We start from the raw sequence: 86,684 nt of genomic DNA, 5'->3' as shown, positions 1-86,684 counted from the left end.
ATCGAACGGATCGGCCTTGGCGGCCGTGCGATAGCCCGCCGACGGGCGGAGAGAACTCTGATTGAAGACATCCCGCTTGATACGCCTCAATCATTGGATAGGCCGCTAGCAGGTTGTTGAAAAAGGGCTCGCGACGGCCCCAGGTTCGTGATTCACTCTGACCACGAGGAGTGGGGGTGAATCGTGCGGGGCGGGGAACGGACAGACGGGCGAACTGTTCAGCTATGTGGACCTGGAGGCGCGGGTGCGGCGGGATCACCCATTACGCCATGTTCGGGGGATCGTGAACGAGGCGTTGGCGGCGCTGCAGCGGGATTTTGCCGCGCTGTATTCGCTGATCGGGCGACCATCGATCCCGCCGGAGAAGCTACTCAGAGCGATGCTGTTGCAGGCGTTCTATTCAATCCGTTCTGAGCGACTGCTCATGGAACGGCTGGAATACGACCTCCTGTTCCGCTGGTTCGTGGGCATCGGCGTCGATGATGCAGCCTGGAACCATTCGGTGTTCTCGAAGAACCGCGACCGGCTGCTTGAGGGCGACATCGCGGCGAAGTTCCTGAGCGCCGTGCTGGCCCAACCCAAGGTGAAGAAGCTTCTGTCCACGGATCACTTCTCGGTCGACGGCACGCTGATCGAGGCGTGGGCATCGATGAAGAGCATGAAGCCGAAGGACGGGTCGGGCGAAGACCCGAAGGATGGTTCTGGCGAGCCGCCGTCAGAGGGCGGCGGGCGCAATGCCGAGGCAGACTTCCACGGCCAGAAGCGATCTAACCAGACGCATGCATCTACCACCGATCCGGATGCAAGGCTCTGTCGCAAAGGGCGGGGCAAGGAGGCGAAGCTCTGCTTCATGGGGCATGGGCTGATGGAGAACCGCGACGGCCTGCTGGTCGATGCTTGCCTGACGCAAGCCGACGGGCATGCCGAACGGGTGGCGGCGCTGCATATCATCGAACCCTATGCCGACAGGCCGCAGGCAATCACGCTCGGCGCCGACAAGGCCTATGACACTGAGGACTTCATAAACGAGTTGCGCGCGATGAGGGTGACGCCACACGTGGCGCAGAACACCAACGGCCGTCGTTCGGCGATCGACGGGCGCACGACGCGGTACGGCGGCTATGCCGTCAGCCAGCGCATCCGCAAACGCATTGAGGAGGCGTTCGGATGGATCAAGATGGTCGGCGGGCAGGCAAAGACAAAGTTGCGTGGCCGCGACCGCGTCGGATGGGCCTTCACCTTCAGCGCCGCCGCCTACAATCTGGTGCGGCTGCCCAAGCTGTTGGCGGTGTCGACATGACCGCCCCGGCGGGTTGTAAATTGATCGGCCGCTGGCGGATCGTCGAGGCCGATCTTTGGGATCGCGATCATCTCGACCTTGTCGATTCCGCCACTATCACCATCGAAGCGGACAACCACGGTGAGATCGCCTTTGGCGCCCTGCAAGCTGGCCTCGATCTCAGCTATGGCCCCAATATGGTATTCTTCACATGGGCCGGCTTCGACGAGATGGACGAGATCACTGGCGATGGCTCTGCTGAATTGCTTGACGACGGCTCGATCGAGATCACATTCGCCTACCACAATGGCGACGAGGCGATCCTCAAAGCCAAACGAGATACTTCTTCAACAGCCTGCTAGACGGCGTTCGCAGTTCCCCGAAAGCCACCGAGAGCATTATGAAGCAGCAGCAGCGACCGTTTGTCGTCGAGATCAAACAGAAGCGTGGGCTTGTGAAGCGGCCAGAGTCAATCTGGGCCGGCATCGACCTCGCCGCCATCGCGAACGACATAGCGGAAGCGAAAGCTCAGGTTCCGATCGCTGAAGCAGCGGCGCGGACGATTTTTCCCACTGAGGATGTCCCTTCTCGACCCATGGTCGCTGTTGGCGAAGCAGGACTCAACTCCAAGCATGTGATCATGCCCAACGTATCGCATGCTGAGCCGCCAACTGTTGAGGAAGCGATAGTTCCGGAGGCGTCGAAGGCACCGACTGGAGACAACCGAAGCCGCAGGAAGAAGCGGCGGCAGAAAGATGTTCCTTTGCCGCGAGGTGAACGATGGAAGCGACGCTTGCCATGGGTGCTCCGCCAGAGCCGGGCTGAGCGGTAGGCCGACTGCGCCAGGATTGAAGCTCCCTTCTCTAGCTGGCCATGACAGGTCGGGAGTGCGTGCATACAATGGATTGCGAAGAGGCTTGAACGGCACTGCATGGGTAGTCTATTCGACGCTCTCGGATTTGGGTGCGAGAATGAAGTCGAAAACGGGCTCAGGCTTGTTAAGCATTGGCTCTCGCAAGACAGCCGGGGAAGTTGTGGCCGTTTCGGCATATACTGCCAGCGCGGCAGGTGTCATTCCGAGTGCGTCTTCAAAGAACCGGCTCGGCAGCCCAACCAGATGGCGAAAAAGCGCTGCTGCTCTTGACGCATGGCGAGCGGCAGCGATCCGCTTTCCCTCGCGGATCTTCACCCCGGAGGCTGCCAACAGGATTAATCCTTTAAACAACTGGCGACGCTCAGTGTTTTGTTTCGCAGCGTGCCAAAGAGGCTCCCAGGCCTCGTGAGCTTCCCAGTAATAGCCGTGGTTGAAAAGGTCGACACCCCATCGAAACACATTTGAGTTGAGCGCGTCCCCAACGGCAACGATTGCCGGTTCGCTCTGGTAACTATGGCCCAAGGGATTCCGCACCGGATGCGGATTTTTGCCAGGCAGGTACGCATAGGTCGGGAAATTCTTTTCGGGCAGCAAGCGAGGACGTGACATAGACGCAGCAAACATGAAACGCGTTGAAGCACAACGATACATGCAAGTCTGGACCTTACCACCTAGAGCGGCAAGTTCATGTGAGCCCTTCGTGGTGCCGCGGCCGACGTCGTCATTCGGGCTATCGATGCATATCGAAAGTTGGTCAATGGCCTATTAGAGCGCGAGCTCGGCATTGACCGCTGTTTGACCTACACCGCCACTAAGGGAGGAGGGTGCGAGAGTTCGAGCACGCCGCGGCTTTTTGCGGGCGGTCGCAGTTCTATTAAACAGCTTCGCAATCGTGCTGCAGCCGCAAGGCCGGTGACGTTGCGTCACCACCGGAGAGTGTCGCGTTTGGCACAAGGCTGTTCAGCTGCTCAGAGCTAAAATCACCGCATTGCGCGGTGTCGGCCTCTCGGTAGGCATGATAAAAGGTCATTTAATCGATTGAGTCCCATCGCGCCGGAGTTGGGTGCCGACCACTTTCAGGGAACAATGGACGATCAGACAAAAAAAACCAGGGCAGGCCGAGCCAAACGCAAGGCCCACGACCTCAAAGCGGACCTGATCGCGGTCGTCGTCGCCGTCAATGAAGGTGAGCCTTGCGTTCTCACGATCGGGCAGGCGAACGCGCTGCCGTCAGGCCCGTTCGAGTTCGACCACCGCTCGCTCCAGTCCGGCCTTCGGGAATGGGTCGAACAGCAGACTGGTCAGCCGCTGGGCTATATCGAGCAGCTCTACACCTTCGCCGACCGCGACAGGATCGGCGCCGAGTACCAGCAACGTGTGATTTCAATCAGCTATCTCGCGCTTACGCGGGAAGAATATGCCGGCGTTTCGGCCAAGCGGTGTTGGGAGAGCTGGTACGACTACTTCCCGTTTGAAGACCATCGCTCCGGCACACCGCCGATGTTGCTGGAAGTTCTGCGCCCGCGCCTGATGGAATGGGCGGAAGGCGCGCCAGAGGTCGAGACCCGTCGAGAGCGGCGGCGGCGGGCAGAAGTCGCTTTCGGCTTCGATGATCGAGCTTGGAACGAGGAGCTCGTGCTCCACCGCTATGAGCTGCTCTATGAGGCAGGGCTGGTTGAAGAGGCGGTTGGCGGCAGGCGTTCGGGCGACCTCGTCCCAGTGCAGGGCAGATCGATGATTGCTGATCATCGCCGCATAATGGCTACCGGCATTGCGAGGCTGCGCTCAAAGATCAAATACAGGCCCGTTGTCTTCGAGCTGATGCCGCCGGTCTTCACGCTTCTACAGCTGCAGCGAACTGTGGAGGCGCTCGCCGGCAGGCTCGTTAACAAGCCGAACTTCCGTCGACTGATCGAGCAGCAAGAGCTGGTCGAAGAGACTGGCGAAACTACTGCTGAAACCGGCGGGCGGCCGGCGAAGCTTTATCGCTTCCGCCATGCGGTGCTCGACGAAACGGTCATGGCTGGGACAAAATTGCCGCTAACGCGATCTTGACATCCTTATAGTCAACGTAGAAATATACCACTTATAGCCATATGGACTATAAGTGGAGACGCCCGATGACCGCGGCATTACCTACGGCTGCGGCCCTGTATGAGCGTGTCCGAGGGGTCATTCCGCCGATCGAATGGCCGGCATTTGCCGACGACATCGACGCCATCCTCGCGCTAAAACGTGAGCGCAACGCCGTAATCCTGGCGCACAACTATCAAACCCCCGAAATCTTTCATTGCGTGGCCGACATCGTCGGCGACAGTCTCGCGCTCGCCCGCAAGGCAATGACTGTCGATGCCGACGTGATCGTGCTCGCCGGTGTGCATTTCATGGCGGAGACCGCCAAGCTTCTCAATCCCGGCAGAACCGTGCTCATCCCGGATCTCGAAGCCGGTTGCTCGCTTGCCGACTCGATCACGGCCGAAGACGTGCGTTTGATGCGCCAGCGCTACCCTTCCGTTCCAGTCGTCACCTATGTCAACACCTCCGCCGCCGTGAAGGCAGAGTCCGATATCTGCTGCACCTCGGGTAACGCGCTCGCAGTAGTGAGTTCACTCGGGGCGCCGCGCGTGATCATGCTGCCCGACGAATATCTGGCGAGAAACATCGCGGCGCAGACCAAGGTCGAGATCATCGCCTGGAAGGGGCACTGCGAAGTGCATGAGCGCTTCAGCCCCGCCGACATACACGAGTTGCGCGAGGCGCATCCCGGGATCACCGTGCTTGCCCATCCCGAATGCCCGCCAGAGGTGGTCGCCGAGGCCGATTTCGCGGGCTCGACCGCCGCGATGTCGGACTATGTCCGGCAGCACAAGCCGGCGCGTGTGGTGCTGATGACGGAGTGCTCGATGAGCGACAACGTCGCGGTCGAACATCCGAAAATCGAGTTCGTGCGTCCCTGCAATTTATGCCCGCACATGAAGCGCATTACGCTCGCCAACATCCGTAGCGCGCTCGAGTATAACCGTCACGTCGTTACGATCGATCCGCGTGTTGCCGAGCGGGCTCGCTGGGCAGTCGAGCGCATGCTCTTTGTATGACGCCAGACATCCAGAACATTGATGGGGCTCCGGTCATCATCGGCGCGGGCATTGCCGGCTTGATGACGGCGCTTCATCTGGCGCCGCAACCAGTCGTCGTTCTCTCCAGGACTTCGCTTGGAACGGATGCTTCAAGCACGCTGGCTCAGGGCGGGCTCGCAGCGAGCCTCGGCGAAGACGATAGCCCCGAACTGCACCTCACCGACACGCTTGCCGCCGGCGATGGGCTTTGCGACGAAGCGATGGCCAAGCGGGTGGTCGAAGCCGTGCCCTATGCGATCGACCACCTCATTCGTCTGGGGGCTGCTTTCGACCGCGCGTTGGATGGGAAATTGCGGCTCGGCCTGGAGGCGGCGCATTCGCGCCGCCGGATCGTGCACGCCGCCGGCGACGCCACCGGCCGCGAGTTGTTCCGCACGCTCCTCGCCGCGGTGCGGCGGACACGTTCGATCACGATCATGGAAGGCGTCACAGCCCTTCGCCTCGTGGTAGCGGAGGGCGGCATTGTGGGCGTGTTGGCGGTCCGACATACAGGCGCCTTCGCATTGCCGACACGCCGCGTGGTGCTTGCAAGCGGCGGCATCGGTGGCCTTTTTAGCGACACGACAAATCCACTTGGCTCCTTCGGGCACGGTCTGGCGCTGGCAGCCTGCGCCGGCGCGGAGCTTGCCGATCTCGAATTCGTGCAGTTCCATCCAACCGCTCTCGACACTTCTCGTCGCCCAATGCCGCTTGTGAGCGAAGCGGTGCGCGGCGAAGGTGCAGTGCTCATCGACGAACACTGTCAGCGCTTCCTTGCCGATACGCCCGGTGCCGAGCTCGCATCGCGTGATGTGGTGGCACGGGCGATCTCCTATCAGCTCACCGCCGGTCATCGTGTATATCTCGACGCCCGGCAATGCCTCGGCCCGAAATTCGCAAAACGCTTTCCGGCGATCGAGGCGGCTTGCCGGCAATCCGGAATCGACCCGGCAGTCGAACCCATACCGGTACGCCCGGCCGCGCACTATCACATGGGTGGCGTGGCCGTGGATGCCGAGGGCCGCAGTTCGGTTGGTGGCCTGTGGGCATGCGGCGAGGTTGCATGCACCGGCCTGCACGGCGCCAACCGGCTAGCCAGCAACTCACTCGCAGAGGCGGTTACAACAGCGGCCTGGGTAGCCGCAAGCATCGTTGGCACTTGCGCCGGCTGGCAGTGGCCCCGTCTTCCCGCAATCGTTCCACTGCAACTGGACCCTTCATCTATTCGCAATGTAGTCTCCAATACGCTTGGTATTGTCCGCAACGGCAAGGGCCTGCGCCAAGCCGTGGCGACTCTGCTGCCGATTGCCATTGGCGAGACGACGGCGGCAGACCCGGCACTGGTGGCGCTGTTGATCGCGATTGCGGCGCTTCGGCGCGAGGAGAGCCGCGGCTCGCACCACCGGTCCGATTTCCCCAGGCGCGATGCTGCCGCCCTCCCCTCGCGACTGACGTTATGTTCGGCATTCGAGAGTGCCGTCGCGCTTAGCTGGCAAGCATCCGAACGGAGTTCTTGGTAATGAATTCACTTGCACCGCTTCCCCAGGTCGTTCTCGAGCCGATCGTGCGCAATGCCCTTCTGGAAGATTTCGGTCGAGCCGGCGACATCACGAGCGATGCGATCATCCCCGCCGACTGCAAGGCGACGTTTGCGTTGAACGCGCGGCAGGCTGGCGTTGTTGCCGGGCTTGATCTGGCCATGTTTGCCTTCCTGCTCGTCGATCCTGCCACCGACATGCAGTTGCGCTGTCGGGACGGCGGCAAGGTGTCGGCCGGAGAAACCATCGCGATCGTCAACGGACCGGCGCGCAGCCTGCTAACGGCCGAGCGGACGGCGCTCAATTTCCTGTGCAAGCTGAGCGGCATCGCAACGGCTACAGCAGCGCTCGTAAACGCGGTGCGCGGCCATAACGCAAAGATCGTGTGCACACGAAAGACGACACCGGGCCTGCGTGCTCTGGAAAAATATGCGGTGCGCGCGGGCGGCGGCGCCAATCACCGCTTCGCGCTCGACGACGCCGTGCTCATCAAGGACAACCATATCGCCGTTGCCGGCGACATCCGCACCGCAATCGAGCGCGCGCGCGGCGCGGTTGGCCACATGGTGAAGATCGAGATCGAGGTCGACACTCTGGATCAACTCGAGATGGCGCTCCAGGCGAGCGTCGACGCCGTGCTCCTCGACAACATGTCCCTGGAGGACCTTGCCCAGGCCGTGGCGATGGTCGGCGGCCGGGCTATCACCGAGGCGTCGGGTCGGGTGACACCGAAAACGGCTCCGGCAATTGCGGCGACCGGCGTCGACCTTATCTCGGTCGGCTGGCTTACCCACAGCGCTCCCATCCTCGACATCGGGCTCGACATGCCAGCCGACCGGAATTGCAGCAGGCATCTGAACTGATGGAGAGGACATGAACCGGGATCGCAGGAACTCCTTTGGCCGCAGACTAACTTGCGCCAGCACGTCCTTAGTTCCACCGACCGCCGACGCAAGCCTGTTCGCTGGCAGACCACACAGCTCAACCTGCGAGGAGGGAGTGACGGGTAAGGAACAAACAAAGGACCGCCTGGAAGCACTTGGCTTCATCATCTGCCGGCTCGACGAACTGCGCCAGATGGCTAGCTTTCACGGACTGGAAACAGTCGGTTGCCTGTTGGACGTCGCCTTCACCGAATCCTGTGACGCGATCAGACGGGAGCGTGCATCCACTCAAGCCGAAGAAACCACGCGATAGGCGCCGAGAGCGACAGAGGGCGCAAGACTCGGGTGGCATAGGATTGCAAGTCGTTCAGGAGGAAGAAATGCGCAAAATCGTTGCTGGCAAGCTGCACGGCATTCACGTCACCGAGGCCAACCTCGACTACCATGGCTCGATCACACTCGACCCCGACCATTGCGAGGAGGCAGGCATCCTGCCGATGGAGTTTGTCGAGATCTGGAACAAGAGTTCGGGCGCACGGATCTCGACCTACGTTATCCTCGGCGAGCGCGGATCGCGCTGTTGCATCCTTAACGGTGCCGCTGCTCGCACCTGCCAGCCGGGCGATCAGGTCATCATCTGCAATTCGGTCTATGTCGACGAGACAAAACTGACCGCGATCAAGCCGCGCGTGCTGACCTTCGACAAGGACAATTGCATCGTTGACCGATTGACTTATTCGGTCAAAAGCGCCGAAAGCGGAGGTTACAGTTTTTCGATATTCAACGTCGCTGACGAGCCACTGCCCATACCCGCGCTTGTTGCCAAATAGAGGTTGGTTTCGGCGGTCTCTAGCGAAGATTGTAAATAAGACACCAGAAGGGAGCTGGCATGAACGCGGAATTGCAGCTGAGCGTAGCAGTTGGGTCGATCCACGGGGCTTCCCACGATTGGACCCGGGAAGCCGCCCAGGCAGTCCACGATCTGCCGTTCAACGACCTGCTGTTCCAGGCCCAGACCATCCACCGCGGGAATTTCGATCCCAACCGGGTGCAGCTTTCGCGCCTGCTCTCGATCAAGACCGGCGGCTGCCCGGAGGATTGCGGCTATTGCAGCCAGTCGTCGCATCACCAGTCGGGCCTCAAGGCCTCGAAGCTGATGGAGGTCCAGCGCGTCATCGCTGAGGCTACGAAGGCGCGCGACGCTGGCGCCACGCGCTACTGCATGGGGGCCGCCTGGCGCAGCCCCAAGGAGCGGGACATGGACGCGGTGGTCGCCATGGTCGAGGGCGTCAAGGCGCTCGGCATGGAAACCTGCATGACACTTGGCATGCTCGATCTCGATCAGGCGCAACGGCTCAAACAGGCCGGCCTCGACTACTACAATCACAACATCGACACCTCTGAGCGTTACTACAGCGAGATCATCTCGACCCGGACCTTCGCGGATCGCCTGGAAACGCTGGCCAATGTCCGCGACAGCGGCATGAAGGTCTGCTGCGGCGGCATCGTCGGGATGGGCGAGGAGAAGGCCGACCGCATCGACATGCTGGTGACTTTAGCCAACCTGCCGGAGCCACCCGATAGCGTGCCGATCAACATGCTGATCCCCATCGAAGGCACGCCACTTGGCGAGGCTGACGCCATTGAACCGATCGAATTCGTGCGCACCATCGCCCTTGCCCGGATCATGATGCCGAAGTCGCATGTGCGGCTCTCGGCCGGGCGTACGGCGATGAGCGACGAGATGCAGGCGCTGTGCTTCTTCGCCGGTGCCAACTCGATCTTCGTCGGCGACACGTTGCTGACCGCCGAAAACCCTGGAGAGGACAAGGACAGCGCCCTGTTCCGCCGCCTGGGCATCAAGCCTTTTGCGCGCGAAGCCCTGTGAACGGGCGAGCCATGCTCGACCGCTACGAGACCAGCCTGCGCGGGCTGGCCCGAAAGGACCGGTTGCGGAGCCTGAGCGCCCGTTCTGGCGCCGACTTCGCCTCCAACGACTACCTCGGCCTCGCGCGCTCGAAGCGCATGGCCGACGCGGTCACGGCAGCACTCGCCGCCGGTACTCCCGTCGGGGCGTCAGGCTCGCGGCTGTTGCGCGGCAATGATCCCGAACACGAGGCGCTGGAAGCCAAGGCAGCAAAATTCTTCGGCACCGAGCGCGCGCTGTTCTTCGGCGGCGGCTATGTCGCCAATTTCGCGGTGCTCACCACCTTGCCCCAGAAGGGCGATCTGGTCGTTCTGGACGAACTCATCCATGCCAGCGCGCATGAGGGGGCGCGCGCCGGCCGCGCCGAGGTGACGGCAGCCGCGCACAACGATGCGACGGCAATGGACGATGCAATCCGGACCTGGCGCGCTCGAGGCGGCGTGGGCAACGCCTGGATCGTGGTCGAGAGCCTCTACAGCATGGATGGCGACCGGGCTCCGCTCCGCGATTTGATCGCGATCGCGGATCGGCACGATGCGTTCCTTTTCATCGACGAGGCGCATGCCACCGGCGTCTATGGCCCGGATGGGCGCGGTCTCGCGCACGACCTCGAAGGCCGCGACAATGTCGTGGCGCTGCATACCTGCGGCAAGGCGCTGGGTGCGTCCGGCGCCCTGGTCACCGCGCCACACGTGCTGTGCGACTATCTGGTCAACCGCTGCCGTCCCTTCATCTACGCCACCGCGCCCTCGCCGCTGATGGCGGTGGCGGCGGCAACGGCCCTCGACATCGTCGCCGACGAACCCGAGCGCCGCGACCGGCTGGCGAGACTGGTCGCGCTTGCAGGCAAGCGGGTCGACGATCTGGGCCTGCCCACCAGTGGTTCGCAGATCCTGCCGGTCGTCGTCGGCGACAACGCCCGCGCCATGGCACTGGCGGAAGCTTTGCAGTCTCGCGGATTCGACGTGCGCGGCATTCGCCCGCCGACGGTACCAGAGGGCACGGCGAGGCTGCGGATTTCGCTGACGTTGAATGTCGGCGAGGCCGACGTTTCGGCGCTGTTCGATGCGCTTGCCGAGGAATGGGAGCGCTCGCAATGACGACACGCTTCGTCGTGACCGGCACCGACACCGGCATCGGCAAGACCGTGTTTGCGGCTGGTCTCGCGGGTCTGCTCGACGGCTTCTATTGGAAGCCGGTGCAATCGGGCCTCGACGAGGAGACCGACAGCGAGGTCGTCGCCCGGCTTTCGAGCCTCCCTTCAGGGCGTGTTCTGCCGGAAGTCTACCGTCTGAAGACACCTCTGTCGCCGCACCGGTCGGCCGAAATTGATGGCGTCGCAATCGAGGCGGCGAAGCTCTCGCTTCCAGAGCTGCCAGGCCCGCTCATCATCGAAGGTGCCGGAGGGCTGATGGTGCCGCTCAATCGGCAGACAAGGTTCATCGATATCTTCCGGGATTGGCAACTGCCGGTCATTCTTTGCGCGCGCACGGCGCTCGGGACTATCAACCACACGCTGCTTTCGCTCGAGGCTCTGCGCGCCCGCTCCATACCTTTGCTCGGCATCGCCTTCATTGGCGACGAGATGGCCGATACACAAAGGACGATTGCCGAGATGGGCAAGGTACGCATTCTCGGTCGCCTGCCGCGCCTCGACCCGCTGACGCCGGAGACGCTTGCCGCGGCCGTGCGGGCCTCGTTCAACGCCGTCGACTTCATGGAGATCCCACATTGAGCCGCTCCGCTGTCTGGCATCCCTTCACCCAACATGCCACAGAGCCGGCGCCGCACACGATCGTGCGCACCGAGGGTGCCTATGTCGAGACGCAGGAAGGCACGCGCATACTCGATGCAATCTCGTCGTGGTGGGTCATCACCCACGGCCATCGCCATCCGAAAATTGTGGAGGCGATCCGCAACGCGACCGAGACCCTCGACCAGGTGATCTTTGCCGGCCTCAGCCACGAGCCGGCCGAGCGATTGGCTTCAGCGCTGGTCGACATGACCCCCGCGGGCCTCGACTGGGTCTTCTTCTCCGACAGCGGCTCGACGAGCGTCGAAGTGGCGCTGAAAATGGCGCTCGGCTTTCACCGCAACAATGGCACGCCGCGCTCGCGTATCGTCGTCATGGAACACAGCTATCACGGCGACACCATCGGCACGATGAGCGTCGGCCAGCGCGGCGTCTTCAACGCCGCATACGAGCCCCTGCTGTTTCGGGTCGACACCATCCCCTTCCCCGCCGCAGGCCAGGAGCAGGAAACGCTCGACGCCTTCGAACGGCTGGCACGCGACCGCGAGGCTGCCGCATTGATCGTGGAGCCGCTGGTGCTCGGCGCCGGCGGCATGCTCATGTATCCCGCTTCAGTTCTCGCCGAGCTCAAGCGCATTGCCGAACGCTCAGGAACGCTTTTCATCGCCGACGAGGTCATGACCGGCTGGGGCCGCACCGGCACCATGTTCGCCTGCGAGCAGGCTGCGATCGCGCCCGACATCTTGTGCACCTCAAAGGGGCTGACCGGCGGCTCGTTGCCGCTCGCGGCGACGCTTGCCACCGATGCGATTTTTCGCGCGCATTATTCCAGGGATCGGGCCAGGACCTTCTTCCATTCAAGCTCCTATACGGCAAACCCGATCGCCTGCGCGGCGGCACTGGCGAATGTCGGTATCTGGAACGATGAGCCGGTGGCGGAGCGTGTGGCTGCACTGTCAAGGATGCAGGCTGAAAAGGTTCGGCGCTTCAGCGAGGATCCGCGTTTCGAGAATGTGCGCACGACCGGCACCATCGCTGCGCTCGACCTTCGTGTCGGCAACGCCGGCTATCTCGCAGAAGTCGGCCCGACGCTGCGCGCCTTCTTTCTCGAGCGCGGATTGCTGGTGCGACCGCTCGGCAACGTCATCTACGTGCTGCCGCCCTATTGCGTGACAGCGGGTGAACTCGACGGGCTTTACGATGCCGTCGACGAAGCAGCCGTGCTGGCGGGCGACAAAAAGTGAATCGCACGGCGCGCATTGTCGGCCTTGGCCATCACGTGCCGGCGCGCAAAGTCGGCAATGCCGAGATCGAGGCGAGCCTTGGGCTGGAAGCCGGCTGGATCGAGGGGCGCACCGGCATCCGCGCGCGTTTCTGGGCAGAGCCAGGCGAGACGCTTTCCGGGCTGGCGGCCAAAGCGGGCGACATGGCGCTGCAGGCCGCCGGCATCGATCGCCAAGAGATCGGCCTGCTTCTTCTGGCGACTTCGACGCCTGACCATCTGCTGCCGCCGAGCGCGCCGCTGGTGGCGCACATGCTTGGCCTCGAAAAGGCCGGTGGGGTCGACCTGGCGGGCGCCTGCGCGGGATTCATCTATGCCGTGACCTTTGCTGACGGCTTCGTGCGCCTGCACAACAAGCCAGCCGTGGTCATTGCAGCCAACATATTGAGCCGTCGGATCAATCCGGCCGAACGCGCGAGCGCTGTGCTGTTCGCCGATGCCGCCGGCGCGGTCGTGCTCGCCCCGTCCGGCGATCCCGGCCACGGTATCCTTGGCGCCTCGCTTGCCTCGGACGGCTCCGCTTATGGCCTTATCCATATTCCGGCGGGCGGCAGCAACCGTCCCTTCGCGGAGGACATCGCCATTGCCGAAACCCGCATGACGATTGCGGACGGGCGCGAGGTTTTCCTCAAGGCTGTGGAGATGATGAGCCGTTGCGCAAACGAGGCGCTGGCGGCGGCAGGCATTGCCAGTTCAGATGTCACCCGTTTTGTGCCGCACCAGGCGAATGCCCGCATTTTCAACGCGGTCGGCAAATCGCTCGGCATCGAGGACGAACGCTTCGTCAAAACCATCGCCGAATACGGCAACTCGTCAGCGGCAACCATTCCCCTGTCGCTGTCGGTGGCGCACGGCGCGAAACCTGTTCGGCCAGGCGAGAAATTGCTGCTTGCGGCAGCTGGCGCGGGCCTGACCGGCGGGGCATTGGTAGTCGGCTTCTGATTCAGAGAGCCGCTCACTGAACTTAACTCATTGCAAATCGGCACTGCATTGGGGATTGGCCAATTTGCCGTTTAGACGGGCGGCGAGTGCGAGCAACCGATCGTATCAATTTCTTATGCGGGAAGATTTTGGATGTCGCCGTTGCGTTCTTTTGCAAGACCGGTCGTGGTCCAGTTCTCTCGCCATGAGCGCGAGCACACCATCTTCGACGTGAACGACGCAGCCACAATGCTGCTTCGCAATTTCCCTCACCAGACCGAGAAGCGAAAGCTGGCAATGGATGCATGTCTTCAAGTGCTGCGCGGCGAGGCTCGGCCGCCCGTTGCAAGACGAGCCTTCGTCGCGGCCGCATTGGAGGCGAAAATACTGCGCGGCGACTGAACCTCTTGCGGGAAGGACAATCGTCATTGACCTGCTCAGGGCGATGGCTAGATTGCCTGCGCGCGGGTCAAGGTCGCCCGACTTGCCAAGAAAGGAATAGTGACGTGGCTACAGGCACTGTGAAGTGGTTCAATGCAACAAAGGGATTTGGGTTCATCCAACCCGACGCCGGTGGTGCGGACGTTTTCGTACATATTTCTGCCGTTGAACGTGCCGGGTTGAGGAGCCTCGCGGATGGCCAAAAGGTCAGCTACGAGATCGAGCAGGACCGGCGCACGGGAAAATCGTCTGCTGGCGATCTCCGGGCAATCTAAGTTGCTTAAAGGCTAGCACACATTCTGGAGCTGGCCGTTTGCAAAATCGACCTCCGCGCCGACAGCTGGCAGCCCGGCGCGTGAGCCCAACTTCTTGTAGAGATCTCGTTGTAACGATCCGTCGCCGCCGAGTGCCAAGAAGGAGGCTGTGTCCGAGATGTTCGGACCCTCCGTTGGGCACGCGCCAAACCGAAATCTTGAAAAAGGCGAAGAGCTTCCGCGACTCCCTCGTCGGGGTGCGCTGGCAAGGTCGACGTCGCGATCACTGGAACTTGAAGGTTTGAAGGCCGGACCCAGCAAACCAGGCCGCGGCGGACAAACACACGTTCGCTTCAACTGCAGACGTACGAGGGTATCGTCATTGGATGCGACCTTTGAGGTCCTTCTTACCACAGTGGTTGACAGAGCGAGCCCACATCGTCCAACCTGTGCGTATCACCAGGGGAGTCCCGGCAAGGGGCTGAGATACTGCTAGAGCGCGCAGTGACCCGTTGAACCTGATCCAGTTCATACTGGCGTAGGGACGGTGCAAGGTTTCGCGGGTCGGCAGTCCAGCTTCGTTGTTTGGGCAAAGACCGTCTGCCAGCGAAATGTCACCTCCTCCTCATCGCGTGAACTGGGTCTCCGTTGCAATCGAGCAAGGAGGCTCACTCATGAACGCACAGACCCCCACGGTCACCGTCGGCGAATTGCCCGCATCCAGGAAAGTCCACAAGCCCGGCCAACTGCATCCGGACCTGCGGGTGCCGATGCGCGAGATCTCGGTCCACCCGAGCGCCGGCGAGCCCCCCGTGACGGTCTACGATTCGTCCGGTCCCTACACCGACGCGGCGGTGAAGACCCGCATCGAACGTGGCTTGCCGCGGTTGCGTGAGAACTGGATCAAGGCACGCGGCGATGTAGAGTGCTATGAAGGCCGGACGATCAGGGACGAAGACAACGGCTTCGTCTCCGCTGATCGGCTTACGCCAGAATTCCCGGTGCCCAACAGGCCGTTGCGCGCCGCAGGAGGCCGCGCCGTCACCCAGATCGCCTATGCGCGCGCCGGCATCATCACGCCGGAAATGGAATTCGTCGCCATCCGCGAAAATCTTGGCCGAGAACAGTTGCGTTCGAGACTTCAACGCGACGGCGAGAGTTTTGGCGCCGCGATCCCGGATTTCGTCACGCCGGAATTCGTGCGCGACGAGGTGGCGCGCGGCCGTGCCATCATCCCTTCCAACATCAACCATCCCGAAAGCGAGCCGATGATCATCGGCCGCAATTTCCTGGTGAAGATCAACGCCAATATCGGCAATTCCGCCGTCACCTCGTCTATGGCCGAGGAGGTCGAGAAGATGGTGTGGGCGATCCGCTGGGGCGCCGATACGGTGATGGACCTCTCCACGGGCCGCAACATCCACAACATCCGCGAATGGATCGTACGCAATTCGCCGGTGCCGATCGGGACGGTCCCGCTTTACCAAGCTCTCGAGAAGGTCGGGGGCGTAGCCGAGGATCTGACCTGGGAGGTCTATCGCGACACGCTGATCGAGCAGGCCGAGCAAGGTGTGGATTATTTCACCATCCACGCGGGCGTGCGCCTGCCCTACATTCCGCTCACCGTCGACCGCGTCACCGGCATCGTGTCGCGCGGCGGTTCAATCATGGCCAAATGGTGCCTGCATCACCACAAGGAGAGCTTCCTCTACGAGCATTTCGCGGAAATCTGCGACATCTGTCGCGCCTACGACGTGGCGTTCTCGCTCGGCGACGGCCTCCGCCCCGGCTCGATTGCCGACGCCAACGACGCGGCGCAGTTCGCCGAGCTGGAAACGCTCGGCGAACTCACCAAGATCGCCTTGGCCAAGGACTGCCAGGTGATGATCGAGGGCCCTGGCCACGTGCCGATGCACAAGATCAAGGCGAACATGGACAAGCAACTCGCGGTCTGCGGCGAAGCACCTTTCTACACGCTGGGGCCGCTCACCACGGACATCGCGCCGGGCTACGACCACATCACCTCCGGAATCGGCGCGGCGATGATCGGCTGGTTCGGAACGGCAATGCTCTGCTACGTCACGCCGAAGGAACATCTCGGCCTGCCCGACCGCGACGACGTCAAGACTGGTGTCATCACCTACAGAATAGCCGCTCACGCCGCCGACCTCGCCAAGGGCCATCCGGCCGCCAAGGTCAGGGACGACGCGTTGTCGAGGGCGCGCTTCGAGTTCCGGTGGGAAGACCAGTTCAACCTGTCGCTCGATCCCGAGACGGCGCGCGCCTTCCACGACGAAACCCTTCCGAAGGAGGCGCACAAGGTGGCGCACTTCTGCTCCATGTGCGGCCCCAAGTTCTGCTCGATGCGGATCTCGCATGACATCCGCGCTGAAGCCCAGAAGGAAGGGCTCGCGGCTATGGCGGCCAAGTATCGGGACGGCGGCGACCTCTACATGCCCATCGACGGCACCGAGGCGAGCACAAACACATGAAGACGTTCATTCGGGGTGCTGGCGTTGCCGGGCTGACGCTCGCGCACGAGCTGGCAATGCGCGGCGCCGATGTGACCGTTGTCGAGAAGCGCAGGGAGATCGCCGGCAATGCCTCCTGGCAGGCCGGCGGCATGCTCGCGCCTTGGTGCGAGCGCGAGAGCGCCGAAGAGGCGGTGCTGACACTCGGGCGCGCCGCTGCCGACTGGTGGGACGCAGCCTTGCCCGGCCATGTGTCTCGTCGCGGCACGCTCGTGCTGGCGCCAGCTCGCGACACTGGCGAGCTGGAGCGGTTCGGCCGCCGTACGTCCGCTTTCAGCCAGCTGGGCGTCAGTGAGATCGCAGTGCTCGAACCAGCGCTCGCTGGCCGGTTCGGGCGTGGGCTGTACTTCGCCGGGGAAGCGCATCTCGACCCGCGCAAGGCGTTACTCGCCCTCCGAGACAAGCTGCTCGGCATCGGCGTGCGCATCGAGTTCGACCGCTGGGCTGTGTCCGCAGCCGCGGATATCGAGGTGGACTGCACCGGCATCTCTGACAGACGCTTAGAACTGCGCGGCGTGCGCGGCGAGATGCTGATCCTGCGAACAGGCGAGATCTCGCTGACCCGGCCCGTGCGCCTGCTTCATCCGCGCATCCCGATCTATGTCGTGCCGCGAACGGAAAACCTGTTCATGGTCGGCGCAACGATGATCGAGTGCGATGCCGCGGGCCCGATCACCGCGCGTTCGGCGATGGAGCTGCTTGGCGCGGCCTACGCGCTGCATCCGGCCTTCGGCGAAGCTGAACTGGTCGAAACGGGCGTGGGCGTGCGCCCCGCTTTTGCCGACAACCTACCTCGCGTTGAGCGCGACGGCAGGCACATTCGCATCAACGGCCTCTACCGCCACGGCTTCCTGCTTGCGCCGGCCATGGCGCGGCAGGCAGCCGACATCATCCTGGGAAATCCGGCAGCAAAGGAGCTTGCCCTTGAAGCTCATCGTTAACGGCCAGAGCCACGAAGTCGCGGCCGCGACGCTTGCCGCGTTGCTTGTCGAACTCGATTTCCGGGGCAGTTGGCTCGCCACCGCGCTGAACGGCGACGTCGTGCAGGCCAAGGAGCGCGACCGCTGCTGGCTGACCGAGGGTGACCGCATCGAAATCCTCTCACCGATGAAGGGAGGCTGATCCCATGCTCGTGCTCTACGGACAGAAACTTTCGTCCCGCCTTCTGCTTGGTACAGCGCTCTATCCCTCGCCTGCCGTCATGGCCGATGCGGTCAAGGCGTCCGGCACGGAGATCGTGACCGTGTCACTCCGCCGCGAAACCGCCGGCGGCAAATCCGGCGGCCAGTTCTGGTCGCTGATCCAGTCGCTGGGCGTTCGCGTCCTGCCCAACACCGCCGGCTGCCATTCGGTGAGCGAAGCGGTAGCGACGGCGCGGATGGCGCGCGAGGTGTTCGGCACGGACTGGATCAAGCTCGAAGTGATTGGCAATCATGATACATTGCAGCCTGACGTCTTCGGGCTGGTCGAGGCCGCCAGGATCCTTGCCTCGGAAGGCTTTGAAGTCTTCCCTTACACGACCGACGACCTCGTCGTCGCCGAGCGCCTGCTTGACGCCGGCTGCAAGTTACTGATGCCGTGGTGCGCCCCGATCGGCTCCGCGCGCGGGCCGCAAAATCCCGATGCGCTGCGCAGCCTGCGCGGCCATTTCCCCGGCGTTCCGCTGATTGTCGATGCCGGCATCGGCCGTCCGTCGCATGCAGCAAGCGTCATGGAGCTCGGTTACGACGCCGTGCTTCTCAATACCGCGGTCGCCAAGGCAGGCGATCCGGTCGCCATGGCCTCGGCCTTCGGCAAGGCGGTCGAGGCGGGCCGCGAGGCCTATTGCGCCGGTCTGCTCGAGCCGCGCGACATGGCCGTTCCCTCAACTCCAATGATCGGCATGGCGGCGTTCTCATGAAGCTCGATCCATTCTATCTGATCGTCGATTCAGCCGCGTGGATCGAACGCCTGGTGCCGCTTGGCGTGAAACTGGTGCAACTGCGCATCAAGGATCAGGAAGAAGCTTTGCTGCGCCGGGAGATGCGGGCTTCGAAGGCGGTTTGCGACCGCCATGGCTGCCAGCTCATCGTCAATGATTACTGGCGCCTCGCGATCGAGGAGGATTGCGATTTCGTGCATCTCGGCCAGGAGGATCTGGCGGCGGCTGATGTGAAGGCGATCCGCAAGGCGGGCCTGAGGCTGGGCCTCAGCACGCACGACGACGCCGAGCTCGAAACCGCGTTTCAGGCCGAGCCGGACTATATCGCGCTTGGCCCGATTTACCCGACCATCCTCAAGCAGATGAAATGGGCCCCGCAGGGGCTCGACCGCATCGCCGTCTGGAAGCAGCGCGTCGGAAAGCTTCCGCTGGTGGCCATCGGTGGACTGACCGTCGAGCGCATTGCCGGTGTCTTTGCGCAGGGCGCCGAGAGCGCCGCAGTCGTGACCGACATTACCCGCAACGCACGTCCGGAGGCACGCGCGCTGGAATGGCTGGCGGCGACGTCGCGATGGCGATGACACCGCATGTGCTCATCGTTGCCGGCTCCGATTCCAGCGGTGGCGCCGGCATAGCCCGCGACGTCGAGACCGTCGCTGCCTTTGGGCTGCGCAGTTGCCTTGCAGTAACGGCCGCAACCGTCCAGACGCACACGGCCGTCGAGCACATCGAGCACATGCCCCCGGAGATTATCGCCGCCCAGATGCGCGCTGCCTTCGCCGCCAACGCTGTCGCGGCAGTCAAGATAGGCATGCTGGGGACGGCCGCGGCGATCGACGCGGTCGGCTCAGTTTTGGCGAGCAACCGCCAAGTGCCAGTGGTTCTCGACCCGGTGCTGGCCTCGACCTCCGGACGAATGCTGCTGGAGGACGGTGCCATCGACGCACTGCGCGGCGATCTGATGCCTATCTGCCGGCTCGTAATACCCAACTTGATCGAGCTGGCTCGATTGACCGGATCGGCACCGGCGCCCGACGAAGAAATCGCCCAGCTTCAAGGCGAGGAATTGTCGAGAACGGTCCGAAGCGCCGTGCTCGTCAAGGGCGGTCATGCGGAAGGACCGCAGGCCATCGATTTGCTCGTGCAACCAGAGCGCCCGGTAGTTCGATTGGAAGGGCCTCGCCTGCAGCGTGGAATGCGCGGAACGGGTTGCATGCTGTCCAGCGCCATCACCGCGTCTCTGGCGCAAGGCGCGTCACTGGAAGCAAGCGTGCGCAACGCCAAGCAGTTCGTCTTCGACGCCCTTGCTCGATCGAGTTGAGGCAGAGTTTCAGTCTCGTTTGGTCAATCTGCTGTTTCCCCCTGTCGAGGAACTCGTGGTGGGCCCAGTTGATCAGAGCCGCAGATTCAGGCTGCGGCCTGCTTCAGGATTTGATCCAATCGTTGCGGCGATCTCACCTCGACATTATCAATCAGGCGCGTCTGGCCGAGCCAAGCGGCAACGAGGAGCCGCGCTGGCCGGTTCAAAGTAGCGATCGAGACAAGGTCATCATCGGCACGCAATTCGAGATACTCGACCTTCGAAAAGCCAGCAGCAAGGATCGCCTGTCGAGCCTCCCGCAACGTCCGCTCGACGAGTTCTCCTGAAGTCAGCCGCCGAGCAGTTTTGAACAGGATTTCGGGCAGCTTCGGTGCTGTCCGGCGCTCGGCCGAAGACAGTCGCGTGTTGCGTGACGACATGGCCAAGCCGTCGCTCTCGCGCACCGTCGGGTTGCCGATAATTTCGATTGGGATGTCGAGATCACGAACAAGGCGGCGGACCACGTGGAGCTGTTGGAAGTCTTTCTCGCCGAAAAATGCCAGGTCGGCGCCGGTCTGAAGAAAGAGCTTGGTCACCACCGTCGCAACGCCGTCAAAATGGCCGGGCCGGAACGCGCCGCACAGACCGTCGCTCGGACCGCTCACCGAAACCTTGGTAGCAAAGCCTTGCGGATACATGTCGGCTGCATCGGGAGCGTAAAGGATATGAGCGCCGACCGACGCGAGCTTGGCGGCGTCCTCCTGCTCCGTGCGTGGATAGGCGGCCAGGTCCTCGGCATTGTTGAACTGCTTGGGATTGACAAAGAGCGTTACGATCACCCGATCGGCCTTCGCCAATGCCGCACTCACCAGGCTCAAATGTCCCTCATGCAAGGCGCCCATGGTTGGCACCACGGCGATCTTCAGGCCCTCCCGGTGCCACGCGGCAACGATGCTGCGCAATTCAGCGACGATCCGGACTATTGCGACGTTCATGCGGCCTCACCCCCACTGACATTGCGCGGCTCGTCGCCGAAGACATGCTCGCTCGCCGGAAAGCGGCGCTCGCGCACCTCGTTTGCGAATGTCGCGATCGCTGCCTCGGCCGCCTTGCCGAGCTCTGCGTAACGTTTGACGAATTTCGGCCGGAAGGTGCCAAACAGCCCCAGCATGTCATCGACAACCAGGATCTGCCCGTCACAGGCCGCCGATGCGCCAATCCCGATCGTGGGGATTGAGACTTCCTTGGTAGTCCGCCGAGCAAACGCTTCCGGTATCTTTTCGAGCACAACCGCGAAGGCGCCCGCCTCGGCCACAGAGACCGCATCGCGCAGAATGCGCTCGGCATCTTCGCCTCGCCCCTGCACAGGGTAGCCGCCGAAGGCATTGACAGCCTGCGGCGTCAGGCCGACATGGCCCATCACCGGCACACCGCGCGCGGTCAGAAATTGGATTGTCTGCGCGATGCTTTCGCCGCCCTCGAGCTTGACCGCCGCACAACCGGTTTCGGTCATCACACGGGCCGCATTACGGAACGCTTGCTCGGGGCTTTCCTCGTAGGAGCCGAAAGGCATGTCCACGACCATCAGTGCCCGCTCGAGCCCACGTCGCACAGCCTTGCCGTGGAGGATCATCATTTCGAGGGTCACGCCAAGCGTCGAAGGCAAGCCGTGCAACACCATGCCAACGCTGTCGCCAACCAGCGCAACATCGCAATGATCATCAATCAGCTCGGCGATTGGTGTTGTATAGGCCGTCAGGCATACAAGCGGCTGCAGCCCCTTGCGCGCCGCAATGTCGGGCGGGGTCAATGCCGTGTTTCCTCCGGTTGCGCTCATCCGTCCTCATTCCCTAGCGTCAACTGGGCAGAACGTTTGCCACATTTTTGTGCAAATGCGTCAGTGCACAACAGTTCGCCGACTAGGTTCGCGCCTGGCGCTTTTCTCGGGGATTGCTGAAGGAGGAATCGGCGCCAAATTAGTGCTCGACACCGATGGCCGATCAAGACGCTTCGGAGTGACGATCTGATGATGACTTCCGGTACTTCCTTCCGTTGAGGAGGTCCAACCGCCATCTGTACGAGGTCCTATGCGGCGGCCGAACGTGAGGATACGCATCGACCCCGCCAACGGACACATCCATCGCGTTGAGGAGATCCCTTTTTGCCAATCTGCCAGCCGATGATCCGTCACCTGAAGTCTCCTGCCCTGTTCGCGAGGATCGACCGCATGCCGGCATTGGGCACGCCGGTTAGCACGCGGACGTTCGAAGTCTCCAATCCATCGACCGGCGAATTGCTGGCCAAACTCCCCGACATGGGTGTCGAAGAGACGCGCGCCGCCATTGACAGGGCCTATGACGCACAGCCTGGGTGGGCAGCCCTGACGGCCCGGGAGCGCAGCGACATACTCTGGCGCTGGCACCAACTGATCGTGGATCATACCGACGACCTCGCTGCCATTCTCACCGCGGAGATGGGCAAGCCACTCGCCGAAGCGAAGTCGGAGGTAACCCATGCGGCTGCGTATCTGCAATGGTACGCCGAAGAAGCCAATCGCATCTATGGCGAAACGATCTCGGCGCCATCGACAGACCGTCGCATGCTGGTCATCAAGCAACCGATCGGCGTCGTTGGTACGATCACGCCCTGGAATTTTCCCGCCTCAATGGTCGCGCGCAAGATTTCGCCGGCTCTCGCCGCCGGCTGCACAATCGTGCTGAAGCCCGCTGAGCAGACGCCACTCGTAGCGGGCGCGATGTTCGCCCTGGCGCATTTGGCTGGTTTTCCCGAAGGCGTGGTCAACCTTATCTACGCTTCCGAAGGCGATGCTGTCGGCCGCGAACTCTGCACCAACGCCAAGATCCGCAAGATCAGCTTTACGGGCTCGACCGAGGTCGGCCGGCTGCTGATGCGTCAGTGCTCAGACCAGATCAAGAAAGTCAGCCTCGAGCTCGGCGGCAATGCACCTTTCATCGTCTTCGACGATGCCGATATCGATGCTGCCGTTGAGGGTGCGATCCAGGCGAAATTCCGCAATGCCGGCCAGACATGCGTTTCAGCAAATCGCCTTTACGTCCAATCCGGCGTCCACGATGAGTTCGTCGAAAAGCTCACCGGAAAGGTCCGCCAGCTTTCAGTCGGCGACGGCTTCGATCCTGGGGTATTCATCGGACCGCTGATCGATAAACGCGCTCTGGCAAAGATCGAATCCCATATCGCCGATGCCGTTGCGAAAGGCGGCGTCGTTCGATGCGGGGGCGATCGCGTCGGTATGCAAGGCACGCTTTTCCAACCGACTGTCCTCACCGAGGTTTCTCGCGATATGACCGTGGCGCAAGAAGAGACCTTTGGACCGCTGGCGCCTGTCATTCGCTTTGAAGATGCGGATCAAGTTGTCCGTGAGGCCAACGACACAATCTACGGGCTCGCCGCCTACTTCTATGCGTCTAACCTGAAACTTGTGTGGCGCGTGGCCGAAGCTTTGGAATATGGCATGGTGGGCATCAACACAGGACGAATGTCCTCGGAAGCTGCTCCTTTCGGAGGAATGAAGCAGTCCGGCATTGGGCGCGAGGGGTCCCGCCATGGCCTCGAGGACTACCTCGAATTGAAATATCTCTGCATGGGCGGAATTTGAAGCAAACTGCCGGGCGCGTCGGCCAAATCTTGGGTCAGAGCCGAGCGGTCGTCTACTCACCGGACGCCCTGGCTAAACCCATCATTGGACCTGGACAGGCCGCTTACAGATGCTGCACATGGGAAAGCTGACGCTCAAACGAACGGTCGGAGCGGTCGGCAGTCGCCTTCATGAGTCATTCAGCATAGCTAAGTCGCTGCCCGAAACCTTCCGTTGGTTCAGTTGCAACCAATGGCTGGGTTCCTCTTCTCTCTCCGTTTTCGCGGGCTGGGCGCGTCAGCGCCCGTAGAGTCCGTCCTCCAGCGACCGGTTGACTACCTCCAGCATTCCGCTCGCCCAGTCGCCGAGGGCGGGATCGTCGACCCATGTCGTCAGGGGGTCCTTGAAGCTGGTCAGATGCGCGTTCAGCGAGCCGCCCCAGGAGCTGGGGAAAATCCGCAGCCGGAGGGCGGCCTGGAAGCGCTTTGAGGCTCCATAAAGATGAGCGAGCTGCTGCAACGCGGGGTGCCAGGTCCAGCCGTCGCCCTGCTGCTGCAGAATTGGGAAGAAGCTGATCAGGAAGGCAACGCGTCGGTCCGGATCCTCTACAGCCCAGTCGAGCATCAAGGGCAGCGGTGTATCGAAGAGTGCGCCCGGGCCGGTTCTCGAGGCGTCATAGGCGAAAAGCTTGGTCGCGGAGGTGATCGCGTTAAGGCGCTCGCGTTCGACGCGCGTTGCGATCTCGTAGAAACCGCTCAGGACCGGCCAGACCTCGTTGGGGGCTTGCTTGACGACGATCGCTAGCGCCGAGCGAATGGCATCCGAAGGACGACCGTAGCGCGAACCGGCCGAACGGCATGCTCGCTCGATCTGGAGCGCGAAAGCGCGCGCGAAACTGTCGTCAATAGCGCCGGACGCGGCGAGCAGACGGAGCATGCGATCGTGGATATAGTCGGCGTTGCTCGCATTGCCGTCGGTCCCGTCCGCGATAGCAGGCGCGAGTATGGCCGCCTTCACAAGCTCGACGATTTCGGACGTGAGCGCATTGCGCTCATGTGTCACCATCGAGAGGATTTCGAGCGCAGCCCAGGCACCGCCATCCTCGCGCTCGACGAGCGCCTTGATGAAGTCAGCCAGCGCCGGCGGCGAGACCTGGGCCAGGCCCTTGCCGTAGGAGATGGTCACCACCTGAGCGGTGTCGATCGCGCCTTCGCGGACCTGTGCCGTGAGGCGCGCCAACCGCTTGTCGGTGACACGAAGCGCGGTATAGATGTTCATCGGGCTCGCCGCGAGCATCGCGGAAGACTCGGCGATCGTTTCCAGCTTCGCGATCTGATCGGCCTGATCGGCAAGCCGAAGGTCAATGGCCGAGAGGAGCGCGCGGACGAAGGCCATGCCGCCACGATTGCCGCTGGCATCGAGTGCGATGACGGCTTGCTCCAAGGCGCCGAGCGGGTCGGGCAAATGCCCGGCCAGCACTTCGGCGAAGGGATAAGGAGCGTTCATTTCCCTGCTCGACATGGCGGCGACGATCCGGGCGAGCTGGTCCGGATCGCGCGCAATATCGGGCGCGAGCGCCTGCGCTCGCCGAGCCGAATACTCGAAATCGGGATCATCGACATTGTCGGCGTATCGTTTTTCCGGGTCGTGGATGTCCGAGACCCAGAACCGGCTGTAGAGCAGCGCCTGCTCGACGGGGTCTTCCGGGAGCGTCAGATCGTAGAGAGCACGCACGGCCGCAGCAAAGTCGTCCGGCGGACTGGGACGGTCGAAATAAAGCCAGTCGCCGATGCTCTTGGTCGCCCCGAACCAGTGACCCGATGTCGCAACGACCTCGCGGACGAAGGCCTCGATGGTCGACAAAAGTTCCGGCACCAGCAAGTTGCGTAGGTCGCCAGCGATGTGCTCCTCGATGGTCGGGCGCAGCTCAGGGGTCTTGCGCCAGACGTCGAGCAGGCGCTCGAGCGCCCATTTGAAATAGCCGTGAATCGTGTCGTGATCGGCGGGCGCCCATTCGGGCCGATAGGGTTCGGCGCCGATCTGCTCGAAGTCCGTCGAGCGCGAGATGTGGGTCTGGATCATCGCCCCCAACGCCTCGACGCATGCCCGCCTGATCCGGGGATCATCCTCGTCCAGCGCCTCGGTAAGGGCTTCGCGGCGGCGTCGATCATCGGCCTGCGTTCCCGCCAGGGCGATTTGGAAGAGCTGCCGCATCAGGTCGACGATGGGCGGTGATCCCTCGGTACTGGCGACTGCAGACAGACGCAGAACGATTTGCGCGGCCTGCCTGAAGCTCGACGAACGAGAGGCGAGCAAGCGCAACGCGTCGAGCATACCATCGGTGACGGGGATTGCCGCCAGATCGTCGAGTGGCATTCGCATGATGGCGAAGAATAGGGCAGATCCTGTCCGGTCAGGAGCGACATGCGTGAAGGATGGTAGGAACTGGGCGGCATTGGGGCCGAGCAGGTCGGTGGCGTCCGCGAAGGCACCGTGCAGCAGGGAGTGGACGACGTCGCTCAGCGTCCGTGATCGAGCAAGGAAGCGCCAGCGCGCGAGCATCGCGTTGCGGTGGGCGGACGGTGCGCGGTCGAGGAAGCTGATGAGGGTCGAAGGCCGCAAATAATCGAGCCGGCGCAACGCCAGAAAATCGGCAATTGGTCGGGGCTGAGCATTCATGCTGCCGTGGTTGCGATCGACCAGGTGCTTGCCTGCGGCGATGACGAGATTTTCGTACATCCGCTCGCCCTTTATGTGGACGAGCGTCTCGGCGATATCGTCGAAACCAGCCGGATTCTCGTCGGGCGCGAGCCGCTCGAACAGGGAGAGGCATTCGAGCGCACGGACCGTATCGCGTTCGACGTCAGCGGCGCCGAGAATCTGCTCCGCGACATCGTCGACCGATTTGAGGATGCCGCGTTTGTCGTAGCTGTGGGTCGCCAGGACCGCGATGCGCGGGAAGCCGTCGCAGAGCGTGGCGATATAGTCGATCTCGTCCGCCTTCGCTTTTGCGAGTCCGGCCTTGAGAATACCCCTGATGGTCTCCCGATCGGCTTGGGCCGGCCGGATCATCTGGCAATAATCGTCATGGTCGCTGCCGTCAGGGCCGAGCGTGATAACGCGGAGCTGGCTATCATCGCCGCGCGCGATGTCATTGAGCCGGCGCGACTCGTCCATCGAGCAACCGTCGACGACAAGGACCGCGGCGGAGCTTTCCTTCACAATCTGATTGGCGACGTCCCAGACTTTCAGAGGGACCTCGCGGAAGTCGCAGAAGATGAAGTTAGCGGCAGTCAGTCCCTGGAGCGCTCCCGTGCTCGTGCTCAGGGCATAATGCAGGGCCCGCGTCTTGCCGATGCCTGATGCACCCCAGATGCGCGCGCAGGCACCGCCCTCGGCGAGATCGTCGACGAGGCGCGCGGCGAGCTGGGTGAAGTCGATGACGTCGGCGTCGTTGGGGCCAAGCGAGAATTTCCGGTCCGGGCTCGGCACGAATGGGGGCGACGCGATATCGACGCGCTTGCCCCATTGGTCGAGGGTCGCGAAGCCGGCGAGCTCAATCGCCGCTTTCTGCTGCTTGATCCACACGGCGACCGCCGGATGGGTACTGGCCCAGGCGGCGAGCGTGTTGCCTTCGTAGACGCGGATCGCTGTAAGCTTGGCTGGATCGCCGCCGGCGGCCTTGATACCCCTTTCGATCGCCGTGACGCGGTCGCTCGGCTTGGTGCCGACCAGAGGCTTGGCGGTGACGCCGATATAGGTGCCGCCACGCGCGAGCACGCCTTTAACCGCGTCGTTGAGGACCTTGACCTTAGCCGTCTTGGCCTGTGTCGGCTTGGTCCAGACCTCCTTTTCCCACTGAGCGTCGCCGTAATCCTTCGCCTTGCATTGGAAGATGACATCGCGGCCGGGGAAATAATCAGTCGATGTTTTCCCGCCTTCCCATTGGACGGTCGCGTCCTGGCCGCCGTCGGCAACTGTGATCTGGAGAGGCACATCGACATTGCGGAGTGGTACGCCGGCCTTGCGGGCTTCGGCATAGAGGAGGACACGCAGCAGCTCGACCAGCTGGTCGCCGTTGAAGTTTTTGATGTCATCCGCTTTGACAGTGAACATGCGCCTTTCCTAACGCGGCCCCGCCGCGGGCGAAACGATTGCTTGTATACCGATCGAAAGTCAGGGGCTCGATGCCACTGATACACTGAAAAATCTTCGCGCGGTTGCCGGTGGTTCACCAGATGTTGCTCGAAACGGACACGCGAATCTGCAATTCCATTTGGCCTCGGTAGCCTTATTCAATGACCCCTTCAAGCGCCAGCGCGAACAGGCAGAGAAGCCGGAGAACCGCCTTTGCCGACGTTGCTCACGGCGTTGAGCTGGTTCCGGCAATCCTTTAGCGCTCGTGCAAACGAGGACGAGGCTATCGTCGCGCTCGCGGTGGCATTCGAGACGCTGCTCACCGATCATTATGGGCTCGGGGTCGCGGAACGGCTTCGTCGCCGGATCGGCATCTGCATGAAAGGTGTGCCAAGGCTCGCCGGCTACGCGATCTACTACGCCCGCAGCTCGATTGTGCACATTGGAGAGCGCGATCACGCTGTCGATATCCATCGTGCGCAGGTCGCGTTTACGCGTTGCTTCTGTGCTATCGCCGACAGGCTGGCCGTTTGGACGCCGACGGCGAACAACCCGATGGGTGATCTTCTAGGCGACGTTACCGGCCGCTGAGCTTGGCGCGCCATTTTCAGCCGGCCGGAGCGTTATTCCCAGGATCGATGCGGCTATGCGAACGGCAGCTTATTGCGGGCGAGCCACCAAATCCGGAAAGTCCGCAACTGTCCGACATCTCCGACAATCGGCTCAGGCCAAAACGATGTCCGGTTTTAAGTTTTCGAAAGAGATGGCTGAACGACAGACTTGGGGGCGCGAAGCGGGCATATCGTCCTTCGACACTGCGGACATTGCAAAAACGGCCTCGACAATATAGCTGCACAAACTGCACAAGCGGGATGCAATGGAAAAGGAAAGCAACATGACCGCATCCGATGAGCAGCACGACAACGCCGACCTAGTATCACTCGCCGCCGACATAGTTTCTTCATACGTGTCGAACAATCCGGTGCCAGTTCCAGAATTGCCAAAGCTGATCGGCGATATCCACGCTGCCCTGCAACGGACCGGCACGCCAATGGCCGAGCCTGTGGCCAAGCAAGAGCCGGCGGTTTCGATTAAAAAATCGGTCACGCCGGACTACATTATTTGCCTGGAGGACGGAAATAAATTCAAGTCCTTGAAGCGTCATCTCAATGTCCACTATAATCTCAGCCCGGATAAGTATCGGCAGAAATGGAATCTACCTGCCGATTATCCAATGGTGGCGCCGAACTACGCTGCTGCTCGATCTGCGTTGGCTAAAGCAGCTGGATTGGGACGGAAGCCAGCGGAGCCAGAGGCGGAATCGAAACCGAAACGGGCGCCACGTGCGTCGTTGGCGGCCGCTAGGGCGCCGGTTGCTAAGTCGCCAGTTAAGAAATCGCGGAAGGCTCCCGCAAAATAGGCGAAACGCAAAACAGCGCGCTGAAACGTACGACGAAGCCGATCTGGTGGCCGGGGCATCTTTTTTGGCCACGTCCACTCTGCCGGGCGGTACGCCAAGCAGTCCCGGCGCCCCTCGTCTTACTCAGCGCTGGGCCATGATTTGATGCTTTCGGTTCTCCGCCCCGGAAGATCACATACGACCTGGGATCCGAAGGGCAAGAACGAGCTATCGAAATCCGCTGGGACACTTCGTCGCCCGCATCCTGAAGTACCTGGACGCGATCATCGCAATAACGGCGCCAAGCGTGGTCTCCTATCTGCGGCTGACACCACATCGTTGGAGCGCTGCCTTCAACAATCTGAGCTTCCGCGACCGCGAAGCCTCAGAGTGCATTTGCCCTGTGTCTGACATGAGAGACATTGCCAAGGGCGCTCAATTCAACTTCGCGTTCCGCGCAGCCGACGCCACGGCAAGCCCGCACTTGCAATTGGCAGCCATAGTCCATTCCGGCGCCCAGGGAATTGAAGAAGAACTGCCTACGCCCAATGCGACCACCGAAGATCTTTCGCTCCTTTATGCCTCTGCACTGGCAAGCCGAAACTATGTAAGGTTGCCAACAACCCTAGCCGATGTTCTTGAACGCTTTTGGACCAATCCAACCGTGGCTGGATGGTTGACCAACAAGGCGCCTATACTCTGCGCAAATCGCTTAATGCCAATCCAGAATTAACTGTCATTGAGGCCATTGGTAAACCCGGTTTAAGATCGGAAACCCCTGCCCTCAGCCAGAAAACCCTCCTGATTTCAATCTCATAGGCCACCCACCAGCGACCCATAATTCCGGACTGGTAAACCCCGCGAAATGCCAGATATTTCCGGACATTACAGCGGGGGCAAGCTATGGTGTCACGACTCGCAATCTGGTCGCTTCACAGTCGAACGAAACGCGGTTCCGGCCACGCTGTTTTGCTTCAAAAAGGCATCGTTCCGCTGTGCGAAGAATATCCTGAGTATCTGCATTGGGAGGAATTTCCGCACCCCCGATGCTGGCAGTCACCTTTACATCGTCCTGTTGCCCTTTGATCCAGGGCATCCCTTCGATAAGACGGCGGATGTTCTCCGCAATGGTCATTGCCTGCTCTTTGTGCACTCCTCGCAGCAGCACCCCGAACTCTTCGCCACCAAGGCGCCCAATTGAATCACCAGGGCGCGTTAGATAGACAAGCGCTTTTGCTATTCGAACCAAGGCCTCGTCACCTTTGGAATATCCGTGCTTGTCATTAAACAAGGAGAAGTGATCCGGGTCGACAAGAAGAAGCGTGTCGTATTCACCCTCATCGCGCTTCCTGTCCATCCTTGCCATGAATCCGCCGCGGCTAAGAAGCCCCGTCATCGGGTCGTGGCTGGTGACGAACGCCAGCCTGTCGTGGGTCTCTCTCAGGGCCGCATAGGACTTCTCCAACTTGTCACATGTGTCCTGGATCGTTTCCGACTGGGCGAAGATGTAGGCGCCGACGGGCATTCCAATCAGGATGGGAATGAGGGTGCATTCCACCCAACTCAGCCAATCGATCGGCATGTCCAAGGCGATTCTTGCCGTGAACGACAGACCAAACGTCGCGACGATTGCAATTATCGTCACGACTATCGATTTGCCAAGAATACGCTTTGCGCGAGGCGTCATGTTCTTTCTTTGAAGATTGACACTGTTTCTTTAGATAGAGGCTATGAAAGAGCCGTTACCAAGTCAATTAAGATTATTCTGAAACTAGAGGGGCGAGGAAAGGTCGCCGTCGTCTGAGGTCGGGAGAGCGTGCAAACGTAAAACAGCGCGGAGAATTTTAGCAACGGTTAAAATGCGAGTTTTTCGAATCTGCCGGTGTTAGTTTTCGGATGCTACTCCGTGCTGCATGGATGGTGATCGTTGAATATGCGCGGCCTAGGCTGGATTAGAGAAATACGATTGACGGAGGCATCAGCAGATGCGCGATCGGATAGCCTTGCTTGAATCCGAATTGATCAATGCGGCTGGTTCCAAAGGCAAATCCAATCTGCTTAACGTAGGTCACCAGCTTCGTTCGCAAAAGGCTAGGTTGGAACGCTTGGAACAATGCATAGCCTGGATGCCGAAACGGCTCTGACACCGCGCGCTATACCGATCCAAGGAAATCGCTCGCAGATTTTGGCGATGCCGGCACGTTCAACGCAATCTGAGGCCGTGAAGAGGATGGCGGTTTCTGGAAATCTATCTTCAAAGTCCAGTGTGGCGTCCAGAATTATCTGTCGCAGTCCGGAATTAAGTCAGGACGTCGCTATTGCGCGCACGTTACCTACGCTGAGATTCTGACGCCATCTGTCTCAACGGATTGTGGGGGAAGTACAGAGCTGAGTCTTGGTCGATAGGGCTGCTGCTTCGGTTTACCAATCCTGGGGGTCTTGGGTTGACCAATCCGCTGCTGACCGTAAGCGGGTTGACCAATAAAGGCGCTTAAATTCCACGCTAATCCAACCACTTAACGCCCGTCCAGAATTAGCTGCCATTGAGGCCATTGGTAAACCTGGTCCTTGGAACCCCTATCCTCGGCCTGAAAACCCTTTTGTTTTCAATGGCATAGGCCGGACACCCGAGGCCCTTAATTCCGGACTGGTAAACCCCATGAAATGCCAAACAATTCCGGACATCATACCAGTGTGCCGTCCGGAATTATCTGTCGCCGTCCGGAATTAAGCCGGGCCGCGGAGGTCGTCTGCGGCGGCGTTTCGGCGCTCGTGCAGAAGCCTGAGCACATCGCCGCCGCACGACATGCCGCGAAGCGTGGTCTCTATCCGGGGAAGACGAATGCTGCCGAGGCCGCTGGTATCGGCAGCGCAATTCTGGAGGAGATGGCAAAGCGCGCGAAGTGAGGTGTTTTGCCCGTAGGTGGCGATTGCCTCGTAGGCGTCGGCTCCCTCAACGTTGTGTTCGGCGCCAATCCTCACGCAGTCCTCCCGCGTCGGCTGCCCGATCTCGAAACGCATGCCGATACGGCTTTCGATCTGATCCACAGCGTGGGTATCACGCCTCGTGCCCGCTAACCGATGAGTGTTGCCGGCGAGCAGTAAAGCGAAGCCGCAGCGCTCCTGAAGATGCAGCAGCTCCCGCAAAACAGTGGGTGTGAAGTTCTGATATTCGTCCACCAACAACGGACGCGTCGGGCCGTATCGGGCGCCCAAAAAATTCATGCAATCCTTCGCAAGATCGTATGTGTGCTTGCTGTCCCTTTGGACGCCGTATGCTACATCGCGAACGTGTAGGCTATTTGAAGATCGTCCGAGACCACCTGCGGAGGCAATATCAATGTCAGTCCCCGGCAAGAAGATTAAGCGCTGCAATAGCGCTCCGCCGAGAGGTGCGAGCGCCGCTCGCTCGATGAGGGTTGTCGTGAACGGCCGCAAATGCCCTCGCGGTGTTTGCTGCCACACGTGTCAGAAATCGCCAATCAACCCGCTGAAAGTCAGTTCTGCGGCTTTTGGGGCTGTAGAGCTGATGGATGCTCTTGCGCCCGCTGATCTTCGGCATAATCAGCCCGATGGGCTTGCTGTCCTTGGAACAGACGAGCCCCGTCGGCCAGGCCGTTAGCTTTTCGAGTGAATCGGTCTTGATCTTGCCCATCGCACGGATCTTGTCGATCCTCTGCTGCTCGAGCGGCCGGTGGTAGATTTTGGCGACATGGTTCTTGTGTGCAGCTAGGTCGTAGACGGCGCCCTCGCCGCCCTGGCCGACGATTTCGCCAAGCTTGAGGACTTCCCCTCGCAGGGTGAACACCTCGCGGACCTTGGCATTCATTTTGCGGCCACCATCGCTTCAGCTGGCGATCTCGTGGCCAGGATCAACGACTTGTCATCATCGGTCCTCTCGCAAATCTGCGGCGAAAGCAGATAAGCCCTCAGCCCATCCGACAGCGTGGAATCCTCGCCCGCCGCCGCCGATCGTCTGACAGCCGGGAACATCGTATCGAAGAAAGGCTGATGAACGCTGCGCGAAGCCTGATGCAAGACGAGGTTCTCGATACCGTCCGAGAACAGCGCGACCTCATCAATGCGCCGCGGCGCGAACTCGAATTCGAGGACATCTGCGACATTTGACGACGTGACGAAGTTGGTCGTATTGGCAAACTCGCCGTGCTGCGGCCAGAACACGTAGGACCATCCGTCTTCACTGCCATGCGAAACAACCATCGCGCCGTCACCGACCTGAAAGAACACGGTGCTTGTGGGGCCGAGGATGGCAACCAGCAGCGTGCATGCATAATCGCGCACCTCGTGCCCGAGGGCGCGAGCATGAGCGGCGATGCGCTCGGCAATTTCGGTCACCCAGCCCAACGCTTTTGGCCGGTCGATCTGATCGAGCGCCCCGTTCTCTGTGAAGTGCACGAAAATGAGCTCCAGCAGGTTCTGCCCGGCTAGCCAAGACCCAACCTCCGAGTGCGCCGCACTGCCAGCGCCGTCGCAGACAGCGGCCGCGAGGATTGGACCTTCCCTGCCCTCGATCAGGGCATGGACCGAATTATCCTGACAGGGCTTGCCGGCCGTGACATGCGAAGTGCCGATGGCGCTAGCCGACGCTATGCGCCAAGACATCACACCTCGGCCCAACCTGCGGGAGATTGGAGCGCCACGGTCTGTCCGACCTGCGACTGCGAGACGCCCGACAGCGATGCGGAGAGCCATGAGAACAGCTCGCGGAATTTGAGGCCACTTAGCTTGAGCGGCTGGCGTGTGGAGAGCTTGGCAAGGATGTCCATGTTGGCACCCTCGACGCCAACGGCGAAGAACGAAAACGCCTTTGCCGCCTCGCCGGATTTGACCGCGTGTTCGGCAGCAACGATGCTGTCCGTGGGCGCGCCGTCCGTCATCAGAAAGACCCAGGGGCGGTAATAGGAGATGCCGTTCGCGCGGTACTCATCTTTCCGACGTCGCAACATCTCGAGGCCTTGCTCGATCGCCGCACCCATTGGGGTGTCGCCACTGGTCGCCAGCGTGCTGGGCGTGAATAGGTCAGCGGTCTGGAAAGGCGCGACGATGTTGACCGGTCCGAAGGTGACGATGGCGACCTCGACGCGTTTCATCGCCAGGCTGTCGGCCGCGAGCTCGTCCTTGAACGCGACAAGGCCCTGGTTCAGCGCGTCGATCGGCGCTCCGTTCATGGAATAGGACGTGTCGAGCAGAAGGAGGCATGGACAGCGAGGTTCTGGGTTATCCGCGAACTCTGCAGCCCCAAATGGTATCTGATCAAACTGGTTGGACATTTTACTCGCCTTTTCGCCAAAATATCGCTTCCCGCAAGCCCGGGTCTTCCGGCATTCGGCAGGTAGCGTCCAAAATTATTGAAACCGGAATTGCAAAGCGCGTCGAGGCGCTTGCCCGCCCCAATTTTCAATCCCCTTCCCTATCTAAAGATGCTCGGTTTCTGCTGTCAATTGACTTGAGATTTCGCCACCCAAAAGTCGATTCGACTTTCGCGGACTGCTCTGTTTTGTATTGTGCAGGGAGGGTGAAATGGTCAGCCAACAACGGATCGGCTGGGGCATCGCGGTTTTCTGCGCTATCGGGTGGGCCATGTCGAGCATCGACGCCCGATCGCCACCCCCCGCCCCGCCCGCGGTGCCTGCGGCAACCACCGCCGCGGTGCCTGAGGTACAGCCGAGCAACAGCTCGATTTCCTATGCAAAGCCCGACGCAGTGGCTGCCCAGGAGCCCAACCCCGCCACGTTGGTTCGCTGGCTGTACACCACCAAAAAAGTCCGTGTCAGGGTCGCGCCGGACACCGGGGCGCGTATCATCACCACACTTCCGCTGGGCGACCTGGTCCAGACCAACGGTCAACAAGGCGACTGGTACAACGTGACGGTCTCCGCACGGATCGGATGGATCCATGGCGACTACCTCAGCCAGGCAAAGCCAGTCGAACTGACTTCGACCACACCGGTCGCGCCAGCGGCTGCATCAGATGACGGCACGGTTTCGGAGCATGCCTCGGGCGATCCTGTCAGAGACGCCGTGGTCGGCAGATGCGATTGCCCATACGACCTGATGCGAAACGGGCGTTTGTGCGGGGGTCGGAGCGCTTACAGCAGGCCAGGCGGCAGAAGCCCGGTGTGCTACTGGTAGGAGGGCTGCGCCGCCAGCAGCGAGCGGTTGATCCACCCCAATGTGACTTCGTCCTTGCTGACCCGGGCCCAACGACCATTGATTTCGACCACTGTCAAAGTGGTGCCCGCCGGAACCTGACTCATCACAGCGCCGGCCATGGAAGGATCCGAACGGATATTCGCGTTCCTGGTCGCGACTGCCGTTGGGAATTGCTCGCCTGGCGGCTGCTCGACCGCTACCGAGGAACCCAGATCGGTTCCCGATGACGTGCTTGGCCTTTTCAGATCAGCAGCGGAGGTGGGCGAGCTATCGCCAACAGGAGCGTCCTGCTTAACCGGCCCTTTGGCTGCTTCCACATCTGGCGGCGGATTCGAAGGGCTGATGTCGCGGCTTGCCGGCGGCAGAGGTTGGGTCGGCACCGGTTCCTGGCGGTGGGTTCGGGGGGCCAATGTCAGGTTTGGCGCAGCCCCGGATTTTGTGTCGGAATTCTGTGCTATCAAGGCCGCTCCCACACCGACGACGACAATAACGAGCAAGGAGACTTGGGCCGCACGGCTCCCCCTGGCGGCGTGGTAGATCAGGGCCAGGAGTGCTGCGATCAACAAACCCAGAAAAAGAGCTGATTTGCCGCTGCGCTTGGAAGAATAGGACATGCCCGAACCGGGAAGACCAACCGTGCTCTGAATGCCGCCACGGCCCATGTTCAAGGTGGAGCCGGGTCTCCCAAAGGAGGCACTGCTGAGCCCTTTCCCGGTGACGTTCAGGCGAACACCGGGAATAAGCCTCAATGACTTTCTGTATCTAAACCCCACTGCGCCCCCGCGCGTACTTTGAAGCGAACATTAGCGTTGGGGCACTTGCGAAGCAACTTCCGTTTCATAGAACTCGAGGCCAAGTAGTCTATCGATTTGAAAGTTAGGTTCCCCTTACCGTGGCTTGGCCGCAACAGCGTCCACTCTGGCAATGCCTGGAACCTGAGGCGCCCCGACGTCGGTCTGCTGCACCGGCAATGGTATGTCCTGCTGCGCAAAGGTCCGCACGGCCGGAACGAATGCGTAGGTGTGAAACAGCCGGGCCATGTCGCCCTACCGCCCACTCCAGTCCGTCGCGCTCGGCCTGCCACAAGCCACAGGTTGCGACGGCCAGCGCATCACATGGGCTTTGCCACCCTAAAGCAGCAGCGACACATAATTCGATTCGAAAATCCGTTGCTCGCTCTCGATAGCCAGACGCAAATGGCAGTAGAGCGCCCAATATTTGCGCCAGACCACGTCGGTTGCTGGTATGTATTCGACCGTCAAACCGATCTCGGTCGCGGCTTCCCAGCCGATCATCTGAGCATGCGACTGATATTTGGCGACGTCCATCAATTCGGTGGTGATTTTCGAGAAATTCTTGCCCCTCCGTTTGAGCAGATTCTCGGCGAAGGACCGCGCCCGGTCCCTGACCGACTGGAACTTGCGCACGATCGTGGGGTCGAATTTTTCGAAGGTGATCCTATCCGCAAGATCGCCGGGTGCTTCGCGAAGCGCCTTTTTTGCCGCGTCATAGGCGTTCAGATAGGTCAAAACGGAATAAACTACGTCGGAGCCGTTGCCATCCTTGGATGAGACCTGAGGATCGATCGGTCCGAGCTCCGACGAGTCGCTCATGACGATCGTGTTGGCGCCGAGCGCCATTAATGTTCCGGCACTCTTGGCATAATCAGGTACGATGACCCTTAGTTGCCCATCCTCGCCGGCCGCGCTCCTGACCAGCGTAATTAGCTTTTCGGCTGCATCAATGTCGCCGCCGGGCGTATGCAGCAGGAGATCGATGGGGTCGCCCGGATTGATGTTGTGAAGCATGTCGACGAAGCCAAGCGTATCGATGCGGTCGACGGCGGCCTTGTTGCCTGCGACGTAGCAGATCAATTTGGGCTGGTCCCTTTCGATGTCGCGGATGAGTGTTTGGCGTTGATAGCGCGCCGCATTCATCGCCGTGTACATGGGTGTCTTTTCGATCGCACGCGGCGGCTGCGGCGTAATTGGTTGCGGCTCTTCGGCTGCTTCTCCGCTATCGTTCATCGGTCGCTATCCTTAGCCCAGGCAATCCTGCCGTTACGAATGAAGTAATGACACCGTCGTTGACTTCCTTTGAAATCCACACTTGGAGAAATGGTTAGTCGAACGACTTGGTTCAACGTCCAGTGGGGCCGCCGACTTGGATCGGCGTTGAGCATAATCCGATGTCCAGTTCGACAAGGGCAATCAAAGACGATCCACTTCGTTCGATTGACGTCGCCAATGAGCGCGACACCGTTGCGCGGCAACCTGTCCGGCACCTCGTCGGCCGACTCGGCCGCACCGACCACGCGCCAGCGCCAGATCGGAAGCCATTGCCACCAGGAAATCTTCATGCCGTGCCCCACAACTGGCCTAGGAACGGCTCCTCATCGCCCGCCCCCCACTTGCCCTGGGCCACATCGCAATAGTGGCCCTGGCGCGGTAGGGCCTCATTGGTCGAGATCTCGCGTTCGTGAAGCCTCAGCAGCGTCTCGGTCGGCCGCTCAGAGGGACCGTAGCCGATCAGGCGATCGAGCAGTTCGTTGACTGCGGCGGCGGCGACGGCGGTCGTGAAGGCAACGACCGCCGGTTCGACCTGGCCTAAGGCCGGCGCGTAGCCCTCGTCTGCCAATCGCTGCCGCTCCTCGGGCGTGCGCATCTCGGCGGCCGCACGTGCCATATCGATCCGACCGCGGCAGACGAGGCAGGCCGCGCCGGCCGTTAGCGTCGTTATTCGGCCGTCAATGCCGGTCAACACCCCTCTACGATCGCTGCTGAGCAAAACGCCCACGTCAATCACCGGGGTCAACAAGAAGGTCGACAGTCGCGACAAGACGAGCCGGCCTGCGTTGTCATCGGTACAGCCGAAGACGAGATCGCTTGCCCGAAGGGCCTGGGCAACATGCTTGACCGTCACCATGCCCTGGATTGTTGAACAGCGAAGTTCGGGAGCGATCCGCGTCAGATGCGCCGCCAGCACGTCCACCTTCGGCTGGCCGACTTCCCGCGGTGTCGAGCCATACACGCGAGTTACGTTGCTCGCCGACAGGGTATCGTTGTCGATCAGTTGGAGATGTCTCACGCCGAGCCGAACAAGCTGTTCCGCGACGGCCGACCCGGTGCCGCCGGCCCCGACAATGGTAACCCGAATATCGCCGAGCACACCTTGAATATCGGGGCCAAAAGCGCGCACATTGCGATCGAAGATCGCGTCTGGCTTCGCGACTTGGCTCGCGAGACTCGGCAGAAGGCGCCAGCGATCGCCGACGATCCACACGCGATCAATCGGCGCCGTCTCGCCGTCTTCAGGCGTGACCTCGCCGCTAAAGACAAAGTTCTCGCCACGCGGTGACGCTATCAGCGTCGCGTATACGCCAGAGCCGCTGCGCAATTGAAAGAGATCACCTATTTCCCGGTCGACCTGTCGGTCGTGGGGGCTCGGCAGGGGAACGCCCTCCTGGCCGGGATGGGTGTGAAACCAGATCGGGACCGCACCGTCTTTTTCGGCAGTGCCGAGCGCGCCGACATAGCCTTCGGAGCGGATCAGCATGTGGTGCGAACTCTGCTCGCAATAGGCCGCCTGCGGCACCCAATGCAGCGATCGCCCAAGAAGACGAACCTCGGCGCCGGTGTCGACACGCCGCGCAAGAAGGACCGCAGCGCATTCAATCGGGTTGCGCGAGGCTGTCGCGATCTCATCGGCGAGCGAGCCCGGAAGGACCAAGGTGGTGATCATGCAGCGCGCGCCCTCCCGGCAGCGTCAAGTTCCTTCCTGACGAGGGTCAGATAGCTTTCGAGCGAGTCGATGCCGGACCGCCATTGTCCGGCTTGAAAGTGGCGCGACCAACGCTGCCACGTACGGCCGAGATAGGCCTCCTGCGACTGGGTCGCCTCGATCACCTGCCCATCCGTGCGGTGCACCGCTGGCTCAAACCACCACATGTCCGGCGCAACATCCGGGTACCCGGGCGAGAGCCGCAGCAGGAGATCGGCTGCGACAGCCGTGAATCCCGACGGCAGCGGGAAGGATGGGATTATGATAGCGATCATGCCGCCATCGAGCGAAACGCTATGGCCCGGCACCCGCGCCTGCAGATAGTCCTGGTCGACCGCTGGCAGCATCGTCGCCTTCCCTCATCCACGGCCAGGATTGATCTGCGCCGGCGCCGTGAACAAGCGCAGACCATTGCGCATCTCGACCTTCGCGTCAGCCTCGATCTTTACGTCGGATCCGCCCGGCACAACCTCGAAGAGATCGCGATCCGGCCCAATGTTGGGCTCAGGCAACTGCCGCAACTGCGCTCCCGTCAGAATCGCCTCGGAGACCTTGTAGTTCATGCGATCTATCTTGATCTCGAACATCTTGGGACGGTCAGGGCGCCCGTGCTCGTCATTCTGAATTTCGCTCATCGTCACCTCCGTAATTTGATACCGTGATACCACGATACCAAGGTGGTTGACAAGAGGCATGTTTTGGTGCAAAACAGCGCCATGAAACAAGCTAAAGCGATGACTGTTCGCCTCTCCGAAGAGCAGGCTCAGGCCCTTGAGATGGTCGCCAGCGTTGAAAATCGGCCCGTGTCCGATATTATTCGGGCAGCGATAACCACTCATATTGAGACCCGCAGACGTGACCCAAGCTTTCAAGCCGGGCTCAAGGACCGCATTTCACAGGCGCGTAAGCTGCTCGACCGCTAGTTGGTCAGTGTCGCCTTCGATGACAGGGGAAGCATGAAGAAATCCACCAAGGGTCTGACGCCTAGCGCGCCAAGCCATATCCTCGGACAGCGCACATTCGCGGCGATCACAGCCGTCGAAGGCATCAACTTGAGCGCGGCCAGCCGCAAGCGTCTTGCGGATTTAAAGAAGCGCAAGCTTTCGCCTGACGATCAGCGGGCCGAGATCATCCGCGCTTATCTGGACGCCAAGTCCCGCGGGTGATGTCGGTCGGTTACGACGCCTTCGACGATCCCTACGCCTATAAAGGTACCACAATCCTAAAGAACAAGCTTGGCTTGCGGGATCCCGCATTGCTCGAGGCCTTTGAGCTTGAAATGACAACGCTGCGCGCTGGCGAGCCGCTACCGCGCGGTCGTTATGACCCGAGCCACTATCGCCGCGTCCATTACCACCTGTTCCAGGATGTCTACAGCTGGGCTGGCAAGTACCGCACGGTGCGAACTGCGAAGGCGGGCAATCCGTTCTGCTTTCCGGAGTATATCGACGGCGAGATGAAGCGGCTTTTCAATGCGCTTCCCTCGGTGATCGGAGCGGAGACCGCTGAGGCTTTCGTGGCCCAGGCCGCCCATTTCCTAGGCGAGCTGAATGCGATCCATCCTTTCCGGGAAGGCAATGGCCGATCGCAACTGTCATTCATGGCGATGCTCGGCGAGCGCGCGGGACATCCCATGGATTTCAGTCGCGTCAGAAGAGAAACATTTTTGCCGGCGATGGTTGCGAGCTATGCGGGCGATCTCACCAGTTTGGTCCTGGAGCTTCGTGGTCTGCTCCTTTGAGATCTTGGGTGTGCGCCGTTCGAGTCCTTTTTCAAGACGGGCGTCTCGCGACGCGGCTAAAGCCGGGCTGAGGCACGTGCCTCCAAGCATCTTGACGGCATCGAGGCGGCGCCGCGGCCAGCGCGCAACAGGCGCCTGTCTCCTCGGCACCAAAGCAGCCATTCAAGCAGAGGGGCTCAGCTCTGCCTGCTAATCATCGACATCGTCGAAGATCGTACTGCTGTCTGCCGTAGCCGACGTCGCGGAGATACTTGCCGACGTTGTCGCCTGCGCCGACCATACGGAAGGTTCAGAGGAGGACCTGTCCTCCTCGAGCGTGCTGATATGTGTGCTGACTTCGGAATAGAAGGTATCGAGCAGCTCTGTCCGGCCCTCGGGGAAGAAGAAGGCCTCGGCCTTTTCCATGCTGTCCTTGAACTCCTCATAGAGACCGAGCTCGTTGTCTGAGGAGAAACGGTCGCGCAGGTCGTCGAGCAGGTTCCCGAGATTATTCAGCCATTCTTTGCGGAAGCGCGCCGCAAGGTCATCGAACTCCTCGTGAGTGAAGATCTGCCGGTACATATTGTTCGCAAACACATCAGTCCGCATCCAGGTGATCGTGTCATCGTCCACGCGTTCCACGATCCTCTCTCGGGCTGCTTCGGGCAGGAGACCGTATGAGTTGAGGGCCGCCAAGAGCACCAGACTGCCCGACGAAAGGTAGCTGGTATTTGTCGTTGCTGCCCATTCGAGTATGTCTGGCCGCGCAACGACGATCTTGCCGAGAAAGCCGTCACCCGCACGGGCCCCAAGGAACGATTTGAAACTCTCGTCGAGTGAACGATCCTGAAATCTCTCCAAGAGCACTGCAAACAGCGAGGCCGGGACGCGGACATGGGCATGTTCAGCAGTCAACGGTGCGCATACCACCTCGCGCATTAGCCGATCGACCTTGGCGCCATGCACATAAAGCTCGATCAGTTCGGGGGAGCGGGCAACTATCTCGGCGAATGCATCGGTCACGGTCGGATGTCGGAACACCCAGCGATCACCGTCGTCAGCAGAAAGGCGCCGCGTGAGGCTGTCATTCAAATGCTCCATTGCCATGGCGACAGCCGCCGGCTGCACGCCCAAGAGCCGCGTGACCATTTCGAGCGCCGGGTGCTGCCCGATCGGCGACGGCACGCCGCTTTCCGAATTGAGGAAAATCAATGCGATCGCGCCGAGCGATGGCGCATCGAGCTGTTCGAGCACTTCGGTCAGAAACTCGACCGGCTGCTCGACAAGCTCCTTCATCCGGCCCGAGCTCAGCTTCAGCTTGCTGATGAACAGCGGATCACCGAGCCGTCGTGCGGTTTCTGGCAGAAATGCTTTGTTGGCAGCGACAGCGGGCATAAACAGCTTCAGCCGCCGGCGCATTGCCTGAGGCTGGATCCGGCGGACGTGATTATAAAGCATCTGCGCGCGCTCATTATCGGTCAGCTCTTGGACATTTACGACGACCTGGCTCTCCTTGAACAAGCGGAACGCGCTCTGCTTTAGGTGGGGTCGGGCCGCTCCCCAGATATAGTTGCGGGACGTAAAGATGATCCGGGCGCCGCCCTCGATCGCCGCACGCATCGTGCCGAGTTCGGCATTCCACCGGCTCATCCGGTCCACGTCGAAGTGATTGGACCCGAAGGCGTCGTCAACCCATAGCAACTGCTTCTCGCCAGGATGCCAAAAGTGCAACTGGTCTGGCGCGTTGATCTTCACGGCGCCAATACAGCCGTCGTCGAGTGCGCCCAGCGCCAGGATCGCCGCGATCGTCGATTTGCCCGAGGCCGGATCACCCAGCAAGATGACGAAGCGATGCTCTTGGAGCGCCTTGACCGCCTGTCGATAGGCGTCGGTCGGCACGAAGCAGCTGAGATCGGATCCCATATTGTCGAGGATTGCCTTGGCCTGTTTATAGGCATGGTCGGTGATGACGTGCGAGAGGTCGCCGATCCCGTAGATGCGGGGCACCAGCATGCGCAAACGCACACTCTGGTCGAGCTGTTGCTGGATCCACGAGCCGCCAAATACCTGACATCGCTTAACGCCAGCCGCCTCGAAGGCGGCACAAATCTCCTTGTCCGCGTCACCCGAGACGCCGGCATTGGTCAGGATCACATAATCCTCAGCGAGCCCGTTCTGAGCCAGCAGCACTGCCTTTGGCAGCTCGCTCTTGAGGTTGGCCAACGTCAGGTTGGCGCCCGGCTTCCCCTTGTACTTGCACTGGAGCGTCGACTTGACCGGCTGGCCGTCGTCACCGGTCCAAGTCCCAAGAAACGCTCCATCTCGACCTCCATCGTTCGACCCCAGGAAGGTCTGCACCGGGCGTTTCAGGATCTCGGCCGCAACGGCTGTGGCGAGATCCTGAAAGGCTTTCCAGCCCAATTTTGTCAGATCAAACGTCATCGCTGTGTTTCGCCTGGCGCAGGATCAATCATCCTGGTGTTGGATTGGGACCTGTCCCTGGGGACGAGATCCAGAGACCACCGCTGACGGCATTCCATTTTCAACGACCTCTGTCTTTGACTCTTCCCCGTCGCTCTCCCCGTTCGCCAATCCGGTCGGAATATCCCGGGCCACCAGCTTCTCCTTCGACAGCAGCCCGGCGTCCTCGAGTGCCTCGAAATCCGGCAGCTGGCGCAGCGTGTCGAGCCCGAACTGCGACAGAAAATTCTTCGTCGTCACATAGGTGTAGGGCGCGCCTTGAGTGGGGCTGCGCGGCCCCGACGCGATCAGCTCCTGCCCGCGCAGCACGCCGATCAGGTCGCGTGACACCTCCTTGCCGAAAAAGCTCGACAGCTCGCCACGCGTGATCGGCTGGAAATAGGCAATGCACATCAAGACAAGCGCCTCCGCCTGCGATAATTCCTTCGCCTCCTGGCCGGCTGAGCCGAATGCACTGCGGATAACGTCGGCAAAGGCTTTTTTGGTCCGGTGCTGCCAGCCGCCGGCGACCGCGACCAGCTCGTAGGGGCGGCCGGCGAGCTCGGCGCGGATGTCGTCGATGACCAGCTCGAGATTGCAGTTTTTGCCGACCACGCGCGCGAGGACACTACGTGTCACCGGTTCGCTTGCTGCAAAGATCACCGCTTCGACCCGGCCCATCCACTCGCGCCAGCGCAGTTCCGACGGCAGGTGCTCGAGCTCGGTGTCAAGCAGTGCCGGCTGATCGCTTGGCTTGCGGCGGGCGGAGGCTTCGCTCATCGCTACAGCCCAAACAGCCGGAAAGAGGAACGGCCAGACAGCTCGCGCACCGCCTCGAGCTGTTGCAGCCGCTCGAACAGGCGCCGTGCGGCGAAACGCGACAGGCTTTTCGTCGTCAGCGAACCGGAGACGGCGTCTTCGTTGAGCAGCAGAAAAATCACGTCGCCGGCGCCTTTGGCACGCAGTTTCGGCGCCACCGTCAGGAGCTTTTCGGCGCGGCGCGACAGCTCCGCAGCCAGCCGACAGGCATCGGCCGCCGCTTGAACCAGCGCCAGGCAGACCGCCCGTTCAAAACCTTCTTCCCCGGGTCGGATGCGCTTGCCGCCGCCGGCCTCGGCGCGGAAGACTGGTCCATAAGTCTGCGCCATCAACAGCGGCAGCGGCCGTGGCCAGCGCAGGCTTTGCGCCAGCACCAGGTCGGCGAGCCACCAGGCCAAAAGCTCGGCATCGGGCCGTACCGCGACGACGCGGGCGACGATCGCGGCCGCGGCGAACGGCGCCGACTTGCCGGCGCGGACCTGATCGTCGATCGCCGCACAAAGATCTGAGAGAGCTTCGTCATCAAAGGCTAGCCCGAGCATCTCAACCACCTTGGCCATCTGTTCCGCGCTGGCCACGGGCGATCGCAGCGTCAGCTGCCGCCACACACCAAAAATAGCGCCGGCGGGGCCGGGATCGGCGCCGGTCGAGCACAGATGCCAGGCATCGCGCAGCGCGGCTTCGTCCTCGGCGCGGCCGGCCAGTCGCATGCTGGCGGCGGCACAGCGAAGTGCCAGCCGCTGGCGCCACGCGCCGGCCCAGCCCGGCTGCGCGCGGGCGAGGCTGTCGAGCGCACCCAGGGCGGCGCCGGCCTGGAAGGCTGCATCGGCGTCGCTCGGCGCGCCGCCAGTGGCCAGCGCCCAGGCCGGAACGATCGGTGGCGCGGTAGGGCTGGCGGTGGCGGGGTTGAGGCGAATCATGGTCTGGAGCGTAAAATACGGGTGCGCTTTATGCCATCGATTTCGCATCAAAACGCACAGGCTGTCGCCGAGCCATGACGAATGATAATGTTGCATTATCGTTCGTCATTACGTAGGCTGCCAAAATGGCCATTTTCAGCGAGCAGAAACCCGAAAATCACGTCGAGCCGACCTCAGCACCGTCCCACAGCACGGCATTTGGAAACGGTGTTCCCGCCACCCAGCTGTCGGCCGAGTCCGAGAGCGCGATCGCCGACGATGGTCTCGGCAGCGATCTGCCCGATATCGTCGACGTCGTCATGGCTATGGGCCGATCCGACGACCAGACGTCGGACGGGACGCCCTCCCCTCCCCAGCCGATCACGCCGTCAAATCGTATACCGGCGCATCTGGAACAACTCGCCGGTCATGCGCGAAAGTACGTCGAGGCAGCGAGTTCCGCCAACACCCGCCGTGCCTATGCTGCCGACTGGAAGCATTTTAGCGCATGGGCCCGCCGCCAGAATTTGTCGGTGTTTCCACCTGACCCACAGACCGTTGGCCTCTACATCACGGCGCAGGCTTCGGGATTTGGTAAGGATAAAAAATCCGTGGCAACGATCGAGCGCCGTCTCTCATCCCTGACCTGGAATTATACACAGCGTGGCCAGCCGTTGGATAGAAAAGACCGGCACATCGCCACCGTGCTGGCCGGCATTCGCAACAGCCATGCAAAACCGCCGGTGCAGAAGGAGGCGATCCTGCCTGAGGATCTCATTGCCATGCTCGAAACGCTCGACCGCGGCACGCTGCGTGGCCTGCGCGACCGAGCCATGCTGTTGCTTGGCTTCACTGGTGGCCTGCGCCGCTCGGAAATTGTCGGTCTCGACATTGCCAGGGATCAAACCGAGGACGGCCGCGGCTGGATTGATTTTTTCCCCGACAAGGGTGTGCTCGTAACGTTGCGGGGCAAGACCGGCTGGCGTGAGGTCGAGATCGGCCGCGGGTCGGGCGACAGCACCTGCCCCGTTGCCGCGCTGCAGACCTGGCTCAAATTTTCCAGGATCGGCCACGGTCCCCTCTTTCGCAGGGTGGCAGGGCAAGGCAAAAAAGTGGGCGCCGAGCGGCTGAACGACCAGGAAGTGGCGCGGCTGGTCAAGCGCACGGCGCTTGCCTCTGATGTTCGCGGCGACCTGCCCGAAGGCGATCGCGCAACAAAATTCTCTGGCCACTCCTTGCGCGCCGGCCTTGCCTCCTCGGCCGAGGTCGATGAGCGCTATGTGCAGAAGCAACTCGGCCATGCCTCCGCTGAAATGACCCGCCGCTATCAGCGCCGCAGAGACAGGTTCCGCGTCAACCTCACCAAGGCGAGCGGGCTGTAGACCGGGCGAAAAGCCCCCTCCCTCGCCCAATTTCAGTGAGATGCAGCGACGGTACGATTTTCCTCGGCAGATTTGTCGGTTGACAGAGCTCGCAAGACCGCTTCGGGCTCTTTCTCCATGATGCGGAGCAAGGTCCGAGCAGCGCCACTGGGTTGCCGCTTTCCTTGCTCCCATTTCTTGTACCCGGAAGGGCTTGTACCGAGCACAGTGGCCATTTCGTCCTGAGTAAGGTCAAGCTTCTTGCGGATCGCCTTCGCGTCAACTGTACCGGCATCCACAGCAGTCACCCGAATGCCGGGAACGTCCTTGCCTTGCGCATGTGCCGGAGCCTCAGACATGGCCTGGATCAGATCCGCACCGAATTTCGTCATCTCGCTCATGTTCGCGGCCTTTATCGCCTTCGCAAACGCTGCAACTGCCTTGGCCTTTTCAGGCTTGAAATCCGTCTTTTCGTTCTTGCCGTAAGCCAGAAGGGCGTAAATCGGGGCATCGTCACTGTACCAATAGTAGATCACTCGCGCTCCGCCCCGCTTGCCTTTGCCCTTCGCGCCAAATCGAACCTTGCGAACGCCGCCTGTCGCTGGAATTTCATCGCCAACCAGCGGATTGGCGGCTAGAAAATCGATCAGCTCTTTCCGCTCATCCTAGGTGAAAAGCTCCGAAGCTTGCTTGATGAATAACGGTACCTCGGCGATGGTCTGCATATCGTTTCTGTAACCCAATGGGCTATGATATGGTTTGGTTTAGCTCGAATGTCAACGCCGGCCTTGCCTCCTCGGTCGAAGTCGACGAGCGCTATGCACAGAAACAGCCTGGCCATGCTTCCGCCGATTCATCCGGTCATTCTCACGGTCGAGCCGTTGGCCTTAAGCGCGGCCATCAGCATCGGCCCGACAGAGAACTCCCCTGCCCTCGCCTTTTCGGTCAGCACCCGCAGATAGCCGCCAGCCGAGTTGATGTGCTGCGCCCGTTGGAGGATGCAGGCAATCACGATCGCTGCAACCTCCTGGCCCATTGTATGGCAAGCCTCCTCATACGCCGAAGGCGAAACGCCCAGGTAGCCCCGCACCTGCGCCGCGGTGATCATCAAATCGCGCCAGTTTCTAATCCCGTCCACGGCATAATCAGCAATTTCGGGGCAGGCTTTCAGCACAAGCCCTATCGGATAGCTTTTCGGCTTCCCGTCGGGTGCAGGTCTTGGTTCGACCGCCGCGCAGCTTTTCTCTAAAGCCGGTTCAAATACAAAAGTGGAGTCTGTGTTTGAATCAGATTGCTGCCGCTCATTTTGGGACTCATTGGCGCTTGGATTCGTGGATTTCATGAAACTTTCCAGCAACATATCCACTTCATCATGGAGTGCTGTCATATCCGCGACGATCCACTCCAGTTCTGGCAAACCTGCTCGTCTCGGAATCGCATCCACGATGGCCCTAAAACGCAGCCAGATAGCTCCCCAGTCCCCAGGAGCGCCTTCCTCGATCGCAGCCTCGACAAGCTTGTGTATGTCACGGCGATGGAGCGTGATCCGCTCCCGCATCAATTTGAGCACCCGGATGTCGGCACGGACCTGCTCGGCCGCATGCTGAAACTCCGCGGCCCGCGTCAGCAACGGCGCCAACGAGAACCCGAAGGCTTCCTCGACGGCTCCGCCCTTTCCCTTGCGAGCAAACCTTTTACCGTTCGGGCTGTCGCGACGGATGATCAGACCGCAACTGACCAATTCCGCCAGGTTTCTTCGCAGCGTGGAATCGGCCATGCCGTGCGCACGCAGCGATAGCTGCGCATTCGACGGAAATACCATCAGGCCGTTTTCCTCGCTGATCTGGTCGTCCGGATAGAAGGACAAGAGCCCGCTCAGCACGGCCAGTGCGCGATCTCCCACGCCCACGATGGTCTTGCCTTCACACAGCCAGCGATAGACCTGCCATTTTTCGACGAGAGCTCCTTCAGGAATCTCTCGCGATGCCGTATTCACTTGCACTAGGGCAAGCGACATCGGCCGCCGCCCAAAGGGCGTCGTTGCAATACCCGTTTCCATTTCTTCCTTCGCCTTCAATAAGGCAAAAGAACCCTGCCCGCCGAAACGGCGCCAACGACTCTTGACAGTGATTCGGGGAAATGCGATTCTCAGTCAGCTACTACGGAGAAGGGCTTCCACGACGAAAGTCGCTCGGGGGCCTTTTTCTTTTGCGGTTTCTACTCTCCAGTGGTTGCGTTGGTGGACTTTAGGAAGGCCTCGTAGAGGTCATCCAGCCGTCCTGCGATATATTTGGCGAAGCGCGGCCCGTTCGCGGCCTCTAGGGTAACGGTGGCCCTCTTCGCGGTGGTTTTCACGATTACGCTAACCGATTTGTCCGTGGGCGCCCAAGGTTGGGAGGCCTGCCCCTTAGGCTGGACAAGTCGGTTTTTGATAGTGTCGGCAGCCTTTTGAAAGCGTTGATCACTTGAGTTGTCCGCGGACAACGAGACCAAGAGCGCCGTCATGTCAATTTTCGCCTTTGGCAGCGTTTCCGCGAATTCCATCCATCTCCGGCGGCCGACTTCCGGCGCGGCTCCAATCGCCTCTATCAGCCCGATTGGTATCTCCCGGACAACCGATATCATCTTGGACAGAGCAGCCTTGTCCACATTTAGCGCTGCCATGATGACCTCACGGGAGAACGAACGGTCTTCGAGACGCACAGCAAACAACGCTCTCTCGATGTACGAAAGATTCGTCCGAGCGTTGTTTTCCTGCCCCTGACTGACAACAAGCTGGTCATCAGAAAGATCGCGGATCACGGCTCGAACGCGGAGGCGCAATTCTCTAACCGCTGCTAGTCTGCGGTGGCCATAGGCTACCTGATATCGGCCATTGGTTTCCGGATGCGGTCGGACCAAGATCGGCACCTGTTGTCCGTGATCTCGGATTTGGCTGACAAGTTCGGCCAGCCCTACGGAATCAATGCCGAGCCGATCTCTGATGAACGACCCATCAACGAAGGCTGGATCGAGTTCCACAATTGTCTGGCCTTGCGCCAGCTGCTTCTCGATGTCCTGGGCCCGTTCGAACTTCTGCGTGATGTTGCCAAGGGTTTTCGTGATGCCACCGACGGGAGCACCGCGAGTCGCGGGAGCGACAAAGCCCGCAATTGGCCTGACTGATGTCATTGGCGTCAGGGCCCCTTCCGAAGATGAAACCTCTATGAGATTTTTGCGGGACATTATCTCCTCCCCCAGGTCGCTCTCAGCAGCCCTTCAATCTCGGAGTTCACCGCGTTCAGGGATTCCATCGCTCTGTCATAGGTGCCGCGCGTGAACTGCGCCCGCTCAACCTCGTAAAGCGTCTGCTTGGTAACACCCGCGTCCGATATCGCAGTCGACTTCAGCATATGATTGTGAAGCATCCGGTTCCCGAAGATGGCCCGCATGAACCCTGTCATTTGGCTTTGAGGACCGTCGTTGGGCTCATAGCGGGTAACAAGATAACGCATCCAATCATAGCTGGTTCGGCCTCCTGCCCTTTCGACAACGGCCATCATTTCGCTCGTCATCGCCAGGAACTGGCTCATCGACATCACGTCCAGCATCTGCGGATGCACGGTGATCAGCACTGACGTTGCTGCACACAACGCCGACATCGTCAGAAAACCAAGCTGAGGCGGACAGTCGATGATTACGACATCATAGAGGCTTTCGATGTCTGTCAAAACCTCGCCAATCCGGGCAAAAAACATGGATTCGGCAGTTCCCGAGGTGATCGCTCTCGGTGTCTCATGCTCGAACTCCATCAGCTCGAGATTGCCCGGCAAAATGTGAAGGTTCCGCGTGTATGTAGCCCTGACAATTTCAGCGATCGGTCGCGGATCTTCGTAACGGATTGCTCCGTAGAGGGTTTCGCCCTCTCCGACATCCAGTTCAGGCTGGTGTCCAAAAAGAGCGGACAACGAGGCCTGAGGATCGAGATCGATGGCGAGAGTCCGATAGCCGCGCAACGCAAGATACTGTGCGAGATGCGCAGAAGTCGTTGTCTTTGCCGAGCCGCCTTTGAAATTCATTACGGCAATAACCTGAAGCTTCTCCCCAGCGCGACGGACAGGAGCGTACTTTGGTGACCCGTTCTTCTCGTCCAGCGACCGACGGATGTTTTCCATATCATCGGGCGAGTAGACGCGGCGCCCATTGGCCAGCGGTTCGGGCCCATGTCCGTCCGAAGCTACTTGTCTCAAATAGCCCTCGCCGATCCCGATATAGTAAGCCGCTTCGGCAGGCGTGAAATGCCGGATCGTCTTCTGGGACGTCGGCGGGAAAATCTTCTGTTGATGCAGTTGAAGCTGCCGCGACAATTCGAGTGAATCCGCCGATAAAATCGATGGCAGGTGTTCCTGCTCTCCGCCTTGGATTTTTGTCTGTAACATCGTCGAACCTCGAACTGCGCAATTAATGCAGATTTCAACCAAACTGCGCAGTTACAATATGGTCCGATTCGTAAAGAATTTACAAACGTTTAACCAAGATGGTCACGGCGGGTCAGAGGAGCCGAGTTGTCCGCGGACAACCTGACTTCGATTTGATCTCAATGCCGCCCTTTGTCAAAGTGATGTAATTCCGGCATGAACCAGCATAATTGAACAGCGAGGCTGCCTATCGAGGCGCTGGGGCGATTGTTCGACGCATCGCGCGATAGTGCTCGCCGGATTATGGGACAGCGGCATCAGCTCGTCGAGCGACGGTCGGCATTTCCTTGCTGGGAGCGCGGTGTCGCGATCGGCGACATCAACGCGCGAAGGCTACGGACTGGGCAGATCTTTCTACGCCCAGTTCTCGGATACCCATATCTCGGATCAGTATGATCCGGTCGCCCCTTGCGTGATCGACGCGACCGCAGGCAGGCCCCCTATGTTCTCGATGGTTTGCTGTACCACCAGACCGGGCTGTCAATCGAAGAGCATTTTACAGATACGGGCGGCGCGTCCGACCATGTGCTCGGACTGATGCCGTTCTTCGGTTACCGCTTCGCGGCCCGACTGCGTGATATCAAGGAGCGCCGCTTGCATCTGCTACCCGGTCAGGAGGCGGGGCCGTTGCTTGCCGGTATGGTCGGCGATCCGATCGCACCAGATCTTCCCAATTTCCTGAAATTCCACTCATCTGAAAGACAACGGGGCGGTCCAGGGACATTGACTTCGGCATCGGTGAAAAGATTGGGAAACAGCCGCTCCCTGAAATCGAGAGGAAAAGCGATCCGCACTGGTGCCTTCGGAGTCTCAGATTTCAGGAAACCGCGGTCGACGAGATGTGACAGGGTGTTCCGTTCCGTGCCGTGCGCTCGGATGTCTTCAGCACGAAATTGGCCTCGCCACCGGGCAGCCTACCGTGCCGCAATACCGCCGCCACCAGATCAGGCGCGCGTTTGTCGTCGACGATATCTTGCACCAGGGCGCGGTAGCGAGCCCGATCGTCAGGAACCATTCGACGAAATCCTTGAGTGCCGATTCCAAAAGATTTGCCCGTCCGTCGCGATCGCCCTGTCTGGGACTGTCGGCGTGATCCATCGTACGCTTGTATTCGCCCCGATCTTTCAGGCCACGAGCGAGACCACGAGATATCGACCACAGGCCATTGCCGCCGATCCCGGCCTTGAGCGCCATGGCGTGAGACATCAGCCGACTGACGCGGCCGTTGCCGTCTGGAAACGGGTGGATGTAATTGAGACGGTGATGAGCCGACGCAATCGCGATGATCCGCAGGCTGGCCTGCCTTTCGACCATCGCAAACCGTTTCTGGAAATACTCCATAAAGGCCATCGTCCTGCCAGACGATGGCGGCTGATGGCGTCCGACAACGACATCATGATCTGCGGACATCCGGGATCTCATATCCACTTGCGCTTTATCGCGATGCCGAGGGCCTGGTATGTGGTCACGACGTTGAGCTTCTGCCGTATGTTCTGCAGCTGAAACTCGACCGCGCGACGTCAGATATTCCGTAAGGCGGCGATGTCATCATTCGTCTTCCCTTGAAGAAGCCACGCAAGGCATTCCAGCTGATAGCTCTGAGAGGGGAGGGGGCTGCGTTCATCAGGCCGTCGTCGTCTCGGTTCAGCAGGTAGCCATCGACGAACGCGCCAAGTGTCAGGACGGAATATTGGTCCGCGAGCATGGTGGTGTCGGGCTTTCGCTCCGGACGAAAATGTGAGCAGCGCGCGGCGCCCAAACCCGTCGAAGATCGGGATAGACATGTCGGATCGAGCGCCGAAATTTCGGGCTTCGCCAAAGGATTTTCGGCGGAGTGGAAAAGTGAGTTAAGAAATTTGGCTAGCCGGGTCCTTTTTTCCCATGGAAGCTCCGGGGCTTCTCTTCGGCGCAGTTTGGATTGCGCGTTCAGCCCCTCCGCTTCGGCGCGGGAAACGCCGACGGCGGCCCTTCGGGCAGCCGCCTTGATGGCAATCCATCAGCGTTATGAATCATTTGGCTGAGATCGATTCATCGAACTCGTTGGACGCTGCTTCCTTCGAGAGCGAGACACGGTCCATGCACAACTACGAGACAAGACCGGCTTATCTTCGCCGTATCGACGCCGCACGCAACATGGCGCGGTTCTATTCGCTCTCGATCCAGCCGACGCTGTTCGGCGGTGCATCGCTCATCCGCAACTGGGGACGGATCGGAACGAACGGCCAGATCAAAGTCGAGACCTTTGATGAGCCGCAAGAGATCGATGACGCATTCATCCGGCTTGAGCGCGCAAAGCGACGGCGAGGCTACGTTGACCCGAGCGTTACCGGCGCCGATTGAACTCGGTGAATGTCTTGCACCGTGCGCTGAACTCACGCAGCATCGGCCGAGGCGACACTTGACCTTTGGCCATTGGATGGAGTTGGCGCATGTCGATTACCTCATCCGTCACATCGTGGTGGATGATCAGCCCGCTGTCCGCGTCGACCGCCGTCCGGACTCTGTGTGAAGGAGGCTTGAGGCCGTTCCCATGCGCATAGACCGTATCGCGACGGTGCTTAAGCGATTTCAGATGTCTGTCTTTGCGGAAAGGTCCGTGTATCGCGATACTCGGCCGCTGGATGTTCATCGTCGGTAAAGGTGCGAGCGGTCGGTTTGCATCGGCCGGCTGAAGGAGCGCTTAATTATCCCGACGTTGCCTTTGCGTTATAAGATTTTCGTATTTTTCTTATAACTTCGCTTGCACTATCAGTCGACGGGCAGTTATAAGAGAACCGTGTTCCTCTTATAATGGAGTCGCATATGAGGACGGTGGATCTCGCTTATCGAACAATGTTTGCCGAACTCGTCCAACGATCCCTTGATGCTTCGTTCGAGTCCGATTTCCCGACGACGGGCAATTTCGTTCGGGTTCCAGTCAAAGAACGTATTTACTGGTATTTCGAAGAAACACAGCCGAAGAAGACGAGGCGCTACGTCGGCCCCGCCGACGACCCCGAGATCGCGAAGAGGGTAGGGGCCTTCCGTGAGATCAAGGATGACCTTCGAAGTCGTCGGAAACTGGTGTCTACACTCGTTCGCGAAGCTGGACTGACCGAACCGGAGAAATTCACCGGTGATATCGTCCAGGCGCTGGGGAAAGCCGGAATCTTTCGACTGCGGGGGGTTCTCGTTGGTACGGTCGCGTTCCAGAGCTACGCCGGGTATCTGGGTGTACGGTTGCCGGGAGGATCGTTGCAGACGGGTGATGCCGATTTCGCGCAGCACTATTCAATCTCGTCGGCCGTTGACGACAGCCTGCCTCCTATCCTGGATGTCCTGAGGGAGATCGACCCGACCTTTCGTGAGATCCCCCATCGATCCGATCGCATGCGCGTAACGCAGTATGAGAACGCCGCGCGATACAAGGTGGAGTTCCTGACTCCAAACCGCGGTTCCGATGACTATGCCGATCATGCAAGCCCAATGCCGTCTTTGGGCGGAGCATCTGCACAGCCGCTACGATTTCTCGATTTCCTGATCCATCAACCCATTAGAACAGTGCTGCTGCATCGTTCAGGGGTGCCTGTGGTTGTGCCATCACCCGAACGGTACGCCGTACACAAGCTGATTGTTGCCTCTCGTCGACAATCGGATGCAAACGGCGTCGCCAAGCGCGAGAAAGATGTCTACCAGGCCAGCCTTCTTGTGGAGGCGCTGGAGGCCACGCGCCGCCAGGACGATCTTGCAGTGGTGTTTTCGGAGGCGTGGGGCAGGGGGCAAAGCTGGCGTGAGGCGATCCAGATAGGGCTAGGTATGTTGTCCCCCAAAAAACGAGAGGCAGTTGAAAAGACAATCAGAGGTGGGTTGTCCGAAATCAGCGAGGGCCTGGAAGGCTTCACGCGCAAGACCCACGCATCGTAGTCAGCAAAAGGGCTCAAAGATTGCCATGTCGCCAAACCTTTTTGACAACCTCCTTGTCGCCAAGGAGTTTGTCGCTTGCATGTAAACAAAATATTCTCCTCCCAGTGCACGGGAGGGACGGATGCTTAAGGTAATCCTCAAGGCCATACGGCAGATCATCGGCGGACTAGTCCAGCTTCCTGGCGACTTCCTGCGTTGGCTCACGGGCCAGCAAGACACGCCGCTGCCTCCGGCGACCGATGACTTCGCCGATGAGGTTGACAGTCAGGCTGCAAAACTGCGGGAGCAGCTCGATGCGGCTACGGCCCCTGAATCCATGATCTCGGTCCGTTCGCTCGGAGGTCATGTCCATGCCTACGCGGCTGGCGACCGCGAATACAGGGACGCGTTCGACGTCGGTTCCGTCCCGGCGCGTGTCTCGGTAGCCTTGTTGACGCTGACACCCGACCAGCTTGCCCGTCTCGCCAACGCGGGACCGGAACGCTGCGGACGGTGGGCTCTCGGTGAAAAGACCGGGCTTGTCGGCGTGCCTCCGGTCAAGCGGGGCTGGGTGCGTTCTCTGGTCAGCGGGACGAAACCAGCCGGAAAGCCGGAGCCTGGTCTCGTTCCCGAAGGCGAAGCTCCTTCCGGCATGCTGTTTCGACGGGCCGCCTGATTTCCTCGAACGAATAGGAGTTCGTGGTTTATGCGCCAACCGGAAAGTCAGTCTTCCCCGTGCGGCTGCTTTCCCTGCCGGCGGCGCTCGGACCACCATTCATAGGTTTCGTCGAGCGCCGTCTGGTTTTTCTCCCGCAGCCGCTCGGCGACCACGGCCATTGCCGGTTTCTTTCGATACGCTCGAAGCGCGTCTTCCGCCTCCGGCGTTTCCTGAAGCAAGTCCCTAAAACGTTCGTACAGGTCGTCGTCCTCACCCATTGGCGGAGATGCCCCGGATCAGCGCGTCACGGGAGGCGACCGAGCGGCGCAACTTGGCGACTTCGGCTTCGAGTTCCTGGACGCGGTAGACGGCGGATCGCGCGACAGCGAGGGCTTCCGCCGACGAACGCTGCGCGTTGATGAGGCGGGCGGACCAGAGGCCGTTTGCGCGGCGCTCCCGTGCTTCCTTCATCGCGGCGAGACCAGCCCCATGCGCGTTCGCGATGACGCTTGCTCCGACCGTGGCGAGGGCGGCGAACTGCATGGCCGTGCCTGTGGCCGGACACGGGACGCTACGGTGCTGCTGATGTGACATTATCGATCTCCTTGAGCCGACAGTTAGCCGGCGGAAGGCACGGCGTCGACGCCTCCCAGCAAGGTTTCCGCAAGCATCCCTGGCAGGGATCTAACTCAGTCCCACAGATCCGAGTCCTCGCAAATCAGGCAGATGCGGTTGTGGATTCCTTGGGATTGGAAGCTGAGACGGCAGCACAAGCACGGCCGCCAGCTTCCGGCTGGATTCTGCTTCGCCGCGAAACGGGGCCGGCAACGCCGAGGCTGCATTTCCGTATCTCCACCGACCGGCCGTCCTGCGGATCATGCCTGCAATCTCCGACGCCTTGAGGCCGCGCCGCGACAGCGTGTCGATCAGGATGGCCGCATCGCCAATCTCTGGTCCATCTCCCAGATCCACCAGCTCATGCCATGGGACTACAACCCCTGAACGGCTTCGGCTACGCGCTTACGGTGGACAAAGCCCCGAGCGATGCTGTTCGCATCCAAGGTGGCCGCGCTGTCGCGGCCAACGACACATAAGCCGACTGCTCGGCCGCCGGCCCCAGGCTGGTCGAAGAGCCGCGAGAACTCGCAGCACACTACCAACCCTTACCTAGCGCGACCCTGCTGTCCCGAGCAGCTTTCCACTCATGCACTTCGGTTAAATAGAATGAAATTTCACCGAGACGTTGGTAATGTTCAAACGTTCTGTCAGCGATTGCTTCGACATTGCGATGCTCACGCCCCATCATCTTTTTGAACAACGGTATGAAGCGAGCGATCACGGTTCCGTCGTCGTACATTTGCATAAAAGCGTCGTACGCGTGCTTTGGAGTGATGCTCTCGGAAAAGTACACACAATGGAGCAACTCCCGGTCTTCAGCCCATACAAAGCATCGTTGCAAGACGACTCCGCCGATGCTTTCTGCGTGATCGCGAGCCTTTTCGTATTCCCCCGGTTCACGCCCTCCGGTTGTGTGATATTGAGCGGCAGGCTGGGCGGCATGGCAAAGGTCATCGAGGCTGTACACTTCGTAGCCGAACTCTGCCGGTAGGGGTTCGCCGTGCCAATAGACCGACGCGCTGCGGTGGCGGCCAGGACCCAAACTCTGCATAGCGCCATAGCCGTGATGGTGTAAAAACCAGACTTCGTCCTCGATCCTTTTGTCAAGATCGCATTCTTCCGCGCCCGTCGGGGGAATGCATTCGCCAAATCGTCTGTTCCAGTTGTCCACCGCCAGCTGGAGCGGACCTCCCATCACTTCCGCCAATAAGAGCTCCTCTTTCCGATAGTCCCACTCGATTGTAGGATCCCACTCCAGAGCGCCGGTGTCCCGAAGTTTTGAAAGATCAAGTCTGCCAGCCATGTCGTCGACTCCTCGCCCTTTCTTCATCTCGGTTTCCTCCGGCGATCCTTCCTCGAGATGCCAATGGACCACATCCGGCCACTTCTTCGGAATCGGCTCCTCGCCCGTCATCGGGATCGCGGCCTTTTCCGCGCGGCGGGGAGGTATGAGACCGCCGCGCGGTGGTGGGGTCGGTTTACGCAGCATCGCGAAATCTCCTCTCGTGAATATCCCTAAGGGCCGCGACCTGCGCCTCCGTCGGCATGATCCGCCAGCCGGTGTTTTCCAATCCGACCCGCTCGATGAGGTATTCGTCGACCTCGGCGACCGCCATGGCGTCTGCTTTCGCAGCCAGCCCGCCATGCCGCCAACCCAGCCACTCGACACACAGGGCCTCGTCCGGTGGAAGTCGGTAGTCAGGCTTCACGTTTTCCTTGCCCGGCATGCACGAGCCACGGTGGCGGGCCGCGTAGGACTCGCCGAAACCTGGCTGCGTCGTCTCCAGCAGGAGTTCCAGCTGCGGCCCGAGCACGATCCAGAGGCGCTGCTCCCGTGTCAGCCAAGGAAACTGCCCGCGAGCAGCGGTGCGCAGCCTGTCCAGCTTGTCCGCCGGGATCAGCCTGGTGCCCTTGGCCCCGGGCTGGAAAGCATACTGGTAGCTGGTCTGCCGAGCTACGCCGAGTTCGTCGGCGATGCGGTTGGAATCCCAGCCGCTGCGCTTGAGACGGTCCCGGACCTCTACGAAATGGTCGCGGATTTCCTGGTGCGATGCGGCCCTCATGATGGCCGCGCTTCCGCGTCGAAGGCCTCACCGAAGTTCCACAGGGCTTTGTCCGCCCGACGGTCGACGTCGATCTGCCGCTTGCGGATAACGGCAAGCGCATGCACTGCGTCACCCAGTACCTCCTCGCTGCTCCCGCCTTCTTCGCGGTACAGGGAAAAACGGTTGTCGATCGACCTCGTCATGTCTGCGATGCGCTCAACGATGTAGCCGAAAGCGGCCTGGCCATAGAGTCGATCATCCTCGTCGCCGTTGCGAGCGGTCCAGCCGCCGCTAGGAATTTCGGTGGCGTCCAATCGCAGCTCTTCGGAATCGTGCAGCCCTATCGATATCGCGCCGTAGAGCGCGATGCGACGATAGCGAAGTTCAGTGTCAGTCATGTAGTCCTCCTCGTGTTGCCGGAGAGATGTCCCCGTATATGCGGCGCGCTTTGGGGCCTGCGCCGCATAGGCTGGGACACCGCTCACGCGGCGATTGACTCAACCGCCGATTCTGCTGCGGCTCTCGCCGCTAGCCGCGCGGACTTGAGAGCCTTCGCCGCACTTGCGTGGACCTCGACGGTCATTTCGTCGTCAGTCTTTTCGACCACGCGCCAGTAGATGCGGTTTGGATCAAATCGCCCGCCGGAGGTTGTGTAATCCCCGGCAATCTCAAGAACGTCGGCGATCCCGACGGATTCGACGTCGACGGTCTCGCCGCGCGATTTCAGAAAGCTCTTGCTCATGTTGGCAGCGTTCTTCCCGGTCAGCTTGGCGACCCAATTCCGGCCGCGCCTATGGCTGCAAAAGATCGGGTTCTCGAAGCTGTCGCCGTCGAGCTCGATGGTCTTCGTTTCAATGGGTTCCATGATGCTTCCTCCTTCAATGTCGGCTGCATTGTGCGGCCGATATGAAGATGGTTGTCGGTAATGACGATCATGACAAGCCTTGGTCCAAATTTATTTTACAACTTGCAAAGTGCAATTTGCAACTTGCAAGCTTTTGCAGGCATCCTAAACAAATTTAACCTTAAAAATACGCATGATAACTCCCCTAGAATTGTCAACACGTTATTCCAAAGGAAGTTCGCCCAATGAAAGGCATCGTCCGTCTGGCACTTGAAGCCGTCGAGGCCATCCTCAGAGCGATCCTTACCGTCGTTGCCGCGTTCTGCAGGCTGCTCGGGGTCGCCCCGCCATCGATGCCGCAGGTGCCGCAGCCGACAACCACGCCCGAGGACGTCCGAGCCGTGTACCGGGACGAATGCACAAAGGAAGTGGCGAACGACCATGCGCACGCGAGCGACATCGGCATGGCCGTGCACCAGTATGGACCGACGCCGTGCTCGATGAGTACGACCGTCAGAAAGCGGAAATCCGATCACCTGCCGTCTGATCTGACAACCGCGATTTTGCCAGGTCTATTGCGCGGCGGCCCGATCCAGATCGTGATGTCATGTCCGCGGCTGCCGCCCGCATCAGCGCCCACAGGGGCGTCCTCTCGGTGATCTCAGGCTTTTCCGAGAGCGGCCTACCTTGACGGGCGATGCCATCCAAGATTGCGGCAAGCAGCGCCGAGCGCAGCGCCTGTTCATCGTCGTCATGATCATCGGTCATGTCGGCCTTCCGCTGCTATCGATAAGAATGCCCAGACTCCGCAGGATTCTGATCCCGGTCCAAAGCCGCGGGCCAGCCAACGACACGGTGACAAGCAGCCTACCGATTTGCTCGGGCGACGTCGCACCGGTCAGGATGTCGCCGAAGCGTTGCCGGGCGAAGGCGGCCAGTTCCTCAGCTTCGGTCAATGCTGCCTCCACGACGGACTGATGATCCCGTCGAGCATCTCGTCGAACAGAGCGCGCGCGGGACGCGGGTCCTGCGGGTCCGTCGATGTCTGAAACCAGCTGTCAGCGCGTCCGCATGCCGGGCACTCGTCCGGCCGTGCTCCAGTCCCCTCGGTCCAGCACTCGCAGCACAGCCATACCGACAGCCTGTCGGGGCGTTTCGAGCAGCGCGGTCATCGCCCTCGCCGTGCGCGTTGCACGCCATGCAAATCCAGGCAGTCATTCCGGCACCTCGTCGCCAGCGTCCGGCGAGACGTCAGGTGAGCGGTCAAGGACAGCCAACGCGCGCTCCGCTTGCAGGCGGTCGAGGAACGCCCGCGTCTTTCGGATCGCCGTCTCGTAAGCCACGATCCGCTCCTCGAGCAGCGCTTCCGGCCCCAGTCCGCCTGGCATTCCTGTTCCGTCGACAAAGACGATTTCCCGTCGACCGTCCGACAGCCTGACGAGGGTCGCGACGCTATCGCATTCCCATCCCGACCACAGCACCGATACCGCCGCCAGCGGCTCGTAGCTGACGTCGCCGTAGCGGTCGCGAATTTCGTCGCCAAGAAGCCGTAGCTGGCTGAGGTCAAGGTCCGTCACTACGTGGCCTCCGGCGGTGGCACTGGAATGCCACCCTCAGCGTGGTCCTCGCAGCGCGTCAGTAACCAGCCGTTCTGGCTACGGAAAACTCCGGGCTGGCCGCAGACCTCACAGGTCACGGCCGCACGAGCTTCGGCGACGCTATAGTCATCGTAAATGGCCGCCTTGGCCGCGTCAGGCAGACTGTCAGCGAGGCGAAAGTAGATGCGGAGCCCGGCCAGTTTTTCTTTGACCTGCAGCAACACGAAATCGCGCTCGCGGCCTGCTGGGATCATCCGCCTGACGACAGAGAAAAACTCCCGAAGGATCGGGAGCCAGCCGACATCGCATTCGAAGCCCTTCGTCACGACGCCGGGAAATTCAGCCCGGATCGCATCGTATTTTCGGCTGTGCTCGGTCTCGACAGTCATCGTCAAATCTCTCAAAGCGACGCGGTCGTAAAGTTTTTGCGAAAACTTTACAGCGCGGCTCAAATCTCCAAAACCAGTGCCGGATCGAACGCCGGATTCTCGTTGCCGTATCCCTTCGGGTTACAGATCACCCGTGTGTCCCTGACAAAGTAGTCCGCGCTGTCATGCATATGGCCGTGCACCCATAGTCTCGGCCGATACAGTTCCATCAGCTCCGACAGGTCGCTGGCGAACGCCGGGTTAAGACTCGACCCCTTCCACTTCGGATTCACCGACAGCGGGTGCGGCGCATGGTGCGTGACGACGACGGTTTGAGCGTCAAAAGGAGTTTTCAGCTCGCGCCGCAGGAAATCCCGACTACGCTCGTGGAGGTCCAGCGCCTTGAGCGGCGTGAACGCCTCGTACCTGGGCAGCCGCCGCCAGCTGATGATCTTGTGGTCATTCAGCCTGCCTTCCGCGTTCGCCATCGCCCATGCCCGCTCCGTGCGCTCCCGGCCGTCCAGTGCGTAGTCCGTCCACAAGGTGCAGCCGAGGAACCGCACGCCGCCGATGACGGCGACGTCATTCTCCAGGAAGTGAACATTCGGGCATTCCGCGGCATGGACACGGGCCCACTCCAGCCCTTCCATTACGGAGTCTTGATAGAACTCGTGGTTGCCCGCCACGTAGACCACAGGCATCGCCGGCGCGATCATGCGGTCCAGCCAGCGGAGCGCGTTGCCGCAGCCGTTCGTGACGTCGCCAGCGACCACGCACACGTCCGCGTCAGGCATCCGGCCGAGGTTGCCCTTCTGCATCGGTGAGTCGAATTCCGAATGCAGATCGGAAAGAACCCAAAGCTTCATGCCGCCTCTCCATGCTTGTCGAGGTCCATGCCGGATGTCAGCTCATTGAATGTCCTCGGGGAAAACCCGACGTCCTTGCAATCCACGCCAACGTCGCGGCTACGACCGAGCGGCGGCAGGTCGCCGTGATTATGGCCGAAAAAGTGCCATCCGCCTTTCCGGATGCCCGGCCACGTCCGGCAGGCGTAGTGGCTCATGAAGACCCGCTGGCCTTCGTCCATCGTCTCGAGCTGCTGGCACGGTGGCTGCTCCCAGCCAAGTCCCGCAATGACGGGATGAACGATGTTCTGGCGGGCGTAGTCATGATTCCCAAGGATCAGGAACTTCCGGCCCAGGAGGCGCTTGAAGATCGAGCCGACGCGGTTGGCATCGTGCAGCCCCATCGAGAAATCGCCCAAATGATAAACGATGTCGTCGGGGCGGACGACGGCGTTCCAACTAGCGATAAGGGTTTCGTCCATGTCGCGGATGTTCGCGAACGGCCTGTTGCAGGCGGTCGGCGACAGCATGAGCGGGTGCGAAAAATGGGTGTCGGATGTATAGAATTTGGTCGTGTAGACCATGGCGGATTCCTCTCGAAACGATAAGCGGCGACGGGAACGCCCCGGTGGGGGCGCGGCGGTCAGCTGGCTATTCGTGTCGAGAACCTCATGGTCTTCACTCCTGTCCCTGCAACCGATAGCGGCAAGGATCTAATTATTCACGATCGATAGCGGGCTCTGATGCACGGCGTCAAGGATCCGTTCCATCAGAACGGACATGCGTCGTCGCTCGGCCTCATGTCGACCTCCGCCCGATCGTCCCACTGCACAGCGCCCGCGGCGTAGGCCGGATCGACAAAATCGTATTCGGCTGAAGCCTCGGTCAGCTGACGGGTCGGAATGAATCCTTTCAGCCTGTGAATCCTGCCGGGCGCTGGCGGCGGGGTCATCGCCGTTCCGGCCTTCGACGACTTAACGACGGCCCCGGCGATCTGGGTCAGCTTGTAGAAGTCCCATGCCTTAATGGCGTAGGCCAAGTTTGACAGCGACCGCCGTCTCGTGGCATCGTCCACGCGCCGCAGCGCCCGGAGCGCATTCGACAGCAGGCTGAACTCCTGCATGTAGTCCGCCGCACAGGCCCACGGGGCGATCTCGTGGTCGCAGTGGCGGACGAAATGGTCGGCGGCGAAGCTTGCCTTGAACTCGCGGCCGGAATGGAAGCCCGCGAGTTGGTCGAGGATGTCGCCAGCAAACTTGGCAGCGATCTCCCGCTGCCTCGCCTCCGTCTCCTCGGGAGTCCTGACCGTCCGGACGGGAGCCTGTTCGGCTGCGGCCGGCGCAGCCTTAACCGGAAGCCTGTTCGTCGGGATCACCGAGGCTTCGGCCGCGGCTTCGGCGAACATGTAGAACCCGGCGCCCACTCCGCTCTTCTTGACGGCGTCGAGCAGCATCCAGCTCTCGAGTCCAGGAAAGGCCTCGCCCTTCGGATCGGCCTTCGCCCGCTCGTATGCGGCACGCCAGCCGTCGCTCAGTGTGATCTCGTCAATGCCTGTCGCGGTGACCGCCCTTGCGACGACCGCGTTTGAGGGCAGTTCGTCATGCCCGAGGGTCGCGTCCGCCTGCCTGATCGCTTTCATGCCCTGCGGCGACAGCGTGGCTGCCCTGCGTTCTTCCATCCGCTTCCATGTGTCCGTGACCCGGAAGGTGATCATCTTGACGCTGCGGCCACGGCCGGACCCGCGCGGCGCGTCCATCTTGACAGTGAAGCGGGTGATATTCGGCGAAGCCATGTCGGCCAGCGCCGGAAGCAGGACGTCGCGGCGGAATACGCCGAACGAGAAGTTCTTCATGGGGTAGCCGAGTTCTTCGGCGAGCTTCGCCGGCTCGATGGCCCACGGCTTGCGGACCGCCGCATCCATGCCTGCGCGATACGCCAGCCGCTGGTAGAGCATGGAGGTGTAGCGGCACTTGAACTTCGAGAAGGCGTTGATTTCCAGCATCGCGTAGTCGCGGCTGGCGAGGATGACCTTGCGGATCGCCTCGGGGATCGAATACGACAGGTGAGCCACGCCCGTGCTCAACTGCTCCCTGACCTCAGACACGATGAGCTGATGCTTGCTGCAGCAGCGTTCTCCGTCCTCAACGAAGTCGTAGGTCACCTTGACATCCGAGATGCGCTCAAGGGATTCGACGAGACGGTCTAGGTTCTTGACGTCGACGAACTTGGAGAGATCGGCCACGGCGATGCTGTGCCTGGGCTTCTCGATGCCGTCCATGCGGGCATAGGCCAGCATCATTTCGTAGAGCGCCTTGTCCTTGGCCGTCAGGACGTCGTTCCGGAAGCGGAGCGTTTCGATCATCACCCGCGGCTTCTCGACCCGTGGATTCTGGACCAGGTCCTGCATCGGGTCCGTCATCGCCGCGACCAGGTCTGAAGCCTGGATGCCCGAGCGGTCCTTGCCCCTAGGCGCGTTCTTGGATTTCCTGACGGCGGCTATCATTCGCCCATCGGCCGTCATCGTCACTGGCATTTGGCTCCCCCTCGCATTTGCTTACTGACGATGTTCAGTTCAGTCCGAGAGAACTACAAGGGCCTGCACGATTCTTTTTATGAGTCCGTGGGTTCCAGCTCATTAAGACGACTGTATGAGGCCGGATAAAACAGCTCATCATGAGGCATTATGATGAGCAAACGGGAACACGCCTCATTGCCATAACCCATTGTAAAGGGACATGTATTCTTATGATGAGTCTTCGCGTTCCAACTCATCATAAGGCGGTGTGAGCTGTCGGAATTCGACTCATCAAGAGGCCGGATCCGGGGGGGCAGGCCTGCGGATTGGCCGATCCCGTAAGTCTTTGAATTCATTTGAGGTCAGTTTCTTTATGAGCAATAGCAGTTTAACTCATCAAGACGACAAATAAGTTTACAGATTTTCCCGATTGCTCATCATAATAATCCCGATTTGGCGAGATGAGTTCTAGCCGGGTCCACATTTTCGTGGGGGGATATACCTTAAAGAATATAATAGAGGTCGATCCAGGTCAGATTTCGAGTGGCCGTCCGGCGTTGAGAATCCGCATGGCCTGACGGCCGAAAGGGCCTCGGTCCTGCTCCGCCGTCGCAGGCTCCTCCGAGGGAGAGGATCGGCTCCGCGAGGCGAACGTCAACGGAGGCCTCCTGCTATGAAACAGAAAGAGCCGTGCCGCTTCGCGGTTCTGTTCGTTCAGGTCAGAGCAGGAGGAGGGGCAGTGCTAGTCCTGCACCCTCGCCAGAGGGTTCGAATCTGGATGTGGCCGTGTTCCCGAAACCCAAGGCTGTAGGCTTCAGGGCTCCGCATCAGGCGACGACCGGCTCCGCCCAAAGGTTTCCCGTCAACGAAGCCGAAGGCGTCTTTGCGAAGCCTCGCCGGGCGCAGAACTATTCTCAGGTTTGACCGTCAAACCTCTAGTGACTTGCATAGCCGTCTCCAATCCTTGTCTGGCGACAACACCGTCGTCGGAAGGACGAGTTGCCGACATCCTCGTCAGGCGCGGCCCCACCTGCGGAGAGGCTGCCCATACTATTCGTTGGCGGGCCTCGCGGGAAACGCGGAAGGACATCGGGGAAATTGTCGAGACTTCCCACGTGCCGAAGCGGCTTGGGGTTTCGTCATGATCGATGTAGCCCCATTAATCGAGGGTTTTGAATCGGTGCTCGGCAAATGCTCGGAGATACACGGTGAGACAATGGAAATTTGGGTTGTGGAAAGACCCCGACTGCTTCATCACGGTGTTTGTTACCACGCCGAAAGCGGTGAACCACGACCAGATGACAGTCTTCTCCAATTTTGGCCCGTTGGCGCAGTCGCTCATCACTGGATTCGATCAAGCCAAGAACCGCCGCCGACCCACTCGCCACTCCAACGACAACGATCCGCTTGAGGCCGATTTTCAGGCGATGGCCGGGACGCAAAAAGCCAATCCGTTCGAAACGGGTTTCGGCGAGCCCCCGTTCGACGAGGCGGCGACGCCGGGCCTCCGTCCGCGGCTTGTGGCTTTCGACTATTCCCACAATGCTCATATGAGGTGAGACGGAATGGCCGTCGGGGGGAAAATCATGGTCAAATCCGTAAGCGACGAGCCCGAGGTTATTCTCGCTCACTGGGGTGTCATGCAGCAAAACTTGGTCGGATTTCGGCTCGTCGGCGTCCACGCCGCCACTGGCGTTGCCCGCGTCACTTCGCCGATCGTGGAATTCGAAGAGATGGCGATGACCGCGAAAACGGAAAGTGGCCGGACATACAGGCTGCGCGGTCCCGCCGATCCGGATGCCGCCGCGGAGATGATCCACAAACACATCCGGATGTGGGGCCTGACCGTCCATGACGTCGCGATGGCCGACATTTCAGACCTCGCGCTGGCGCTGCCGCGGAATCCGCAGGGGAGCTGGCACTGATGGCTGGGAAGCGTGAGCGAATCCTTTCGAGGTGGTCACTGCTCATGGCCGGCCACATCGGCCCGATCCTCGCCGGATGCGAGGACCTGGAGATCCGCCGGACGTCGACGCCGCTTGTCGAATTCGATCCCTTCCGGCTGACTGCCGTAACCGCGTCCGGACGTCCGTACCGTCTGGTCGGTGATCCCGAGCCGGGCTACGCCCTGATTGCTTTTCATAGCCTGTGGAACGCCAGCGACGCTGAGGTCCGTGTCGTCAGCCCCGCTGAAGCCGTGGCTCTTATCGCCAAGCAGGGCAACGCTCCCTTCGAGCATACACCGGCGGAACAGGCACGGCTCGACTTGAAGAAGCTCAGGCATCTGGCAGCGCAGACCCGGATGCAGATCACAGTGATGGGGATCGCCGAGGACGAGGCCGCTCGCCGTGCTGGCTTGTCCGTTGACGAGCTGCGTGGGCTGCTGTCTGCCGATCCTTCCTGGGTGTCGGCCGACCGGGCGGATCAGGCTTTCGTGCGGCTGGTAGGGACCGCGTATCGATGGGTACGGGATGACATCATCATCCCCGACCCCGACGCCGACTCCTTCCCGATGGGCAGCAGCGGCAACATTTTCCGCGATCTCGGCTTTCCGGACGCAGACGTCCGGTTCGTCAAAGCCGACGCCGCCATCTCCATCGCCGCCCTCATCCATGAGCGCGGCCTGTCCATGGCCGAGGCTGCGGATCTGGTCGGCATGGCGGCGGATACGCTGTTCGGGATCGTGACGCATGGACGCGTGGACGGGGTGAGCTTGGAGAGGCTCGATCGGGTGGTTGAGGCGCTGATTCAGGATACCGAGCGGACTGTGGAGGAACAAGAGGGTATCGCGCAGCTCGATGCCGGACTCGGTGTCGACTTCGACGAAGTGATGTCGAAAGCTGATCGGATCAGCGCCGAGGCCAGGCACAAGGCAACTGGCGATTGTGAAGGTGACGGCGATGATGAGGCATCTGCGCCGGGAAGGAGGCTGTGATGGTGCGCTCCCTTATGGCGCTCAAAGCCGACCTCACGCTGTCGATCCTAGACAGTATGCGGCAGCGCGGCATGTCGGTCGACGCCACGGTCGAAATCACGGGCATCGAGTTGGAGCGGATGCGTGCGCTCGTTGAACGGCGCGAGATCGAGAAATTCTCGGTCGAGGAGCTGGCCGACCTCCTCGAGGCTGTCGATGCCAGTGGACCTCGGTTTGGATATGAGAGGTAGCGCCGCTGCCAGTGACATCCGCGTCCGCTAGCTGATTCACGGCGAAATAACGCCCCGGTGGCCTCCTTAAGACACGGGGGGTGGGGGTCGGGAAATTACCCGGATGGGGGTCTCGGAAATCAGGAAGGGTCACGGCTATGACGCAGACGAGAGAGATTTCACACGACGAAGCCAGCGACATCATCAGCCGCCTGATCTGGTCGGCATTCCGGCGTGACGGACAGCCGTTCGAACCTGGCAAAGGATTAGCAACCCATATTCCATGTCGTCCGGACCTCGACGACGACTGCCTGATTCAGGAATACATCAGGCAGCAGGAGGCCAAGGAGCGGCTGCCTCGCTACGCCGCCATATTCATCTCCACGTCCTATCAGGACGGCAGCGTTTTGGGAGATCGGTTGGGCCTCTTCGCCGACAGGGACGACGTGATCGCGGCCATGGAGTCCTTGCCACAGGGGAGTTGCAAGCCGAACTACTGCTACGTCACCGACAAATGGACAGGCAGCGTCTCGAACTTCGAGGAGGCCATTGGCCGCTTGAAGGAGGTCAACGGCGCTGGCAACAGGTGGCCGAGTTGTATTTCGTGCCGTCGCCGGAACCGAATAGCGCGGCTTCCAACCTACCTGTCTGCGCCGCTCCCCCGCACCCGCCCGCCTGCGCCTGCAGGCGCGTCCGTGCACATATCTATTAATTGAAAAAGCGCGCGGAGGTGGCGCTGCGCCCCTCCGCATTCCTGTCCGTTTCCCTGTCTGCTGTGCGTCAGTCCGTCGCCGGCTGTGTGGTTGACGTCGCGGCCGGGTCGGCCAATCCTGTTGACGGTGAGGCCTCTGGCCTTGTGGCGGCTGCTCCGGCGATGCTGCCGGCTTCGGCGGCCTGGGCGATGTCTGGCGGCGGATCGAAACCCTGCCGACCAGATAATGATAGCCCTGTCTCCGGAGGTCCGGTCTCCGAAAAATCATTTCATGGTAAAATCGAAGTTTTAACGGATGATATCTTGTATTACGTCAACTGATTTGAGATCAATCAACAATTATTTAAGAAACGCATCAACAAATTATCCCTTTCACTACTGTCCATTAACGGACACCTTTGTTGCGTGAGCGGCAGAAAACGAGGCCGAGATCATGAGGGACAGCCCTCAGGGGCATTATATAGGAGTACTAGACATGGATACACGTTTTAGCATTGAGAGGATCGACGCTCTTATGGGGTCGGCACTTCCGCGGGACTACGAAGCCGACCTGCTCGCGACGTGGGTCATTGACGGCATCCTCGACAACGAGGATCTCAACGGACCCGGCACCTAGGGCAGCTGGAAGGTTGCCGACGCGATCGAATGCTACAGCCTGAATTTCCGCGAACATGTCGAGATCGGCGAGGACGTCGAGATCGACGAAGAGCAGGTCCGCACGGCGGTAGCAGCAGCTCTCGGCATGCTCATCGAGCTTGACCAGACACAAGAAGGTGTTGTCCTCGTCAACCTCGACAACCACCAGGTCGAAGCCGTGAACGAGACCCTGCAGGCTGCGCAGGACAACGTCGAGGGGATCAACCTCGAACCCCTCGCATGGGAGCAGTTGCACGGCGGCGCGCGATGGGCGCAGGTGAAAGTCGGGACGCGCTATGCGGCTTATCAGGTCCCGATGATCGACTGGACAGCCGACGACGCAGCGCGAGTTGCCCTCTTCGCTGTAGAGGATCTCGGGGTCTATGTCGCCCGCGACGTCCTGGGCGATCTCAACGCAGCAGCTTGAGATGTCTCAGCCTATGCGGCCGGCATCGCGCTGGCCGCATATACGGGGACATCTCGCCGGGGAACTGCAGCAACAAGCGCGCAACCGGGCAGAAGGGGACTATCATGAACCAGGAACTCAAGGCCTCGGTCGCAAGGATCGGCATCGCCCCAATCCAGGCGCACCAGGATTACATGGCCGGCAAGATTGGCGGCGTCGATGCGATCGTCATCCTGCACCGCGCCATGGACGAATTGCTTAACATCGGCGCGGACAACAGAGATCTCGATTTCGTCGACGAGATGGCGGCTGAGGCCAGGGTCGCGGACTATAACGCGCCGATGGCCGACGGCGACACGCTGACGATCTTCCGCGACGTCGACCCGGTGATGACTGTACGCCAGTTCGGACGGCTGTGGTCTGATGCGGTGGAGAGGGTCGGCATCGAGATCCGTCTTTCCGTAGACGGGGAGTGCAACCGGGCGTTCGCCGCCTATGAAATCATGGACTGTGTCGCCGGAGGCGATGCGATCCCGCCACTGCTGCTGCGGTGCGGTTCATGAAAGAGATGGCGGCGCTGACCTGGAAGATCAGAAGCGTTCATTGCGCGAGGGCGGCGGCATGAGCGCGAAAGCCCACTTCAACGAACTCCGGCGGGAACTGCGCGTCCCCCTCGACGACCTCGCCCGCATCCTCAGGAGGCCATTCGGCACCGTCAAGGCATGGGCCTCGGACAACCGTCCTAACCTGATTCCGCCGGCCGACGTGGTTGCGGCCATGGAAGCCGAGCTGGTCGGCAGAGCCATGGACCGGATCCGGGCGGCCGGGTTCGACGTTTTCAGGAGGAAGGCAGCATGAAATATCACATGAGGATGTCGCCCCGGCCGCTGGACATCGCATGCAGGAAGAGGAACGCAATCGCATCCATCCCCGAGGCCGAGTTCCGGACCCAGCCGGAGCTGGCACGCTGCGCACGCTGCAGCGCAGCCCTCGACAAACGCGATCTTGCGGCGGCCCGGCGCAGGCAGTCCACCTGACCTCATGCCGACGACGTCGAAATGCGGCTCGAAGGGATCGTATGCTCCTTTGAAATATCTCGCGAAGCAATGTTGACGCGTCGAAGATACACATGGGCATCGTCAACTAAATTTGCCGCCAGAAGGATTTGAAACAGGCCGGACGGCAGACAATCCTGCTTCAGGGAACTGAGGGGGATGACAATGAATCTCAAGGGACTGCTGCCGCAGGATGTCGAGGCACTCGAAGAATACCTGCACGGAATCTACGAGGAATACGACATCGACATCGGGGGCGCATTTCTCGGGCGTCACAGCATAGGCCGCATTGCGGCGAACCGGATGCGCGAGGAATACCCGAAGACCATATCCGAAGGCTGGCATGACCCGTTCCCGCGTCGCGAAGTCCTGCGGCACATCCTCGACTGGCTCGCTGTCGATCTCTACGAAGGCGTGCCTTGGCTTGGAAATACGGATGACCGGGGCCGTCCGCGCAAATTGCCGAAATGCGCCACCTACGAAGATTTGATCCGCGAGGCTGACAAAGTCATGGACCGCAGGAACGCGCAGGTTGCCAAATCGCTCGGCGCCGCCGACGAGCGCTGCGTCGCGGGCCTTGAGGACGGCTACAAGCTCGTCAAACTGCTGACCCCGGAAGCCCTCGACCTCGAATCCAGGCGAATGCATCACTGTGTGGGCCATGGTGCGTACGACGCAGGACTCGCGGCCGGCAACCATGAGATTTATTCCCTGCGTGACCGGAAGGGTCGGTCAGTTGCCACCATCAAAATCAACTGCGGAGAGATCGACCAGATCAGGGGCAAGCGCAACGCCAGTCCGGAAGCGAGGCACATGGCGATCCTGAAGCAGCTGGCGAAGGCGGCCGGGTGGAAGGGCAGGGGAGCCTTCTGGCCGTATGCCGTCGACGTCAACGGAGTCGAGCACGACATCGACGAGATCCCAGCCGGGACTACGTTCGACCAGCTCAATGCGTCGATTCTTCACGGCATGTCGGTTGTCCTGCCGCCGAATCTGACCGTGCTGGGCAACATGATCATCGGGCATGGCATTGCCGAGATACCGGAGCGGCTGACGATCGGTGGCGACGTCTACCTCTTGACTACAAGGCAACGCTGCGTCGTGCTGCCGGAGTGCATGCAAGTCGGAGGATCAATCCTGACGTGGTCTGGAGACGAGATCGCCAGGCCGATCCCGGCGCATTTGGCTGAGAAGATCGAAGAGGCTCCGAAGACCAGAAAAATGGGCGGCTTCGCAGACCTGATCCCGGCCAACCCCATCGACGGCGTGCAGTTCGTTTTCGACGATCCTGAAGACGACGAAAATCTTCCAGATTCCGCGCCTCGCTAGACCGCCCGCGAATTCCCGAAAAGTTGGTGGAAGCCGAACAGAGCCAATCCGTCCCTTGTCCACCCGTTCCTCCACGCTGGGGCTTGGTCTTCATCCTGCAAATAACGCTCGTCCCCTTTGCCAAACCTCGAGTGCCTCCAGCGCCGCCTGCAATCTTTCGGCCGATATGCCGTCAACCACCCGCCCGCGGACTACGCACCGCATCTGATCTCGTTCGAAGCCGGTCAGGGTGGCTGCCTCCTCGTCCATCAATCGAGACGCCTCAATTGCGAGAACGATCCTGCTGGCAGTGTCGGCCTTGGCGAGTGCGCAATCCCGATCGGACCCACCGAAATCGCCGAAGATGTTGCCGCAACCAGGCACGTCCATCATTCCTCCACCAGCACCCGGTTGCATCATTCATTTCCTTAACGTTCGTTGCGAAAGAGAACGGCTCTGACTTGCCTGCCGTTAATCCTGACGCCAAATTCCCACGGCGTCATCACATCGAACGCGTTTCTGGTTAGTCCCAGCGACGCTCCAAAACCGTCCGCGTCAAAGTCAAAGGGCGTGTTTGGCGTGTCTTCTTCCGGGTACTGCCGGCGCGGGGCGATGAAGCCGCGCGAGTATCGTCACTACCGCCGGAGACGGAATTCCGATTCCCCATAATAGAGTAACGGGGAGAGCATGATCGGCTGAAGGTGCTCTTCGGGCGAGAACGCCGTCATTTCCCAGAATCTTCATCGAGGCCTGGCGGGACCGAACGACCAAAACGTCCCGCGCGGCGGATGACTTTTAGGCGTGCCTGATGGGGGTCACAGCCGGCATCGGCGAGCCTGTCGACGGCATCTCGCAGGATACGCCTGAGAGCCGTTGTATCGAGAGACGGATCGAGCGCCGCTCTATCGGCATAGGCGGCAACGGCAGCGGCGACTGCGACATCGACCGCGGATGCCTCCGGTTGCCCGGTCGCGCGGAGGCGAGCGCGATAGCGCCGCTGCCGACGTTGTTGTTCGCTGTTTGCGGCATGTGCTGGCCTCGGCATGCTCATCTCCGGTCACTTCGATACGCTCACTACGAGATCGAGGTTGCCGATCCGGCATGCAAGCGACAAAGGGCTTCTCGGCGGCATGTAACCGAAAGGTGTCAAACGCAATTTATCATGACCTATCATGACGCACGGAGAACTTTATCCGCGTTGGGAAGGTGTGAGGCCGAGGACCTGCGTGCCATGGCGTGCTGCGGGCATCTGTCCGCGAGGGTACAACAGTTCATTTCCGCCTCAATCGCGGGGTCGGGTGATGGCGTTATCGAAGTCTCACGGGATCATCGATCTGACAGATCCGACAAGCCTTCAAGCTAGGAGATCGTGCGCGTCACGGCTCAGTTGTCGTCGGCCCGCTGTCATCTTCCGAGTTGCCCCTGCGTCATCTGCGCGAACAGGAATATCCCGTCATATCGATCGCCTTTTAGCGATCGACCTCACCAGTTCTCAAATTCTTCTCGCCTATGAGCGGGGCAGGGTTGTTCAAGGAAGGGGGCAAAAGATGGAACCGACGGAAGATAGGTCCGCGTGGACTGAGGGTGACAGCGGTGAGACCGAAGCCAATGAGGCAACGCCACATTTGGACTTGGGCGACACCATCCCGCCGATCGAGGTCACTGAGGAAGAAATCGTCGACGGTAACTTGGGCGATGATGAAGACGCTCCTATCGTTGAGCTACTTGACGATGACGCTCTCGACGAAGACCGACGCCAGATTGAGGCACTTTACGGACGTGAACTCAGCCGGGCCAAGGACAAGGTTTCGCGCTGGCGCGCGATGCAGGCGAAGGAAGCCTTCCGTATCGGCGATCTCTGGGCGAACCTCACCGAGAATCTTTCGGCGAAGGAAGTATCGGCGTTTCTCGCGAGCGAGTGCCAGATCCCCCGTCGCGACGTGGCTCGCTACGTGCGGCTGGCCGAGACGCTCGGCACCCGGCGGCAACTCTTTGTAGAAAAGGGCGTCGCCGTCACCGTGCTGCTTGATCTCGCCGCCCAGTCCGAAGAAGTGCGCGACGAAGCCGTCAGGATGATTGAGGCGGGTCGCAGCCTGCAGGCCAAGGAGTTCCGTGGTCTCAAGCGGGACATTGCGCTTGCGCGCGCCGCGAACGAAGGCTTGCTTGACGAGAGCAGAACGCGTGACCTGAAGAATGCGGCGGCTCGCATTGCACGGAGCGCCGCCACATCATGGCTTTCGTCGCTCGAGACGTTGACCAATGAGGTGATCATGCTGTCGGAATTCGACAGATCCAAATCAGTTGCCGATTTCGAGACGATTCGTGTTTCGAGACTCGCCAAAGATGCTGGCGAGCTCCTTGCACAGCTCCCAGCCATCGCAGGGGCGAATTTCGTGACGCGCAAGGGGCCGTCTGGCGCGCTACCCGGTCGTGGCAGCTGGATGAAAGTTGATGCCGCGCTGCGCCGGATCGGGGCAGGCGAGGTTTTCGTGGAGGTGCACTACCAGCGGCCGCTCACCACAGTGCTGGACTTCGACCATGATCTGGTCTGGCATCTGGCCTGGGCGTTTGGCCACGATGAAGATACTCGTCCGGAATCGGCGACCACACGCATGCGCGAAGCGGGAGATGTCCCGCTCGACACAGACGCTCAACCGGGGCGCGTGCGGGCCGAAGGTGGTGGAATGCGAACCGTGCTCGAGATCTGTGCCGGTGCGGGTGGGCAAGCCCTGGGACTGGAAGCGGCCGGCTTCCACCATGTCGGTCTCGTCGAGATCGATCGGGATGCCGTTGCCACTCTCCAGGCCAACGGTCCAAAATGGCCGGTCGTGCACGCGGACCTGCGTGGCCTGGATCTCTCTGCCTGTGAAGGCGTCGACCTGCTTGCCGGGGGAGTGCCTTGCCAACCCTATTCGTCTGCCGGCGAGCGCCGTGGCGCGCATGATGAGCGCGACCTGTTTCCGGAAGCACTCCGCCTCGTGCGCCAGTTGCGGCCCAAGGCGGTCATGCTGGAGAACGTCACCGGTGCATTGCATGTCTCCAACAGCGTGAACAGGCTGCGGATCCTTTCACAACTGACAAGCCTTGGCTACGACGCCGAGTGGCGTATTCTTCAAGGACCCGATTTCGGGCTGCCACAGAAGCGCCGAAGAGCAATTCTGGTCGGCTTCCAGCCGGGCATCATGCATCGGTTCCGTTGGCCAAGGCCGTTGGATACGACAGCGCCAACTGTGGGAGAGGCGCTACGCGACCTCATGGCGACGGAAGGATGGCCCCATGTGAATGAATGGGCCAAGGGAGCGGACGGCTACGCGCCGACATTGATCGGCGGCAGTCAAAATAAACAGGGCATCGATCTTGCCCAGGACAAATCGCGCCAGAGTTGGCTCAAACTCGGCGTCAATCCCAGCGGGCGGGCCAAGACCGCTCCGGGGGCTGATACTCCTGCCGGCTACAAGCCAAGGCTGACCTTGGGAATGATGGCCCGCATCCAGGATTTTCCCGCCGATTGGGAATTCAAGGGAAGCGACCTGCAGGTATTTCGCCAGATCGCCAACGCGTTTCCGCCCAGCATGGCACACGCGGTCGGCGCTTCGATCATGCGCGCCCTGACGGGCTCGGAGATCGATCTGGCGGCGGCCCTCAAGGTTCCGCGACGGGTAAAACCAGGGCGGCTGAACCTTGCCGCACTGCGCTCGCGCGCTTGCTCCGAGGACATCGCCGCGATGGCGTGACTGACGCGGAGCACAATCGGCGGCTTTGGCCGCCGGTGCTGGCCCATCGCCATGACGTCGTACCCGGTTCGGTAAGGGCCAGGCCCGAGATTCTGCCTGCGACCTGACCGAGTCGATACGTCTTCTAACCTGGATTGCGGCTATTGGAGCTGCGGCCGGAAGGGCCGTCAGCCGGAGGTATTATCTTGCGTGTATTCTCAACTTTCAGCGGTATCAGCGCGGCAACAGTCGCGTGGAAGGAACTGGGTTGGACGTTCGCGGGCTACGCTGACTACGATCCGGACGCTTGCGCGGTTTTGGCGGCGCGATGTGGGGCCACGACTCCCAAGTACCATCCTACCACCGATCCCGATCTGATGGCCGACGAGATGTACGCGTTGGCGCACCGGATTGAAAGCGGGCACGCGAAGGGAGCGGGACAGTCGCGCGCGCCGACACGGATCAAAGCCCCAAGCCACGAAAAGCACTGGGAAATGCTGGAGAAGGAGCGCGACAACAGAGAACATATCGTCGCCAGACGCTCGCGGACCACCTATCCCATCAATGGCAAGACGCCCAACTTTGGGGACATCTGGTACATCACGGACGCAGATCTGGAAGAACTGGGCGAAATCGACCTGCTCGAGGGTGGGTCACCTTGTCAAGCGTTCTCGGCCGCCGGATCGAAGGCTGGACTGCTCGACCATCGCAGCGCGGCGATGTTCGGTTTCATCGATCTCATCGAGAGAATGAAGCGCATCAACGGATTGAAATGGGTTCTTTGGGAAAACGTAAAGGGTGTCTTGAATGACGATCAGAATGGATTTGGCTACCTCCTTGGGCGCATTGCGACGGCAGGCGGAGCAGCGGTCGTCCCGCCAGACGGACGATTCGCCAACGCTGGTTATGTATCAGGGCCGGACGGCGACGTGGCCTGGCGCCTCCTCGACGCGCAATATTTCGGCAAGCCCAACCGACGTGAGCGGGTCTACGCTCTCGCTCGTGTTGGACATGGATCTGCCGGCGTCGACCCTCGCGAAGTACTCTTTGACGAGGAATGTGAAGAACTACGTCCTGAGGTCAGCCTCAGGAAGATCAAAGCCACTGCCGGTGTTCCTGGACCACGCGCTCAAGAACTCGCCGGATATCGGGGACCGATAGCCTTCATGGCGGGCCAGAGCGCGAAAGCGCGAAGCCAGGCGGCATCCACGACTGTTATTCCCACCCTGCGTTCACAGGCCTCGGGCACCAACCGTGTGCCGAGCGTCGCGTACGTCGCGGCTGCCGATCATGACGATGGCCACCCGTTCAATCTTGAAACGATCGATTGGGACCGCCTCGTTGTGCGAGAATTGCTTCCAACCGAATGTGAGCGGCTTATGGGATTCCCTGAAGGATGGACTGCGGTGGATGTAAACGGTGCCGTCATGACCGACAACGCGCGCTACAAATGCATTGGTAACTCGATGTCGGTCAATGTTATGCGCTGGATTGGACGCCGGATGACTCAACATTACAAGAAGTTTCCACTGTAACTGTTTAGACAAAACTATCTGCTGGTGGAAAGAGGCTTTCTCCAGATCATCGCGTTCGTTGCGAAAGACAACGGCTTGACTTCCTTGCCATTAGTCCTGACGCCAAATTCCCACGGCGTCATCACATCGAATGCGTTTCGCGTTGGTCCGAGCGGTGCGCCAAAAGTCCGCGTCAAAGTCGCGGGGCGTGTTTGGCGCGCCTTGTTTCGCGTATTACCGACGCGGATGATGAAGCCGCGTGAGTATCGTCACTACCAGCGGAGACGGAATTCCGATTCCACGTGGCGGAGTAACGGAGAGAGCTGTCGAACTAAGAATTAGAGTAAGCCGATCGCTGCAACACTGATCGCCTTGCCTCTCGATTACAATTAACAAGGCCTCCAGAAAGCGCCATTCACACTTTATGAGACTAAGAAATACTGTCTTTTACTTATGAAAGTCGCATAATCTATCTTATGGAACTAAACCATTGATTATTGTTAATTCGTATTCCCACAGTTACCCGAGCAACCGGACATCCAGTTCAAAAGCTTCGATCCGCTCGATCTTGAGTGCCGCTGCCGCGGGATGGCGGTGATTGACGATGATGTTCCAGTCCGGGCTACCGGCCACCGGAACGATCGCTGACGGGACGAACAGAAGCGCGTGTTCAAGCCCGACCAGCCATTCGTCGCCCATCCGCTGAGTGTCTGCTTCTCTGCGGCGCCAGTCATCAGGCAGATCGGACAAGGCTCGTCGAGCGCTCGGCGTTTCGTCGGGGACGTCATAGGCCACAATTGAAAGTGCCGGCAGCAATGCCGGATCCTCGACATGGACAAGCTTTTCAAGGACGCAAAGCGATGGCGACGTGGCCGTATAGGTCACCGGGCGGCCGACGGTGTTCCAACGCCCATTGAACAGCAACCCGTAGCCACCATCCATGGCTTCCGCGAATTGCAGGCTGGAAAGCCGCCACAGCCGCATCAGGCGGCAGCACCCCAGGCGATCTTGCCGAGGATGGTCTCGATGACGCGTGTGCCCGCCTCGGTCTGCGCTACGGTCAGCGGGGTTTCACCGCCCAGTTCCGCCAGTTCCTTGCGAAGCCAACGGTTCGCCTTGGCGGGATCTCCGAAGGTTTCTTCCGCAAGCGACTGGATACGGGCGAGCCGTACGGCTCGGTCGGATTCCTCGACCGTCAAAGGCTCGTTCTTCTCCGCGCGATGCCGGCGCGTGCGTTGCGGAATTACGAAGCGCTCGATCTCCTGCTCGCTGAGCCCGGCGAGAGACAAGCCCTTCAGCGTAGCAAGCGGAAGCCGGCGCCGCACCATCATCGCGAGGTCCGCCTGCGACCTGACATCGGCTCCAAGCACAGCCGCTCCGCCGAGTTTGCGTGCAACATCGTCAAGGAGTGCGACAGGGGTGCTCATATTCAGTCTCCGGCAATCTGCCAAGATATTTAAGGCATCTTGCCAAAAAATGCAAGCATGCAACGGATCATCTAATGATCCATTCAGACCATTGTTCCTCTCCCCGTTCCTCCCCGATTGGGTGCATCACCAATGCGGCATGGCCGCGAACAAGCTCCTTGGTCTCCTCGCTTTCCATCCGGTCAATCGTCGCCCGCCACATGGACTCGAGGCCATTATTCAGGGCCAGCGCATCGATATCTTCAACCGCCTTGGCGACCTCGCCAAGATTGTCAAATGTGCGAATTGTTCGCGACCCGGTTCCGTAGAGGCTGTGCGCCGCGACGTATCGACAGCCCCTCCGGAAAGCCCAGCAGGATCGATAGCGCGGCGAATATGCCCGTGTCGATCATTGTCTCGAAAGGACGTAGCGAGGCACGAGCCCAACGTTGTGCGCCCCCGATCCTGAAGCGGCAGGAGGTGAACAGCCAGTTCGGTAAGATGAACGCAGCGTTGCATGTCACGCTCGAGGAGAGCGGGTCTCGTGAAGCCCTCGCCGATCGCCATGAATGCTTTCGCTTCATCGCTCATCAAACTGGCCTCCGCCGAGACCTTTGTTTCGATCGCACGTTCTGCCGCTCGCAATGAGAGATCGGTGACAACCACGCGCGCGCATCGCCAGCAAGCGTGCCGGAAACCCTGTCCACAGGCCGCTACACCATCCCGAGAACCGTTGTTTTCTCCGTGTTTGCCTGACCTTTGCGGCCACGTCCCGGCGGCGGCTCTCTTCCGTCGCGGATCCTGCTTAGTCTACCAATTTCCATCCCAAGTTCAACAAAGGCGGAACGCACTTTCGTCGGCGTGAGGTTGCCTGTATGGACTTCCAGCCTCGAAAGCGCTCCTGAGACTGAGAATTCGAATATGATGCCCTCGTCTCCCGGCGTGGCGATCAGCGAGTCGCATGAGCCGAGGAAACGCTTTGTCGCTGCGGCCATGTATTTTTCGACGATGGCTTCCGCCGACATCAAACCTTCTCCCTTCGACAATAATATATTTCTAATGAGTGGCTCCAAGATGGACCATAGTCCCATCGGACACAGGCTCGATCTACAGCATTACTGCGTCCCAAGGAGCAAACTGCAGTCATAAACGCCGGACCTGCGCTGCTTGGGCAGCTAAATACGGCTGGGCATCAGGACTTCCCGCTTTCCATATAGCAGGTGATACCGCCACCGTCGGATTCATATCCAAAGCTTCACAGTGCGCATGTCCTGTCGTGGCACTGTGGTGCTATTCTGTATCCGGATGTCACAAAGTTTTCGATGACAATCGGGAGAACGGGAGTCATTCTCCACCGTCCTTCCGTTCAACCCCTGCCGCCAAGTGGAGGCCCCAGATGATTGATCACATGAACATTGATCCGGCTCTCTATCCTTCCGATCTCGAATGCCTCAAAGCGATTTTCGTTCAGGTATGCGAAGAAGGCCACGTGCAGCCGGGTTCACCGGAAGCCGAGAAGCTTGCAGCTGACCTTGTCCTGCTCTTCCAGAGCGGCATGACCGACGAGACTACTCTGCTTATCGCTGCGCGGGCACGTAACCAGCAACTCAGCCAGGCAGGCTGAGCGACAGCCGGTAGCGCGGCGGCACCTGGAGCGGCCCATCAGCGCCCGGAACGTCCTGACGGGGGTTCGAAACAGCGCCTTCATGATCGCGTGTTCTTCGCAGCCAGCGCCCCGGAGAGGCACTCGTCGTGGCGGAAATGACGATGACCAAGATCGCCCGCCAACGGCAGCCAGGGGCGTGGACGGCACGTTGTCGCCACCAGATCGGGCGACGTTCTTCCGGGGCTTCTTCGAAACGGGCATTTTTTCCTCCAATTGCGATCAGGTCGCCTGTTTCTGCTTGAATTCGATCCTGCGGTTGAGATCGCGATCGAAACGGCCATAGGGATTGACATGACCGTAGATCAGCGGTGTTAGGCCGCGATAATCTTCCGGCGACAACCGCGCCGACCATGTCGGCTCACCCAGCGCTGGGAGGAGTTCCGGCGTGAGGCCCACCGCGAGCGCCAGTGAGAACAGCAGCGATTCAATCAGCGGTCTATGCAGCAGCAAATTGGCGAAGAAAACCAGAATGACCGTCGCCGAAAGCCCAGCCTGACGCTCCTTCAAAATGCCGATGATCTGTTCGTCAGAAAATCTTGATCGCTTCATTGCCTGTCTCCTCATCCGAGGAACAGGCTAACCTCAAACCGAGGATATTTCAGGGGAGCACGTCAGTTGCTCTTCGCATGTATTCGCCCAAGCGCAGATCCGCCTTATTTCAATTCATCTGGCCCCACCATCATCCCCTCCCTGAGCAGCAGTTTATGAAGCATATTTGCGACCAGTCTTCGGCGCAATGATATCAGTTCACAAGAACTGAATTGTCGCTGATAGACTTCGAGAAAAAGGCAACAGCATTCAGCCCGACCCAGATCTCGCGCGAGCCAAGTCGTATCCATTGTCATCGACGACACGCAAGGGATCACGACCATTACGCAAGACACCGCGGCGGGCTGAGGCGTACCCAAGAACCGGAACAGCTAGGTCGCGGCTCGATCGCAGACAAAGTCGATAATGGACTTCGGCTCGTCGAATGTCTGCGGATACGCCGTCGAGTCGGGCTACAGTTTGACCCTCTTTGTTCCAGCGCAAAGACCCGAACCTTTATCTGGGCAATTCATGGCTGAACGGTTTGCAGTATTTCGGCCTCAATGGTGCGTTGCGTCGGATGAGTCCGCTCTGATTTTCAAGGCCGTTGAACACGCATGGAGCTTCGTCATGAACACTCAATTCCCAATTCCAGAACTATGGGAGCGCACCGTCGGCGACATAGCCGCTACCCTGCCTGGCGCCACTGCCGTATTGCGCAGGTTCAAGATCGACTTCTGCTGCAACGGCGATCTCACCCTCGACGCCGCCGCCCACCGGCGCGGAGTCGATCCCGACGAGCTTGAACATGCGTTGGAGGCACTTGGTACTGGCGCCGGGGAAACAGCCGCACCGGCTTCGATGGACAGCAACGAACTGATCGACCACATCGAAGCCTGCTACCACGAGGCGCACCGCCGCACTCTGCCCGAGCTCATCGCGCTGTCGCGTAAGGTTGAGGCGGTGCATCCCGAGCATCCGAAGGTGCCGGCCGGCCTTTCAGATGCGTTACAGCAGATGCAGAGCGAACTGGAGCAGCACATGGCCAAGGAAGAGGCCATTCTGTTTCCGGCAATGCGGCAGTGGGCCAATGGCAAGTTCGATATCCCAATTTCGGAACTGCGGCACGAGCACGACGACCAGGGCACCTTGCTTCGGCTCATCGAAAGCCTCACCGACGACTTCGCCACGCCCGACGGAGCCTGCCGCTCCTGGCAGGCGCTATACGTCGGAACGGCCCAACTTGCCGAGGACCTGATGGAGCATATCCACCTAGAGAACAACATCCTGTTTCCGCAGTTCGCGGCAACGGAAAGCCGCACCTAGCCGCCCAACGTTAATGACGAATTCAGCTAAGTAGATCGCTTGGCGAATCGTCGACTCATGGGCTTAGCACTGGGCGAGGTAATCGCCGTGCTGCCACTGTTGTCGTCAACACCAACTCGCATAAATGCGAAGTGGCATTGGTCTAGTGCGGTACCTGGTGCCGGCGCCACCCGTGCCGATGTTATGGCGGCGGCGCATGTCGGCCCTCGACAGCGGCGATCCAACCGGCGCGATCTGCTCCACGCCGATCGCGCAGGCCTTTAGCCAATTGTCTTTCCGGATCCTGTCGGCCATCGACATCGAGGTGGCGGATCGTCCCGACCGCACAGACTCGTGCGCGAGATCTGCCACATCCGGCGCCACAGCCTGTTCGTGCCGCGAGGTATAGACGTCTCGTCTTACTTCTCGGTCATCAGGCAGAGCCTCAGCCAGGTCGTAGACTACCGCGCCATGGCCTGGGCCGGGGTCAGCTCGGCGATGAGCTAAAGAATATCCCCCAATGCGAGCTACCTATGAAACCGACGCCCACGAGCCGCAATCGCCCATTGCCGTTGGCCCGGGCCGCCTCTCGTTCGATCACCTGATCTGCGTGCTTGGTCGCACCTGGACGGGCATCACCATTTCTTTCCCACGAGATCCTCCAACGCGGAATTGTCGAGCATGGCGTCGGCCAGAACCCGCTTCAGCCGCGTGTTCTCGCCCTCAGCTCCCTGTCGCCCAGCCTCGGAGACATTCATCCCGCTGAAGCGGCCTTCAAGTTATAGATCGAAGCATCGCTGACGCCGTGCTTCCGCACCAGATCGGCGACCGCCCCCCTCATGCTTGTTCAAAATTCAATTGATCTGCTCTTCAGAGAAATGGCTGCACTTCATGTCCTGGTCCTCTCGATGGGCCAGAACGAAATTCAAACCGGACTAGATTTGAGGCGCAAGGTCAGCCGCAACGGGGCGCCAATCGATGCCGAACTCGGTCACATCGATTTCCCGTGCGAACCCTGCCGAAAATTCCCTGAACGGCGACAGATTGATGAGGGGCACGCCAATCAAAACAGGAACTGAAAGCTCAAGCGCTTTTGCAATCAAAGTTCTGAAACCACCGCCTTCAGCCTCGGCTTTTCCGAATTTGCAGAGTACGAGAAGGTCGGTTCGATCCGATAGTCCGGCCTGCGCCGTCTCACACGCGCGCAGCAACCGATCCGTGTTTAAGACGCAGCCGCTGGCGTGGGCGCCGCGATCATCCGATATCAAATGAAGTTCTCCCATCGCGAGATCCTGCAAGAGCATGTCGCATTTCCGGCGATCGGGATTTGGGCGGCTGTGTTGAACCAAACCGGCCAGTCTCATTCCCTGGTCGGCCATAGCAGCTGTGACTTCGCGCAGGACCGTCTCGAATCGCGGACCATCAGAATAGACGATGGCAGTCATGGGATGGCTTGTATTGCTCTGCATATCGGAATTCCTTAGGCGGGGGTTTCGATTGTCGGCCTCGTCTTGGGCTGGCCCCCGAGAGAAGCTGGACCATTTCGCGTTGACCGCATCGCTCATCCGCTCGGGCAAGTTCGGCTGAAGGGCAATACTTCCAGACAATTGCCGGCCTGCATGGGCGTCGCAGCGCCTGGAACAACGGCCACTGCGTCGGCGGCCAGAAGTGGCATCATTCTGTGCGAGCCTGCCGGCCCACTACGGTGTGCGATCAACCTGCCCTGCTCAATATTCAAGCGGACCGGCAGCAGTTCAGTTCGATCCAGCTTGCGGGGATATGTGAACGCCATCTCGGCCGTAGTGCGGTTCGCCGGAGACCGACCGAGAAGTGCATCCATCATCGGGCGCACGAAAGCGAGCGCGCCAAATGCTGCGGCTTGCGGGTTGCCTGGGAGCCCTATGAAATAGGCGCCTGCAAGCGTGCCGATCGCCAGCGGCTTGCCGGGCTTCATCGCCACCCTGACGATGTCGAGGTCGCCTCCGGCAAGTATGACGGCATCTCGCACATGGTCTTCTTCCCCCACTGACATCCCCGCAGTCGCGACGATGAGGTCGGCCGATCCCGCTATGCTTTCGAGCGCGTGCGTAGTGGCATCGAGATCGTCACGGACGGTCAGGGAGGTAACATGTGCGTTCGGCCCCGTCAGCAGCGCGCTGAGCATGGGGCCATTGCTATTGTAGATTGCGCCAGGCGGAAGCGCCTCGCCTACGTCCCGGAGCTCTGATCCGGTCGCAAGCACCACGATCCGCAAGGGACGGGCAACCGAAACGGTCGCAATACCGAGCGCGCTTAGAAGCGCAACCTCGGGCCAGCCGATCACACAGCCAGGCTGGAGGACAGTTGTTCCCCGTTTTACGTCCTCGCCAGACCGTCGAATGTGCGTGCCGGTTTCTATGTCGAGGCCAAACTGCACGCAATCGCCTCTCCGGGTTGCATGCTCCTGCATAACGACGGTATCCGCGCCGGCCGGCAATGCGGCGCCGGTCATAATGCGATGGGCTGTCCCGCGCGCCAGTACACCCGGCTTGTCACCAGCGCACGTGCGCCCGGCAATGGGCAGGACCATAGAGAGGCCCTTCTCGCCTGAGCGGAAGGCATATCCGTCCATCGCCGCCTGATCGAATGAGGGAAGTGCACTCCGAGCGCGAACCTTCGCGGCCGAGATGCGTCCCAAGGCACGCGCCAACGGCACGTCCTCCTGCCTGGTAAGCGGTTGGGTAAGCGCGACGGCAACATTTCGTGCGGTTTCAAACGACATTGTCTGCACGCTTGGGTGGAAGCAGCTCTTGCCTAGCGCACCCATCGTCAAATCCCCTTGGTCCCCGGCAGGGACTTTTCGAGAATTGCACGCATCGCCGCGAGGCCAGGATCCTTCGCTCGATTCATGAGCCCTATCAATTGGGTCCAATGATCCTCAGATGCTGTATCCACGAAATTGCGAACGGCCGCGCCGACGATCTCGGACGGCAAGCGACCGGACGCGTCAGCCGCCGCAGCCAGGCGGGCCAGCAAGACAGGCTCATCGAACGCTGCGAAGAGCGCCATTGCGACTTTTGGATCGTCGAGCGAGGCGATGAGGTTTCCGAGCATCGCATTATCCTCACTGTACCAATGGCGTTGATGAGCCGTCGATCTCGATACCGCTGATATTCGCCTGCCCGACAAGAAGAGACACGTATTGCGCGCTCGCCTGCCGACTGACATGCTCGGCCAGGTACGAGGCGATGCGCTCCCGCACGACCTCGTATGGGAGCTGGCGGCCCTCGATCCGCCGCGTCAGACGGATGAGATGGACGCCATAGGGAGTCTCTACCGGAGGTGAAATGTCCCCGGGGACGAGATTGACGAGAGCGGCTTCAAACTCGGGCGTGGTGTCGCCCGGCCCGATCTGGCCAAGACTACCGCCGATGGTCCCAGACGGGCAATCCGAGCAGTCCCGCGCCACAGCTGCAAAACGCTCCGGCGCGGTTTCCAGCGCCAATCTGAGCGACAGCGCCTTTTCTCGCGCCGCGGCGAAGGCTTCGCCTTCATCGCGGCGCGCGCCGATGAGAATGTGGTCGACCTCACAAAGCGATGGCGTCATGAAGCGGCGGAGATTGTTCTGATAGAAACGGTGCAGCATCTTCTCATCCGCCTCCGGAACCCGGACCTCGCGCTCGATCAACCCGCGTACCAGCGCATCCTCGACGGTCTCCCTGCGCCCATCCTGGTCGACCCTCTGCTCCGAAACGATATCGAGTCGCCTCGCCTGTTGCAGGAGCAACTCACGAATGACGAGCGCACCGGTTGCGGCACGCCAGCCCTCACCGGGATTGCGGGCAGGAAAGTTCTGGACCTCGGCGGCGATCGCCTTCCGCGATATCGCCACGCCGTTGACAGTGACCGGGGGCATCGCGACGCGCTCGCGGGACGGCGCCGTGTCGGGGGCTGCAGGTCGGTGTTCGTGCGGGTGTTCGGACGATGGAACGCGGCCGGTCGCGTGATTGATGACGAGCGCTGCCATGATCTACTCCGCAGGTTGGTGCGCGGGTACGGTAATAGGCCGCACCGGTTCGGACGATCGGACTGTTGGCACCGACGCAGGTGATCGGCGTTCCGCGAAACGCGTCCGCACGACCTGATACCCAGGACGGCCGAGATACCAGATCGGCGCACTCCACACGTGGACCAGCCGTGTGAACGGGAACAGCAGGAAGATCGTCATGCCGAGCAGCAGATGCGCCTTAAAGATCGGATTGACGTCTGCGACATAGGCTGCGGCGGCTGGCTGCAGGGTTAGAATTCCCTGGGCCCAGTTCATGAATTTCACCATCTCGTGGCCGTCCATGTGACCGAGCGAGACGAAGATGGTTGAAAGGCCAAGCGTCAGTTGCAGCCAGAGCAGCAACAGAATTGCGATGTCGCCGGGAGCAGACGTATTGCGGATGCGCGCATCAAACAGCCTACGGTGAGCAAGAAGCGCTACACCGATGAAGCAGGCTATACCTGCGATACCTCCGACGGTGATAGCGAGTCCCTGCTTGAAGCTGTGCGAGACGCCAAGAGCGTCAAATACCCAAATAGGCGTCAGCAGGCCGACGAAATGCCCGCCAAAAATTGCCAGGATGCCAACATGGAAAAGATTGGAGCCCCAGCGAAGCTGGCGCCGCCGCAGCAGTTGGGAGGAACCCGTCTTCCACGTGTACTGCTCGCGGTCGAACCGTGTCAGGCTGCCGAGCAGGAAGACTGTCAGGCAGAAATAGGGATACCAGCCAAAAAGCGCGTCGTTAATTATGTTAGACATCGCTTCCCCCTATTTCAGGCCCGAAATTGTGCCGTGCGTCGCGGCGCGCGGCACGCATCTGAATTCGCAAGCGATCAACGGAACAGCCGTCGGTCGCATTTCCTGGGCCGAACGTGACGGCGGTTTCTTCCCAAGCCGCATCAATGGCCGCCAAGTCCTCCGGCTCGTCGTCGTCGAGCGCAGTCGCGGCCACGGCGGGCTCGCTGAGGATAGAGCGTAGGGCCGCGAATACGGCGGCATACCCCCCGTTTCGCTTGGCGAGCCGCTCTTCCAGCAGCGCGAAAATGTG

At 60.7% G+C, this 86,684-nt stretch carries 96 protein-coding genes, 5 pseudogenes and 1 riboswitch (1 of these 102 cut by a window edge); of the genes and pseudogenes, 54 read left to right on the top strand and 47 right to left on the bottom strand.

All coding sequences use genetic code 11. The annotated features are described in order from the left end of the window. The first annotated feature begins 157 nt into the window (after nucleotides 1-157). The 3 genes from LB556_RS24505 to LB556_RS24495 are packed head-to-tail and all read left to right on the top strand — an operon-like array spanning nucleotide 158 to nucleotide 2,111. Nucleotides 158-1,300, top strand: a complete 1,143-nt coding sequence (locus LB556_RS24505) for an IS5 family transposase (RefSeq protein ID WP_224570174.1) — start codon at nucleotides 158-160, stop codon at nucleotides 1,298-1,300. Continuing rightward, nucleotides 1,297-1,641: a hypothetical protein gene (locus LB556_RS24500; RefSeq protein WP_140883690.1), complete on the top strand. Its 345-nt coding sequence runs from the start codon at nucleotides 1,297-1,299 to the stop codon at nucleotides 1,639-1,641. Before LB556_RS24505 ends, LB556_RS24500 begins: the two co-directional genes overlap by 4 nt. Nucleotides 1,642-1,679: 38 nt before the next feature. Further along, on the top strand, nucleotides 1,680-2,111 hold the full coding sequence (locus LB556_RS24495) for a hypothetical protein (protein WP_224570160.1): 432 nt from the start codon (nucleotides 1,680-1,682) through the stop codon (nucleotides 2,109-2,111). A 108-nt stretch (nucleotides 2,112-2,219) separates the two neighbouring features. Here LB556_RS24495 and LB556_RS24490 read toward each other — a convergent pair whose 3' ends face one another. Then, on the bottom strand, nucleotides 2,220-2,747 hold the full coding sequence (locus LB556_RS24490; RefSeq protein ID WP_224570159.1) for a DUF309 domain-containing protein: 528 nt from the start codon (nucleotides 2,745-2,747) through the stop codon (nucleotides 2,220-2,222). Nucleotides 2,748-2,882: 135 nt separating this feature from the next. Here LB556_RS24490 and LB556_RS24485 point away from each other — a divergent pair. The 20 genes and pseudogenes from LB556_RS24485 to LB556_RS24390 form a co-directional block, all read left to right on the top strand. Then, a pseudogene (locus LB556_RS24485) lies at nucleotides 2,883-2,969 on the top strand (Lrp/AsnC family transcriptional regulator); the annotation flags it as partial. A 270-nt stretch (nucleotides 2,970-3,239) separates the two neighbouring features. Beyond that, the gene (locus tag LB556_RS24480) at nucleotides 3,240-4,208 is read left to right on the top strand and encodes an NUDIX hydrolase (RefSeq protein WP_140883694.1); all 969 of its coding nucleotides are present in this window, start codon (nucleotides 3,240-3,242) and stop codon (nucleotides 4,206-4,208) included. A gap of 65 nt (nucleotides 4,209-4,273) precedes the next feature. Next, a complete protein-coding gene (gene nadA / locus LB556_RS24475) occupies nucleotides 4,274-5,248 on the top strand; it encodes a quinolinate synthase NadA (protein WP_224570158.1) in 975 nt (324 codons plus the stop codon). Further along, complete coding sequence (locus tag LB556_RS24470) at nucleotides 5,245-6,789, top strand: L-aspartate oxidase (RefSeq protein WP_224570157.1); 1,545 nt, start codon at nucleotides 5,245-5,247, stop codon at nucleotides 6,787-6,789. The genes nadA and LB556_RS24470 overlap by 4 nt, the downstream gene beginning before the upstream one ends. Then, a complete protein-coding gene (gene nadC, locus LB556_RS24465) occupies nucleotides 6,789-7,670 on the top strand; it encodes a carboxylating nicotinate-nucleotide diphosphorylase (protein ID WP_224570156.1) in 882 nt (293 codons plus the stop codon). The genes LB556_RS24470 and nadC overlap by 1 nt, the downstream gene beginning before the upstream one ends. 136 nt (nucleotides 7,671-7,806) lie before the next feature. Next, a complete protein-coding gene (locus LB556_RS24460; protein WP_224570155.1) occupies nucleotides 7,807-8,004 on the top strand; it encodes a hypothetical protein in 198 nt (65 codons plus the stop codon). Between the two features lie 67 nt (nucleotides 8,005-8,071). Then, nucleotides 8,072-8,521 carry an aspartate 1-decarboxylase gene (gene panD, locus LB556_RS24455; protein ID WP_224570154.1) on the top strand — a complete coding sequence of 150 codons (450 nt, stop codon included), beginning with the start codon at nucleotides 8,072-8,074 and terminating at the stop codon, nucleotides 8,519-8,521. A 59-nt stretch (nucleotides 8,522-8,580) separates the two neighbouring features. Then, nucleotides 8,581-9,579: a biotin synthase BioB gene (gene bioB, locus LB556_RS24450; protein ID WP_224570153.1), complete on the top strand. Its 999-nt coding sequence runs from the start codon at nucleotides 8,581-8,583 to the stop codon at nucleotides 9,577-9,579. Nucleotides 9,580-9,590: 11 nt separating this feature from the next. Next, nucleotides 9,591-10,718 (top strand): 8-amino-7-oxononanoate synthase, encoded by a 1,128-nt coding sequence (locus tag LB556_RS24445; protein ID WP_263485468.1) that lies wholly within the window; start codon nucleotides 9,591-9,593, stop codon nucleotides 10,716-10,718. After that, nucleotides 10,715-11,353, top strand: coding sequence for a dethiobiotin synthase (bioD, locus tag LB556_RS24440; RefSeq protein ID WP_224570151.1), 639 nt, complete (start codon nucleotides 10,715-10,717; stop codon nucleotides 11,351-11,353). The genes LB556_RS24445 and bioD overlap by 4 nt, the downstream gene beginning before the upstream one ends. After that, nucleotides 11,350-12,615 (top strand): adenosylmethionine--8-amino-7-oxononanoate transaminase, encoded by a 1,266-nt coding sequence (locus LB556_RS24435; protein WP_224570150.1) that lies wholly within the window; start codon nucleotides 11,350-11,352, stop codon nucleotides 12,613-12,615. Before bioD ends, LB556_RS24435 begins: the two co-directional genes overlap by 4 nt. Continuing rightward, complete coding sequence (locus LB556_RS24430; RefSeq protein ID WP_224570149.1) at nucleotides 12,612-13,595, top strand: beta-ketoacyl-ACP synthase III; 984 nt, start codon at nucleotides 12,612-12,614, stop codon at nucleotides 13,593-13,595. Before LB556_RS24435 ends, LB556_RS24430 begins: the two co-directional genes overlap by 4 nt. Nucleotides 13,596-13,727: 132 nt before the next feature. After that, nucleotides 13,728-13,976, top strand: a complete 249-nt coding sequence (locus LB556_RS24425; RefSeq protein WP_224570148.1) for a DUF982 domain-containing protein — start codon at nucleotides 13,728-13,730, stop codon at nucleotides 13,974-13,976. A gap of 104 nt (nucleotides 13,977-14,080) precedes the next feature. Further along, nucleotides 14,081-14,290 (top strand): cold-shock protein, encoded by a 210-nt coding sequence (locus LB556_RS24420; protein WP_140766197.1) that lies wholly within the window; start codon nucleotides 14,081-14,083, stop codon nucleotides 14,288-14,290. A 430-nt stretch (nucleotides 14,291-14,720) separates the two neighbouring features. Continuing rightward, nucleotides 14,721-14,832, top strand: a riboswitch (TPP riboswitch). Between the two features lie 111 nt (nucleotides 14,833-14,943). Further along, nucleotides 14,944-16,761 (top strand): phosphomethylpyrimidine synthase ThiC, encoded by a 1,818-nt coding sequence (thiC, locus tag LB556_RS24415; RefSeq protein ID WP_224570147.1) that lies wholly within the window; start codon nucleotides 14,944-14,946, stop codon nucleotides 16,759-16,761. After that, a complete protein-coding gene (gene thiO, locus LB556_RS24410) occupies nucleotides 16,758-17,741 on the top strand; it encodes a glycine oxidase ThiO (protein WP_224570146.1) in 984 nt (327 codons plus the stop codon). Before thiC ends, thiO begins: the two co-directional genes overlap by 4 nt. Continuing rightward, nucleotides 17,725-17,922 (top strand): sulfur carrier protein ThiS, encoded by a 198-nt coding sequence (gene thiS, locus LB556_RS24405; RefSeq protein WP_224570145.1) that lies wholly within the window; start codon nucleotides 17,725-17,727, stop codon nucleotides 17,920-17,922. The genes thiO and thiS overlap by 17 nt, the downstream gene beginning before the upstream one ends. Before the next feature lie 4 nt (nucleotides 17,923-17,926). After that, the gene (locus LB556_RS24400; RefSeq protein WP_224570144.1) at nucleotides 17,927-18,700 is read left to right on the top strand and encodes a thiazole synthase; all 774 of its coding nucleotides are present in this window, start codon (nucleotides 17,927-17,929) and stop codon (nucleotides 18,698-18,700) included. Next, on the top strand, nucleotides 18,697-19,302 hold the full coding sequence (locus LB556_RS24395) for a thiamine phosphate synthase (RefSeq protein WP_224570143.1): 606 nt from the start codon (nucleotides 18,697-18,699) through the stop codon (nucleotides 19,300-19,302). The genes LB556_RS24400 and LB556_RS24395 overlap by 4 nt, the downstream gene beginning before the upstream one ends. Continuing rightward, on the top strand, nucleotides 19,272-20,042 hold the full coding sequence (locus LB556_RS24390) for a hydroxymethylpyrimidine/phosphomethylpyrimidine kinase (RefSeq protein ID WP_224570142.1): 771 nt from the start codon (nucleotides 19,272-19,274) through the stop codon (nucleotides 20,040-20,042). Before LB556_RS24395 ends, LB556_RS24390 begins: the two co-directional genes overlap by 31 nt. 86 nt (nucleotides 20,043-20,128) lie before the next feature. Here the strand turns inward: LB556_RS24390 and panC are convergent, their stop codons facing one another. Next, nucleotides 20,129-21,016 (bottom strand): pantoate--beta-alanine ligase, encoded by an 888-nt coding sequence (panC, locus tag LB556_RS24385; RefSeq protein ID WP_224570141.1) that lies wholly within the window; start codon nucleotides 21,014-21,016, stop codon nucleotides 20,129-20,131. Then, nucleotides 21,013-21,858, bottom strand: coding sequence for a 3-methyl-2-oxobutanoate hydroxymethyltransferase (gene panB, locus LB556_RS24380; RefSeq protein WP_224570140.1), 846 nt, complete (start codon nucleotides 21,856-21,858; stop codon nucleotides 21,013-21,015). The genes panC and panB overlap by 4 nt, the downstream gene beginning before the upstream one ends. Before the next feature lie 342 nt (nucleotides 21,859-22,200). Here panB and LB556_RS24375 point away from each other — a divergent pair, with 342 nt between their 5' ends. Next, entirely contained in the window at nucleotides 22,201-23,658 is a 1,458-nt protein-coding gene (locus tag LB556_RS24375) for an NAD-dependent succinate-semialdehyde dehydrogenase (protein WP_411908613.1), read from the top strand. 276 nt (nucleotides 23,659-23,934) lie between these two features. Here LB556_RS24375 and LB556_RS24370 read toward each other — a convergent pair whose 3' ends face one another. Then, the gene (locus LB556_RS24370) at nucleotides 23,935-27,225 is read right to left on the bottom strand and encodes a hypothetical protein (RefSeq protein ID WP_224570139.1); all 3,291 of its coding nucleotides are present in this window, start codon (nucleotides 27,223-27,225) and stop codon (nucleotides 23,935-23,937) included. A gap of 12 nt (nucleotides 27,226-27,237) precedes the next feature. Between LB556_RS24370 and LB556_RS24365 the strand changes: the two genes are divergently transcribed. The 4 genes and pseudogenes from LB556_RS24365 to LB556_RS24350 form a co-directional block, all read left to right on the top strand. Continuing rightward, nucleotides 27,238-27,834: a hypothetical protein gene (locus LB556_RS24365; RefSeq protein ID WP_224570138.1), complete on the top strand. Its 597-nt coding sequence runs from the start codon at nucleotides 27,238-27,240 to the stop codon at nucleotides 27,832-27,834. A gap of 153 nt (nucleotides 27,835-27,987) precedes the next feature. After that, nucleotides 27,988-28,365, top strand: a complete 378-nt coding sequence (locus tag LB556_RS24360) for a HEPN domain-containing protein (protein ID WP_224570137.1) — start codon at nucleotides 27,988-27,990, stop codon at nucleotides 28,363-28,365. Between the two features lie 304 nt (nucleotides 28,366-28,669). Continuing rightward, nucleotides 28,670-29,194, top strand: a complete 525-nt coding sequence (locus tag LB556_RS24355; RefSeq protein ID WP_224570136.1) for a MucR family transcriptional regulator — start codon at nucleotides 28,670-28,672, stop codon at nucleotides 29,192-29,194. Between the two features lie 180 nt (nucleotides 29,195-29,374). Further along, a pseudogene (locus LB556_RS24350) lies at nucleotides 29,375-29,849 on the top strand (glutamine synthetase); the annotation flags it as partial. A 225-nt stretch (nucleotides 29,850-30,074) separates the two neighbouring features. Here LB556_RS24350 and LB556_RS24345 read toward each other — a convergent pair. From LB556_RS24345 to LB556_RS24325, 5 genes are all read right to left on the bottom strand, one after another. Then, nucleotides 30,075-30,860, bottom strand: coding sequence for a GGDEF domain-containing protein (locus tag LB556_RS24345; protein ID WP_224570135.1), 786 nt, complete (start codon nucleotides 30,858-30,860; stop codon nucleotides 30,075-30,077). A gap of 1,040 nt (nucleotides 30,861-31,900) precedes the next feature. Beyond that, nucleotides 31,901-32,398: a hypothetical protein gene (locus LB556_RS24340; protein WP_224570134.1), complete on the bottom strand. Its 498-nt coding sequence runs from the start codon at nucleotides 32,396-32,398 to the stop codon at nucleotides 31,901-31,903. Between the two features lie 118 nt (nucleotides 32,399-32,516). Further along, nucleotides 32,517-33,002, bottom strand: coding sequence for a hypothetical protein (locus LB556_RS24335; RefSeq protein WP_224570133.1), 486 nt, complete (start codon nucleotides 33,000-33,002; stop codon nucleotides 32,517-32,519). After that, nucleotides 32,999-33,796, bottom strand: a complete 798-nt coding sequence (locus LB556_RS24330) for a PP2C family serine/threonine-protein phosphatase (RefSeq protein ID WP_224570132.1) — start codon at nucleotides 33,794-33,796, stop codon at nucleotides 32,999-33,001. The genes LB556_RS24335 and LB556_RS24330 overlap by 4 nt, the downstream gene beginning before the upstream one ends. Continuing rightward, nucleotides 33,796-34,464 carry a vWA domain-containing protein gene (locus LB556_RS24325; RefSeq protein WP_135921462.1) on the bottom strand — a complete coding sequence of 223 codons (669 nt, stop codon included), beginning with the start codon at nucleotides 34,462-34,464 and terminating at the stop codon, nucleotides 33,796-33,798. Before LB556_RS24325 ends, LB556_RS24330 begins: the two co-directional genes overlap by 1 nt. A gap of 250 nt (nucleotides 34,465-34,714) precedes the next feature. Here LB556_RS24325 and LB556_RS24320 point away from each other — a divergent pair, with 250 nt between their 5' ends. Continuing rightward, nucleotides 34,715-35,326: an SH3 domain-containing protein gene (locus LB556_RS24320; RefSeq protein ID WP_224570131.1), complete on the top strand. Its 612-nt coding sequence runs from the start codon at nucleotides 34,715-34,717 to the stop codon at nucleotides 35,324-35,326. On the opposite strand, the gene LB556_RS24315 is transcribed toward LB556_RS24320, so the two are convergent. From LB556_RS24315 to LB556_RS31725, 6 genes are all read right to left on the bottom strand, one after another. Then, on the bottom strand, nucleotides 35,317-36,120 hold the full coding sequence (locus LB556_RS24315; RefSeq protein ID WP_224570130.1) for a DUF4236 domain-containing protein: 804 nt from the start codon (nucleotides 36,118-36,120) through the stop codon (nucleotides 35,317-35,319). The genes LB556_RS24320 and LB556_RS24315 overlap by 10 nt on opposite strands. 357 nt (nucleotides 36,121-36,477) lie before the next feature. Further along, nucleotides 36,478-37,374: an SDH family Clp fold serine proteinase gene (locus LB556_RS24310; protein ID WP_224570129.1), complete on the bottom strand. Its 897-nt coding sequence runs from the start codon at nucleotides 37,372-37,374 to the stop codon at nucleotides 36,478-36,480. Further along, nucleotides 37,371-37,706, bottom strand: coding sequence for a DUF6527 family protein (locus LB556_RS24305; RefSeq protein WP_224570128.1), 336 nt, complete (start codon nucleotides 37,704-37,706; stop codon nucleotides 37,371-37,373). The genes LB556_RS24310 and LB556_RS24305 overlap by 4 nt, the downstream gene beginning before the upstream one ends. Then, nucleotides 37,703-39,088: a ThiF family adenylyltransferase gene (locus LB556_RS24300; protein ID WP_224570127.1), complete on the bottom strand. Its 1,386-nt coding sequence runs from the start codon at nucleotides 39,086-39,088 to the stop codon at nucleotides 37,703-37,705. The genes LB556_RS24305 and LB556_RS24300 overlap by 4 nt, the downstream gene beginning before the upstream one ends. Next, nucleotides 39,085-39,474, bottom strand: coding sequence for an E2/UBC family protein (locus tag LB556_RS24295; protein ID WP_224570126.1), 390 nt, complete (start codon nucleotides 39,472-39,474; stop codon nucleotides 39,085-39,087). The genes LB556_RS24300 and LB556_RS24295 overlap by 4 nt, the downstream gene beginning before the upstream one ends. Before the next feature lie 12 nt (nucleotides 39,475-39,486). Further along, nucleotides 39,487-39,966 carry a multiubiquitin domain-containing protein gene (locus LB556_RS31725; protein ID WP_263485466.1) on the bottom strand — a complete coding sequence of 160 codons (480 nt, stop codon included), beginning with the start codon at nucleotides 39,964-39,966 and terminating at the stop codon, nucleotides 39,487-39,489. Between LB556_RS31725 and LB556_RS32085 the strand changes: the two genes are divergently transcribed. From LB556_RS32085 to LB556_RS24275, 3 genes are read left to right on the top strand one after another with little or no spacing between them, the layout of a single operon-like run. Next, nucleotides 39,904-40,050, top strand: a complete 147-nt coding sequence (locus LB556_RS32085; protein WP_246462373.1) for a hypothetical protein — start codon at nucleotides 39,904-39,906, stop codon at nucleotides 40,048-40,050. The genes LB556_RS31725 and LB556_RS32085 overlap by 63 nt on opposite strands. Nucleotides 40,051-40,083: 33 nt before the next feature. Then, nucleotides 40,084-40,293 (top strand): hypothetical protein, encoded by a 210-nt coding sequence (locus tag LB556_RS24280; RefSeq protein WP_224570124.1) that lies wholly within the window; start codon nucleotides 40,084-40,086, stop codon nucleotides 40,291-40,293. Continuing rightward, nucleotides 40,293-40,868 (top strand): Fic/DOC family protein, encoded by a 576-nt coding sequence (locus tag LB556_RS24275; RefSeq protein WP_224570123.1) that lies wholly within the window; start codon nucleotides 40,293-40,295, stop codon nucleotides 40,866-40,868. Before LB556_RS24280 ends, LB556_RS24275 begins: the two co-directional genes overlap by 1 nt. A 189-nt stretch (nucleotides 40,869-41,057) precedes the next feature. Here the strand turns inward: LB556_RS24275 and LB556_RS24270 are convergent, their stop codons facing one another. From LB556_RS24270 to LB556_RS24260, 3 genes are read right to left on the bottom strand one after another with little or no spacing between them, the layout of a single operon-like run. After that, complete coding sequence (locus LB556_RS24270; RefSeq protein WP_224570122.1) at nucleotides 41,058-43,289, bottom strand: zeta toxin family protein; 2,232 nt, start codon at nucleotides 43,287-43,289, stop codon at nucleotides 41,058-41,060. Between the two features lie 24 nt (nucleotides 43,290-43,313). Beyond that, complete coding sequence (gene scpB, locus LB556_RS24265; RefSeq protein WP_224570121.1) at nucleotides 43,314-44,087, bottom strand: SMC-Scp complex subunit ScpB; 774 nt, start codon at nucleotides 44,085-44,087, stop codon at nucleotides 43,314-43,316. Between the two features lie 2 nt (nucleotides 44,088-44,089). After that, nucleotides 44,090-45,046 (bottom strand): DUF1403 family protein, encoded by a 957-nt coding sequence (locus LB556_RS24260; protein WP_224570120.1) that lies wholly within the window; start codon nucleotides 45,044-45,046, stop codon nucleotides 44,090-44,092. Nucleotides 45,047-45,171: 125 nt separating this feature from the next. Here LB556_RS24260 and LB556_RS24255 point away from each other — a divergent pair, with 125 nt between their 5' ends. Next, the gene (locus LB556_RS24255) at nucleotides 45,172-46,407 is read left to right on the top strand and encodes a site-specific integrase (RefSeq protein WP_224570119.1); all 1,236 of its coding nucleotides are present in this window, start codon (nucleotides 45,172-45,174) and stop codon (nucleotides 46,405-46,407) included. 32 nt (nucleotides 46,408-46,439) lie between these two features. On the opposite strand, the gene LB556_RS24250 is transcribed toward LB556_RS24255, so the two are convergent. The 4 genes from LB556_RS24250 to repA all read right to left on the bottom strand — a co-directional run bounded on the left by LB556_RS24250 (nucleotide 46,440) and on the right by repA (nucleotide 50,804). Beyond that, nucleotides 46,440-46,994, bottom strand: coding sequence for a helix-turn-helix domain-containing protein (locus tag LB556_RS24250; RefSeq protein ID WP_224570170.1), 555 nt, complete (start codon nucleotides 46,992-46,994; stop codon nucleotides 46,440-46,442). 245 nt (nucleotides 46,995-47,239) lie between these two features. Further along, nucleotides 47,240-48,445: a plasmid replication protein RepC gene (gene repC, locus LB556_RS24240; protein ID WP_224570169.1), complete on the bottom strand. Its 1,206-nt coding sequence runs from the start codon at nucleotides 48,443-48,445 to the stop codon at nucleotides 47,240-47,242. A 158-nt stretch (nucleotides 48,446-48,603) separates the two neighbouring features. Continuing rightward, nucleotides 48,604-49,611, bottom strand: coding sequence for a plasmid partitioning protein RepB (gene repB / locus LB556_RS24235; protein ID WP_224570118.1), 1,008 nt, complete (start codon nucleotides 49,609-49,611; stop codon nucleotides 48,604-48,606). After that, nucleotides 49,611-50,804: a plasmid partitioning protein RepA gene (gene repA, locus LB556_RS24230; RefSeq protein ID WP_224570117.1), complete on the bottom strand. Its 1,194-nt coding sequence runs from the start codon at nucleotides 50,802-50,804 to the stop codon at nucleotides 49,611-49,613. The genes repB and repA overlap by 1 nt, the downstream gene beginning before the upstream one ends. A gap of 215 nt (nucleotides 50,805-51,019) precedes the next feature. On the opposite strand from repA, the pseudogene LB556_RS32080 reads away from it, so the two are divergent. Then, nucleotides 51,020-51,509 (top strand): annotated as a pseudogene (locus LB556_RS32080) (Tn3 family transposase); the annotation flags it as partial. Nucleotides 51,510-51,725: 216 nt separating this feature from the next. Here LB556_RS32080 and LB556_RS24220 read toward each other — a convergent pair. After that, complete coding sequence (locus LB556_RS24220) at nucleotides 51,726-52,157, bottom strand: Fic family protein (protein WP_411908612.1); 432 nt, start codon at nucleotides 52,155-52,157, stop codon at nucleotides 51,726-51,728. 762 nt (nucleotides 52,158-52,919) lie between these two features. Here LB556_RS24220 and LB556_RS24215 point away from each other — a divergent pair. From LB556_RS24215 to LB556_RS24205, 3 genes are all read left to right on the top strand, one after another. Beyond that, nucleotides 52,920-53,183, top strand: coding sequence for a WGR domain-containing protein (locus LB556_RS24215; RefSeq protein ID WP_224570116.1), 264 nt, complete (start codon nucleotides 52,920-52,922; stop codon nucleotides 53,181-53,183). A gap of 462 nt (nucleotides 53,184-53,645) precedes the next feature. Then, a complete protein-coding gene (locus tag LB556_RS24210) occupies nucleotides 53,646-54,746 on the top strand; it encodes a GSU2403 family nucleotidyltransferase fold protein (RefSeq protein ID WP_224570115.1) in 1,101 nt (366 codons plus the stop codon). 121 nt (nucleotides 54,747-54,867) lie between these two features. After that, a complete protein-coding gene (locus LB556_RS24205) occupies nucleotides 54,868-55,401 on the top strand; it encodes a hypothetical protein (RefSeq protein WP_224570114.1) in 534 nt (177 codons plus the stop codon). 47 nt (nucleotides 55,402-55,448) lie between these two features. Here LB556_RS24205 and LB556_RS24200 read toward each other — a convergent pair whose 3' ends face one another. From LB556_RS24200 to LB556_RS24175, 6 genes are all read right to left on the bottom strand, one after another. Next, nucleotides 55,449-55,661, bottom strand: a complete 213-nt coding sequence (locus tag LB556_RS24200; RefSeq protein ID WP_224570113.1) for a hypothetical protein — start codon at nucleotides 55,659-55,661, stop codon at nucleotides 55,449-55,451. Further along, nucleotides 55,654-55,977, bottom strand: coding sequence for a hypothetical protein (locus tag LB556_RS24195; RefSeq protein ID WP_224570112.1), 324 nt, complete (start codon nucleotides 55,975-55,977; stop codon nucleotides 55,654-55,656). Before LB556_RS24195 ends, LB556_RS24200 begins: the two co-directional genes overlap by 8 nt. Nucleotides 55,978-56,536: 559 nt before the next feature. Next, the gene (locus tag LB556_RS24190) at nucleotides 56,537-57,490 is read right to left on the bottom strand and encodes a hypothetical protein (protein WP_224570111.1); all 954 of its coding nucleotides are present in this window, start codon (nucleotides 57,488-57,490) and stop codon (nucleotides 56,537-56,539) included. Beyond that, complete coding sequence (locus LB556_RS24185) at nucleotides 57,480-58,064, bottom strand: hypothetical protein (protein WP_224570110.1); 585 nt, start codon at nucleotides 58,062-58,064, stop codon at nucleotides 57,480-57,482. The genes LB556_RS24190 and LB556_RS24185 overlap by 11 nt, the downstream gene beginning before the upstream one ends. After that, nucleotides 58,061-58,444: a hypothetical protein gene (locus LB556_RS24180; RefSeq protein WP_224570109.1), complete on the bottom strand. Its 384-nt coding sequence runs from the start codon at nucleotides 58,442-58,444 to the stop codon at nucleotides 58,061-58,063. The genes LB556_RS24185 and LB556_RS24180 overlap by 4 nt, the downstream gene beginning before the upstream one ends. A gap of 83 nt (nucleotides 58,445-58,527) precedes the next feature. Continuing rightward, nucleotides 58,528-58,911, bottom strand: a complete 384-nt coding sequence (locus LB556_RS24175) for a hypothetical protein (RefSeq protein WP_224570108.1) — start codon at nucleotides 58,909-58,911, stop codon at nucleotides 58,528-58,530. A gap of 224 nt (nucleotides 58,912-59,135) precedes the next feature. On the opposite strand from LB556_RS24175, the gene LB556_RS24170 reads away from it, so the two are divergent. Further along, nucleotides 59,136-59,549, top strand: coding sequence for a hypothetical protein (locus LB556_RS24170; RefSeq protein ID WP_224570107.1), 414 nt, complete (start codon nucleotides 59,136-59,138; stop codon nucleotides 59,547-59,549). A gap of 105 nt (nucleotides 59,550-59,654) precedes the next feature. Here LB556_RS24170 and LB556_RS24165 read toward each other — a convergent pair whose 3' ends face one another. The 6 genes from LB556_RS24165 to LB556_RS24140 all read right to left on the bottom strand — a co-directional run bounded on the left by LB556_RS24165 (nucleotide 59,655) and on the right by LB556_RS24140 (nucleotide 64,063). Next, nucleotides 59,655-59,846, bottom strand: coding sequence for a hypothetical protein (locus LB556_RS24165; protein WP_224570106.1), 192 nt, complete (start codon nucleotides 59,844-59,846; stop codon nucleotides 59,655-59,657). A gap of 258 nt (nucleotides 59,847-60,104) precedes the next feature. Continuing rightward, nucleotides 60,105-60,467 (bottom strand): hypothetical protein, encoded by a 363-nt coding sequence (locus LB556_RS24160; RefSeq protein WP_224570105.1) that lies wholly within the window; start codon nucleotides 60,465-60,467, stop codon nucleotides 60,105-60,107. Then, nucleotides 60,467-60,877 (bottom strand): hypothetical protein, encoded by a 411-nt coding sequence (locus tag LB556_RS24155; RefSeq protein WP_224570104.1) that lies wholly within the window; start codon nucleotides 60,875-60,877, stop codon nucleotides 60,467-60,469. Before LB556_RS24155 ends, LB556_RS24160 begins: the two co-directional genes overlap by 1 nt. A gap of 59 nt (nucleotides 60,878-60,936) precedes the next feature. After that, entirely contained in the window at nucleotides 60,937-61,722 is a 786-nt protein-coding gene (locus LB556_RS24150) for a metallophosphoesterase (RefSeq protein WP_224570103.1), read from the bottom strand. Then, nucleotides 61,719-62,285, bottom strand: coding sequence for a metallophosphoesterase (locus LB556_RS24145; RefSeq protein ID WP_224570102.1), 567 nt, complete (start codon nucleotides 62,283-62,285; stop codon nucleotides 61,719-61,721). Before LB556_RS24145 ends, LB556_RS24150 begins: the two co-directional genes overlap by 4 nt. Before the next feature lie 185 nt (nucleotides 62,286-62,470). Next, the gene (locus LB556_RS24140; protein ID WP_224570167.1) at nucleotides 62,471-64,063 is read right to left on the bottom strand and encodes a replication initiation protein; all 1,593 of its coding nucleotides are present in this window, start codon (nucleotides 64,061-64,063) and stop codon (nucleotides 62,471-62,473) included. A 1,361-nt stretch (nucleotides 64,064-65,424) separates the two neighbouring features. On the opposite strand from LB556_RS24140, the gene LB556_RS24135 reads away from it, so the two are divergent. From LB556_RS24135 to LB556_RS24085, 11 genes are all read left to right on the top strand, one after another. Beyond that, entirely contained in the window at nucleotides 65,425-65,775 is a 351-nt protein-coding gene (locus LB556_RS24135; protein WP_224570101.1) for a hypothetical protein, read from the top strand. 6 nt (nucleotides 65,776-65,781) lie between these two features. Next, the gene (locus LB556_RS24130; protein ID WP_224570100.1) at nucleotides 65,782-66,141 is read left to right on the top strand and encodes a hypothetical protein; all 360 of its coding nucleotides are present in this window, start codon (nucleotides 65,782-65,784) and stop codon (nucleotides 66,139-66,141) included. Nucleotides 66,142-66,185: 44 nt separating this feature from the next. Next, nucleotides 66,186-67,151 (top strand): XRE family transcriptional regulator, encoded by a 966-nt coding sequence (locus LB556_RS24125; protein WP_224570099.1) that lies wholly within the window; start codon nucleotides 66,186-66,188, stop codon nucleotides 67,149-67,151. Then, complete coding sequence (locus LB556_RS24120; protein ID WP_224570098.1) at nucleotides 67,151-67,381, top strand: hypothetical protein; 231 nt, start codon at nucleotides 67,151-67,153, stop codon at nucleotides 67,379-67,381. Before LB556_RS24125 ends, LB556_RS24120 begins: the two co-directional genes overlap by 1 nt. Before the next feature lie 137 nt (nucleotides 67,382-67,518). After that, nucleotides 67,519-68,076: a hypothetical protein gene (locus LB556_RS24115; RefSeq protein WP_224570097.1), complete on the top strand. Its 558-nt coding sequence runs from the start codon at nucleotides 67,519-67,521 to the stop codon at nucleotides 68,074-68,076. Further along, nucleotides 68,073-68,393: a hypothetical protein gene (locus LB556_RS24110; RefSeq protein ID WP_224570096.1), complete on the top strand. Its 321-nt coding sequence runs from the start codon at nucleotides 68,073-68,075 to the stop codon at nucleotides 68,391-68,393. Before LB556_RS24115 ends, LB556_RS24110 begins: the two co-directional genes overlap by 4 nt. Nucleotides 68,394-68,547: 154 nt before the next feature. Continuing rightward, entirely contained in the window at nucleotides 68,548-68,688 is a 141-nt protein-coding gene (locus LB556_RS24105) for a hypothetical protein (RefSeq protein WP_224570095.1), read from the top strand. A gap of 126 nt (nucleotides 68,689-68,814) precedes the next feature. Further along, on the top strand, nucleotides 68,815-69,135 hold the full coding sequence (locus LB556_RS24100; RefSeq protein ID WP_224570094.1) for a hypothetical protein: 321 nt from the start codon (nucleotides 68,815-68,817) through the stop codon (nucleotides 69,133-69,135). Between the two features lie 104 nt (nucleotides 69,136-69,239). Continuing rightward, complete coding sequence (locus LB556_RS24095) at nucleotides 69,240-69,677, top strand: hypothetical protein (RefSeq protein ID WP_224570093.1); 438 nt, start codon at nucleotides 69,240-69,242, stop codon at nucleotides 69,675-69,677. 58 nt (nucleotides 69,678-69,735) lie between these two features. Further along, nucleotides 69,736-69,972 (top strand): hypothetical protein, encoded by a 237-nt coding sequence (locus LB556_RS24090; RefSeq protein ID WP_224570092.1) that lies wholly within the window; start codon nucleotides 69,736-69,738, stop codon nucleotides 69,970-69,972. 356 nt (nucleotides 69,973-70,328) lie between these two features. Further along, entirely contained in the window at nucleotides 70,329-71,498 is a 1,170-nt protein-coding gene (locus LB556_RS24085) for a PcfJ domain-containing protein (RefSeq protein WP_224570091.1), read from the top strand. Between the two features lie 90 nt (nucleotides 71,499-71,588). On the opposite strand, the gene LB556_RS24080 is transcribed toward LB556_RS24085, so the two are convergent. Beyond that, nucleotides 71,589-71,897, bottom strand: a complete 309-nt coding sequence (locus LB556_RS24080; RefSeq protein ID WP_224570090.1) for a helix-turn-helix domain-containing protein — start codon at nucleotides 71,895-71,897, stop codon at nucleotides 71,589-71,591. Between the two features lie 1,127 nt (nucleotides 71,898-73,024). Here LB556_RS24080 and LB556_RS24075 point away from each other — a divergent pair. After that, the gene (locus tag LB556_RS24075; protein ID WP_224570089.1) at nucleotides 73,025-75,211 is read left to right on the top strand and encodes a DNA cytosine methyltransferase; all 2,187 of its coding nucleotides are present in this window, start codon (nucleotides 73,025-73,027) and stop codon (nucleotides 75,209-75,211) included. Nucleotides 75,212-75,396: 185 nt separating this feature from the next. Further along, entirely contained in the window at nucleotides 75,397-76,725 is a 1,329-nt protein-coding gene (locus LB556_RS24070) for a DNA cytosine methyltransferase (RefSeq protein ID WP_224570088.1), read from the top strand. A 498-nt stretch (nucleotides 76,726-77,223) separates the two neighbouring features. Here the strand turns inward: LB556_RS24070 and LB556_RS24065 are convergent, their stop codons facing one another. The 3 genes and pseudogenes from LB556_RS24065 to LB556_RS24055 all read right to left on the bottom strand — a co-directional run. Continuing rightward, nucleotides 77,224-77,688, bottom strand: coding sequence for an RES family NAD+ phosphorylase (locus tag LB556_RS24065; RefSeq protein ID WP_224570087.1), 465 nt, complete (start codon nucleotides 77,686-77,688; stop codon nucleotides 77,224-77,226). Beyond that, nucleotides 77,688-78,131 carry an antitoxin Xre/MbcA/ParS toxin-binding domain-containing protein gene (locus LB556_RS24060; RefSeq protein ID WP_224570086.1) on the bottom strand — a complete coding sequence of 148 codons (444 nt, stop codon included), beginning with the start codon at nucleotides 78,129-78,131 and terminating at the stop codon, nucleotides 77,688-77,690. The genes LB556_RS24065 and LB556_RS24060 overlap by 1 nt, the downstream gene beginning before the upstream one ends. Nucleotides 78,132-78,650: 519 nt before the next feature. Beyond that, nucleotides 78,651-78,895 (bottom strand): annotated as a pseudogene (locus LB556_RS24055) (transposase); the annotation flags it as partial. Nucleotides 78,896-79,506: 611 nt separating this feature from the next. On the opposite strand from LB556_RS24055, the gene LB556_RS24050 reads away from it, so the two are divergent. Beyond that, nucleotides 79,507-79,734, top strand: a complete 228-nt coding sequence (locus LB556_RS24050; RefSeq protein ID WP_224570085.1) for a hypothetical protein — start codon at nucleotides 79,507-79,509, stop codon at nucleotides 79,732-79,734. A 261-nt stretch (nucleotides 79,735-79,995) separates the two neighbouring features. Here LB556_RS24050 and LB556_RS24045 read toward each other — a convergent pair whose 3' ends face one another. Next, nucleotides 79,996-80,325, bottom strand: a complete 330-nt coding sequence (locus tag LB556_RS24045) for a hypothetical protein (RefSeq protein ID WP_224570175.1) — start codon at nucleotides 80,323-80,325, stop codon at nucleotides 79,996-79,998. Between the two features lie 405 nt (nucleotides 80,326-80,730). Here LB556_RS24045 and ric point away from each other — a divergent pair, with 405 nt between their 5' ends. Further along, nucleotides 80,731-81,630, top strand: coding sequence for an iron-sulfur cluster repair di-iron protein (gene ric / locus LB556_RS24040; RefSeq protein WP_224570084.1), 900 nt, complete (start codon nucleotides 80,731-80,733; stop codon nucleotides 81,628-81,630). A 196-nt stretch (nucleotides 81,631-81,826) separates the two neighbouring features. After that, nucleotides 81,827-82,018, top strand: coding sequence for a hypothetical protein (locus tag LB556_RS24035; protein ID WP_224570083.1), 192 nt, complete (start codon nucleotides 81,827-81,829; stop codon nucleotides 82,016-82,018). A 232-nt stretch (nucleotides 82,019-82,250) separates the two neighbouring features. Here LB556_RS24035 and LB556_RS24030 read toward each other — a convergent pair. The 7 genes and pseudogenes from LB556_RS24030 to narJ form a co-directional block, all read right to left on the bottom strand. Beyond that, a pseudogene (locus LB556_RS24030) lies at nucleotides 82,251-82,463 on the bottom strand (transposase); the annotation flags it as partial. A gap of 81 nt (nucleotides 82,464-82,544) precedes the next feature. Continuing rightward, nucleotides 82,545-83,078 carry a DUF2478 domain-containing protein gene (locus LB556_RS24025; protein WP_224570082.1) on the bottom strand — a complete coding sequence of 178 codons (534 nt, stop codon included), beginning with the start codon at nucleotides 83,076-83,078 and terminating at the stop codon, nucleotides 82,545-82,547. A gap of 92 nt (nucleotides 83,079-83,170) precedes the next feature. Beyond that, nucleotides 83,171-84,370 (bottom strand): gephyrin-like molybdotransferase Glp, encoded by a 1,200-nt coding sequence (gene glp / locus LB556_RS24020; RefSeq protein WP_224570081.1) that lies wholly within the window; start codon nucleotides 84,368-84,370, stop codon nucleotides 83,171-83,173. Nucleotides 84,371-84,417: 47 nt separating this feature from the next. Then, complete coding sequence (locus LB556_RS24015) at nucleotides 84,418-84,702, bottom strand: hypothetical protein (protein ID WP_140892560.1); 285 nt, start codon at nucleotides 84,700-84,702, stop codon at nucleotides 84,418-84,420. Between the two features lie 10 nt (nucleotides 84,703-84,712). Beyond that, nucleotides 84,713-85,615 (bottom strand): peptidylprolyl isomerase, encoded by a 903-nt coding sequence (locus tag LB556_RS24010; protein ID WP_224570080.1) that lies wholly within the window; start codon nucleotides 85,613-85,615, stop codon nucleotides 84,713-84,715. A 3-nt stretch (nucleotides 85,616-85,618) separates the two neighbouring features. After that, complete coding sequence (gene narI / locus LB556_RS24005; RefSeq protein ID WP_224570079.1) at nucleotides 85,619-86,395, bottom strand: respiratory nitrate reductase subunit gamma; 777 nt, start codon at nucleotides 86,393-86,395, stop codon at nucleotides 85,619-85,621. Beyond that, on the bottom strand, nucleotides 86,388-86,684 hold the 3' portion of the coding sequence (narJ, locus tag LB556_RS24000) for a nitrate reductase molybdenum cofactor assembly chaperone (protein ID WP_224570078.1). The gene runs 429 nt beyond the window's last position; only the last 297 of its 726 coding nucleotides appear in the window; the start codon falls outside the window, past its right edge; its stop codon occupies nucleotides 86,388-86,390. The genes narI and narJ overlap by 8 nt, the downstream gene beginning before the upstream one ends.

The organism is Mesorhizobium sp. ES1-4 (assembly GCF_020164745.1).
Lineage (GTDB): Bacteria > Pseudomonadota > Alphaproteobacteria > Rhizobiales > Rhizobiaceae > Mesorhizobium.
The sequence above is the reverse complement of the archived record's forward strand: the minus strand, read 5'-3'. Positions and strand labels throughout refer to the sequence as shown.

What these genes read in the sequence shown, in the direction of transcription:
- LB556_RS24500 (WP_140883690.1), top strand. Translation starts at nt 1,297, where the DNA reads ATGACCGCCCCGGCGGGTTGTAAATTGATCGGCCGCTGGCGGATCGTC.
- LB556_RS24495 (WP_224570160.1), top strand. Translation starts at nt 1,680, where the DNA reads ATGAAGCAGCAGCAGCGACCGTTTGTCGTCGAGATCAAACAGAAGCGT.
- LB556_RS24480 (WP_140883694.1), top strand. Translation starts at nt 3,240, where the DNA reads ATGGACGATCAGACAAAAAAAACCAGGGCAGGCCGAGCCAAACGCAAG.
- nadA (WP_224570158.1), top strand. Translation starts at nt 4,274, where the DNA reads ATGACCGCGGCATTACCTACGGCTGCGGCCCTGTATGAGCGTGTCCGA.
- LB556_RS24470 (WP_224570157.1), top strand. Translation starts at nt 5,245, where the DNA reads ATGACGCCAGACATCCAGAACATTGATGGGGCTCCGGTCATCATCGGC.
- nadC (WP_224570156.1), top strand. Translation starts at nt 6,789, where the DNA reads ATGAATTCACTTGCACCGCTTCCCCAGGTCGTTCTCGAGCCGATCGTG.
- panD (WP_224570154.1), top strand. Translation starts at nt 8,072, where the DNA reads ATGCGCAAAATCGTTGCTGGCAAGCTGCACGGCATTCACGTCACCGAG.
- bioB (WP_224570153.1), top strand. Translation starts at nt 8,581, where the DNA reads ATGAACGCGGAATTGCAGCTGAGCGTAGCAGTTGGGTCGATCCACGGG.
- LB556_RS24445 (WP_263485468.1), top strand. Translation starts at nt 9,591, where the DNA reads ATGCTCGACCGCTACGAGACCAGCCTGCGCGGGCTGGCCCGAAAGGAC.
- bioD (WP_224570151.1), top strand. Translation starts at nt 10,715, where the DNA reads ATGACGACACGCTTCGTCGTGACCGGCACCGACACCGGCATCGGCAAG.
- LB556_RS24425 (WP_224570148.1), top strand. Translation starts at nt 13,728, where the DNA reads ATGTCGCCGTTGCGTTCTTTTGCAAGACCGGTCGTGGTCCAGTTCTCT.
- thiC (WP_224570147.1), top strand. Translation starts at nt 14,944, where the DNA reads ATGAACGCACAGACCCCCACGGTCACCGTCGGCGAATTGCCCGCATCC.
- thiO (WP_224570146.1), top strand. Translation starts at nt 16,758, where the DNA reads ATGAAGACGTTCATTCGGGGTGCTGGCGTTGCCGGGCTGACGCTCGCG.
- LB556_RS24400 (WP_224570144.1), top strand. Translation starts at nt 17,927, where the DNA reads ATGCTCGTGCTCTACGGACAGAAACTTTCGTCCCGCCTTCTGCTTGGT.
- LB556_RS24395 (WP_224570143.1), top strand. Translation starts at nt 18,697, where the DNA reads ATGAAGCTCGATCCATTCTATCTGATCGTCGATTCAGCCGCGTGGATC.
- LB556_RS24390 (WP_224570142.1), top strand. Translation starts at nt 19,272, where the DNA reads ATGGCTGGCGGCGACGTCGCGATGGCGATGACACCGCATGTGCTCATC.
- panC (WP_224570141.1), bottom strand. Translation starts at nt 21,016, where the DNA reads ATGAACGTCGCAATAGTCCGGATCGTCGCTGAATTGCGCAGCATCGTT.
- panB (WP_224570140.1), bottom strand. Translation starts at nt 21,858, where the DNA reads ATGAGCGCAACCGGAGGAAACACGGCATTGACCCCGCCCGACATTGCG.
- LB556_RS24375 (WP_411908613.1), top strand. Translation starts at nt 22,201, where the DNA reads ATGATCCGTCACCTGAAGTCTCCTGCCCTGTTCGCGAGGATCGACCGC.
- LB556_RS24365 (WP_224570138.1), top strand. Translation starts at nt 27,238, where the DNA reads ATGGGTACTGGCCCAGGCGGCGAGCGTGTTGCCTTCGTAGACGCGGAT.
- LB556_RS24355 (WP_224570136.1), top strand. Translation starts at nt 28,670, where the DNA reads ATGACCGCATCCGATGAGCAGCACGACAACGCCGACCTAGTATCACTC.
- LB556_RS24345 (WP_224570135.1), bottom strand. Translation starts at nt 30,860, where the DNA reads ATGACGCCTCGCGCAAAGCGTATTCTTGGCAAATCGATAGTCGTGACG.
- LB556_RS24340 (WP_224570134.1), bottom strand. Translation starts at nt 32,398, where the DNA reads ATGAATTTTTTGGGCGCCCGATACGGCCCGACGCGTCCGTTGTTGGTG.
- LB556_RS24335 (WP_224570133.1), bottom strand. Translation starts at nt 33,002, where the DNA reads ATGAATGCCAAGGTCCGCGAGGTGTTCACCCTGCGAGGGGAAGTCCTC.
- LB556_RS24330 (WP_224570132.1), bottom strand. Translation starts at nt 33,796, where the DNA reads ATGTCTTGGCGCATAGCGTCGGCTAGCGCCATCGGCACTTCGCATGTC.
- LB556_RS24325 (WP_135921462.1), bottom strand. Translation starts at nt 34,464, where the DNA reads ATGTCCAACCAGTTTGATCAGATACCATTTGGGGCTGCAGAGTTCGCG.
- LB556_RS24320 (WP_224570131.1), top strand. Translation starts at nt 34,715, where the DNA reads ATGGTCAGCCAACAACGGATCGGCTGGGGCATCGCGGTTTTCTGCGCT.
- LB556_RS24310 (WP_224570129.1), bottom strand. Translation starts at nt 37,374, where the DNA reads ATGAACGATAGCGGAGAAGCAGCCGAAGAGCCGCAACCAATTACGCCG.
- LB556_RS24305 (WP_224570128.1), bottom strand. Translation starts at nt 37,706, where the DNA reads ATGAAGATTTCCTGGTGGCAATGGCTTCCGATCTGGCGCTGGCGCGTG.
- LB556_RS24300 (WP_224570127.1), bottom strand. Translation starts at nt 39,088, where the DNA reads ATGATCACCACCTTGGTCCTTCCGGGCTCGCTCGCCGATGAGATCGCG.
- LB556_RS24295 (WP_224570126.1), bottom strand. Translation starts at nt 39,474, where the DNA reads ATGCTGCCAGCGGTCGACCAGGACTATCTGCAGGCGCGGGTGCCGGGC.
- LB556_RS32085 (WP_246462373.1), top strand. Translation starts at nt 39,904, where the DNA reads ATGGTCGCCAGCGTTGAAAATCGGCCCGTGTCCGATATTATTCGGGCA.
- LB556_RS31725 (WP_263485466.1), bottom strand. Translation starts at nt 39,966, where the DNA reads ATGAGTGGTTATCGCTGCCCGAATAATATCGGACACGGGCCGATTTTC.
- LB556_RS24280 (WP_224570124.1), top strand. Translation starts at nt 40,084, where the DNA reads ATGAAGAAATCCACCAAGGGTCTGACGCCTAGCGCGCCAAGCCATATC.
- LB556_RS24275 (WP_224570123.1), top strand. Translation starts at nt 40,293, where the DNA reads ATGTCGGTCGGTTACGACGCCTTCGACGATCCCTACGCCTATAAAGGT.
- LB556_RS24270 (WP_224570122.1), bottom strand. Translation starts at nt 43,289, where the DNA reads ATGACGTTTGATCTGACAAAATTGGGCTGGAAAGCCTTTCAGGATCTC.
- scpB (WP_224570121.1), bottom strand. Translation starts at nt 44,087, where the DNA reads ATGAGCGAAGCCTCCGCCCGCCGCAAGCCAAGCGATCAGCCGGCACTG.
- LB556_RS24260 (WP_224570120.1), bottom strand. Translation starts at nt 45,046, where the DNA reads ATGATTCGCCTCAACCCCGCCACCGCCAGCCCTACCGCGCCACCGATC.
- LB556_RS24255 (WP_224570119.1), top strand. Translation starts at nt 45,172, where the DNA reads ATGGCCATTTTCAGCGAGCAGAAACCCGAAAATCACGTCGAGCCGACC.
- repC (WP_224570169.1), bottom strand. Translation starts at nt 48,445, where the DNA reads ATGGAAACGGGTATTGCAACGACGCCCTTTGGGCGGCGGCCGATGTCG.
- repB (WP_224570118.1), bottom strand. Translation starts at nt 49,611, where the DNA reads ATGTCCCGCAAAAATCTCATAGAGGTTTCATCTTCGGAAGGGGCCCTG.
- repA (WP_224570117.1), bottom strand. Translation starts at nt 50,804, where the DNA reads ATGTTACAGACAAAAATCCAAGGCGGAGAGCAGGAACACCTGCCATCG.
- LB556_RS24220 (WP_411908612.1), bottom strand. Translation starts at nt 52,157, where the DNA reads ATGGTCGAAAGGCAGGCCAGCCTGCGGATCATCGCGATTGCGTCGGCT.
- LB556_RS24215 (WP_224570116.1), top strand. Translation starts at nt 52,920, where the DNA reads ATGCACAACTACGAGACAAGACCGGCTTATCTTCGCCGTATCGACGCC.
- LB556_RS24210 (WP_224570115.1), top strand. Translation starts at nt 53,646, where the DNA reads ATGAGGACGGTGGATCTCGCTTATCGAACAATGTTTGCCGAACTCGTC.
- LB556_RS24205 (WP_224570114.1), top strand. Translation starts at nt 54,868, where the DNA reads ATGCTTAAGGTAATCCTCAAGGCCATACGGCAGATCATCGGCGGACTA.
- LB556_RS24200 (WP_224570113.1), bottom strand. Translation starts at nt 55,661, where the DNA reads ATGGGTGAGGACGACGACCTGTACGAACGTTTTAGGGACTTGCTTCAG.
- LB556_RS24195 (WP_224570112.1), bottom strand. Translation starts at nt 55,977, where the DNA reads ATGTCACATCAGCAGCACCGTAGCGTCCCGTGTCCGGCCACAGGCACG.
- LB556_RS24190 (WP_224570111.1), bottom strand. Translation starts at nt 57,490, where the DNA reads ATGCTGCGTAAACCGACCCCACCACCGCGCGGCGGTCTCATACCTCCC.
- LB556_RS24185 (WP_224570110.1), bottom strand. Translation starts at nt 58,064, where the DNA reads ATGAGGGCCGCATCGCACCAGGAAATCCGCGACCATTTCGTAGAGGTC.
- LB556_RS24180 (WP_224570109.1), bottom strand. Translation starts at nt 58,444, where the DNA reads ATGACTGACACTGAACTTCGCTATCGTCGCATCGCGCTCTACGGCGCG.
- LB556_RS24175 (WP_224570108.1), bottom strand. Translation starts at nt 58,911, where the DNA reads ATGGAACCCATTGAAACGAAGACCATCGAGCTCGACGGCGACAGCTTC.
- LB556_RS24170 (WP_224570107.1), top strand. Translation starts at nt 59,136, where the DNA reads ATGAAAGGCATCGTCCGTCTGGCACTTGAAGCCGTCGAGGCCATCCTC.
- LB556_RS24155 (WP_224570104.1), bottom strand. Translation starts at nt 60,877, where the DNA reads ATGACTGTCGAGACCGAGCACAGCCGAAAATACGATGCGATCCGGGCT.
- LB556_RS24150 (WP_224570103.1), bottom strand. Translation starts at nt 61,722, where the DNA reads ATGAAGCTTTGGGTTCTTTCCGATCTGCATTCGGAATTCGACTCACCG.
- LB556_RS24145 (WP_224570102.1), bottom strand. Translation starts at nt 62,285, where the DNA reads ATGGTCTACACGACCAAATTCTATACATCCGACACCCATTTTTCGCAC.
- LB556_RS24140 (WP_224570167.1), bottom strand. Translation starts at nt 64,063, where the DNA reads ATGATCGAAACGCTCCGCTTCCGGAACGACGTCCTGACGGCCAAGGAC.
- LB556_RS24130 (WP_224570100.1), top strand. Translation starts at nt 65,782, where the DNA reads ATGGCCGTCGGGGGGAAAATCATGGTCAAATCCGTAAGCGACGAGCCC.
- LB556_RS24125 (WP_224570099.1), top strand. Translation starts at nt 66,186, where the DNA reads ATGGCCGGCCACATCGGCCCGATCCTCGCCGGATGCGAGGACCTGGAG.
- LB556_RS24120 (WP_224570098.1), top strand. Translation starts at nt 67,151, where the DNA reads ATGGTGCGCTCCCTTATGGCGCTCAAAGCCGACCTCACGCTGTCGATC.
- LB556_RS24115 (WP_224570097.1), top strand. Translation starts at nt 67,519, where the DNA reads ATGACGCAGACGAGAGAGATTTCACACGACGAAGCCAGCGACATCATC.
- LB556_RS24105 (WP_224570095.1), top strand. Translation starts at nt 68,548, where the DNA reads ATGGATACACGTTTTAGCATTGAGAGGATCGACGCTCTTATGGGGTCG.
- LB556_RS24100 (WP_224570094.1), top strand. Translation starts at nt 68,815, where the DNA reads ATGCTCATCGAGCTTGACCAGACACAAGAAGGTGTTGTCCTCGTCAAC.
- LB556_RS24095 (WP_224570093.1), top strand. Translation starts at nt 69,240, where the DNA reads ATGAACCAGGAACTCAAGGCCTCGGTCGCAAGGATCGGCATCGCCCCA.
- LB556_RS24090 (WP_224570092.1), top strand. Translation starts at nt 69,736, where the DNA reads ATGAGCGCGAAAGCCCACTTCAACGAACTCCGGCGGGAACTGCGCGTC.
- LB556_RS24085 (WP_224570091.1), top strand. Translation starts at nt 70,329, where the DNA reads ATGACAATGAATCTCAAGGGACTGCTGCCGCAGGATGTCGAGGCACTC.
- LB556_RS24080 (WP_224570090.1), bottom strand. Translation starts at nt 71,897, where the DNA reads ATGATGCAACCGGGTGCTGGTGGAGGAATGATGGACGTGCCTGGTTGC.
- LB556_RS24075 (WP_224570089.1), top strand. Translation starts at nt 73,025, where the DNA reads ATGGAACCGACGGAAGATAGGTCCGCGTGGACTGAGGGTGACAGCGGT.
- LB556_RS24065 (WP_224570087.1), bottom strand. Translation starts at nt 77,688, where the DNA reads ATGCGGCTGTGGCGGCTTTCCAGCCTGCAATTCGCGGAAGCCATGGAT.
- LB556_RS24060 (WP_224570086.1), bottom strand. Translation starts at nt 78,131, where the DNA reads ATGAGCACCCCTGTCGCACTCCTTGACGATGTTGCACGCAAACTCGGC.
- LB556_RS24050 (WP_224570085.1), top strand. Translation starts at nt 79,507, where the DNA reads ATGATTGATCACATGAACATTGATCCGGCTCTCTATCCTTCCGATCTC.
- LB556_RS24045 (WP_224570175.1), bottom strand. Translation starts at nt 80,325, where the DNA reads ATGAAGCGATCAAGATTTTCTGACGAACAGATCATCGGCATTTTGAAG.
- ric (WP_224570084.1), top strand. Translation starts at nt 80,731, where the DNA reads ATGGACTTCGGCTCGTCGAATGTCTGCGGATACGCCGTCGAGTCGGGC.
- LB556_RS24035 (WP_224570083.1), top strand. Translation starts at nt 81,827, where the DNA reads ATGTCGGCCCTCGACAGCGGCGATCCAACCGGCGCGATCTGCTCCACG.
- LB556_RS24025 (WP_224570082.1), bottom strand. Translation starts at nt 83,078, where the DNA reads ATGCAGAGCAATACAAGCCATCCCATGACTGCCATCGTCTATTCTGAT.
- glp (WP_224570081.1), bottom strand. Translation starts at nt 84,370, where the DNA reads ATGTCGTTTGAAACCGCACGAAATGTTGCCGTCGCGCTTACCCAACCG.
- LB556_RS24015 (WP_140892560.1), bottom strand. Translation starts at nt 84,702, where the DNA reads ATGCTCGGAAACCTCATCGCCTCGCTCGACGATCCAAAAGTCGCAATG.
- LB556_RS24010 (WP_224570080.1), bottom strand. Translation starts at nt 85,615, where the DNA reads ATGGCAGCGCTCGTCATCAATCACGCGACCGGCCGCGTTCCATCGTCC.
- narI (WP_224570079.1), bottom strand. Translation starts at nt 86,395, where the DNA reads ATGTCTAACATAATTAACGACGCGCTTTTTGGCTGGTATCCCTATTTC.